Annotated in this window: 109 protein-coding genes and 1 riboswitch (2 of these 110 cut by a window edge); of the genes, 67 read left to right on the forward strand and 42 right to left on the reverse strand. The window is 53.9% G+C overall.

Annotated elements, in window-relative coordinates; translation table 11 throughout:
* The 4 genes from zipA to ACP3PW_RS11265 all read left to right on the forward strand — a co-directional run.
* On the forward strand, window positions 1-621 hold the 3' portion of the coding sequence (gene zipA, locus ACP3PW_RS11250; protein ID WP_426416788.1) for a cell division protein ZipA. 564 nt of this gene lie to the left of the window's left edge; 621 of the gene's 1,185 nt are visible here — the last part of the coding sequence; its start codon lies beyond the left edge, outside the window; the stop codon is at window positions 619-621.
* A 52-nt stretch (window positions 622-673) separates the two neighbouring features.
* Window positions 674-2,704, forward strand: a complete 2,031-nt coding sequence (gene ligA, locus ACP3PW_RS11255) for an NAD-dependent DNA ligase LigA (protein WP_426416789.1) — start codon at window positions 674-676, stop codon at window positions 2,702-2,704.
* 5 nt (window positions 2,705-2,709) lie between these two features.
* Window positions 2,710-3,324, forward strand: coding sequence for a hypothetical protein (locus ACP3PW_RS11260; protein WP_426416790.1), 615 nt, complete (start codon window positions 2,710-2,712; stop codon window positions 3,322-3,324).
* Window positions 3,325-3,478: 154 nt separating this feature from the next.
* Entirely contained in the window at window positions 3,479-3,922 is a 444-nt protein-coding gene (locus tag ACP3PW_RS11265) for a hypothetical protein (protein WP_426416791.1), read from the forward strand.
* Window positions 3,923-3,927: 5 nt separating this feature from the next.
* Here ACP3PW_RS11265 and ACP3PW_RS11270 read toward each other — a convergent pair whose 3' ends face one another.
* Entirely contained in the window at window positions 3,928-4,158 is a 231-nt protein-coding gene (locus ACP3PW_RS11270) for a YheU family protein (RefSeq protein WP_426416792.1), read from the reverse strand.
* Window positions 4,159-4,411: 253 nt separating this feature from the next.
* Between ACP3PW_RS11270 and ACP3PW_RS11275 the strand changes: the two genes are divergently transcribed.
* Complete coding sequence (locus tag ACP3PW_RS11275; protein WP_426416793.1) at window positions 4,412-5,416, forward strand: aminoglycoside phosphotransferase family protein; 1,005 nt, start codon at window positions 4,412-4,414, stop codon at window positions 5,414-5,416.
* Window positions 5,413-6,189, forward strand: a complete 777-nt coding sequence (locus ACP3PW_RS11280; RefSeq protein WP_426416794.1) for a sulfite exporter TauE/SafE family protein — start codon at window positions 5,413-5,415, stop codon at window positions 6,187-6,189. The genes ACP3PW_RS11275 and ACP3PW_RS11280 overlap by 4 nt, the downstream gene beginning before the upstream one ends.
* A gap of 30 nt (window positions 6,190-6,219) precedes the next feature.
* Here the strand turns inward: ACP3PW_RS11280 and ACP3PW_RS11285 are convergent, their stop codons facing one another.
* On the reverse strand, window positions 6,220-7,512 hold the full coding sequence (locus ACP3PW_RS11285) for an NAD(P)/FAD-dependent oxidoreductase (RefSeq protein WP_426416795.1): 1,293 nt from the start codon (window positions 7,510-7,512) through the stop codon (window positions 6,220-6,222).
* 109 nt (window positions 7,513-7,621) lie between these two features.
* On the reverse strand, window positions 7,622-9,643 hold the full coding sequence (mnmC, locus tag ACP3PW_RS11290; protein WP_426416796.1) for a bifunctional tRNA (5-methylaminomethyl-2-thiouridine)(34)-methyltransferase MnmD/FAD-dependent 5-carboxymethylaminomethyl-2-thiouridine(34) oxidoreductase MnmC: 2,022 nt from the start codon (window positions 9,641-9,643) through the stop codon (window positions 7,622-7,624).
* A gap of 132 nt (window positions 9,644-9,775) precedes the next feature.
* Between mnmC and ACP3PW_RS11295 the strand changes: the two genes are divergently transcribed.
* Together ACP3PW_RS11295 and ACP3PW_RS11300 are read left to right on the forward strand one after the other, a co-directional pair.
* A complete protein-coding gene (locus ACP3PW_RS11295) occupies window positions 9,776-12,973 on the forward strand; it encodes a sensor domain-containing protein (RefSeq protein WP_426416797.1) in 3,198 nt (1,065 codons plus the stop codon).
* A gap of 263 nt (window positions 12,974-13,236) precedes the next feature.
* Window positions 13,237-13,911 carry a class I SAM-dependent methyltransferase gene (locus tag ACP3PW_RS11300; protein ID WP_426416798.1) on the forward strand — a complete coding sequence of 225 codons (675 nt, stop codon included), beginning with the start codon at window positions 13,237-13,239 and terminating at the stop codon, window positions 13,909-13,911.
* Between the two features lie 10 nt (window positions 13,912-13,921).
* Here ACP3PW_RS11300 and ACP3PW_RS11305 read toward each other — a convergent pair whose 3' ends face one another.
* Complete coding sequence (locus tag ACP3PW_RS11305; RefSeq protein ID WP_426416799.1) at window positions 13,922-14,698, reverse strand: DUF1223 domain-containing protein; 777 nt, start codon at window positions 14,696-14,698, stop codon at window positions 13,922-13,924.
* A 193-nt stretch (window positions 14,699-14,891) separates the two neighbouring features.
* Between ACP3PW_RS11305 and ACP3PW_RS11310 the strand changes: the two genes are divergently transcribed.
* Both ACP3PW_RS11310 and ACP3PW_RS11315 read left to right on the forward strand, forming a co-directional pair.
* The gene (locus tag ACP3PW_RS11310; protein WP_426416800.1) at window positions 14,892-15,524 is read left to right on the forward strand and encodes a YiiX/YebB-like N1pC/P60 family cysteine hydrolase; all 633 of its coding nucleotides are present in this window, start codon (window positions 14,892-14,894) and stop codon (window positions 15,522-15,524) included.
* Window positions 15,517-16,116: a DUF924 family protein gene (locus ACP3PW_RS11315; RefSeq protein ID WP_426416801.1), complete on the forward strand. Its 600-nt coding sequence runs from the start codon at window positions 15,517-15,519 to the stop codon at window positions 16,114-16,116. The genes ACP3PW_RS11310 and ACP3PW_RS11315 overlap by 8 nt, the downstream gene beginning before the upstream one ends.
* On the opposite strand, the gene ACP3PW_RS11320 is transcribed toward ACP3PW_RS11315, so the two are convergent.
* The 3 genes from ACP3PW_RS11320 to rarD form a co-directional block, all read right to left on the reverse strand.
* A complete protein-coding gene (locus tag ACP3PW_RS11320; protein WP_426416802.1) occupies window positions 16,113-16,430 on the reverse strand; it encodes an AzlD domain-containing protein in 318 nt (105 codons plus the stop codon). The genes ACP3PW_RS11315 and ACP3PW_RS11320 overlap by 4 nt on opposite strands.
* Window positions 16,427-17,170 carry an AzlC family ABC transporter permease gene (locus ACP3PW_RS11325; RefSeq protein WP_426416803.1) on the reverse strand — a complete coding sequence of 248 codons (744 nt, stop codon included), beginning with the start codon at window positions 17,168-17,170 and terminating at the stop codon, window positions 16,427-16,429. Before ACP3PW_RS11325 ends, ACP3PW_RS11320 begins: the two co-directional genes overlap by 4 nt.
* Before the next feature lie 74 nt (window positions 17,171-17,244).
* Complete coding sequence (rarD, locus tag ACP3PW_RS11330; protein WP_426416804.1) at window positions 17,245-18,147, reverse strand: EamA family transporter RarD; 903 nt, start codon at window positions 18,145-18,147, stop codon at window positions 17,245-17,247.
* Between the two features lie 247 nt (window positions 18,148-18,394).
* Between rarD and ACP3PW_RS11335 the strand changes: the two genes are divergently transcribed.
* Entirely contained in the window at window positions 18,395-19,048 is a 654-nt protein-coding gene (locus ACP3PW_RS11335) for a MarC family protein (RefSeq protein ID WP_426416805.1), read from the forward strand.
* Here the strand turns inward: ACP3PW_RS11335 and ACP3PW_RS11340 are convergent.
* Both ACP3PW_RS11340 and ACP3PW_RS11345 read right to left on the reverse strand, forming a co-directional pair.
* A complete protein-coding gene (locus tag ACP3PW_RS11340) occupies window positions 19,045-20,058 on the reverse strand; it encodes a DUF3179 domain-containing protein (RefSeq protein ID WP_426416806.1) in 1,014 nt (337 codons plus the stop codon). The genes ACP3PW_RS11335 and ACP3PW_RS11340 overlap by 4 nt on opposite strands.
* 70 nt (window positions 20,059-20,128) lie before the next feature.
* Window positions 20,129-20,470 (reverse strand): hypothetical protein, encoded by a 342-nt coding sequence (locus ACP3PW_RS11345; RefSeq protein ID WP_426416807.1) that lies wholly within the window; start codon window positions 20,468-20,470, stop codon window positions 20,129-20,131.
* A gap of 36 nt (window positions 20,471-20,506) precedes the next feature.
* A riboswitch (SAM-I-IV-variant riboswitch) is annotated at window positions 20,507-20,609 on the reverse strand.
* A 222-nt stretch (window positions 20,610-20,831) separates the two neighbouring features.
* Between ACP3PW_RS11345 and ACP3PW_RS11350 the strand changes: the two genes are divergently transcribed.
* Together ACP3PW_RS11350 and ACP3PW_RS11355 are read left to right on the forward strand one after the other, a co-directional pair.
* The gene (locus ACP3PW_RS11350; RefSeq protein ID WP_426416808.1) at window positions 20,832-22,040 is read left to right on the forward strand and encodes an acetyl-CoA C-acetyltransferase; all 1,209 of its coding nucleotides are present in this window, start codon (window positions 20,832-20,834) and stop codon (window positions 22,038-22,040) included.
* 11 nt (window positions 22,041-22,051) lie between these two features.
* On the forward strand, window positions 22,052-24,190 hold the full coding sequence (locus ACP3PW_RS11355) for a 3-hydroxyacyl-CoA dehydrogenase NAD-binding domain-containing protein (RefSeq protein WP_426416809.1): 2,139 nt from the start codon (window positions 22,052-22,054) through the stop codon (window positions 24,188-24,190).
* 3 nt (window positions 24,191-24,193) lie between these two features.
* On the opposite strand, the gene ACP3PW_RS11360 is transcribed toward ACP3PW_RS11355, so the two are convergent.
* Entirely contained in the window at window positions 24,194-26,407 is a 2,214-nt protein-coding gene (locus tag ACP3PW_RS11360; protein ID WP_426416810.1) for a cation:dicarboxylate symporter family transporter, read from the reverse strand.
* Between the two features lie 425 nt (window positions 26,408-26,832).
* On the opposite strand from ACP3PW_RS11360, the gene ACP3PW_RS11365 reads away from it, so the two are divergent.
* The 4 genes from ACP3PW_RS11365 to ACP3PW_RS11380 all read left to right on the forward strand — a co-directional run bounded on the left by ACP3PW_RS11365 (window position 26,833) and on the right by ACP3PW_RS11380 (window position 29,580).
* On the forward strand, window positions 26,833-27,510 hold the full coding sequence (locus tag ACP3PW_RS11365) for a transglutaminase-like domain-containing protein (protein WP_426416811.1): 678 nt from the start codon (window positions 26,833-26,835) through the stop codon (window positions 27,508-27,510).
* Window positions 27,511-27,523: 13 nt separating this feature from the next.
* Window positions 27,524-28,726 carry an MFS transporter gene (locus ACP3PW_RS11370; protein ID WP_426416812.1) on the forward strand — a complete coding sequence of 401 codons (1,203 nt, stop codon included), beginning with the start codon at window positions 27,524-27,526 and terminating at the stop codon, window positions 28,724-28,726.
* Between the two features lie 86 nt (window positions 28,727-28,812).
* Complete coding sequence (locus tag ACP3PW_RS11375; protein WP_426416813.1) at window positions 28,813-29,028, forward strand: hypothetical protein; 216 nt, start codon at window positions 28,813-28,815, stop codon at window positions 29,026-29,028.
* Window positions 29,029-29,034: 6 nt separating this feature from the next.
* A complete protein-coding gene (locus ACP3PW_RS11380; protein ID WP_426416814.1) occupies window positions 29,035-29,580 on the forward strand; it encodes a MerR family DNA-binding transcriptional regulator in 546 nt (181 codons plus the stop codon).
* Between the two features lie 6 nt (window positions 29,581-29,586).
* Here the strand turns inward: ACP3PW_RS11380 and ACP3PW_RS11385 are convergent, their stop codons facing one another.
* Entirely contained in the window at window positions 29,587-30,156 is a 570-nt protein-coding gene (locus ACP3PW_RS11385; RefSeq protein WP_426416815.1) for a peptidylprolyl isomerase, read from the reverse strand.
* A 20-nt stretch (window positions 30,157-30,176) separates the two neighbouring features.
* The gene (locus ACP3PW_RS11390; protein ID WP_426416816.1) at window positions 30,177-31,301 is read right to left on the reverse strand and encodes an AraC family transcriptional regulator; all 1,125 of its coding nucleotides are present in this window, start codon (window positions 31,299-31,301) and stop codon (window positions 30,177-30,179) included.
* 364 nt (window positions 31,302-31,665) lie between these two features.
* On the opposite strand from ACP3PW_RS11390, the gene ACP3PW_RS11395 reads away from it, so the two are divergent.
* The 3 genes from ACP3PW_RS11395 to ACP3PW_RS11405 all read left to right on the forward strand — a co-directional run bounded on the left by ACP3PW_RS11395 (window position 31,666) and on the right by ACP3PW_RS11405 (window position 36,523).
* Complete coding sequence (locus ACP3PW_RS11395) at window positions 31,666-33,531, forward strand: asparagine synthase-related protein (RefSeq protein ID WP_426416817.1); 1,866 nt, start codon at window positions 31,666-31,668, stop codon at window positions 33,529-33,531.
* A gap of 106 nt (window positions 33,532-33,637) precedes the next feature.
* Complete coding sequence (locus ACP3PW_RS11400; protein ID WP_426416818.1) at window positions 33,638-35,338, forward strand: AMP-binding protein; 1,701 nt, start codon at window positions 33,638-33,640, stop codon at window positions 35,336-35,338.
* Between the two features lie 3 nt (window positions 35,339-35,341).
* Window positions 35,342-36,523 carry a CaiB/BaiF CoA transferase family protein gene (locus ACP3PW_RS11405; protein WP_426416819.1) on the forward strand — a complete coding sequence of 394 codons (1,182 nt, stop codon included), beginning with the start codon at window positions 35,342-35,344 and terminating at the stop codon, window positions 36,521-36,523.
* Between the two features lie 67 nt (window positions 36,524-36,590).
* On the opposite strand, the gene ACP3PW_RS11410 is transcribed toward ACP3PW_RS11405, so the two are convergent.
* Together ACP3PW_RS11410 and ACP3PW_RS11415 are read right to left on the reverse strand one after the other, a co-directional pair.
* Window positions 36,591-37,220 carry a hypothetical protein gene (locus ACP3PW_RS11410; protein WP_426416820.1) on the reverse strand — a complete coding sequence of 210 codons (630 nt, stop codon included), beginning with the start codon at window positions 37,218-37,220 and terminating at the stop codon, window positions 36,591-36,593.
* Between the two features lie 262 nt (window positions 37,221-37,482).
* Entirely contained in the window at window positions 37,483-38,118 is a 636-nt protein-coding gene (locus ACP3PW_RS11415; RefSeq protein WP_426416821.1) for a YecA family protein, read from the reverse strand.
* Between the two features lie 388 nt (window positions 38,119-38,506).
* On the opposite strand from ACP3PW_RS11415, the gene ACP3PW_RS11420 reads away from it, so the two are divergent.
* Together ACP3PW_RS11420 and ACP3PW_RS11425 are read left to right on the forward strand one after the other, a co-directional pair.
* Window positions 38,507-39,376: a glucosaminidase domain-containing protein gene (locus ACP3PW_RS11420; RefSeq protein ID WP_426416822.1), complete on the forward strand. Its 870-nt coding sequence runs from the start codon at window positions 38,507-38,509 to the stop codon at window positions 39,374-39,376.
* Window positions 39,377-39,511: 135 nt separating this feature from the next.
* On the forward strand, window positions 39,512-40,324 hold the full coding sequence (locus ACP3PW_RS11425) for a DUF547 domain-containing protein (protein ID WP_426416823.1): 813 nt from the start codon (window positions 39,512-39,514) through the stop codon (window positions 40,322-40,324).
* A 27-nt stretch (window positions 40,325-40,351) separates the two neighbouring features.
* Here ACP3PW_RS11425 and ttcA read toward each other — a convergent pair whose 3' ends face one another.
* Window positions 40,352-41,293: a tRNA 2-thiocytidine(32) synthetase TtcA gene (gene ttcA, locus ACP3PW_RS11430; protein WP_426416824.1), complete on the reverse strand. Its 942-nt coding sequence runs from the start codon at window positions 41,291-41,293 to the stop codon at window positions 40,352-40,354.
* 106 nt (window positions 41,294-41,399) lie between these two features.
* Here ttcA and ACP3PW_RS11435 point away from each other — a divergent pair, with 106 nt between their 5' ends.
* From ACP3PW_RS11435 to ACP3PW_RS11445, 3 genes are all read left to right on the forward strand, one after another.
* Window positions 41,400-42,074 carry a DNA-3-methyladenine glycosylase I gene (locus ACP3PW_RS11435; protein WP_426416825.1) on the forward strand — a complete coding sequence of 225 codons (675 nt, stop codon included), beginning with the start codon at window positions 41,400-41,402 and terminating at the stop codon, window positions 42,072-42,074.
* A 122-nt stretch (window positions 42,075-42,196) separates the two neighbouring features.
* A complete protein-coding gene (locus ACP3PW_RS11440) occupies window positions 42,197-42,523 on the forward strand; it encodes a TraR/DksA family transcriptional regulator (protein ID WP_426416826.1) in 327 nt (108 codons plus the stop codon).
* Between the two features lie 32 nt (window positions 42,524-42,555).
* The gene (locus ACP3PW_RS11445; RefSeq protein WP_426416827.1) at window positions 42,556-43,050 is read left to right on the forward strand and encodes a hypothetical protein; all 495 of its coding nucleotides are present in this window, start codon (window positions 42,556-42,558) and stop codon (window positions 43,048-43,050) included.
* On the opposite strand, the gene ACP3PW_RS11450 is transcribed toward ACP3PW_RS11445, so the two are convergent.
* From ACP3PW_RS11450 to ACP3PW_RS11525, 16 genes are all read right to left on the reverse strand, one after another.
* Entirely contained in the window at window positions 43,037-44,206 is a 1,170-nt protein-coding gene (locus ACP3PW_RS11450) for a glycerate kinase (RefSeq protein ID WP_426416828.1), read from the reverse strand. The genes ACP3PW_RS11445 and ACP3PW_RS11450 overlap by 14 nt on opposite strands.
* 69 nt (window positions 44,207-44,275) lie before the next feature.
* The gene (locus tag ACP3PW_RS11455) at window positions 44,276-44,752 is read right to left on the reverse strand and encodes a hypothetical protein (RefSeq protein WP_426416829.1); all 477 of its coding nucleotides are present in this window, start codon (window positions 44,750-44,752) and stop codon (window positions 44,276-44,278) included.
* A 257-nt stretch (window positions 44,753-45,009) separates the two neighbouring features.
* On the reverse strand, window positions 45,010-45,543 hold the full coding sequence (locus tag ACP3PW_RS11460) for an adenine phosphoribosyltransferase (RefSeq protein WP_426416830.1): 534 nt from the start codon (window positions 45,541-45,543) through the stop codon (window positions 45,010-45,012).
* A gap of 17 nt (window positions 45,544-45,560) precedes the next feature.
* Entirely contained in the window at window positions 45,561-46,322 is a 762-nt protein-coding gene (gene fnr / locus ACP3PW_RS11465; protein ID WP_426416831.1) for a fumarate/nitrate reduction transcriptional regulator Fnr, read from the reverse strand.
* 204 nt (window positions 46,323-46,526) lie between these two features.
* A complete protein-coding gene (gene hemN / locus ACP3PW_RS11470; RefSeq protein ID WP_426416832.1) occupies window positions 46,527-47,912 on the reverse strand; it encodes an oxygen-independent coproporphyrinogen III oxidase in 1,386 nt (461 codons plus the stop codon).
* A 110-nt stretch (window positions 47,913-48,022) separates the two neighbouring features.
* Entirely contained in the window at window positions 48,023-48,733 is a 711-nt protein-coding gene (locus ACP3PW_RS11475) for a sulfite exporter TauE/SafE family protein (protein WP_426416833.1), read from the reverse strand.
* A complete protein-coding gene (gene ccoS, locus ACP3PW_RS11480; RefSeq protein ID WP_426416834.1) occupies window positions 48,726-48,959 on the reverse strand; it encodes a cbb3-type cytochrome oxidase assembly protein CcoS in 234 nt (77 codons plus the stop codon). Before ccoS ends, ACP3PW_RS11475 begins: the two co-directional genes overlap by 8 nt.
* Before the next feature lie 15 nt (window positions 48,960-48,974).
* On the reverse strand, window positions 48,975-51,395 hold the full coding sequence (locus tag ACP3PW_RS11485) for a heavy metal translocating P-type ATPase (protein ID WP_426416835.1): 2,421 nt from the start codon (window positions 51,393-51,395) through the stop codon (window positions 48,975-48,977).
* Window positions 51,396-51,417: 22 nt separating this feature from the next.
* Window positions 51,418-51,972 (reverse strand): FixH family protein, encoded by a 555-nt coding sequence (locus ACP3PW_RS11490; protein WP_426416836.1) that lies wholly within the window; start codon window positions 51,970-51,972, stop codon window positions 51,418-51,420.
* Between the two features lie 73 nt (window positions 51,973-52,045).
* Window positions 52,046-53,464 carry a cytochrome c oxidase accessory protein CcoG gene (gene ccoG, locus ACP3PW_RS11495; protein WP_426416837.1) on the reverse strand — a complete coding sequence of 473 codons (1,419 nt, stop codon included), beginning with the start codon at window positions 53,462-53,464 and terminating at the stop codon, window positions 52,046-52,048.
* A gap of 193 nt (window positions 53,465-53,657) precedes the next feature.
* A complete protein-coding gene (ccoP, locus tag ACP3PW_RS11500) occupies window positions 53,658-54,542 on the reverse strand; it encodes a cytochrome-c oxidase, cbb3-type subunit III (RefSeq protein WP_426416838.1) in 885 nt (294 codons plus the stop codon).
* Window positions 54,539-54,715: a cbb3-type cytochrome oxidase subunit 3 gene (locus ACP3PW_RS11505; protein WP_426416839.1), complete on the reverse strand. Its 177-nt coding sequence runs from the start codon at window positions 54,713-54,715 to the stop codon at window positions 54,539-54,541. The genes ccoP and ACP3PW_RS11505 overlap by 4 nt, the downstream gene beginning before the upstream one ends.
* Before the next feature lie 5 nt (window positions 54,716-54,720).
* Window positions 54,721-55,329, reverse strand: coding sequence for a cytochrome-c oxidase, cbb3-type subunit II (gene ccoO / locus ACP3PW_RS11510; RefSeq protein WP_426416840.1), 609 nt, complete (start codon window positions 55,327-55,329; stop codon window positions 54,721-54,723).
* Between the two features lie 13 nt (window positions 55,330-55,342).
* Window positions 55,343-56,767, reverse strand: a complete 1,425-nt coding sequence (gene ccoN, locus ACP3PW_RS11515) for a cytochrome-c oxidase, cbb3-type subunit I (RefSeq protein ID WP_426416841.1) — start codon at window positions 56,765-56,767, stop codon at window positions 55,343-55,345.
* Window positions 56,768-57,116: 349 nt separating this feature from the next.
* The gene (locus tag ACP3PW_RS11520) at window positions 57,117-57,887 is read right to left on the reverse strand and encodes a helix-turn-helix domain-containing protein (protein WP_426416842.1); all 771 of its coding nucleotides are present in this window, start codon (window positions 57,885-57,887) and stop codon (window positions 57,117-57,119) included.
* A gap of 224 nt (window positions 57,888-58,111) precedes the next feature.
* Window positions 58,112-58,393 carry an antibiotic biosynthesis monooxygenase family protein gene (locus tag ACP3PW_RS11525; protein WP_426416843.1) on the reverse strand — a complete coding sequence of 94 codons (282 nt, stop codon included), beginning with the start codon at window positions 58,391-58,393 and terminating at the stop codon, window positions 58,112-58,114.
* A 227-nt stretch (window positions 58,394-58,620) separates the two neighbouring features.
* Between ACP3PW_RS11525 and tusA the strand changes: the two genes are divergently transcribed.
* Window positions 58,621-58,854, forward strand: coding sequence for a sulfurtransferase TusA (gene tusA, locus ACP3PW_RS11530; protein ID WP_426416844.1), 234 nt, complete (start codon window positions 58,621-58,623; stop codon window positions 58,852-58,854).
* Between the two features lie 47 nt (window positions 58,855-58,901).
* Here tusA and ACP3PW_RS11535 read toward each other — a convergent pair whose 3' ends face one another.
* The gene (locus ACP3PW_RS11535) at window positions 58,902-60,269 is read right to left on the reverse strand and encodes an MATE family efflux transporter (RefSeq protein WP_426416845.1); all 1,368 of its coding nucleotides are present in this window, start codon (window positions 60,267-60,269) and stop codon (window positions 58,902-58,904) included.
* Between the two features lie 159 nt (window positions 60,270-60,428).
* On the opposite strand from ACP3PW_RS11535, the gene ACP3PW_RS11540 reads away from it, so the two are divergent.
* A complete protein-coding gene (locus tag ACP3PW_RS11540; RefSeq protein ID WP_426416846.1) occupies window positions 60,429-61,589 on the forward strand; it encodes a 4-phosphoerythronate dehydrogenase in 1,161 nt (386 codons plus the stop codon).
* A 52-nt stretch (window positions 61,590-61,641) separates the two neighbouring features.
* Window positions 61,642-62,784, forward strand: coding sequence for an ATP-NAD kinase family protein (locus ACP3PW_RS11545; protein ID WP_426416847.1), 1,143 nt, complete (start codon window positions 61,642-61,644; stop codon window positions 62,782-62,784).
* A 262-nt stretch (window positions 62,785-63,046) separates the two neighbouring features.
* On the opposite strand, the gene htpX is transcribed toward ACP3PW_RS11545, so the two are convergent.
* The 3 genes from htpX to ACP3PW_RS11560 form a co-directional block, all read right to left on the reverse strand.
* Window positions 63,047-63,910 (reverse strand): protease HtpX, encoded by an 864-nt coding sequence (htpX, locus tag ACP3PW_RS11550; RefSeq protein ID WP_426416848.1) that lies wholly within the window; start codon window positions 63,908-63,910, stop codon window positions 63,047-63,049.
* 207 nt (window positions 63,911-64,117) lie between these two features.
* Window positions 64,118-64,546, reverse strand: a complete 429-nt coding sequence (locus ACP3PW_RS11555) for a hypothetical protein (protein ID WP_426416849.1) — start codon at window positions 64,544-64,546, stop codon at window positions 64,118-64,120.
* A 50-nt stretch (window positions 64,547-64,596) separates the two neighbouring features.
* The gene (locus ACP3PW_RS11560; RefSeq protein WP_426416850.1) at window positions 64,597-65,811 is read right to left on the reverse strand and encodes a pyridoxal phosphate-dependent aminotransferase; all 1,215 of its coding nucleotides are present in this window, start codon (window positions 65,809-65,811) and stop codon (window positions 64,597-64,599) included.
* Between the two features lie 234 nt (window positions 65,812-66,045).
* Here ACP3PW_RS11560 and ACP3PW_RS11565 point away from each other — a divergent pair, with 234 nt between their 5' ends.
* Both ACP3PW_RS11565 and ACP3PW_RS11570 read left to right on the forward strand, forming a co-directional pair.
* Window positions 66,046-66,534 (forward strand): glutathione peroxidase, encoded by a 489-nt coding sequence (locus ACP3PW_RS11565; RefSeq protein WP_426416851.1) that lies wholly within the window; start codon window positions 66,046-66,048, stop codon window positions 66,532-66,534.
* A 33-nt stretch (window positions 66,535-66,567) separates the two neighbouring features.
* Window positions 66,568-67,014 (forward strand): MarR family winged helix-turn-helix transcriptional regulator, encoded by a 447-nt coding sequence (locus ACP3PW_RS11570; protein ID WP_426416852.1) that lies wholly within the window; start codon window positions 66,568-66,570, stop codon window positions 67,012-67,014.
* Window positions 67,015-67,151: 137 nt separating this feature from the next.
* Here ACP3PW_RS11570 and ACP3PW_RS11575 read toward each other — a convergent pair whose 3' ends face one another.
* The 5 genes from ACP3PW_RS11575 to arcA form a co-directional block, all read right to left on the reverse strand.
* The gene (locus tag ACP3PW_RS11575; RefSeq protein WP_426416853.1) at window positions 67,152-69,536 is read right to left on the reverse strand and encodes a response regulator; all 2,385 of its coding nucleotides are present in this window, start codon (window positions 69,534-69,536) and stop codon (window positions 67,152-67,154) included.
* Between the two features lie 21 nt (window positions 69,537-69,557).
* A complete protein-coding gene (locus tag ACP3PW_RS11580; RefSeq protein WP_426416854.1) occupies window positions 69,558-70,346 on the reverse strand; it encodes a hypothetical protein in 789 nt (262 codons plus the stop codon).
* A gap of 429 nt (window positions 70,347-70,775) precedes the next feature.
* A complete protein-coding gene (gene arcC / locus ACP3PW_RS11585) occupies window positions 70,776-71,705 on the reverse strand; it encodes a carbamate kinase (RefSeq protein ID WP_426416855.1) in 930 nt (309 codons plus the stop codon).
* Between the two features lie 90 nt (window positions 71,706-71,795).
* Window positions 71,796-72,797 (reverse strand): ornithine carbamoyltransferase, encoded by a 1,002-nt coding sequence (gene argF / locus ACP3PW_RS11590; protein WP_426416856.1) that lies wholly within the window; start codon window positions 72,795-72,797, stop codon window positions 71,796-71,798.
* Between the two features lie 105 nt (window positions 72,798-72,902).
* Window positions 72,903-74,129 carry an arginine deiminase gene (arcA, locus tag ACP3PW_RS11595; RefSeq protein WP_426416857.1) on the reverse strand — a complete coding sequence of 409 codons (1,227 nt, stop codon included), beginning with the start codon at window positions 74,127-74,129 and terminating at the stop codon, window positions 72,903-72,905.
* Window positions 74,130-75,085: 956 nt separating this feature from the next.
* On the opposite strand from arcA, the gene ACP3PW_RS11600 reads away from it, so the two are divergent.
* The 33 genes from ACP3PW_RS11600 to ACP3PW_RS11760 all read left to right on the forward strand — a co-directional run bounded on the left by ACP3PW_RS11600 (window position 75,086) and on the right by ACP3PW_RS11760 (window position 109,406).
* A complete protein-coding gene (locus tag ACP3PW_RS11600) occupies window positions 75,086-76,489 on the forward strand; it encodes a YfcC family protein (protein WP_426416858.1) in 1,404 nt (467 codons plus the stop codon).
* Between the two features lie 274 nt (window positions 76,490-76,763).
* Window positions 76,764-77,171, forward strand: coding sequence for a TA system antitoxin ParD family protein (locus ACP3PW_RS11605; protein WP_426416859.1), 408 nt, complete (start codon window positions 76,764-76,766; stop codon window positions 77,169-77,171).
* A gap of 123 nt (window positions 77,172-77,294) precedes the next feature.
* Window positions 77,295-77,873, forward strand: coding sequence for an AAA family ATPase (locus ACP3PW_RS11610; protein ID WP_426416860.1), 579 nt, complete (start codon window positions 77,295-77,297; stop codon window positions 77,871-77,873).
* Between the two features lie 100 nt (window positions 77,874-77,973).
* Window positions 77,974-79,401, forward strand: a complete 1,428-nt coding sequence (locus ACP3PW_RS11615) for an MBL fold metallo-hydrolase RNA specificity domain-containing protein (RefSeq protein ID WP_426416861.1) — start codon at window positions 77,974-77,976, stop codon at window positions 79,399-79,401.
* A gap of 134 nt (window positions 79,402-79,535) precedes the next feature.
* Window positions 79,536-79,793 carry a type II toxin-antitoxin system Phd/YefM family antitoxin gene (locus tag ACP3PW_RS11620; protein ID WP_426416862.1) on the forward strand — a complete coding sequence of 86 codons (258 nt, stop codon included), beginning with the start codon at window positions 79,536-79,538 and terminating at the stop codon, window positions 79,791-79,793.
* Entirely contained in the window at window positions 79,781-80,089 is a 309-nt protein-coding gene (locus tag ACP3PW_RS11625) for a type II toxin-antitoxin system RelE/ParE family toxin (protein ID WP_426416863.1), read from the forward strand. The genes ACP3PW_RS11620 and ACP3PW_RS11625 overlap by 13 nt, the downstream gene beginning before the upstream one ends.
* 779 nt (window positions 80,090-80,868) lie before the next feature.
* Entirely contained in the window at window positions 80,869-81,000 is a 132-nt protein-coding gene (locus tag ACP3PW_RS11630; protein WP_426417041.1) for an MBL fold metallo-hydrolase RNA specificity domain-containing protein, read from the forward strand.
* 153 nt (window positions 81,001-81,153) lie between these two features.
* Entirely contained in the window at window positions 81,154-82,488 is a 1,335-nt protein-coding gene (locus ACP3PW_RS11635; protein WP_426416864.1) for a UDP-glucose dehydrogenase family protein, read from the forward strand.
* The gene (locus tag ACP3PW_RS11640) at window positions 82,485-83,486 is read left to right on the forward strand and encodes an NAD-dependent epimerase (protein WP_426416865.1); all 1,002 of its coding nucleotides are present in this window, start codon (window positions 82,485-82,487) and stop codon (window positions 83,484-83,486) included. The genes ACP3PW_RS11635 and ACP3PW_RS11640 overlap by 4 nt, the downstream gene beginning before the upstream one ends.
* Window positions 83,487-83,706: 220 nt before the next feature.
* Window positions 83,707-84,780, forward strand: a complete 1,074-nt coding sequence (locus ACP3PW_RS11645; RefSeq protein WP_426416866.1) for a DegT/DnrJ/EryC1/StrS family aminotransferase — start codon at window positions 83,707-83,709, stop codon at window positions 84,778-84,780.
* A complete protein-coding gene (locus ACP3PW_RS11650; protein ID WP_426416867.1) occupies window positions 84,777-85,466 on the forward strand; it encodes a WbqC family protein in 690 nt (229 codons plus the stop codon). Before ACP3PW_RS11645 ends, ACP3PW_RS11650 begins: the two co-directional genes overlap by 4 nt.
* A 9-nt stretch (window positions 85,467-85,475) precedes the next feature.
* Window positions 85,476-86,135, forward strand: coding sequence for an acetyltransferase (locus tag ACP3PW_RS11655; protein ID WP_426416868.1), 660 nt, complete (start codon window positions 85,476-85,478; stop codon window positions 86,133-86,135).
* Window positions 86,135-87,070: a hypothetical protein gene (locus tag ACP3PW_RS11660; RefSeq protein WP_426416869.1), complete on the forward strand. Its 936-nt coding sequence runs from the start codon at window positions 86,135-86,137 to the stop codon at window positions 87,068-87,070. The genes ACP3PW_RS11655 and ACP3PW_RS11660 overlap by 1 nt, the downstream gene beginning before the upstream one ends.
* On the forward strand, window positions 87,012-88,037 hold the full coding sequence (locus tag ACP3PW_RS11665; protein WP_426416870.1) for a glycosyltransferase: 1,026 nt from the start codon (window positions 87,012-87,014) through the stop codon (window positions 88,035-88,037). The genes ACP3PW_RS11660 and ACP3PW_RS11665 overlap by 59 nt, the downstream gene beginning before the upstream one ends.
* A complete protein-coding gene (locus tag ACP3PW_RS11670) occupies window positions 88,037-89,461 on the forward strand; it encodes a lipopolysaccharide biosynthesis protein (RefSeq protein ID WP_426416871.1) in 1,425 nt (474 codons plus the stop codon). The genes ACP3PW_RS11665 and ACP3PW_RS11670 overlap by 1 nt, the downstream gene beginning before the upstream one ends.
* A 94-nt stretch (window positions 89,462-89,555) precedes the next feature.
* Complete coding sequence (locus tag ACP3PW_RS11675; protein ID WP_426416872.1) at window positions 89,556-90,278, forward strand: sulfotransferase family protein; 723 nt, start codon at window positions 89,556-89,558, stop codon at window positions 90,276-90,278.
* The gene (locus tag ACP3PW_RS11680; protein WP_426416873.1) at window positions 90,275-91,234 is read left to right on the forward strand and encodes a hypothetical protein; all 960 of its coding nucleotides are present in this window, start codon (window positions 90,275-90,277) and stop codon (window positions 91,232-91,234) included. Before ACP3PW_RS11675 ends, ACP3PW_RS11680 begins: the two co-directional genes overlap by 4 nt.
* 48 nt (window positions 91,235-91,282) lie before the next feature.
* Window positions 91,283-92,242, forward strand: coding sequence for a sulfotransferase (locus tag ACP3PW_RS11685; RefSeq protein WP_426416874.1), 960 nt, complete (start codon window positions 91,283-91,285; stop codon window positions 92,240-92,242).
* 51 nt (window positions 92,243-92,293) lie between these two features.
* Window positions 92,294-93,235 carry a hypothetical protein gene (locus ACP3PW_RS11690; RefSeq protein ID WP_426416875.1) on the forward strand — a complete coding sequence of 314 codons (942 nt, stop codon included), beginning with the start codon at window positions 92,294-92,296 and terminating at the stop codon, window positions 93,233-93,235.
* Complete coding sequence (locus ACP3PW_RS11695; protein WP_426416876.1) at window positions 93,232-94,377, forward strand: glycosyltransferase; 1,146 nt, start codon at window positions 93,232-93,234, stop codon at window positions 94,375-94,377. The genes ACP3PW_RS11690 and ACP3PW_RS11695 overlap by 4 nt, the downstream gene beginning before the upstream one ends.
* A gap of 99 nt (window positions 94,378-94,476) precedes the next feature.
* A complete protein-coding gene (locus ACP3PW_RS11700; protein WP_426416877.1) occupies window positions 94,477-95,628 on the forward strand; it encodes a glycosyltransferase in 1,152 nt (383 codons plus the stop codon).
* A gap of 12 nt (window positions 95,629-95,640) precedes the next feature.
* A complete protein-coding gene (gene asnB, locus ACP3PW_RS11705) occupies window positions 95,641-97,569 on the forward strand; it encodes an asparagine synthase (glutamine-hydrolyzing) (RefSeq protein ID WP_426416878.1) in 1,929 nt (642 codons plus the stop codon).
* Between the two features lies 1 nt (window position 97,570).
* Window positions 97,571-98,689, forward strand: a complete 1,119-nt coding sequence (locus ACP3PW_RS11710; protein WP_426416879.1) for a glycosyltransferase family 4 protein — start codon at window positions 97,571-97,573, stop codon at window positions 98,687-98,689.
* Window positions 98,690-98,699: 10 nt separating this feature from the next.
* Window positions 98,700-99,338 (forward strand): acetyltransferase, encoded by a 639-nt coding sequence (locus tag ACP3PW_RS11715; RefSeq protein WP_426416880.1) that lies wholly within the window; start codon window positions 98,700-98,702, stop codon window positions 99,336-99,338.
* A gap of 228 nt (window positions 99,339-99,566) precedes the next feature.
* Entirely contained in the window at window positions 99,567-100,508 is a 942-nt protein-coding gene (locus ACP3PW_RS11720) for a sulfotransferase family protein (RefSeq protein WP_426416881.1), read from the forward strand.
* Window positions 100,509-100,518: 10 nt separating this feature from the next.
* Window positions 100,519-101,769, forward strand: coding sequence for a lipopolysaccharide biosynthesis protein (locus tag ACP3PW_RS11725; RefSeq protein ID WP_426416882.1), 1,251 nt, complete (start codon window positions 100,519-100,521; stop codon window positions 101,767-101,769).
* Window positions 101,770-101,783: 14 nt separating this feature from the next.
* Window positions 101,784-102,398 carry a sugar transferase gene (locus tag ACP3PW_RS11730; protein WP_426416883.1) on the forward strand — a complete coding sequence of 205 codons (615 nt, stop codon included), beginning with the start codon at window positions 101,784-101,786 and terminating at the stop codon, window positions 102,396-102,398.
* A gap of 26 nt (window positions 102,399-102,424) precedes the next feature.
* On the forward strand, window positions 102,425-103,600 hold the full coding sequence (locus ACP3PW_RS11735) for a DegT/DnrJ/EryC1/StrS family aminotransferase (RefSeq protein WP_426416884.1): 1,176 nt from the start codon (window positions 102,425-102,427) through the stop codon (window positions 103,598-103,600).
* A 69-nt stretch (window positions 103,601-103,669) separates the two neighbouring features.
* Window positions 103,670-105,667 (forward strand): polysaccharide biosynthesis protein, encoded by a 1,998-nt coding sequence (locus ACP3PW_RS11740; protein WP_426416885.1) that lies wholly within the window; start codon window positions 103,670-103,672, stop codon window positions 105,665-105,667.
* A 168-nt stretch (window positions 105,668-105,835) separates the two neighbouring features.
* Window positions 105,836-106,252 (forward strand): H-NS family nucleoid-associated regulatory protein, encoded by a 417-nt coding sequence (locus tag ACP3PW_RS11745; RefSeq protein WP_426416886.1) that lies wholly within the window; start codon window positions 105,836-105,838, stop codon window positions 106,250-106,252.
* Window positions 106,253-106,392: 140 nt separating this feature from the next.
* A complete protein-coding gene (gene cysC / locus ACP3PW_RS11750) occupies window positions 106,393-106,983 on the forward strand; it encodes an adenylyl-sulfate kinase (RefSeq protein ID WP_426416887.1) in 591 nt (196 codons plus the stop codon).
* A 191-nt stretch (window positions 106,984-107,174) separates the two neighbouring features.
* Window positions 107,175-107,549 carry a hypothetical protein gene (locus ACP3PW_RS11755; protein ID WP_426416888.1) on the forward strand — a complete coding sequence of 125 codons (375 nt, stop codon included), beginning with the start codon at window positions 107,175-107,177 and terminating at the stop codon, window positions 107,547-107,549.
* A gap of 120 nt (window positions 107,550-107,669) precedes the next feature.
* Entirely contained in the window at window positions 107,670-109,406 is a 1,737-nt protein-coding gene (locus ACP3PW_RS11760) for an SLC13 family permease (protein WP_426416889.1), read from the forward strand.
* Between the two features lie 12 nt (window positions 109,407-109,418).
* On the opposite strand, the gene vapC is transcribed toward ACP3PW_RS11760, so the two are convergent.
* Window positions 109,419-109,817, reverse strand: a complete 399-nt coding sequence (gene vapC / locus ACP3PW_RS11765; RefSeq protein WP_426416890.1) for a type II toxin-antitoxin system tRNA(fMet)-specific endonuclease VapC — start codon at window positions 109,815-109,817, stop codon at window positions 109,419-109,421.
* The gene (gene vapB, locus ACP3PW_RS11770; RefSeq protein WP_426416891.1) at window positions 109,817-110,050 is read right to left on the reverse strand and encodes a type II toxin-antitoxin system VapB family antitoxin; all 234 of its coding nucleotides are present in this window, start codon (window positions 110,048-110,050) and stop codon (window positions 109,817-109,819) included. The genes vapC and vapB overlap by 1 nt, the downstream gene beginning before the upstream one ends.
* Before the next feature lie 250 nt (window positions 110,051-110,300).
* Between vapB and ACP3PW_RS11775 the strand changes: the two genes are divergently transcribed.
* From ACP3PW_RS11775 to ACP3PW_RS11790, 4 genes are all read left to right on the forward strand, one after another.
* Window positions 110,301-112,430 (forward strand): type I secretion system permease/ATPase, encoded by a 2,130-nt coding sequence (locus ACP3PW_RS11775; RefSeq protein ID WP_426416892.1) that lies wholly within the window; start codon window positions 110,301-110,303, stop codon window positions 112,428-112,430.
* Window positions 112,427-113,818 (forward strand): HlyD family type I secretion periplasmic adaptor subunit, encoded by a 1,392-nt coding sequence (locus ACP3PW_RS11780; RefSeq protein ID WP_426416893.1) that lies wholly within the window; start codon window positions 112,427-112,429, stop codon window positions 113,816-113,818. The genes ACP3PW_RS11775 and ACP3PW_RS11780 overlap by 4 nt, the downstream gene beginning before the upstream one ends.
* Before the next feature lie 64 nt (window positions 113,819-113,882).
* On the forward strand, window positions 113,883-114,092 hold the full coding sequence (locus ACP3PW_RS11785; RefSeq protein WP_426416894.1) for a hypothetical protein: 210 nt from the start codon (window positions 113,883-113,885) through the stop codon (window positions 114,090-114,092).
* Between the two features lie 88 nt (window positions 114,093-114,180).
* Window positions 114,181-114,865, forward strand: the beginning of a protein-coding gene (locus ACP3PW_RS11790; RefSeq protein ID WP_426416895.1) for a hypothetical protein. Its footprint extends 728 nt past the window's final position; the window shows 685 of its 1,413 coding nt (coding positions 1-685); it begins with the start codon at window positions 114,181-114,183; its stop codon lies off the right edge, out of view.

The following is a 114,865-nucleotide window of genomic DNA, read 5'->3' on the forward strand; positions in this document are numbered from 1 at the left end:
CCACTAAATCTCGATGAGCCGGTACCGGTATTGATGGAGGTTGATGCCCCATCCCGTGACGCCGCGGCGCCCGCGCCTCGGGCACAGCAATCCAAACCCATAGCTAAACCCAAGCCCAAAGCTAAACCCACCCCTGAGGTGGTTGAACCTGCACCCCATGCAGAAGTTGAGCAGCGCCCCCCCGCAGAGGAGATTGTGGTGATCAATGTGATCGCTCGCAATGGGCAGATGTTCCCCGGTGATTTGCTGCTGCAGCAGTTGCTCGAAAATGGCATGAAGTATGGTGAGATGAGTATTTTTCATCGCCATGAACAGTTTAATGGGGAGGGGGCGGTGCAGTTTAGCCTCGCCAATGGCGTAGAACCGGGTAGCTTTGACCTTGATCATATGGATCAATTGCAGACGCCACTGGTTACCCTGTTTATGGGGTTGCCGGGTCCGAAAGAACCCCTCAAGGCGTTTGAGATGATGGCAACCGCAGCGCAGACCCTGGCGAGGGAGCTGGGTGGAGAGCTTAAGGATGAGAGTCGCAGTGTGATGACCCAGCAAACCCTGGCCCATTGCAAGCAACGCATCACAGAATTTGAGCGCCGTCAGTTGACCCGCGAACGAAATCGCTAACAAAGCGGATTGCTAATTGCGGCGACCACAGGCCACTTCGACGAGATAACCGATGACTCATACCCGTTCGCCAGCGCAGGAGGTTGCGCAGCTGCGTGAGCAGTTAAACGAATACAATTATCGCTACTATGTCCTCGATGACCCCTCGGTGCCCGATGCTGAATATGATCGCCAGATGCGTCGCCTGCAGCAGCTTGAGGTGGATTATCCAGAGCTGCTGAGTGACGACTCCCCAACCCAGCGAGTCGGTGGTCAGGCCTTGGCGGGTTTCTCCCAGGTTAAGCACGAACTCCCCATGCTGTCGCTTGATAACGCCTTTAGTTCAGACGAACTCCAGGCGTTCGAGAAGCGTTTGCAAGACCGCCTTGGGAGCACCAGTCCGATAGAATTTGCCTGTGAGCCCAAGCTGGACGGTATCGCCGTTAGCTTGCTTTACGAGGACGGGGTATTGGTTCAAGGTGCCACCCGGGGCGATGGCAGCACCGGTGAGGATATCACCGCCAATGTTCGCACCATCGCGTCGATTCCGCTGCGCTTACGCGGCGACAGGCTCCCACCGCTGTTAGAGGTTCGAGGGGAGATCTATCTGCCCAAGGCGGGGTTTGAGGCACTCAACGAACGCGCGCGAGCCCAGGGCGATAAGCTCTTTGTAAATCCCCGTAATGCGGCGGCGGGCAGTTTGCGCCAGCTCGACCCCCGTATCACCGCTACCCGCTCCTTGCAGATGTGTTGTTACAGCATCGGCCGGGTCGGTGGCTTTGAACTGCCGTCAAAACACAGTGACGTACTAAAACTACTCAATGGTTGGGGGTTACGGATCAACGCTGAAATGGCGGTCGTCGAGGGCGCCAATGCCTGTCAGTCCTACTACGAGCAGCTGGCCATCAAACGCCCCCGGCTCCCCTATGAGATTGACGGTATCGTGTTCAAGGTGAATGAGCTGGGGTTGCAGCAACGGTTAGGGTTTGTCTCCAAGGCGCCGCGCTGGGCCATCGCCTATAAGTTTCCTGCCCAGGAGGAGATGACACGATTGCTCGATGTCGAATTTCAGGTCGGTCGTACCGGTGCCGTGACTCCGGTCGCGCGCCTCGACCCGGTGTTTGTCGGGGGGGTAACGGTCAGTAACGCGACCTTGCACAACATGGACGAAGTAGCGCGGCTCGATGCCCAGGTAGGTGATACCGTGGTGATCCGTCGTGCAGGGGATGTGATTCCCCAGATCGTCAAGGTGGTCCTTGAGCGTCGCCCACACAATGCCCGCGCTATTGTATTGCCTCGCGCATGCCCGGTCTGTGGTTCCGAGGTGGAGCGCGAGGAGGGCGAAGCCGCTGCACGCTGCAGCGGGGGGCTTTTTTGCGGTGCGCAACGCAAAGAGGCGATTAAGCACTTCTCCTCTCGTAAGGCGCTCGATATAGAGGGCCTCGGTGACAAGCTGGTAGAACAGTTGGTCGATGAGCAGCTGATCCAGACCTCTGCGGATCTTTTCAGCCTCAGTCTGGAGCAACTCTGTGGGCTCGACCGCATGGGTGAGAAATCGGCACAAAACCTTCTCGATGCACTGGATAAAAAACGGATCACTACATTGCCGCGTTTCCTTTATGCCCTGGGTATTCGAGAGGTGGGTGAGGCGACGGCACTGAGCCTGGCGCGCCATTTTCTTACCCTTGAGGCGTTGCAAGAAGCCAGTGAGGAGGCGCTGCTCGAGGTGGACGATGTGGGGCCTATCGTGGCGCATCATATCCAGCGTTTTTTTCGTCAGGCCCATAATGTAGAGGTATTGCAGGCGCTGCAAGCACGTGGGGTGAGCTGGCCTGCTATGGAGGTTAATCCCGATTCAAGGCCGCTGGAGGGTGAAACCTGGGTGCTGACGGGAACTCTCACCAGTATGGGGCGTCCGGAAGGCAAGAGCCGCTTGCAGGCACTCGGTGCCAAGGTAGCGGGCTCCGTGTCGGCCAAAACCACCGTTGTGGTTGCCGGAGAGAAGGCCGGGTCCAAACTGACCAAAGCCGAGCAGTTGCAGATACCGGTACTGGATGAATCCGCTTTTGTCGCTCGCTTGGCGGAACTGGAGGGGCAAGGATGAGGCCTGTGGCTCGTGCCCCCTTGGCGCTTATGGCGTTGCTGTTGATGCTATTGGGGTTGAGTGGTTGCGCCACCTCGCCACCGCGCAATACCGATAATATCTGCGCTATTTTCCGCGAACAGGACGATTGGTACGATGCGGCCCAAGATGCCAATGAGCGTTGGGGAACGCCCATCCAGGTGATGATGGCGATCATGCACCAGGAGTCCCGCTTTGTGCACGATGCGCAACCGCCGCGCACCTGGTATCTGGGCTTTATCCCCGGGCCGCGCCCCTCATCGGCCTATGGTTACGCCCAGGCGCAAACACCGGCCTGGGACGATTACCTGAAAGAGGCGGGTAGCTGGGGAGCGGATCGCGATGAGTTTGCCGATGCGGTGGACTTTATTGGTTGGTACACATGGAAGACGCACCAGGTGAATGGTGTCTCCAAGTGGCACGCCGACCTGCAATACCTGAATTATCACGAAGGCTGGGGCGGTTATCGTCGGGGTACCTATAAAAGCAAACCCTGGTTAATCGGTGTTTCGCGTAAGGTAAAACGCCGGGCAAGCGATTATGGTGCGCAATTACGCGGTTGTCAGGACAGTCTCGAGGGTGGTTTTTTTAACTGGTTCTGACTTTTTATGTTTGCCGCATTCCACTGAGGATGGGTTTTGGGTATCGTTGAGCTAATGTAGAACCCGGTGGGCAGGATGGCCTGGTCTCGGACGTTGCTGTTTAACCCGCTGCCGGGTCAGAGCGCGGAATTTTGGAATACAAGGAGAGGGCTGCGTGGATCACGAGTCGATCGTCTATGGCTGTATCAAGGACTTGCCGTTTGGTAATGACCGGGAGATGTGGCTGCGCCGTAAGCACAACCAGCGCGCCATCAAGTCGCTTCCCGGAATGGATGACTGGCCCTTTTTGTCCCGCGAAATGTTTGCTGCGACCGGCAGCATGCCGACGGAAGCCAGCACCTATCAAACCCAGGTGATCCATTTCGGCGCCTCCTATCGCGCCATCGAGTACGAATGGGAGCAGTGGGTCGCCAAGTTTGAGCAGCTGTTGCAGTCGATGTACTGGGTGTCGGTGGCGGTGCACTTGGAAACCGAGCTATCCGGGACCCATACCTTTACCTGGGACTCGGATACCAGCTATCACCAGCCGGGTTCGGGAGATATTAAAGTCCGCTGCGAGTGGCAGCACGAGGGAAGTCTGGGCGGCGCGCGCTTCTGAGCCAGCTAGTCCTGCCTCAACTCCTGCGGGAGGTCCCGGCGCAGGATGATATTCGCGCTCTCGGTCAGCTGAGTATATAGAATCACCGCCTCCCCCCGTTCGAGCAACCGGTGCACCGCACTGACCCGCTGTTCGAGGCTCTCTTCGAAACCGTTGTCGGTGCCTTCGCGAGAGACAAACTCCTCAATCAGATTGCGAAGCGTTTCTGCTTGAAGGTCGCGGTGTGGAATGATCATTGTTACTACTCGCAGGTTTGGGATGCCGATAACAGGCCCTATGGTAGCCGATAGGGGGCGCAACGGGCAGCCCTGTATGGAATACATTGGGGGAAAACATTGGGATTGGTGGTGAGAGCCGGCGGTGATCAGGCATCGATAGGTCAGCGCCTGAGCTTTCCAACAGGCTCCCGCTATCCCACGGGCCACAACGGCTGGAAATGAGCGGGTAGCGTGGTAGAGTACGCGTCATCTTTGAATACAGGATATGACGATGGAAGTGGAGAGCCGCTCGCTGGCACGAGAACAGTTTATGGCGCGGCAGGGCTGGGGAAAGGCTGAGGTCTATCCGCTTGCAGCCGACGCTTCGTTTCGTCGCTATTTCCGCCTGCAACGAGGCGCTGAACACTGCTTGTTGATGGATGCCCCGCCTCCCCAGGAGCAGATTCTTCCCTTTCTACAGATAGCCCGCCATTTGCAAAGCATCGGCTTGCGGGCCCCCCGAGTGCTATGCAGCGACGAGGGGATGGGGCTGGCGCTGCTGGAAGACTTTGGCGATAGCACCTTTACGCGCATGCTCGCCCAGGGCGAGGCGGAGACCCCTCTCTACCGAATGGCGGTGGAGGTGTTGATTCAATTGCAGCAAGATCCCCGCAGTACCGAGCTGAAGCTGCCAGCTTATGACGAGGCGACACTGTTACGCGAAGCGATGTTATTGGTGCAGTGGTATTATCCCGCTCTGGTTGGCTCCCCCTGTCCCGATGGGGCGGTAGAGGAGTACCGCCGCGCATGGGGCGAATCCATGAAGTCCCTGCAGGAGCAGCCGCCAGCACTTGTATTGAGGGACTTTCATGTTGATAACCTGATGCAAGTGGGTGCTGGCACCTCTGTGGCTAACTGCGGCCTGCTGGATTTTCAGGATGCTTTGATCGGTAGTCCGGCCTATGACCTAATGTCGCTGCTGGAAGATGCCCGGCGGGACGTGTCCCCTGATTTGCAAAAGTCATTAATTCAGCACTATCTGGATGTAAGAGCAGAACTTAATGCTGAAAAATTCATGAGTGCCTATCGTATTCTTGCCGCACAGCGCCACGCCAAGGTGGCCGGTATTTTTGTGCGTTTAATGGTGCGCGATGGCAAGCCGGTGTACCTTCAGCATATTCCCCGGGTGGTGGCACTGCTGCGGCAGAACCTGGAGTCGCAAGAGTTGGCACCGGTGCGCGAATGGGTGGCTCGTTGGCTGCCGTCAATGGGTGAGCCGCTGGAGCTTGGCGAGTGATTACCGATCCATTTTTTTACCTTTGTGCGATCCCTGCCGTACTGCTGTTTGGTGTGGCAAAGGGTGGCTTTGGTGGCACGGTGGCGGTGGTCAGTGTGCCCCTGATGGCTTTGGCCGTTCCACCGCTGCAGGCCGCCGCGATTTTGCTACCGATTCTGGTGGTGATGGACGCGGTGGCGTTGTGGAGTTTTCGCGGCCAGTACGACCGCATTAATTTAAAGATCCTGCTCCCCGCAGCGGTTGCGGGAGTGGTGATTGGAGCGTTCTTTTTTCGCTACCTGCCCGATGATGCCATTCGTGTTTTGATCGGGCTGATCGCCGTCATCTTCTGTTTCAACTATTGGTTCAATCCCGGTTATCACTCCAAAACAGCGCCTAATCGCCTTAGGGGGTCGTTCTGGGGCATGGTGGCAGGGTTTACCAGCTTTGGTATACATGCCGGAGCGCCGCCGGTGAGTGTGTATATGCTGCCGCAGCAGCTGGACAAGAAACTCCTGATGGGCACCTTTGCGGTATTTTTTGCTTCGGTGAACTTCGTAAAGCTATTTCCCTACGCCTGGTTGGGGAGTTTTGAGGCCACTAACCTGCTGACCTCGTTGGTGCTGATTCCCCTGGCTCCGATCGGCGTCCGTCTGGGGTTTTACCTGCTACACCGAGTGGATGAAAAAATAATATACAGGCTCGCGTATTTCTTCCTCTGTGTGATGGGAGTCAAGCTTCTCGACGATGGGTCGCGGGGCCTTATCGCCGCCAGCGAGATGGGGGCCATCTAGCCCCCGCTCGCTACTGGTCACTTGTAAGAATCAGAACAGATCCATAAAACGGTAATACAGCATACCGGCGGCCAGCAGCGGGGCGCGCAGATGCTTGCCACCGGGGAAGGTCATATGCTTGATGCCGGCAAACACGTCGAAGCGCTCGGCCTGTCCGCTGATTGCGTCTGCAGTGAGGCGCCCCATCATGTGGGTCGCGTTAACGCCGTGTCCCGAGTAAGCCTGGGCGAAGAGCACGTTGTCGGAGATGCGTCCCAACTGGGGCATGCGGTTGGCTCCAATGCCGATATTTCCACCCCACTCGTAGTCGATCCTGGCGTTGGCGAGTTCCGGGAACACTTTCAGCATCTTGGGGCGCATGGCGGCTTTAATACTGCTGGGCTCGCGACCCGAGTAGTTGCACATACCGCCGAACAGCAGGCGCTTGTCCGCACTCAGTCGGTAGTAGTCGAGGGCCACGCGCTGATCGCAGATGGCCATGTTTTGTGGAATCAAGCGGCTGTGAACCTCCTCACTAAGGGGCTCTGTGGCGATGACGTAGCTTCCGGCCGGCAGGACTTTACCGGCAATTTTTGGCTCAAGTTCGCCGATGTAAGCGTTACCCCCGAGTACCACAAAATCAGCGCTGACGGTGCCATGCTCGGTGTGCACAACCGGTTTTTTACCGTGCTCGATACGCGTCGCTGCTGAATGCTCAAAGAAACGGGCGCCCAGCGCTTCGGCGGCGGCGGCTTCACCCAGGCACAGATTCAATGGGTGTACATGACCACTACCCATGTCGACCAGTCCACCAATATACATATCCGAGCCCACCACCGATGACACCTCGGCTTTATCAAGCATGCGCATCTCATGGCGGTAGCCGTAGCGGGTATGGATGTCGAACTCCTCCTCCAGCTCATTCATGTGGCGAACACGGGTGGCGGCATCGAAATAGCCCCAGCTTAGATCGCAGTCGATGGTGTATTTTTCGACGGTGTTGCGAACGATCTCCACCGCCTCCAGCCCCATGTTGAAGATCGCATCGACTCCGGCGTCGCCGATCTCGTTGCGAAACTGGTCGGCACCGTGACCGATACCGCGAATGAGTTGCCCGCCATTACGCCCGCTTGCACCCCAGCTGAGCTTATGGGCTTCCAGCACAATGACCTTGTAGCCCCGCTCGGCAAGATTTAGCGCGGTACTAACACCGGTAAAACCGCCGCCGACAATGCAGACATCCGCGCTGTGGCTGCCCTCCAGTCGGGGGTGATCGGTTTGTCGGTTCGCGGTTGCCGCGTAGTAGGAGGGGGCGTGTTCGTTACTGTGCACGGGTGTATTCATGGTGTTTAATATACTGCTTGTGTTGTAAATTAAAATTTACACGAGCATACCTTGGGGCTTTACCGCTTGGCAAGCGGTCTTTGCCGTAAGCGGCGCATCTTTCGCGGTGTTAGATCTGCTTGCGGATCAGCTGGCGGACCAGAAATCGGCTGGGGTTGATGGCATTGCGCAGGCGCCGGGTAATGGGCAGGGGATCGTTACAGATGATACTGGCCAGGATCTCTCCGCCCAGGGGACAGGTGACTAACCCTCGCGATCCGTGGGCGGTATTGATATAGAAACCCGGCAGGTAGGGGCAGGGGTGATCAAAACGGGTGTTGGCGTCCTTGCGCAGGCGAGCGTATCGCTGGACGAACTGAACGGAATCAACCAGCGGACCAATGAGTGGCAGGTAATCCGGGGTGGTAGTGCGAAAATTTGCGCGACCGCCGCTCACCTTTTCCACCGCCGCGTCCAGCCCCCGATAGAGCTGCGGGCTGATTTTCTGCAATAGTTCCAGGTTATACCGGTGATCTTTTTCACGACAGCTTGTGAGGTCGCAATCGAAGTTGAAGGTCGCTCCTATATTCAGCTGACCGTTGCGCGCCGGGGCAATATATCCCTCTGCGCAGATGACACTCTTTAACGCCTCACTTTGTGTGGTCGCGGGCAGATAGCTGATCTGGCCACGAATCGACTTCAGGGGCAGGTACTGGCTCTGGGGCAGGGTGTTGCAGTCTCTACCGGTGGTCAGAACCAGCTGTTCGGTATGTATTGTTTTGCCTTCTTGATTGGTTAGCCGCCATCCACTTGTGGGATCAAGTTGCTGCGCCGTTTGCAGGGTCCAGTTGGTGGTCAGTTCAATCAACGGGTGATCGAGAAGTGCCTTACAGAGGCTGGGAGGGTTAACCCAGCCGGTGGTTGGAAACAGCAGACCTCCACTACCCAGCTCTACGCCGCAGAGCTGGCTGAGGGATTGAGCATCCTTGCCACTAAGGAACTCAGGGTGATAGAGACCGCACTCGAGCAACTGCTGCTGCCGGGTCAACTCTTTCTGGTTGTGTGCCAGCTGGATGACGCCGCAGGGAGACCAGACCGATGGGTTGTGGTGGGGAGGGAGCAGGCTATGGAGCAAGCCAAGACTGAAATGAGCGCCCTGGTGCACCAGTTCCGATAGCTCGGTGCCCTGCGCCGATAGCTTGCTGTAGAGCACACCCTGGGGGTTGCCCGACGCTTCCAGCGCTGGCGCGTCTCGTCGCTCCAGTACGCGCACTTTCCAGCCACGGCGCGCCATCGCCAATGCGCTGCAGCATCCGGCGAGGCCGGCACCGACAATAACTATCTCGCGGCACTTGCCGGTGGCTACCGGGAAACGCTGCCACGGCTGCTCGGTTTGTGTGTGCTTGTGGGGCGTTTTCTGAACACTGGGCTCCTTTAAATACCCCCGTAGCATCTCTCGCTTGATACCAAACCCGGGTATTTTTTCTATATGAAAACCCGCTGCCAGCAAACCCTTTCTAACGCTGCTGGCAGACGTAAAGGTCGCGAACGTAGCTCCGGCGCTACTCATGTCGGCCATTGACTGAAATAACCGTGGTTGCCATATATCGGGGTTTTTAGCGGGCGAGAATCCATCGAGAAACCAGCAATCGATGTGGGCATCGAAACCTTGCAATGAGGTAACTGCATCGCCGATACAGAGTGTGAGGTTGACTCGCCCGTCGTCAAAGATCATGCGATGAGTCCCACTCAGGGCCAGTGGGTAGGCTTGCAATAACGGCTGTGCCATCGATTCCAGTTCAGGCCATAACGCCAATGCTCGGGTCAGGTCCTTGCTGTTGATCGGGTATTTTTCGGTGCTGATGAAATGCAGGCGGGCATCTGGCGCTGCCTGCTGTTTCCATAAGTGCCAGCAGCAAAGAAAGTTAAGCCCGGTGCCGAATCCGGTTTCGGCGATGGTAAAGCGGTCTCCTGTGCCTAGCCGCTTAAAGCGCTTCGCCAGTTGGTTCTGCTGCAGGAATACATAGCGGGATTCGTCGATTCCACTATCGCTGGAGAAAAAGAAATCGTTGAAGCGCGGACAACGCGGTTGGCCCTCATCGTCCCAGGTCAAATTGGCGTGATCGGCATCACTGGAACGGGGAGAGGACAAGAGGCGCACCATAGGGTAGATTGAACAGGGACAGATAAACTATTCTACTAACAACATGACCCGTACCCAAACCAAAGACGTTGAATTAATCACTCAGGGCAGATACTCACATTGCCTGCGGAGGACGTTGTCTTGAGCTTGACCGCTTTGCAGCTTGTTGCGGCCGTAATGCTCGCCAGCATGGTCTGTGTGTTTGTTGGCCTGCGTCGTTACATCGGTCTGGTGCCGAGCTATGTATTTATCGGCGGTATGAACCTGGTTCATTTTTCTCCTGCAGTCTCTATGGAGAGTTTTGGCGGCTGGGAGGCGGTCTCGGCCCCGGTATCGCTCCTGTGCTTGCTGCTGATTGCACTCTATAAGGGAGCCTTTGCCGCTCGAACCGGCGTGGCGATTATCGGCTGTACTGCCATTGGCTTGCCCCTGACCGAAACCATTGCCGGATCCTTGATGGGGGGGTCGTTATTTTATGCGTCGGTTGTTGCTGTTCCCTTCGACCAGCACTTGCTAAAAACCACCTGCCTTGTGGTGCTATTGTCCCTGATGCTTGGGACTTACGAGCAAGCGAGGGTCCGGATTGGTGGTATTCGGTTTTGGGCCTTGTCTGTGGTTTTTCTCGGTGGTGTGTTGGTGGATGGAGTGGTCACAGTAGCGATCATGGGGGGGGCGCATTGGGTCTGGCACAAATTTGCTATTGCTCTTGTGATGCTTTTGCCCGCCGCCGCGTTGTTGCTGTTCGCCTCCAGCTCTCGCCGGGGTGATATTCAGGGGCTTGGGTTTTGGTTCGGGGGGGCGAGCAAACCTCAACAGCAGAGTGAGTTACCGGTAACGGCCATCGAGAGGGTTAAAGCAGGTAGCCAGCAGGCCTATGGCCAGCTCGACACGATCCTCGAAACCCAGTTGATCCATGCTTACAGTGTCGACACAGAATTTCGCTACACCCTGTTCAATAGGGCGCATGCAGATATGGTACGGCGGGTGACCGGCGCCGAGCTGAGGTTGGGCATCGAGCTGCTTCCGCTGTTGTCGGATGTGATGGGAGCTGACGAGATCAGGGTTTCCCTGAATCAAGCGATGCGCGGTGAAACCTGCCGCGCCGAACGCCATCTCAAAACCCTGGATGGAGAAAGTCTGGTATTGGATGTGCGCTATGGCCCGATACTGGACTCAGGCGGCAATATTTCGGGGGTTGGGGTTTGTGCCCTGGACGTTACCGATGCTCGCCTCTCCGATGTTGCGCTGAAATCTTCAGAGCAGCGTTGGCAGCTGGCGATGGAGGGAAGTCAGGATGGGCTGTGGGATTGGGATATAGAGCACGATAGCCTGTTTCTTTCCAGGCGCTGGTACGAGATAACCGGCTACGACATCGACGAGGGTTTTGATGTCAAGCGCTGGCATAGCCTGATACACCCGGAAGACAGTATGCACGTAAAACGTGCCAGTGCCGGACACCTGCGGGGCACAGACGCCTATTACAGCAGTGCGTTTCGTATACGGGTGGCCGGTGGCGATTACCGCTGGGTATCCGAACGCGGCATAGCAACCTTCGATGGGGAAGGGAACCCCCAGCGAATGATCGGCACCATGGCGGATATCGACGATGCCAGACGGGCGGAGGAGCGGATCCGCAGCAGTGAAGAGCTATTGAGCTATGCCTTCGAGGTGGCGGATGAAGGCATCTGGGATGCGCACATTCCTAGTGGAAAGGTGTTCTATAGCCCAAGATTTCTGGATATGTTGGGCTATACCGTCGAGGAGTACGGTGACAACCTGGCCTTCTGGGGACGTTTTGTGCACCCCGATGACCGCGCGCGCGTGTCCACAATGCTGCAGCTCCATGAAAGCGGAGGCGGGCGTTTTGAAGAGCGTTTCCGTATGTACTGCAAGCACGGTGAGGTGATCCATATCCTTTCACGGGGCAGGGTCGTGAGCTGGACGGACGACGGCAAGCCACTTCGAATGGTGGGTATCCATAAGGATATTACCCAGGAAGTTGAGCGCTTGGAGCAGATAGAAAACCTGGCATTTTATGACTCGCTTACCAATCTGCCCAACCGCCGTTTGTTGGCCGAACGTGCCGAGCAGAGCCTGGCGCTTGCGCGGCGCAACAAGGGGTTGTTGGCCGTTTTAGTAATCGACCTAGACAAGTTTAAAGATGTGAATGACACCCTCGGCCATGATGTCGGTGACCTGTTGCTGGTGGCGGTGAGTAAGGCGATCAAATTGTGCCTGCGCGATGTTGACACCCTATGCCGTCAGGGAGGCGACGAGTTCACGATTATTCTGCCCGACTGTTCCGGAATGTCTGCACTGGAGGTTGCCGAACGCGTCGCCGATGCGGTCGAACAACCGGTGCAGATAAAAACCCATCGGGTACAGGTCGAGGCGAGTATTGGTATCGCCTGCTTCCCTACTGATGGTGAGGATCTTAATACGCTACTGAAACACGCCGATATCGCCATGTATCAAGCCAAGCAGCGGGAAGTTGCGGTCTCACTGTTCCAGCTTGAACAGGCCAAAGTACTGGAGCGTAGGGTATTGATTGAGAAAGCCCTGCACGAAGGTATGGAGGGTGAACAGATCTACCTCGAATACCAGCCCAAGATCGATATGCTCAGTGGGCAGATGCTCGGGGTGGAAGCGCTTGCCCGTTGGAAACACCCTGAACTGGGGATCGTATCGCCTGGAGAGTTTGTAATTATTGCCGAGCAATCGGCGCAAATTCATCGCCTTGGGCGGCGGGTGCTGGAGCTGGCTTGTCGGCAGCTCGCTTATTGGCGGGCCGAGGGGGTCAACCTGACGATGGCGGTTAACCTGTCGGCGCAGGAGTTGGCCAATGAGCAGTTACCGGATTATATTTTATCGCTCTTGCAGCAGTATGAGATTGACCCCCGCCTACTTGAGATCGAACTGACCGAAACTGCGATTATGGCCAATGTGGATCGCTCGATTGAGCTACTGGCCCGCATTCAGGAGCAGGGCGTTATGGTGGCGATCGATGACTTCGGCACCGGTTACTCCTCATTCAGTTACTTGAACCGTTTGCCCATCGCCTGCATCAAGATCGACCGCTCCTTTGTGGAGCAGTTGGGGCGAAAGTCATCAACCAAGGGGGATTCAGAAACCATTATTCGCGCGATCGTCGCGCTGGCTCACAACCTCGACCTGCGGGTCGTGGCCGAAGGGGTGGAGACGCACTTGCAGCAGTCCTACCTTCAGCGCCTGCGCTGTGATGAAGGCCAGGGGTTCCTTTTTTGCCGCCCGACTTCGGCGGCGGGTATCTCCCATATTGCCCACGAACAGCGTAGTTTGCTGGTCTCCGATGGTGAATAGTGCCAAAGAGGCGGGTTAACAAGCCCACGGGGAACTCCGGTAGCTGCATGGGGAAGAAGAGGAGGTTTTATTAGTGCAAACTGTTCTCAGGGCACTATGGACTTGCACAAACACGAGCGCTATAACTATAGCTGCTCACCAAGAGTGTCCAGGGGGGTATAACCACCTCCCACCGCGTGACTATTGGGGCCGGCCAATCCTTAGAGAGTGGCCGGCCCCGTCCGTTTTAGCCTTCCTGTGCCCTCTCCTCCGGTGACCCCAACGTGAACTCCAGGTTAAATGCGATGCTGCAGCAGCGGGTTCCGGGTGCCCGGCTGCGCCAGCAGGCCCTGCCCCGTTGCGGAGGGCTTAACCTGTTGTTGATCGACCCTGCCAGTGTCCAGCCTGAATACAGTGCGGAGGCGATACAGACGATAATGCGACAGCCTGCCTACTGGGGCCTCTGTTGGGGGAGTGGATTGGCACTGGCGCGCTATCTATTGGCGAATCCCCAGCGAGTGGCGGGTAAGCGGGTGCTGGATTTTGGCGCCGGGTCTGGTGTGGTGGCCATTGCAGCGGCATTGGCGGGAGCTCGACGGGTGATCGCCTGCGATATAGACCCGCAGGCCCTCTGTGCGGTTGAGGCCAACGCAAAGCTGAACGGTGTCGAGGTGGAGCTGCTCGATGATCTCTCTCGTCTGCCTTGTCCACAGGACCTGTTGATCGCCGCGGATGTGCTGTACGACCATGAAAACCTGGGGTTACTCGACTCTTTTCTCTCCCTCGCGGGCGAGGTGTTGGTTGGGGATTCCCGAATTCGTGATTTCAACGTGCCACCCTATCAACGGATTGGGCAGATCGACTGTGCAACGGTGCCTGACCTCGATGAGTTTCAGCAGTTTGGGCGCGTTAGCCTTTATCAGGCCCATGGACTGCGCCACCGCGATGCAGGGGGCTAGGGAACCCTGATCACCTCTGCGGTGACCACCAGCCACCGGCTGCTTGTAAGGGTTGCAGTCGTTCTCCGGCGCTGACCCAGGCCGAGATAGCGGTCTGGGGCGCTGCTGCGGTAGTCGTGGCGATGGTGGCCGGGGCGGGTAACTCAATACGCCACCGAATTTCTCCCGGGTGCTGTGCCTGGGGATAACTCATTTGACGGATGTGATGCAGCACCACGAAATCGTGCTGCAACACTTTGCCTTGATTCTCTCCCGCGTCGATACGATTGCTCAGTCCAAACCCGGTAATGACCAGATCCAGCGTGTAATGCTGCGACGCTGAGGGTGTTGTGGCTGGTTGAAAAAGAGCGATCAGCTCGTTGCCCTGCTGGGTCAGATTGAGCAGGCCCGCCGCTCCACCCGGTTGGGGAGGCTCCGTGTTGGATGAGTGGCGAAACCAGTTGCGCCACTCATCACCGTTGACGACGAAACCGGGCGTATAAACCGCTTTGAGACCACCCTGTTGCTGATAAGTGCGCTGGCGGTTGCTATGGCTGGGGCTGGCGAAGCGGTCTTTCCAGCCCATCCAGTCCCAATAGTCGACATGAAAGGCCACGGGAACGAATCCCTGCCAGAGGTCAGGGTGCCGGGTGAGACGGTGGAACCACAGGTCCGCGGTGGGGCAGCTGCTACAGCCTTCGGAGGTGTAGAGTTCCAGTAAAGGGGTTTGGGTTGGACCGCTACTGACCTGCCAGCCCCAGCTTAGGGGTGACAGCGCCAGTAACCATAACGTCAGGAGTCGAATCATAGCTTTTTCCCGTCAAGGGCTTACAAGGGCACTGAGCAGGGGCGCTGGGTATGTGGTATTCGCTGTGACTGCGCCCTCTGGTAACAGACCCTGTTGATGGCAAATTGATTTCAGCGCCGCTGTGGCTTTGTTACAGTGGGGTTCCTGCTTGGATCTTTGATTCGCTGGCTTTTTGGCTACAGGGGCTCTCCCTATGGACAATAATAGAACTCGCACCCCATCGTGGGCATACCGTGTTAAATCCGCTGCGCTGACATTCCTGGGACACGTGCGCTTCTACCGCTACCCGTTCTTTCTGGTGTTTCGTATTCCCGGTTACAAGTTTCGGGATCTCTACCAGCTACTCGACAGGGTCCAGCCCGGAGACCTGTTGTTACGCAAATACGACTCCTATCTCAATACCTTTTTTATCCCCGGTTACTATACTCACGCCGGTATCTGTTTCGACCAACGTTCTATTGTTCATGCCATTGCAGGAGGCGTTGAGAAGATCGATACGCCCTATTTTTGCCGTTGCGACCACTTGATTCTATTGCGGCACAAGGGGATCTCTGCGATGACGCAAGCGGCCAGAGAGAAGGCGGTAGCGGATCTGCAGGAGCGGCTGTTGGGAGCCCTTGGGGCACCGTTTGATTTTGATGTGGCCTCTGGTGACGATCGTTTTTACTGTTCGGAATTGGCGGCTTACGCTTATCGTGGGCTGAGTGAGTTTAGCCCCCGGGTGCATAAACTCTGGGGGTGGATGCCAACTCCCAGGGGCATCGCACCGCAGGATTTTATCGACCATCCCGACTTTGAAATTATCTACCGGAGTTCACATGACTGATCACCCGGACGTTCACTCGGTACTTCAATTCTGGTTCGCTGAGCTGGAGGGTCAGCCTGCATCGGGGCAGGCGCTGTGGTGGGGGAAAAGTGATGCGGTGGATCGCTTTGTAAGCGAACGCTTTGGAGGGCTGTTAACAAACTTATCCGCCAAAAGCCCGGCGTTACTTGAGAATAGCCCGCAAGGCAGGCTGGCAACAATACTCTGCTTCGATCAGTTTCCGCGCCATATCTATCGCGGCCGGGAGAGGTCATTTGCCTGGGATCGACGCGCCCGTGCCCTGGTCAGGCAGGGGCTGGACGCGGGTGATGACCGAAAGCTTGGCGCGATGCAAAGCGTCTTTTTTTACATGCCGCTGATGCACAGCGAGGATTTACCGCATCAGGAGCAGGGGGTTGCCCTGTTCGAGGCGTTGGCGCTGCGGACGAGAGGCGAGGAGCGTAAACAGGTAGAGGCAAGTGTGCGCTCTGCCCATCAGCACCGGGAGATCATTATTCGCTTCGGCCGCTTTCCTCACCGAAACCGGGCACTGGGGCGACAGTCGAGCGATGAGGAGTTGGAGTTTCTGACCCAGCCGGGCTCCTCTTTTTAGAGAATCAGGTGCTTCAACAGAAGAAAGCAGCTCATGCCGATCACAATGGTGAACAGCAGGTGGCGGCTAAACCATGCAACAACGACCGATATCATTGCGCCCAGCAAATAGGGGTTGTGCAGAGAAAAGTCACTCTCACCGACGGGCATAACGACGGCCGGAACGATAATCGCGGTCAGCACCGCCGGCGGCACATAGCGAAGGGCATCGGACACTGCCGCCGGGAACTGGAAGCGCCCGGCAAGGGCGAACAGGGTATAACGAACCGGGTAGGTCGCCGCCACCATGCCGATAATCAGCAACAGATCGCTCATTGTGTTACCTCCGGCTGTTTGTTGAGGCGTTCGCACAGCACACCCGCCGTTACACCGCAGATCGCTGCGAGGATTAACCCGAGGTTATGGGGCAGGGGCTGGGCTCCCCAGGCGATAGTGCCTGCGGTGATGACGGCCGCCAGCATTGGCCAGTTGCGAACGTAAGGTACGACCAGTCCGATAAAGGTTACCGACATCGCAAAGTCCAACCCCCAGCTGCTCATATCGGGGATTAATGTCCCCAGCGTAATACCGATCAGGGTGCAGAGCTGCCAGTTACCCCACATGGCAAGGGTTGATCCGAGGAAAAACCAGTGATTATTGCCGCGGGGGGGCTCGTTCAGGTAACGGGAAGCAACCACTGCATAGCTCTCGTCGGTGAGTCCAAATGAGAGCAGTGCGCGCCAACGCTGGGGCAGGTGGCTGACGTAGGGGACGAGTGATGCCGCGTAGAGAAGGTGACGAAGGTTCACTACAAAAGTGGTGAGCACGATGATAGCTGGACTCGAACCCATTGCTACCAAGCCGACAGCGATAAACTGCGAGGAGCCGGCAAATACAAACACAGACATGGCCATGGCGGTCCATGGCGAAAGACCATTGGTAACGGCCAGGGTGCCAAAAATAATGCCGAAGGGTATGGCACCAACAATAAGGGGTATGGTATCCCGTGCGCCCGTTAGCAGCTCTTGACGGTTAGAGCGGGGTACGTGCTCTGAGGGGTTTACGGTTGAGGTCACGCTCTTTCCCTGTGCTAGTACGGAACAATTCCATGGCGCAAAAACGGTGGACTAACACTCCAATATGAGGCCTTTTACAGGGTTTGCAAGTTGCGCTTTCGTTGTTGGTGCCAGGCATCGAGGCTGAATACGACCAGGGCAGACCAGATCAGCGCGAATACGACCAGTTTGTCGCTCCCGAAAGGTTCGTCATACACAAGGATGGCCAGGGTAAAGGCGATCGAAGGCCCCAGGTATTGGATAAACCCTATGGTTGTGAGAGATAGTCGGGTGGCCGCCGCATTGAACCACACCAAGGGCACCGTGGTAATTACCCCGGCAAGCAGCAGTAGCATGGCGGTATCGGGGGACTCCAGATTAAAATTTGAACTCTGTTCTATCGTCAGGTACCCAAGGTATCCGAGACACAGGGGCAACAGCAACAGTGTTTCTATGGCGAGCCCGGGTACCGCCGCCACCGCTACTTTTTTGCGTACCAGGCCGTAGAATCCGAAGCTGAGCGCTAGAACGAGGGCGACCGCCGGAATGCTGCCCAGTACGATCACCTGGTAGCCCACCGCGGCAACGGCTAGCAGTACGGCGATGGTCTGACCCCGGTTGAGGCGTTCACTAAAAAACACCATGCTCAGCACTACGTTTACCAGTGGGTTGATGAAATAGCCGAGGCTGGCTTCGAGGATGCGCTCGTTGCTGACAGCCCAGATAAAGGTCAGCCAGTTGGCCCCCACCAGAAGTGCCGATAGCAGCAGCAGCTTGAGTTTTCGTCGGTCGGCAAGGATCTGCCGGGTGAGGGACCATTGGCTGGAGATACTGAGCAATGCCAGCAGTAAAACTACGGACCAGAGAATGCGATGAGCCAGCACCTCCAGCGGAGGAACATGGGCCACCGCCTTGAAATAGATCGGTGCTATGCCCCAAAAGGTAAAGGCCGCGATTGCGTAAAAGATACCCGTTGTGGATTCAGAGCGTTGTTGCAAGATCTATTTTCCAGAGGTAATGGGGCGCCAGCGAGACGGCCTGCTGTTGTGCAGCAAAACCGCCGACGCTGACAGGAGTGTGGCTATTATGGCGCGATTTTGCTGAGTTACCACTGTTGTCTGTTGTCTGTTGTCTGTTGTCGAATGAATCAGCGCAGTGGGTGCATCAGAGTCTATAGTGAACCAAGCGATGCGGATACCCGTAGCCCGCGCATTTTCACTGTTTTAGTTACTGGAGTCTATTTCGATGCTGCATGAGATGGTCGAGTTCTTTTTGCTCTGTGTGACGTCGCTCTTTATGGTGATCAACCCCCTGAGCGTAACCCCCATATTCACCTCGATGACCTCCCAGTTTGACCGGACGACATCGCGGCGAGTGGCCCGTAAAGCAACCGTAACGGCGGCTATTATCCTCGTTCTTTTTGCCGTTACCGGCCAGTTTGTGTTCAAGGTTTTTTCTATCAGCGTCGACAGTTTACGTATTGTCGGAGGCGTGATCTTTTTTATTATGGGGTATGAGATGGTGCAGGCAAGGCTGAGTAAAATTCGCTTTGATAAGGATAACCTCCACGAAATGGAATCCTATACCCAGGATATCTCCATCACCCCGATTGCCATCCCGCTGATTGCCGGTCCTGGAGCCATTGCCTCGGTGATTATCCTGATGAGTAGCAACAGCAGTATTGAGTACCAGTTGGTACTGTTTTTATCCGTGGCGCTCGTGTCTCTGGTAACCTATATCTGTTTGGTGTTCGCGACACCGATCATGGACCGCCTCGGAGAGAGTGGTAATAAGGTGTTGCTGCGCATCATGGGGCTTATTGTGATGGTGATTGGGGTTGAGTTTTTCGTCGGCGGCCTGACTCCCATAGTGCGACGGATTCTAGTGATTGAGGGTTAGTCCGTTCCCGTAGGGGCCTGATAGACCTCGGTGTTGGGGTGAAATGCGATCCAGGCGAACCAAAACGCCTGCACGCTGGGGATCTCCCGGTTATTAACATCGAGTATACGAGCGCTGCGTGCATCCAGATTGAACTCAATGGTTAGCGGAGTTGCCCCGAACGTATCCTGCAGCAAACTATTGCCACTGAGTTGTTGATAACGGGCGAGCTCCGAAAAAGGCCAGGCCCGTGTCATTCCGTTATGGTCCAGGGTAAGTACTATCTCCTTGGTGTGATATCGAGGGTCGCTATTGGCGACCGGGAAGTAGACCCCGGGTGAGCGGTCGTAGTCACCGTAGGGAGAGCGTTTGTAGTCCCGGCGATGGCCGGTATCCTGTGACAGCACCCGGGTGTTCGGGTGCTGTTCACGCCATGCCTTCCAGCTGGTATGGCGCGCAGGGATCAGGGTTAGACGCTGATTGGTCATTGGGCCGCTGATGGCTCGAGATAGCACCTGTGACCAGAGGGATTCGGTTTGCCTGTCATACAGCAGCACGTCGCTGTTGTAGAGCAGCCCTGAAACACCAAACTCCAGTTGTTGACCCGTAACAAGGGCTTCGTAGACGATGCCCGTACCGCACAGGGGACAGTAGGTGACGGCGATGCGCTCACCGCCGATGGCATCGTTAACGATCTCGTGATAGTTGAGGATTGCGATGGGGTAGGCTTTCTGCTCCCCGTTTCGGTCGACCCCTATGACGCGGTCATCGTCGTTCAGGTAAACGGCATCCTTTACCGGGGTAAAAGCAGGGTCGGTAAGAGCGGGGATGCCATCGCGGGGAGGTCCCCCATACATGATTTCATTGACCGGGATGGTGCTTGCGCTGAGATCAAAGCCATTGTTCTGGTTAGGCAACCCCGCTGCCATAAGTGGCTGTAAGGGCAGTAGTGGGCAAAGTATCAGGGCCCAAAGGAGTGTGCCGGAGCGGCTGTGAGTGCGGCGAGACGGCCAGTTTTTGATCAATCGCATAAGAGCCTCCTTTGGTTAGGAGACCCCTGTATCCGATTCAATGTTTCAGGCCGATGCGTTAAACGGGGGGTTAATCGGCACCGGGCCCGGTAATGGGCTGCTGGCGGGTACGCAAACCGCTAATGTGGGGCAGTGATACGGTGCTGGCATGCTGGTTGGCAAATGTCAGCGCCTGGCCGTGGGTTGCGAACTGCCACTGGCGGTAGCGGCTGGCGCGGTTGGCATCCCGGTACTCAATATAAAGGAAAACCACCGGTCCCCTGTCGCGGTACTGGCCCTTGGACAGCCAAAGGTAGATCGGACAGTGGTAATGTTGGTGTTCGATGATTTGGCCGGGTTCGAACAGGGATCGCCTTTTAGCCGGTGCTGGCGGTAGGGGGGGCAGGTCTGCGCTGATCGGTGTTACTTGCACGGGGTTCTCCAATAAATAGAGAACTGACGTTTGAGGGTATACCTAGATGGTTGCCGCGAGGGCCACATCTCCGTTACCGGAATCCACCTTGCCTAGGGGCAGGTTGGAGAGGACGTCAGCCCTTCTCTTGATGTTTCAATTGCACGGCATTGTACGGCGCAACCCTGTCTCCGACAAGTACCGGGTTCACAACGTTGACCGATTCGGTCACTGGCTTTGAGCATTGTGGCCATAGGCAACGCTCAACCCGATCCAATAAGGTGTTGCATATAACGAATAGCTGTCCGGGTCCGTTTTAAAATTACTCACTATTAACACAATGCGTAGCGCCATCAGGCCCTATACGCAGATGAGGATAAGTATGAGCACCGAAGCCTATATCTTTGACGCCATCCGTACCCCACGGGGTAAGGGAAAGAGAGATGGATCACTGCACACCGTCAAGCCGGTTGATCTGGTAGCGGGTCTGTTACGCGAGCTGCAACAACGCCATGACCTGGACACAACCCAGATTGACGACATTGTTTTGGGATGCGTGACGCCGGTGGGGGATCAGGGTGCAGATATCGCCAAGACGGCTGCCAGCGTTGCTGACTGGGACGTCTCCGTTGCGGGGGTCCAGCTCAATCGTTTCTGCGCCTCCGGGCTCGAAGCGGTAAACATGGCGGCAATGAAAGTGGCCTCCGGCTGGGAGGATCTGGTGGTGTGCGGGGGCGTCGAGTCGATGTCGAGGGTGCCTATGGGCTCCGATGGTGGTGCCTGGGTCGCTGACCCTGCTACCAACCTGCACACAAATTTTATTCCCCAGGGGATTGGGGCCGACCTGATCGCGACCATCGAGGGGTTTAGTCGAGAGGATGTTGACCACTTTGCACTGGACTCCCAGCGCAAGGCCGCCGCCGCTCGTGATGGTGGACGTTTTGAGCGATCGCTGGTACCGGTGCGCGACCAAAACGGCATTGTGCTGCTTGCCCAGGATGAATTTATTAAACCCCAGAGCACGATGGAGGGGCTGGGCAAGCTCAAGGCCTCTTTTGAGATGATGGGCGCTATGGGTTTTGACGATACGGCGCTGCGTGTCTACTCCCACATTGAACGCATTAACCACGTTCATACCCCCGGCAACTCGTCGGGCATTGTCGATGGCGCGACGACCCTTCTTATTGGTAGCGGCCGCAAGGGTAAAGAGCTGGGCTTGACCCCCCGGGCGCGTATCGTCGCTACCGCAGTGACCAGCACCGACCCTACGATTATGTTGACCGGCCCCGGCCCTGCCGCCCGCAAGGCGCTCGCAAAAGCGGGCATGAGCGTAGAGGAGATCGACCTGTTTGAAGTCAACGAGGCGTTTGCGTCGGTGGTGCTCAAATTTATTAAGGATATGGGGGTGGATCCGGCCAAGGTTAATGTTAATGGCGGTTCTATCGCCATGGGTCACCCCCTGGGCGCCACGGGAGCCATGATCATGGGCACCGTAGTGGACGAACTTGAAGCCCGAGGCCTGCGTTATGGCCTCTGTACCCTCTGTGTGGGTGGTGGTATGGGTATCGCGACAATCGTGGAACGGGTATAGGGGACAGAGTCATGAGTGCAATTCGATTTGAAAAAGACGCCGATAACATCGTAACCCTGATTCTCGATAATCCAGGGCAGTCGGCCAACACGATGAATGCTGATTTTCGCGAAGCGCTGACCGAGGTGGTTGCCCGCATCGAGCAGGAGCAGGAGAGCATCAGTGGGATACTGCTGACATCAGCCAAGAGTACCTTCTTTGCCGGTGGTGACCTTAAGGAGTTGATCGCAGTGCAGGACGCGCAGGCGTTCTACGACATGGTTAATCGCCTCAAGGAGGGTATGCGCCGTATTGAAACTCTGGGTAAACCCGTCGTTGCCGCCATTAATGGTGCGGCGCTGGGGGGGGGCTGGGAGTTGGCCCTGGCTTGTCATTACCGTATCTGCCTGGATAGCCCCAACGTTAAGCTGGGGCTGCCCGAGGTGACCCTGGGGTTGTTGCCCGGGGGCGGCGGTGTCGTACGCATGGTTCGCCTGTTGGGGCTGGAAAAAGCCTTGCCCTATCTGCTTGAGGGCAAGCAGGTAAGACCCGAAGCGGCCCTCAAAGCCGGCCTGCTGCATGAGCTGGTAACGACACCGGAGGAGCTGGTAACGAGGGGTAAAGCCTGGATTAAGGCTCACCCCCAGTCGAGCCAGCCATGGGATGAGAAGAGCTATCGTCTACCGGGCGGGACCCCGTCCAGCCCTAAGGTTTTCCAGATGCTGTCCATTGCACCGGCGATGTTACGGCAGAAGAGCAAGGGGTGTTTCCCGGCACCGGAAAAGATTCTCGCCGCTGCCGTCGAGGGGGCTCAGGTGGACTTTGATAATGCGTGCCTGATTGAGAGTCGCTACTTCACCGAACTGGTCACCTCTCCGGTGGCCAAGAATATGATCAATACCTTTTGGTTCCAGCTTAATCACATTAAGGCAGGAGGGTCTCGGCCCGAGGGTTTTGAGCCTGTCCAAACCCGTAAGGTCGGGGTAATCGGTGCCGGTATGATGGGAGCAGGGATCGCCTATCAGGCAGCCATTAGCGGTATTGATGTGGTGCTCAAGGACCTCTCCCTGGAGAGCGCCGCCAAGGGTAAGGCATACAGTGAAACTCTATTGGCGAAACGGGTATCTCGTGGAACCATGACGGAGGAAAAAATGCAGGCGGTGCTGGCGCGCATTCAGGCGACGGATACCAGTGCCGATTTCGCCGCCTGTGACCTGATTATCGAGGCGGTGTTTGAGGATCGGGGCTTGAAGGCGGAGGTCACAGCCGAAGCCGAGTCCATTTGTGGTGCTGATACCCTGATCGCTTCCAACACGTCGACATTGCCCATCACCGGTTTGGCCGAAGCGGTTAGCGATCCATCCCGTTTTATCGGTCTGCACTTTTTTTCTCCGGTGGATAAAATGCCGTTGGTGGAGATTATCTGTGGCGAGCAGACATCTGATACGGCCCTGGCCCGGGCTTTCGATTTCGTTATGCAGATCCGCAAGACGCCTATTGTTGTAAGCGATAGTCGAGGGTTTTTCACGTCACGCGTATTTGGCACCTTCACCAACGAAGGTATCGCCATGCTCGGTGAAGGCGTGGAGCCGGTTTTGATCGAAAAGGAAGCGGTAAAAGCCGGTATGCCGGTGGGCCCGTTGGCGATATCGGATGAGGTCAGCATGAGCCTGATGAAACATATCCGCAACCAAACCGAAGCGGACCTAAGCGCCGAGGGTAAGGCGATTCCAGAGCATCCTGCCTATGGGGTGATTAACACCATGGTCGATACCCTGAAGCGCTCCGGGCGTGCCGCTGGCGGTGGTTTTTATGAGTATCCGGCGCAGGGTAAGAAGCAGCTGTGGAGCGGGTTGCGTGAACAGTTCGTACGTACAGAACTGCAGATATCGAAAGAGGATGTACGGGATCGTCTGCTGTTTATTCAGGCGATCGAAACCGTCCGCTGTCTGCAGGAGAAAGTATTGCGATCTGTCGCTGATGCCAATATCGGTAGTATCTTCGGTATCGGCTTTGCCGCCTGGAGCGGCGGAGCCCTGCAGTTTATCAATCAGTATGGATTGGAATCCTTTATTGACCGTGCCCACTATCTGGCAGAGCAGTATGGTGATCGTTTTGATCCTCCGGCACTGTTATTGGAGATGGCCGCTAGCGGACAGCGCTTCGAGTAGTGTTCACTCCTCCGGGGGCTTCGCCCCCGGAGGATAATCCGTATCGCCATCTAGCTGTTCTGCGCTGGAATCAGCAAACATCGACTGCCAGAGCGACCAGCGGGGCGGGCTGGGCCCCACGGACGCTCCGGTGATCCAGTAGTTAAAGAATCTATCGAGGGTTCCGTCAACCGTTCTTAGCTCCAGCCAGTTACGGACATAAAGCTCAAATTCCATATCTCCCCGTGCGAGGGGAAAAACCAGCGGGACAAAGAGCTTTTCAGGTTGGGGTAGGGTAATACTGTAATGAGGATTGATCATTCCCCAGCCTGAGGCGGCGGTTACGCCGAAAAGCAGGGCGTCATATTTCGCCATCTCCTCGGTATTGCGGAAAAACATTCGTGGCGTTGCAATCTCCCACAGGGTCGCCCGAGGCAGCAGGGTCGAAAGGTCAACGGCATCGGCAAAGCCATCGGGTACCCCTATCACCAGGTCGTCCATCTGACGAATATCCTCCCAGTTACGGAACTCCCGGCGCCGATCGTGGGGCACCATTAACGACATAAACTCGAGTGTGTAGGAGGGGGACAGGGTGAATTTCTGCAGGTGACTGGGGCTGGAGGCTATGCCCGACGCTATGTCCAGATAGCCATTGTTGAGCAGGGGCTCTACCTCGTTGCGATAGATGTTCACAAATTCGATCTTTACTCCAAGATCTCGCGCCAGCTGGTTGAAGATCTCTATATCGTACCCAACCAATTCCCCCGCGGCATTGTGGAAGGCGTAGGGTAACCAGTCACGGTAATAACCCACCCTTAGAAACCCCTGCTCGTGTATTCGCTGCAGTACGGGTTGGGCTGACACTCGGGGGGCGTTAACCACACTGGCGGGCACCTCGCGTGTGACCTGGTGCTCGACAGGAGGGATCAGGGCTTTGCGTTTGATAAAGAGCTGATAGCCGTCGTAGTGGTAGTCGATCGCGGAAAAAACTGCATGCAAGGAGGCGATGATGACGCCCATAAAGGCCGCAGTAAAGGCAAAGGCATAGGCGACGCGGCGCCAGTTAACCCTCAGCATCCGGGTAACTCCGGCGCCAACAATGAGAGCGATACCGACGATGAACATGACCCCGACCAGGGCTGCAAAGCGATTGAACAGAATTTGATCGGTCAGCAGGTACAGATTGAAGGTGTCCGGGTTGATGTGAAACTGCTGCAACATCTCGGGCAGGGAGACGATCATTGGGCCAAAGAAGGAGGTCACCCCCATAAGGACAAGGGTAGGGTAATCGGCAAGCGAAAGGTCCTTGCCACTGAACCAGCCGGCGAAAACCACAAAGATGTACCCCAGCATCTTACCGGCGGTAGGGAGGCTATAACTGATCGGGACGGCCACATCGATGATCGACAGGGTGCTTCTTTTGGCTCTCGAGTGCCGCTTTGTTAGTCGCTGGGTGCGTACACTGATCATCGGCAGTACCACAAACAGGTTACCGGTTGCGAAGGCGGTAACCAGCGCGTCCCGGCTGGTGGTCATGATCTCGCTGTAGCGGAAGGGGGTAACGTTCTTGATCAGGTGGGGAAATGCCCAGAACACCAAAAATAGCGCTAGAACGGTCAGCAAGGTGACGAAGATATAGATCCCTTTGAGTTCCTCCAAGTTCATGGTGCCGGCGGCAGCCGCCGAAATTGCAAAGACGCCATAGGGGGTAAATCGGATCACCAGCATCGACAAATTGCTAATCAACTCCTTGGCCAATTGAATATTGTCGAGAATTCGAGCCTTGCTCTTCATGCCAATAATAGCGATGCCCATCGCCACGCTAAACAGGACAATTGCTGGAACCGACTGTTCGGACAGCGCAAGGAACGGGTTGGCCGGAATAAAACTGCTCAGGGACAGCGACGATGAGTCGGGTTGCAGCCAGGAGAAGCTGAAAAAACTGGCGCTGATGCGGTCGGGGAGTGAAAAGCCGGTTTGAAGGATTATCGAAATCGCTGTTGCCCACATCAACAGCAGCGCCAAGCCGCCATATTTTGCGATGGGGATGATTTCGTGGCGCTTAAGGGACCCCACACCAAACATTACCGAGGTGAGGATGTAGGGGAGGACGGTCATCTGCAACAGCATGAGGAAAATCTTTCCGATGACCTCCAGCGGAGCCATCAATTCACCCCAAATCAGGCCGCAGGCAATTCCGCTCAGGAGCCCTAGAAATACCTTTGTCGCAAGATTCATGGTTTTGCCGCCTCTTACTTTGGAGCCTCCTGAGCGATCGGAGGAGTGATGACTTGGGTGAGGATGAGTATAGATGAGCGCGAATGCCCCACCATTATGGTGTCAACGGGTTTGACAATGGGGCCGGTCAAGCTGAGCGTTGAGATTCTAATTAACTGATCAGGAACGAATAATTATAAACGGCACTGGCTTTGCACTGATGTAATGCAAGTCGCAATTTGTACCTTTTTCCATAGGGGTGGCCCGGTTTTATGGCCTATCAGTGAAAGGATTCACTATTGGCCACCCCTTTTTTTTGTCCCCTCCTGAATACTCTGGCCAATCCCCGTGTTTTTCTTTGCCATTGCATCGGCGCAGACCCTGACGGACACTCAATGCTCAAGCGGGACGATTTTCCCGCGGGATCGATTAGCAGTGAGAGTTCTATGGAACAGGATATTTATTTGCAACCAACCCCGGCCATTGATAGCGACCACCCGGCTATTGTGCAGTTCACTCTAGCCTCTATTGAGGGGGTTAGTGATCCCCGTGAGCAGGCGGTTGCGCTCTATTACGCGGTCCGTGATGGTGTTCGTTATGACCCGTATCGCATCGGCACTACACTGGCCAGTGCCTGTGCCAGCGCAACCTTGGCTAACGGCCATGGGTACTGCGTCACCAAGGCCGTGTTGCTGGCCGCGGTGGCCCGGGCGGCGGGTATCCCCGCTCGACTGGGATTTGCGGATGTACGCAATCACCTGACTTCCGACAAGCTCCGGGCGATCATGGGAACGGATCTATTTGCCTGGCATGGGTATGTTGAAATGATGGTTGAGGGAAGCTGGGTAAAGGCCACACCCGCTTTTAACCGCTCCCTGTGTGAAAAGACCGGTGTTAACCCCCTGGAGTTTGATGGCCGGCATGACTCGGTCTTCCACGAATTCGATCGGCGTGGTCATCGTCATATGGAGTATGTGACGGAGCATGGGCACTACCCCGATCTTCCCCTGCAACTGATGTTGGAGCAGTATCAGCGTCACTACCCGGGTATGATTCAAGCGATGGAATCAGCAGGGGGGGTGATGGGTGACTTTGAAGCAGAAGCCCGCGCCGATGGTAACTAACGGGGGAGAGCAGGTGCCGACCCGATCGGATCAGAATCAGCGGGCCTTGGTCTTGGCCGTGATCGCAGGTTTTTCGATCCTCGCGATCAATATGGGTGTACGTCAGTCGATGGGGTTGCTGCTGCCTGACATGGCGCTGCAGCTGCATTGGTCGCTGAGCGATTTGTCGCTGGCTTTTGCGGTACAAAACCTCATGTGGGGGGCTGTAGCGCCCTTTGCGGGACTGGCGGCGGAACGCTACGGCACCGTACGGGTGCTGTTGGCCGGGGGCGTGGTTTATATCATCGGCCTGGTACTGTTAGCGGTCAGCGAAAGCTATTGGTTGTATCAGTTTAGTAACGGTTTTCTTATTGGCGTCGGGGTGGGAGCGACCACCTTCCCGGTGGTCCTGGCGGCGGTTGGGCGTCTGGTGAGCGAACAAAAACGCTCGTTTGCGCTGGGGATTGTCAGTGCAGGTGGATCCAGTGGACAGTTTTTATTTGCACTACTGACCCAGTGGGCCACCGAGCACTATGGCTGGTCGATTGCGGTGTTGCTATTGGGCTTGTGTGTGTTGCTTATTCTTCTGTGTGCACCGATGCTGAAGGAGCAGGTTGCCCATCGCGAGGTTGCATTAACCCAGCTACAGATGCCCTCCAACTATCGCGACCTGCGCCTATGGCTGTTGGCAACGGGCTTCTTCGTGTGTGGATTTCATGTGGCTTTTATATCGGTTCACCTGCCGAATTTAGTCGCGATCTGCGGTTTGCAGGCGGACGTGGCGGGCAACTCCCTTGCGTTGATCGGATTGGTTAATGTGGTTGGAGTGGTCCTGGCCGGGTGGCTGGGAGGGCGTCACCATAAACCCTACCTGTTGTCGATAATCTATCTGCTGCGTGCATTGCTGGTGGTCGCGTTTATGATGGCGCCGAAAACTGCGCTGAGCTTTTATCTCTTCTCGGCGGTGATGGGGATGCTGTGGCTCTCGACGGTGCCTTTGACCAGTGGCAGCCTGGCGCAGTATTTTGGCACCCAAAAGCTGGCGAGTCTGTTTGGTTGGGTGATGTTTAGTCATCAGGTCGGTGCCTTTTTTGGCGCCTGGCTCGCGGGGCGAGTGTTCGACGCGACCGGAAGCTACGATCTCGTCTGGGGGCTCAGTGCCGTGCTGGGGGTCGTAGCTGCGATGGTGCACCTACCTATCCGTCCGCCCCTGAAAATCAGTTCTGTGTCTGCATAGAGGTTTTCGGCAGTGATGGTGGCTTGACCCGACTATAGCTTCATAGTGCAGACTCAACATCCTATTCCATTGAAAAGGTAATCACTATGAACCAACCAGTAACCGGCATTAGCAAACAGCAGTGGGTGGATCTTTTCGTAGCCATCGGTCTTGATGAGGCCAGCATGCAGCGCTGGCACCAGCTATTTGAGGCGCGACACCCCCAGAGCCATGAATGCTTTTTGCGCTGGCTTGGTGAAAACGATGTCGAAGTGGCGCGTATCCGCCAGTGGTCGCGAGACTCGGCATCTTCGGCGGGGTAGGGCGCGATGACGGATCCCTCCTTGACCATCGGTGAGATGGCTCGCCGTTACGGTCTTTCACGCAGCACCTTGCTGTACTACGACCGTATCGGCCTGCTGTCCCCCTCGCTGCGCTCTGAGGCGAACTATCGCCTTTACTCAGCCCGGGAGCAGCAGCGTATGGCCTCGATTCAGCGCTACCGGAGCGCTGGTATTGAGCTGAATAGTATCGCTGCCTTGCTCGATGGGGATTCCAGCGTTATGGAGGGCTTGCTGAATCAGCGCTTGCAGGTCATCAATCGGGAGATGCACGCGCTACGGCAACAGCAACGGCTGCTTGTTAGCCTGTTGCAGGACCGCAGTCGTTTGAAGGCGTGTCGCACCCTGGATAAGGAGGGTTGGGTGGCGCTGCTGACGGCATCGGGAATGAGTGAAGCGGATATGCACCGCTGGCATGTTGAGTTCGAGCAGCAGGCGCCCGAGGCGCACGAAGATTTTCTGCAAGGTTTGGGGATCGATCCCGAAGAGGTCACTCAGATTCGCCGGTGGTCGAGACAGAACACCGGCGAATAATTGAGGTTACTGAACGCGGCTGGCACGGGTGATGATAATGTCCTCTCGCGGCACATTCTGGAAGGGGCCCCTGTTTCCGCTCGGGCTCATTACGATGCGATCCACGACGTCCATGCCTTCGACGACGCGGCCAAACACGGCATATCCCCATCCGCTGCGGCTTTCGCTGGAGAAGTCGAGGTTGCGGTTATCGGTCACGTTGATAAAAAACTGAGAAGTGGCGGAGTGGGGGTCTCCGGTGCGGGCCATCGCCAGGGTTCCACGTCGATTTTTCAAACCGTTGTTGGCCTCATTTTGAATCGCTCCCCGGGTTTGTTTGCGCAACATGCCGGGCTCGAATCCGCCGCCTTGGGCCATAAAATTGGGAATCACACGGTGAAAAATAAGCCCGTTATAGTAGCCGTCATCGACATACTGCAAAAAATTATCGCTGCTCTTGGGGGCTTTGTCCGCGAACAGTTCGATGGTGAAACTGCCCTTACTGGTTTCCAGTTTTACCTTGGGGTTTTCCGCCATGACGAGTGAAGAAAATCCCATCAGCAAGGTAAGAAATACTGCGTTAACGCATCGCGTCATGTTGAAGCTCCTGATAGTGGTTAATACGAATTATGGTCACTGTTTCGGTATGCGCCGGGGGTAACCCCGGTCCATTTTTTAAAGGCTCGGTGGAAGGTGCTGGGTTCGGAAAAACCAACCTCCTGGGCAATGTCGTTGATCGATAGCTGATTCCGCTCCAGATGATAGATTGCCGCATCGCGCCTGATGTTGTCCTTTATTTCCTGGTAGGAGGTGCCCTCATCGCGCAGGCGGCGCCTGAGTGTTTGCGGTGTCAGGTGCAGGCTGTCGGCAATCTGCTCGAAGTCCGGGAAGGGACGGCTGAAATCCTTGCCAAGACGGCTGCGAATGACGCCGGTGATGCTGTTGCCATAATCAGGCTTTGCCAGCAGCATCGCGGGCGAGGTTTGCAGAAACTGTTTGAGTGTGCGTTCGTCCTGTAATATGGGCAACTTGAGGAAGTGGGCAGGGAAGCGCAGGCGAGTCGCCTTGCTATTGAAATGGTGCGGACACGAAAAGAGCCGCTTGTACTCCTGGCTATGGGCCGGGACGGGGTAGTTAAGCTCCACCGCGTCGAGTGGAATGCGTCGACCGATCAGCCAGCTGCCGAAGCGTGACCATATGACCAGCAGGGATTCGGCCAGGTAATGCAATGGGTCGGTTGCCCCCTCTATCTCGAACTGCAAGATCGCCTGATCATCTTCCAGTATCAGTTCGAAGCGCGGTGCCGCAGGGAATAGACCGTAAAACCGACTGGCGCGCCGCAGGGCTTGACCCAGGGTCGTGCAGTGAATAATCGAAAGGCTCATCATAGCAAAGGTGCCAGGGCGGCTGGGGGCAGTGCCAAAGCCTCCAAACTCATCATCAAGCTCCTGCCAGATGGTCCTGATCAGGCGTGCATACTGAGTTGCGGTAACCCGTACCCCCGTTTCTTCCAACAGCTCGGCCGGCAGCAGCGCCTGTTGCAAAATACGCTGCGCTGGCTGTTGCTGCCTTTCAGCGCCGGCCAGTGCAGCCATAACAAAATGATGGGGGATGGTGTGGTTCAGCATTGCCTTGTCGGGTCCCAGGAATCTGATGCCGAGTGTGTACGCTTTGCCGGGGCTTGGCAACCCGACCTCGGCGTCGTGGCATAGCACGACTTCAAAAAGTCGTAGAGATGTCACCTTTTCGCCACTTGATCGGTCAAGGATCGCGCTAGGAAACAGGTATCGGTCCCTCCATTTTCCGTTCCCGGTGGCTCTTTTCTATTTCATTGAGGCGCCGGGGAGGGGCAATCATCGGACTACCTCTTCGTCGCGGGGAGAGAGGGCGCCTATGCAGCGTAGGGGGCGTTCGTGACTCGCGTGGCGCACTCAATTTTGGCGCGGGCGGAGTGCCCTCGTCTGCGGCGGAAAACAGCAGCCTTACATTCGGCATCAGCTTGCTATACTGACCCCTGAAGCGACGGTCAGGGAGACGGCTATTGGGCAAGGCAGGGAAGGGGTCAGCCGCGGGTAGCGCTATCACGGCGATCTATGGAACACCGTCATGAGCTGGAGCGTTGTTGCCGGTATTGCCCAGGGAGCTGATCTGGCCCCTGGCCTGCGTCATGAATTGGCCCAGGCGGTGGAGCAGGAGGTACTGCATTCCACGTCGTTACAACAGGTGAGCCTGGATACCGCCTTTTGCCACATCAGCCTCGCCTGGAGCGAATGGTTGCCCGACCCCGTTGCCCGTTCGGTTGACGGAAACCTGAGCCTGATACTGCTCGGGGATTGCTATGAAACAGAGAGCTTGACCCCCGGCGAGTTGTTGCAGCGATATCTTGACCACGGCGGGCGGGCACTTGAAGGACTCAATGGCCGTTATGCTGTGTTGTTGCTGGACGAGCGGGAGCGTTCGCTGCAGCTGGTCAGTGACCCACTGGGATTGCGCAAGCTGTTCCGGTGTGAGCTTGATGGCCAGCTATTGTTGTGCAGCCGGCTTGAGGCATTTCGCCATCTCAGTGGGTTTCGCCCCCGGCTTGATCCCTATGGTGCGGCACAGCTTTTAATTAGCAGCCACCTATGCGATGACCATACGTTGCTAAAAGGGGTTCGGCTGGTTTCTCCGGCGACCCGATTGGTTTGCGATAGCAGGGGCATTCGGCACACCCAATACTGGGTTCCCACCATAGAGCCGAGCGATGATTCTGCCGTTGACGTACTTGACGCTATGCAGGCAGAGCTGGAGCGAGCCCAGCACTGTCGCCTGAAAGATTGTGAACGACTGGTGCTACCGCTGTCCGGGGGGCTGGATTCAAGGCTGCTCGCAGGGCTACTACCGCAAACCCTGCTTGGGCAGACGGAGGGGTTTAGTTACGGCCACGGTCACAGTTACGATCGGCGCATTGGCCGCAAGGTGGCGGTGGAGCTGGGTATTCCCCACCACTCCCTTTCCCTTCCCCCGGCGATCTATCAAAGCTACCAGTGCGCAGCGCTGATGCTGGCCGATGGTGAGGTCTCCATCGAGGCGTTTCCACTGTTCCGTTTGCTGGATGTAGGCAGTGCAGGAAGCACGCTTCTCAGTGGCTTCGCGGGGGACTGGATCTCCTCAAAAAAACGGCTCCAAGTGCAGGCGACGCCCCAGCAGTCGATGGAGCACCTGTGGCAAAAAATCTACGTCAGGAAGGGGTTCAGCCCGGGTCGGTTTACTCAGGTGATCAGTGATCCCGGGATTCGCGAGGGTTACGAGCGCTTGCAGCAGACGATGAATCAAAGTTTTCATGGGGCCCAGGCGGATAGTTTTGCCGACAAGGCGCAGCTGCTCGAATTTTGGCACCGCCAGCGACGTTACGTCACCTATCAGCTCAACGTACTGGAAGCGAGGTTTCGCGTGGTGGCGCCCCTGAGCGACCTGTCACTGGTTAAGTGTTGGCTTAATATGCCGTCGAGCCTGAAGGAGGAGCAATCAGGGTATCGGCAGTTGATTCATCGGGTATCTCCACCGCTCGCGGCGCTGCCCGTAGCCGGGAGCCGCAGTTACCAAAAATTGAGCGCCGGAATTGCGTTACAGGCACGTACTGACCTGATCAGTGGGCTGCAACAGCGGCTGGCACAGAGCAGGGTTAACGAAGGGCTGCGTTGGCGCCTGAATCTGGGACTGAAAGGGGTTGGCCGCTTGTTGGTCGGTGTCAGTGGAGGCTGGCTGGGACCCCATGATAGAGGACTGCTGGTCCATCACGACCAGGATATCCGCCACCACAAAGCGTGGTTTCAACAACGCTTGCTGGACCCGGTGATGGCAGAGGGAATCTATGACCCTGAGGGGGTGAAACAACTATGGGATGAACACCAGCGGGGCCAGCAGGATCACTCCATTCGTATCAATAACCTGATCGTGTTGTCTGCGTTTCGGCGCTACTGGTCTATCTGAAGTGCCTATGTGCTGACTGGCTTCTTGCCAACCAAGCGCTCGCTTGGTAGTTTGTTTGGTGAATGACGATAAACCCATAAACACAATAACAAAAAGAGGAAACACCATGAGCCAGGCGGGTACGGAGGCTGCAGTGGGGGAGGGATCTGCGATGCTTGGGGGGGGCTACAAGACACCACTGGAGATGTTTTACCAGTGGGAGCGCAGTCGGCCCGATCGGGTTTACCTTCGTCAATCGACGGGCTCCGGCTTCCGTGAGTTTACTTGGGGGGAGGTGGGTGATCAGGCCCGAAGGCTTGCCAGTGCCCTTAAGGACAAAGGCTATGAGCCTGGAACTCGAATTGCTTTGCTGTCGAAGAACTGCGCGGAGTGGTTTATTGCGGATCTGGCGATCATGTTGGCCGGATATGTGAGTGTCCCGCTTTACCCCTCGCAACACGCCGATACGATCGCCTATACCCTTCGTCATTGCGATGCTCGCGCGATATTTGTGGGTCGCCTCGACGACTGGGCAGCGATGGAATCGGGCATCCCCGGCACGGCCATTCGTATCGCCTTACCCTATGAAACCATGCCAGCAGACCATCACTGGACTGACCTTCTGCGGCTTTATGAGCCTCTGCAAGAGTCGCCGTTGCCACAGGGGGATGAGCTAATGACGATCGTCTACACCTCGGGTACCACCGGAAACCCCAAGGGGGTAATGCACAGCTTTGGCAACTTTGGTTTTTCCTGTACCCATGCGATGGGGCTTCTGCCGCTCAAGGATAGCGATCACTTCTTTTCGTTCTTGCCGCTTTCCCATATCGCAGAGCGATTTTTTGTCGAGGGCAACAGCCTCTATTGCGGTGCGCAGGTCTCCTTCCCCGCGTCACTGGAAAGTTTTGCCGGGGATCTGGTCGCAGTGCAACCGACGATTTTTTTCGCGGTTCCCAGGTTATGGACCAAGTTTCAGCTCGGCGTGCTGCAGAAACTACCGCAAAAAAAATTGGACTGGTTGCTTCGCATCCCGATACTGGGCTCGGTGGTGGCCCGTAAAATTCGCACCCAGTTAGGCTTGTCGCGAGCGAGGGTGGTGGTTTCCGGTGCAGCCCCCATCGCCCTGGCTTTACTGGATTGGTATCAGCGCATCGGCATCCCTATTAGCGAAGGCTACGGCATGACTGAAAACCTCGCTTACGGGGTGATCAACCTTCCAGCACGTTACCGCCGCGGGACGCTGGGGCATATCAACGTAATGCCCCATAACGAGGTAAAAATTTCCCCCGAGGGCGAGATCTTGTTTCGCAGCGAGGCGTTGATGCAAGGCTATTATCGAGACACGCAAAAGACCGCGGAGGTGTTGCAGGAGGGTTATTATCATACGGGGGATCAGGGTGAGATCGATGTCGACGGGTTCTTGCGCATCACCGGTCGTATCAAGGACAGCTTTAAAACCTCGAAAGGAAAGTTTGTCTCGCCGGCACCGATCGAGGGTTTGATCAGTGAAAATGAGCTGGTTGAACAGGTGTGCCTGGTTGGGCGTAGTCTGGCTCAACCGTTGGCGCTTGTTGAGCTCTCGGAGACAGGGCGCCAGCAGCCGCGGGAATCGGTCAAGAGGAGCCTTGAGCAGACGCGAGAGGCGGTTAACCGGCGCGTAGAGCACCATGAGCATATCGATGCTTTTTTGATCGTGAGTGAACCCTGGACGATCGAAAATGCCATGATGACCCCGACCCTGAAAATCAAACGTAATCGAGTGGAGGAGGTTTACCAGCGCTGGATAGAGTCTGGTCGTACCGACACTATTGAATGGGAGTCACAGTAGAGCATGAGCGGAGCACTTGCGGGCCTTAAGGTCCTGGATTTTTCAACCCTGTTGCCCGGGCCTTATGCCACCATGATGCTGGCGGATATGGGAGCTGAGGTCCTGCGCATAGAATCTCCTACCCGGCCAGACCTGGTAAAGATGCTACCCCCGATGGATGCTGGCACCTCTACATCCCACGCCTACTTGAATCGGGGTAAGGCGTCACTAGCGCTGGATCTAAAACAGGCGCAGGCGGTTGAAATCATCAAGCGCCTGGTGCTTGAGTACGATATCCTGGTGGAGCAGTTTCGTCCCGGGGTGATGGCTCGATTAGGGCTCGATTACGACAGTTTGCGGGCGATCAACCCCCGCTTGATCTACTGCTCTATTACCGGCTACGGGCAGACGGGCCCCTACAAGCATCGTGCAGGTCACGATATCAACTATCTGGCAACGGCGGGTATCAGCAGTTACACCGGACGGCGGGATAGCGGTCCCTGCCCTGTAGGGGTGCAGGTGGCGGATGTGGCGGGGGGAAGCTTCCACGGCACGATGGGAATATTAGCAGCGGTGATCGAGCGGCATAGCAGCGGTGAGGGGCAGGCGATCGACATCAGCATGACCGACGCGAGTTTTGCGATGAACGCGATGGCCGGTGCCGCCCTGCTGGGTGCAGGGGTAGAGGCCGGGTTGGAGGGCACAGTGCTTAATGGGGGGAGTTTCTACGATTACTACCGCACCCGCGATGGGCGTTTTTTCTCGGTGGGTAGCCTCGAACCCCAGTTTATGGCCCAGCTTTGCCACGCCCTGGGTTGCGAGGACTTGGCCGGTCTTGGGCTTTCCCCGGACCCCGGAGTGCAGGCAACCATCAAGCAACGCCTGGTTGAAACGTTTGCTGAGCAGGACTTTTCCTATTGGTGCGAGCGGTTTGCAACACTCGATGCCTGTGTAGAACCTGTGTTGTCTATCGAAGAGGCTAGCGAGCACCCACAGTTAGTGGCCCGGGAAATGGTGATTGAGGTGCCTCGTGAGGACGGTTCGGTGCAGCGTCAGGCTGCCAGTCCGTTGCATTTTTCCCGCAGTGAGTCCAAACCTGATCATGTAGGGGGCGCGCTTGGCCGCGATGGCGAGTCGGTTCTGGCGTCTGTAGGCTACAGCGAAGAGGATATCGCAGCACTGAGGGCAGCCAAGGTGACCCTGTGAAGCGGCATGAGATGTAAAAAACGGCGCATTGCGCCGTTTTTTACATTGTCGAAAGATAGGCCTGATACTACTCCTCCAGTTTGAGGTGGCTGGTGTCGGGCGGTGGTGGGTCATTTTTTGGGGTGGGGTCGACCAGATTTCCCTTCATGGGGCGCAATGACAGGTGACTGGTGTCTGGAGCATCGGGGTCATTGTGATCGTAACTATCTTGCATGTCGGTACCCGCCGCCGCGATATCCCAATCGGGGGTTGCTACTTCAACCTGGGCGCTAGCCGTTCCGACCAGAGCCTGGGCCGGGCGTGCAGTGGAACCTGTTGGGGAGGGCGCAGCATCAAAGGAAGCTTTGCTGGGCGGGGGCGTTGGCGCGGGTTGTTGGGGGGCGTCGAAGTTTGCCTTAACAGGGGTTGGACGGGGTTCGGCTGCTGGGGCTTGTGCAAGGGGGTCAATCCACTCACGTCCGGTCGCCATGTCGAATAGGTGGCCTTGAACACCCGCCTTGTTGAGTGCTTGCAGGTACTTGCGGCCTGCAGTCAGCTCCAGGTTGTTCTTGATAATAACTCGCTGCCCGGAAAACAGCCGATCCAGCTGGCTCTCGTTGGCTTTAAATAAACTGCCAAGGCTCTTTCGCGCCTGAACCGGGTCCGCACCGGCGATTAGCTCGCCGCTAAAGGAAAGTTCGTAGAGCATTGTAGACATGGTGGTGAAGAATCCTTGATTACCTGATGCCTGTTAAATTTACCCTATGTGATAGACCCTTTCCATGTAATGTTTCTCAGGACGTTACCCTGTCCCTGTACTTTTCAGCCTTTATTAAGCGGTAACACCCTGGCATTGCTCTCATTTTTTCGAAGAGCCAATAGTGGGTCTCAGCGACCCGCAGGATCGGGTATCGAAGGTGCGTAATCGCCGTGTCGAGGAATGGTTGCCGGTCTGTGCAGGGAGCCTGTTCGCGGGCTCCTTAACGTTTTCCTGAGCCCTTTTTTCCTTTGCGCGCTCCGGCGCCGCCGTTAGCGGCTGCGGACTTTGCAAACGCAGGTTTCTCCTCAGGGGCCTGATAGAGCAAGTAGAGTTCGGTCAAAACCTGGGGGAGTTGTTGCGCCATATCGGTGACCAGGGATTGGTCAGCAGCCATCGCCGCGAACTCCTCACTCTCATCTTCAAGGAGTCCTGACAACACCAGAAAAGGCAATAACAGCTCACTTGCCAACTCTTCATCACGTTCGTACCAGCTCTCCTCATCGAGAAAATGCGCGGCAATGAAGCCGATACACCAGGCGCGTAGATCCGATTCATCCAGCTCCTCCCCTGCATCGAGTTCACAGGGAAATAGCAGGTCTGTGTCGGAGTAGAGAGTTCGATGAATGCTATCTTTTAACGCAATCAGTTCGTCACAAATAGCAGTGGCGGGGCCGGAATCGGGAATCTCGCCACCGAACAATTCGGTGAGCCACTGGGTATTTTTCAGCGCGTTAGGTGCGATATTTAGGGCCGTGAGGAATCCATGGCTTTCCATCAGATCCAGCGCATCTTCGGGGAGTTGGTCGGAGCCGAAATAGTTTTCCAGTGAAGCGCTGAACGGGCTGTCCTGATTCATGGTAGGTTCCATAGCAGAAAAGCTGCATTGTAGTCTTTGGGGGCTCAATGGGAAAGCGCAAGCCGGTATGCTGATGGAGCCTGCGAACAGCTCCCTGGCAATTCCAGTTGGCGGACCGAAGGGGGCATCAAGGCATCGGGTGGGGGGAACGAATGGGGGTAACGAGGGAGGTTGCGAAAACCTGCTAACACTGGGGCTCGACCGCTTTGATAGCCCTCAGGGTGGGTCCTGAGAGACACATCTGTGTTGTCTGGCCATTGGGCCGTTGGCGGTTCCAGCGTTATAGGGAACACAAGGGAGTGATTCGCAGAGTTTGGGAGTACTTGATAAAGCCCTCGTTGAGCACCATATTATCGAGGGAACCTAACGGATTTTTGGTGGAGTATTGATGAATCAACATCTACTGGTTTTTACCGTAGCGATCACCTGCTGGTATGGCGCTGCGCTCTACTATTCTGCCCCCGATGGGCCGGTTACCGGTGTCGGTGATGAGGGGGCGGGGCAAAGCGCGCCTTATCAAGGGAAGAAACTGCCGGATTTTGCGCAGATTGTCGATGTTGCTGAGAAGAAACGGCGTTTCTTTGATTTTCTTTATCCTTTTATCGTCGATCAAAACCGGTTGCTAACGCAAAAGCGAAGCCGTTTGCTCGCCCTGCGTGGTAAGCCCCTGGACGATAGTGAACTGCGTTGGGTCAGCGACCTTGCCCAGAAGTATCGCCTCTCCTGGCAAGTGGACCAGACGGAGGCAGCCGATGGGGTCGAGGTCCCCCGCGAGGTTCTGGATGAGTTGCTGGTGCGTGTGGATCAAATTCCACCCTCTCTGGTGATGGCCCAGGCGGCCAATGAGTCGGCTTGGGGAACCTCCCGTTTTGCACGCCAAGGTAATAACCTGTTTGGGCAGTGGTGTTTCAGTAAAGGGTGCGGAATCGTGCCAGCGTCCCGCCCGCAGGGCAAGTCCCATGAAGTCCGACGCTTCAAGACAGTGGCCGGGTCGGTGGCGGGCTATTTTCACAACATCAATAGCCAGCCCAGTTACCATGAACTTCGTGAATTACGCAGTAGCTTCCGCCGCGTAGGCAGGGGGCACGAGGCCGGGGAGTGGTTGGCCGAAGGGTTGTTATCCTATTCATCCCGGCGTGAAGAGTACGTGCGTGAAATTCAGGCAATGATTCGCAGCAACCGTTTGGCTGAGTATGATCGTGGCGTATTGGGTAGCTCCCAGTTGGCTCGGGGTGCTGGTGCGGACGGGGCAGGATAGGACGCCAGCGAGGAATCCTCGGGATTGTTGGCAGGCTCCCGAACCTCCTCCTAATGTTGATCGCGGTGGGGTTGTAGTGAAAGAGGGGCTTCAATAGCAGGGTCTCAAGTATATGGATCTGGCGAGAGTCACCTAATGTTGTTTGTTTTACGATCTGTAGTGCTCTGTGCGCTTCTTTCAGGGGGGCTGCCCGCGTTCGCAGCACCTTCGGCAGAGCCATGGCCCCTGTGGGAGGTCTACGATGGCGCCAGTACAGAAACGCTGGACCACCGGCCCTGGCAAGCGTTGCTGGACCACTACCTGTCTGAAGCGTCAACGGGCGAGCGCTTGTTTGCCTACTCCAGGGTGTCTGTATCCGATCGAGAGTTACTGAGTCGTTATCTCGCCTCGATGGCGCAGGTAGACCCCGGGCAGCTGAACAGGGCGCAGCAGTTTGCCTATTGGGTCAATCTCTATAATGCGCTGACGGTGGATCTGATCCTCAAAAATTACCCCCTCGATTCCATTCGTTCGTTGGGAGAGGGCTGGTTCAGTTTTGGTCCCTGGGATGATGAGGTCGTTACTGTTAGGGGGCAGGCGCTGACGCTCAATGACATAGAACACCGTATTTTGCGCCCCGGCTGGGGTGACCCCCGCATTCACTACCTCGTAAACTGTGCCAGCCGTGGCTGCCCGGACTTGCCGGCACAGGCGCTGGACGGTTCCGATAACGAGGCGCAACTCGAAAGCGCAGCGCGTCGTTTTATCAATCAGGATAAGGGGCTGCAGCGGGAGGGCCGCGGAATCAGGGTCTCCAGCATCTATGATTGGTACGCCGTCGATTTTGGTGATCGAGGCGGCCTGATCCAGCACCTTAAACGTTACGCCGGCCCACACCGGCAGCAATGGCTCGTTGCCGGTGTGGAGGTCTCATTTGATTACGACTGGCGTCTCAATGAGTCTCCCTAGAGTGCCACCATAACCCGGTGTGGAGGGTTAGAGATTGACGATATTGACCCGCATTGCATCGGTGACGGCTGCAGTTTCTGTGCCCCCCGTAAACTGGCTCGGCAGCTCGGGCGCGTCAAATGCGGTATCGCCGTCGGTGTAGGGACTTTCCTGGGTCTGCAAGGTTTTAAAGTCAAATAGCTCGGTGTCAGCCATATGGGAGGGGACAATGTTTTGCATCGCCGTGAACATACTTTCGATCCGCCCCGGGAAACGATTATCCCAATCGTTAAGCATCTGCTTTATCGCCTGCCGTTGCAGGTTTTCCTGAGAGCCGCAAAGATTACAGGGAATAATTGGGAACTCTTTGAGCTGAGCGTAGCGAATAAGGTCTTTTTCATGGCAATAAGCCAGCGGGCGAATAACCATCTGCTGACCATCGTCGCTCACCAGCTTGGGGGGCATCGCCTTCATTTTTCCGCCGTAAAACATATTCAGCAGCAGGGTTTCGAGGATATCATCGCGGTGATGGCCGAGGGCGATTTTGGTGGCGCCAAGCTCGGTTGCGGTGCGATAGAGGATACCCCGGCGCAGTCGGGAGCAGAGCGCGCAGGTGGTTTTTCCCTCCGGTACCTTCTCTTTGACGATACTGTAGGTGTCCTCTTCGACGATGCGGTACTCCACACCCAATGACTCCAGGTAATTGGGCAGCACCTCGGCTGGAAACCCGGGTTGCTTCTGGTCCAGGTTGACGGCGACAATGTCGAAGTGAACCGGGGCATATTGTTGCAGGTTGCGCAGGATATCGAGCATGACAAAACTGTCTTTGCCTCCGGATAAGCAGCACATTACCCGGTCGCCATCGGCAATCATGTTGAAGTCGGCAATGGCGCGCCCTACATGGCGTCGCAGGCGCTTGTGCAGTTTGTTCTGATTGACGCTTTTTGCGCTTTCAACGGTAGCAGAGGGCGTTATGGGAGAGGTTGGCATGGTGGCGGAGGGCCTGAAGGTTGGTCTGTTCAAAAGGGCGGCTATTATAGCGGATGCCTCTTGATCAGGTAAGGGCAGGGCAGTGAAGCGGCAAAGGATGATCAATATGGAACACTTTGACAGAATCAGGGAGCGCGCCATCGGGCTCTGGGGCGAACCGGCGCTAGAGGCGCGACTACCGGTCGTGCTACCAACGCAGGCGCTGTTGGCTCTCGATGACAACGATTACCTGTCTGCGATCACGCGCCGGGTTTTTCGCGCGGGGCTAAAGCACTCGATGGTTGACAGTAAATGGCCTGCTTTTGAAGAGGCTTTGTGGGGCTTCAAGGCTCCTGCGCTGGCTTTGCTCAGTGAAGAACAGATTGACCAGCTGATGCAAAATCGTGCCCTGATTCGACATCGGGGCAAGTTGAAAACTATTCCGGTTAATGCCCAGATGGTACTCGATATCGCCCGGGAACACGGCTCTGTGGGGCGTTTTTTGGCGTCCTGGCCGGGAGAGGATGTGGTTGGTTTGTGGCGTTATCTGGCAAAGCGTGGATCTCACCTGGGGGGTGGCTCTGGCGCCGCCTTCCTGCGCATGGTGGGCAAAGATACCTTTATGTTATCCAACGACGTGGTAGCGGCTCTGAAAGTGCAGGCAGTGGTTGATAGAGTGCCTACAGCCCAACGGGATTTAAAACAGGTACAGGAAGCCTTTAACCAATGGCAGGCGCAATCCGGGCGTCCACTGAGTGAAATCAGCATGACGTTGGCGTGCAGTATATCTTCACCCCATTAGTCCAGAGATCCCTGCGTTGATCTGTATCAAGCGGCTTTTCTCCCAGGGAAACTACACTGGGGTCCGGTGGTCTATAGTTTTAGCTTCTTAATTTTCACTACTCACCCTAATCAGGAGTTTTCATGAAGTACGCACAGGTGCGCGAAAGTTTGCTCAAAAAACAGGATGAGCTGGAAGATCGCCTCGGGCGAATCGGGCAGCATCTTACCAAACCTGGAAATCAGGACTGGTCCGAGCAGGCGCAGGAGCGGGAGAATGATGAGGTCCTTGAAGCGATTGGACAGGAGTCCGAGCACGAACTGCATAACATCAAGCTGGCGCTGCGAAGGCTGGATGAAGATGAGTATGAGATTTGCGATAGCTGTGGTGAGACGATCCCCGAGGCACGGCTGATGGCGATGCCCTATACTCGTCACTGTATCGGCTGTGCGGAGCGATTGCAGGGTTAATCGCCCACAGCCCGGCTTTTTGGAGGTACTCCATGCGCACAGGTTTTTGGTTCCTCGTGATGACGCTCTGCTGGAGCGGGTGGGCCAACGCGGCAGACAGTTACGCCATGGAGTTCGTGCTCTATTACGAGGGTAAGCAGGAGGATTACCAGTATCGGAACCGTTTCGATAAACCCTACAGTGCCTTTTCCGGACGGGAAGTCAGCTATGTGAAACACGTCGAAACCAGTATTGCCTCCGATACCGTAGTGACAAACCTGACCTCGGGTAAGGTAGATGACGGGTTCAGGGTTAGTTTTACCCTTAAAAATCCTGCCTTTAATATTCGCCAGTTGGCGACGCTGGAATACACCTTTTCCCGTACGCTGCTGCTGTCCCTGAACGAGCAAGCCAGCGGGGTGCAGGTGCCTGAAACCCGGGTTATGCAGGGTCAGGGCGTCATCGATATTAAACCGGGCGAATCAACCCTGATCCACGAAGATGCCAGCGCCGGCTTTCGGATAGAGGCTCGCTTTACTCCTCATTAGTTTTTGCACGGCGGGCAGAGGCGTTCCACAGCCGCATTAACTGTCCGATACAGCGCTCCAGCAGCTCCGGTGCTTGCTCCATGGCCTGCTCAAGCGAGCAAACGCCATCAACAATACTGTGGATACTGGTAATCCCCTCGGCATGGGTTTGTTCGGCCCCTTCACCTATTTTTCCGACGATCGCAATCACCGGTATCTTGCGTGGGGATGCCATACGGGCCACGCCTACAGGAAGCTTTCCCTCCAGGGTTTGGTAGTTGATCTCACCCTCACCGGTAATGATTAAGTCGTAGTGTTCACGGTCGAGGCGTGCTTCGAATTTGAGGGTGTCGGCGATAATCTTGAACCCTGGTTTCAGGGTGGCGCCCAAGGCAACGGCCAGCCCCGCACCGAGTCCACCGGCGGCACCACTGCCGGGCAGCGAAAAAAACTCGGGAGCGCATTTACAGTGCTGACAAGCAACGCTAGCAAATCGAGCGAGCGCGCTCTCCAGCACCTCCATCTGCTCGCTGCGAGCTCCTTTTTGGGAGGCATAGATGGCGGTAGCGCCGTTTTCACCGAGCAACGGGTTGGCAACGTCACACGCAATGTCGATACGGGCGTCGGCGAGTCGCGGATCCAGCTCGCCTAGATCGATACGGTTCAATAGCAGCAGCCCTTCGGCCCCGGCCGGGATTGGGTCGCCGTTGTGGTCGAGGAGTGTCGCACCCAGCGCGCAGAGCGCACCGGCGCCCGCGTCGTGGGTAGCGCTGCCGCCGATCCCCAGAATGATCTGCTTGCAGCCACGGGAGAGAGCGTCACGGATTAGCTCGCCGGTGCCAAAACTCGTAGTGTGCATGGGGTTGCGTTGGGGCGGAGGCACCAGAGGTAACCCGGAGGCGCTCGCCATTTCGATAATGGCCGTGGCGCCATCGCCGAGAATGCCATAACTGGCTTCAACAGGATCACCCAGTGGCCCCGTTACCGACAGGCTGACCCTGGTGCCTCCGGTATTGGCGATAAGGGCATCAACGGTGCCCTCGCCACCGTCGGCTAAGGGACACCGATGGACGATGGCGTCGGGCAGTTGGGTAAGAATAGCCTCTTGTGCAATGTCGCAAAACAGGGCCGCGCTGAGCGAGCCTTTAAAGGAATCCGGTGCAAGCAGTATCTTCATAAATCAGGGCCTTGAGAATCAGTCCCCTTTTTATCAGTATCCCGCCTGCAAGGCTATGTCAGGAACGCATTAGGCTGCTCGTGTGCGCGGGTGGCAATTCATGAAGCGCGTGCCATCCGGGTCGGTTGGGTGGTAATAATGCCACCAGATGGCAGCCAGGGCTTCGGTATCTGTGGTCTCGATTCCAGCCAGATTTGCTCCGCAGCGTAGGTAATTAAACCACGCGATTGCGGTAGCGTAGGCCAGGTTATAAACCAGTTCCTGATGGGGTTGGCTGAAAAAAAGGCGCTGGCTGGCGAAGCCCCGGACCCGGCTTGCCAACTCGGGAAAATCGACCAGGTAATCGTCCCATACTCTTTGGTGAACTTCCGCTGAGATGCGATAAAGCCCTAACCCACCCTGTTTACCATAAAGCTGTTCCCCCAGGTTGCTCTCGGCTGCAGCCGTGCCAACCAACAGCTGCTGGGCGGCGGCGCTATAGTGGCCGCACAGCTCCAGTGTGGGTTGAATAATATGTTGTCCTAACTGCTCTGCATCAATTCCCATCGGTTCACCCCCCAGTGTCCCTATGAAGCCTGCCGTCGATGATTAAAAGACAATTAAGTTAGCAGGTGAATTTGATTCTAGACTTAAAATGCGCCTCTAACATCCTGTTTTTAAATGTTTTTATTGTTTTTTGGAATGTTTAGTTATGTGCAGAGCGAGTGGTTAGGCGATTTGCCTCTTTAGGGGGAGATGAGTGAACAGGAAGCGGGTGCCAGGGCCGGCATTCAGGTGGCCCCGTTCGAGATTTCTGGCGGGCCTCAGAATGCACAGAGCGTGTAGGTGGGGATGCCCAGGTCTTGTAAGCGCTGGCTGCCGCCGAGGTCCGGCAGATCGATAATTGCAGCGGCTTCGTAGATGTTGGCGTGAAGTGATTTTACCAGTGATGCGGCGGCACAGAGGGTACCTCCGGTGGCAATCAGATCATCCAGCAGCAGTACGTTGGCACCTGCTGGAATGGCATCTTTGTGCACCTCCAGTATCGCTTGGCCATACTCAATGTCGTAAGCCTCCTGCAGGGTCTGGGCGGGTAACTTTCCCTGTTTTCGAAACAGCACCAGCGGTTTGTTCAGCTCGTAGGCCAGTACCGAACCCAACAGAAAACCACGGGCATCTAGGGCACCGATGTGGGTGATCTCGGACTCAACATAGCGCTGAATCAGGCTGTCGGCCACCATCCGCTGAGCCTTGGGAGAAAGGTAGAGCGGGGTGATGTCGCGGAACGTGACGCCGGGCTTTGGCCAGTCCGGTATCGGGCGTACAAGAGACTTTATAAAAAACTCATCAAAGATCATTCAGTGTTTCCCGGCGGTTAGCCGTTTTGCGCCGCATCTTTGGCTGGATCAAGTAAACGACCGCCCGCGAGGGCACAAAGGCGCTCCGCATCGGTAATATTGATATCCTTTCCATTCGCTTCGATCAGGCCGCTGCGTTGAAAGCGGGTGAATACCCGGCTGACGGTTTCCACCGCGAGACCCAGATAGTTACCCATTTCGTTGCGCGACATCGATAGGCGAAACGCGTGTGAGGAGTACCCTCGACGCCTGAAACGGGCGGAAAGATTGACCAGGAACGTGGCGATGCGCTCATCGGCGTTTTTCTTGCTGAGCAGCAACATCATCTGCTGGTCATCGCGGATACGTCGGCTCATTAGTAGCATCAGCTGTTTTTGCAGCTTGGGCAGTTTGTCCGATAGCTCGTCGAGTTTTTCAAAGGGGATCTCACAGATCATGGTGGTTTCCATCGCTTGTGAGGAGACCGGATAGGTATCTCCATCCATGCCACTGAGTCCCAGTATTTCGCTGGGCAGCTGGAATCCGGTGATCTGCTCTTCACCCTCGTTGGTTGAGGTGTAGGTTTTTAGCGCTCCCGACCGAACGGCGTAGATTGAGGTGAAGGGGTCCCCCTCCAGGAACAGGTGTTCGCCTTTTTTCAGTGGGCGACCGCGCTTGATGATGTCATCGAGCTGGTCGATTTCGTCAATTGCGAGGGCGATAGGCAGGCAGAGAGAACTCAGGCTGCATTCCTTGCAAGCGACGCTATTTACAGTTTTAACGTTGAGTTTAGAGCTCATAAACGGCAGCAGCCCCTTCGAGTGTCAGGTTGTTATCGCAAACATTGTAGGGGAATTCGGTCACAAAACAAAACCAAAGTGCAGCTTCTTTGGTAGCGTCTGTGTAGAGCACCCACTGCGACGGGCTCGGAATGAGAGCATGAGTGGGGAAATAGGGGGGGGTGGCTGTGCCCCAATCGGGGCACAGCTCATTTGAGGTGGCGGCTAGATGACCTTGGAAAAACGTCCCTTATTACTATCATGTCCCAGATAATGATCAAACTGCATGCAGATGTTGCGGATCAGCAGTCGACCACGACCGGTCACCTCGATACCGTTGCTGTCGATGGTGATCAGGTCATCATCGACCATAGGCTGCAACTGCTCGAGTTCTTTTGCGAAATAGTCGCCAAACTGAATCCCCCAGCGCGCTTCAATGGGGGCAAATTCGAGCTGAAAGTGGCAGATTAGCTGCGAGATTACCGCCTGGCGGATAAAGTCGTCTTCGTTCATTACCAGCCCACGCTTGATCGCAAACTCACCGCTTTCGATGCGATTCATATACATCTTGATATCGGCGTGGTTTTGGCTGTAGGAGCCATTCACCTGGCTGATGGAGGAGACGCCCATGCCGACAAGATCGCAGTGGGCATGGGTGGTGTAGCCCTGGAAGTTACGGTGCAGGGTGCCGGACTCCTGGGCGATGGCCAGCTCGTCATCGGGGCGCGCGAAGTGATCCATACCGATATAGGAATAGCCCGCTTGCAGCAGCCTTTCGGTAGTGTTTTGCATGATCGCCAGCTTCTCGGTTGAGGAGGGCAGGTCTTCAGCGTTGATGCGGCGCTGGGGCATAAAACGCTCGGGCAGGTGGGCGTAATTGAATACCGACAGGCGATCAGGCGAGATCTCGATCACCCGCTCAAGGGTTTTCATAAAGCTGGCTTCGGTCTGGAACGGCAGGCCGTAGATCAGATCGATGTTGATAGACTGGAACTGCAGGGCGCGGGAAGCATCGATGATAGCGATGGTATCGGCTTCGGATTGCTCGCGGTTCACCGCCTTTTGTACTTTGGGGTCGAGATCCTGCACGCCGAGGCTGCAGCGGTTAAAGCCCATTTCTCGTAGGGCATTCATGGTGGCCCAGTCGGCTTCGCGCGGATCAATCTCGATGGAGAAATCGCCCTTGCTTTCATCCACAAGATTGAAATGCTGGCGGGTTTTGGCCATCAACGCTTGCATCTGCTCGATACTGAGGAACGTTGGGGTACCGCCGCCCCAGTGCAACTGTTCAACGGTCTGCTTGGTACTGAAAAGCTCTGCTTGCATCTCAATTTCACGGTGCAGGAGCTCCAGATAGGGGATCGCCTTGGTGCGATCCTTGGTAATCACCTTGTTGCAGCCGCAGTAGTAGCAGACATGAGTACAAAACGGGAGGTGGAAGTAGAGCGACAGGGGCGTATTCTTTTCTACGCTCTGCGCAGCGGCATCGCGGTACTCTTTGATGCTGAACAGTTCATGGAACTGGACGGCAGTAGGGTAGGAGGTGTAACGAGGACCGGCGCCTTCGTAGCGCTTTATCAGGTCGAGATCCCAAACCAGCTTGTTGCTCATTGAATGTCCACTTTCAGTCGTTAGTGTCATGGGGTGTACGACGACTTGAGTCATCGCTGTGATTAGACGCAAAGTCTAGCCACTGGTTCCGCTAATTGTGTTGATACTCATCAACTGCCAGCGGGCATCTGCTGAAACAGTTGTGTTAACCATTGTTGGTGAGGACCCGGCAGGGTCCAGAGGCCAAATACGATGACCAGCATACCAGCAAGACCCCGAGTTGTCTGGTTCCGCATCACATGAGTGATGCGGGATGAGACCAGTCCCGCAGTCAGCAGTAAGGGTAACGTACCGGCACCAAAAGCAAGCATCAGTAACGCAGAGTTGAGTGCGCTGCCCTGGGTTGCGGTCCAGATCAGGGTGCTATAGACCAGCCCGCAGGGTAACCAGCCCCAGAGGGCTCCGAGCAACAGCGCCGAACCCGGTGTACGCACGGGGAGCAGGCGGCTGGCATAGGGCGCCAGCGGTTTCCACAGTAGGCCGCCGAGCCGCTCTATCGCAACCAGTCCACGCCACCAGTTGGCGAGGTAGAGTCCCATGGCAATCAGCAGGAGCCCCGCCACTGTGCGCATGCCGATAATGACTGTGCTGCCCTGTTGCTGTAACGCCCATCCGAGGCTGCCCATTAACGCGCCGGCGATGGTGTAACTGGTGATGCGGCCGATATTATAACCCAGCACGATCGGCAGCAGGCGCTGTGGGGTGGCGTTGGGAACTCCCGAACCGAGCGCTGCCATGATTCCCCCGCACATGCCGATGCAGTGGGCGCCTCCGAAGATGCCCAGGGTGAATGCGGTGATTAGCAGGGGTATCTCAATCATCGCGGGTGTCGTCTACTGACGGTGCCCCGGGTGCAGTATCTGCCGGTGGTTTCTCTCCAGTGGCCGATTCGGCAGGGTGGGAGGGCAGTTCATCATCAAACAGGATGCTGTGGGCGGGGCCTTCGAGGTCGTCGAACTGACCGTTGTCTACCGCCCAGAAAAAGATCCACACGCCCAGTCCTACGAATAGCAGTGCAATGGGTATCAGCAGGTAAATCGATTCCACAGCGGGCTCCGTGAGTTATTGAGGGGGCGTGCCGGGGGATCCCCGGCCGAGGCGCAAAGCATTACCAACCACCACCAGTGAACTGGTCGCCATACCAATAGCCGCCATCCAGGGGGCGAGCACTCCGCTGGCAGCGAGGGGCAACGCCAACAGATTATAACCCAGCGCCCAGGCGATGTTTTCGCGGATGATTGTTCGAGTTTTTCTGGCGCTGCTGAGGGCGTCGATGATCTGCTCCAGGTTTGCGGACATGAGCACCATATCTGCGTTGGTTTTGGCCAGGTCAGAGGCGCTGCCCATGGCGATGGAGATGTCGGCGGCGGCCAGTACCGGCACATCGTTGATACCATCCCCGACCATCAGTATGCGGGCGCCGCTGCGCTGTAGCTGCTGCAGATGCGCCAGTTTGATGTCGGGGGTTGCGGAATCCAGCGCGAAAGGGATATCCAGTTGCTCGGCCATGGATTGAACAACCTGTGTAGAATCACCGCTCAGTAGCTCGACGTGATAGCCGCTGCGCCGAAGGGCGGAGAGTGTCGGGGCCGCTTCCGGGCGCAGTTGGTCATTAAGCCGAAACCAGCACAGAGGTGTCCCATCGCACGCGAGCAGAAGCCATTGACCCTCCTCTCTCGGGGGAGTAGGTGCCGTACCGTCGTTACCCGCAAACGATGGCGTTCCCAGTCTGTAGCGTGCGCCGTTGATCTCCCCCTCTACCCCGCAACCGGTAACGTGCTGTAGTTGCCCCGCGGCGGCGATGCCAGAACGTTGAAATACCCGTGCGATGGGGTGCTCCGATTCAGCTTCCAGTTGCGCCGCAAGCATCAGACAGTGCTCCTGATTGTGGTGCGTCAGCGGCACAGTCTCCTCAAGGCTGAGTTTTCCCCGGGTCAGCGTGCCGGTTTTATCGAACAGAATATGGGTGACACCGTTCAACCCCTCCAAAACGTGTCCCCGGGTTACTAGCAGACCTCGGCTATGGAGGTAGCCCGTTGCGGCGGTAAGGGCGGTCGGGGTTGCAAGGGAGAGGGCGCAGGGGCAGGTAACTACCAGCACCGATAAAGTGATCCAGAAAGCGTCGCCGGGGGCACGCAGGTACCAGAATAGGAACACCCCGAGTGCGGTCATGAGGACGGCGGCCACAAACCAGCTGGCCACGGTGTCCGCAATTCGCGCGGCCTTGGGTTTCTCCTGTTGGGCTCTGTCCAGCAGGCGCACGATGGCCGACAGGCGGGTGTCGGTGCCAATATGGGTAATTTCGACCAGTAAGCTATTTTCGGCGTTAGCGCTGCCTGCAATCACGGAATCACCAGGCTCCTTGCGAACTGGCAGGTACTCACCGGTCAGGGCTGACTCATCGACGCTGCTGCAACCTTGCAATACGACGCCGTCGGCAGGAATATTCTGCCCGGGGCCGACACGGATTTGATCACCCTCGGCCAGTTCTCCGATGGCGATGCGCTCCTCCCCCTGTGCACAAACCCTGATGGTGCTGGCAGGTAGCAGGCTCAGGAGTGCGTTACCACTGAGGTTGGTGCGGTGACGGGCCCGCATCTCCAGAAAGCGCCCGAGCAGTAGCAAAAAGGTGAACATGCAGACCGAGTCAAAGTAGACTTCGCCGCCGCCGAACAGCATCGCCCAGCTGCTGGCCAGGTAGGCCCCCCCGATGGCGATCGAGACCGGCACGTCCATGCTCAGGTGGCGGGTCTTTATATCTCGCCAGGTGGCTTCGAAAAACGGTCGCGCAGCGTAAAACACCACGGGCGTTGCGACAATGAAGCTGACCCAGCGCAGGAAGTCCCGATGAACCGCTTCCATCCCCTGCATGGCGCCGGCGTAGAGCGCTATGGCGTACATCATCACCTGCATCATCCCGATGCCGCTGACGGCAAGGCGCCGGATAGCGAGCCGGTTTTCGCGCCGGACGATAGCGTCTTGCTGGCTCGGCAGGTAGGGGTGGGGTCGATACCCTATGGCGGCGATACGTTCGAGCAGATGACTCAATTTAAGATCGGCGGGGTGCCAGCGGATGTTGGCCTGATGGGTGCTGAGGTTGACGGTCGCGGACTCTACCGCGTCAAACTGGTTTAACTGCTGCTCCAGCAGCCAGATGCACGCCGCACAGGTAATTCCCTCGATAATCAGGGTGGCCTGCAGGGAGCCATCTTCGTGGGCGTGAACAAAGCCTTTTTGCAATGAGGGGTGGTCGTAGAGCCTCAGCTCCTCGCGATAGTCATCGGCAACGGGCTCCGGCGTTATGGCCAGACTCGAACGGTAGCGATAGTAGTTTCCCAGTCCGCCCTGATCGATCGCTTCGGCCACCACCTTGCACCCCATGCAGCACATGGGTTGAAGCTGACCCGATATGCTGGCCTCAAGGCGGGGGCCGCCGCGGGTGGATTCGCCGCAGTGGTAGCAACAGGCTGAGTGCTCAGCCATTGTTAGCAGGTAATCATCACAATCAGGAGCCGAAATAACCGATCTGGAAGCGGTTTCCCGCCTCGATATGCTGCTGGGACTCGATTAACCAGCCCTTTTCGGAGGGCTTGTAGGAGTCTTGTGTCTCGATGGTCTCCAGATGAACGTAGCGCCGACCCTTTATCTGCTGCGTTAACTGGCCAATGTAGCGGCCGGGTGCAATCTGTCGAATGTCGATAACCTGATCCTGACTGGCCAGAGTGGGGGAGAGGAAGCTCAGGCGTAACACCGAAGGTAACAGGTCATCCTTGCCGCCGACCTGAAGCGCTACCTCGCCGGTAAGCTCGTCGATCGTAACGGTGGCCCCGATCTCCAGTGCTTCAGCGCGCTGATTGCGGGCGATAACTTGGTTGATCGCCTTGCCGTCCCGGTAATACTCATCTTTGACCAGGCTGTCCTGGTGCGTGAAGGCGACGATGAGCATCGTCGTACCCAGGCAGACCGATGCCATGGGAATACCGACGATAAACCAGAACCAGCCTTGGCGATACCAGGGGGCTACCGCTTCGTGGGTCTCTTGCAACGGGGTGTGATTCATAAGGTATTGCTCATAGTACGGCACATAATGGAGTGGCTGGCCGGTTCGCTCTCGGCTCGATAGGGTGCAGTCATCATAGATTGGTAGGGCCGATAAACCGACTCTCCTGTTTGCCCGCAACACGGTTGTCGTCGACAGAGATCACCTCAAACTGGATATCGGCGGTGCGAGTGGTGATCTGCTGTGGGTCGACCTGCAAGCGCACAGGCACCGAAGCGACATCACCGGAGCGCACCAGTACGGTCTCCTCACCCTCATAACCCAGCCCCTTAAGACCACTTGCGGTGATCTGGAAGTGGTGGTCGCGCCCATCCATATTGGCGATTTTGAGGGTGTAGACGTTTTCAATCATGCCCTGGCTGGTTTCGCTGAAGAGACTGTTGCGATCGCGCAATACCTCCATCGACAGCGGTATACGGGTATTGAGGGTATAGGTCACCATCCCGATCATAACCAGCAGCACGGCCAGGTATCCGATCAGGCGTGGACGCATGATGTTGGTTTTACCCCCGTCAAGGTTGTGTTCGGTGGTGTAGCTGACCAGTCCCCGGGGGTACTCCATTTTGTCCATGATCTCATCACAGGCATCGATGCAGGCGGCGCAGCCGATGCATTCGTACTGTAGGCCATCGCGGATATCGATACCTACCGGGCAGACATGGACGCATACCTTGCAGTCGATACAGTCGCCGAGACCCTGCTCCTTGTAGTCGGCTTCCTTGCGCCTGGGGCCACGGGCCTCTCCTCGCGAGGGGTCGTAGGAGACAATAAGGGTATCCTGGTCAAACATGACCGACTGGAAACGCGCATAGGGGCACATATAGATACATACCTGTTCACGCAGGAAGCCGGCGTTGACGTAGGTACAAACGGTGAAAAACAAAATCCAGAATACTGCCCAGGAGTTTATGTCCAGCATCAACAGGCCGGGGACCAGGTCTCTGATAGGGGTGAAGTAACCGACGAAAGTGACTCCGGTGGCGAAAGCAACCACGAACCAGATGGCGTGCTTGGCACCTTTACGCAGAAACTTGTTGGCGCTCATCGGCTCCTGGTCGAGCTTGATGCGGCGGTTTCGCTCACCTTCGGTGACCTTTTCGGCCCACATGTAGATCCAGGTATAGACGCTTTGGGGGCAGGTATAGCCGCACCAGATTCGACCGGCCAGTACCGTAATAAAAAACAGGCCAAAGGCGCAGATGATCAGCAGCCAGGAGAGGAGCATAAAGTCCTGGGGCCAGAAAGTGGTGCCGAACAGGTGAAATTTTCGCGCAGGAAGATCCCACAGTATGATCTGCTCACCGTTCCAGTTGACCCAGGCCAGGCCAAAATAGAGCAGAAACAGAAACCAGCCACCGACCAGTCGAAGGTTGCGGAAGATTCCCTTAAACGAGCGGGTGTAGATCTGCTCCCTTTTTTGATAAAGATCCACAACCTCAATGGTCTCGACAGGATCTTTACCAGTTTCCTTAGGGTCTACAGGTGTATTCATTGGGCATCCAGACTAAAGCGATCAAAGGCCCTGATGGGCAAAATCGAGTGAGGAGAGTGTACCGGTTTTCCATAACGCTGTGCATTCACGCTGCGCAATAATTCTCGCATTGCGTATTGAAGCCGTGTGTCGGGCGTGTTTTTGCCACAGCGTTATGAAAAACCGGCTGCCCATGAAGGGCAGCCGGAAAACTTTACTTATTCGACAGGCTATAGATGTAAGCAGAGACGAGGTGAACCTTGTCTTCCCCTAGAATATCGTTCCAGGGAGGCATTACACCGTTACGACCGTTACGGATGGTATACGCCACACGGGCGGGTGATGAGCCGTAGAGCCACACGTTATCCGCGAGGTTCGGTGCACCCAGCGCCTGGTTGCCTTCGCCGGCAGCGCCGTGACAGGCCGCGCACGTCGCGTCAAAGACCTTCTTGCCTGCGGCCATTTGGGCTGCATCGGCGTTTACCTCAAGACCACTGAGCGAGCGCACGTAAGCCGTTACATTGGTAACGCCCTGATCGCCAATCACTGCACCCCAAGCCGGCATTTGACCTTTGCGGCCGTCGCTCACAGACGCCTTGATTGCGGTAGCGGAGCCACCGTAAAGCCATGCGCCGTCGGTCAGGTTGGGGAAGCCGAACGCGCCGCGGGCGTCAGAACCGTGGCACAGTGCGCAGTTGTTGGCAAAGATGCGCTGTCCCATCTGCACCGCTTGTTCGTTTTTGGCCGCATCCTCGACGGACATAACCCGGAACTTCGCGTAGATCGGGCCATACAGCTCCTCGGCCTCCTGCATCTCCTCCTCGTACTGGCCTATCTGTGTCCAGCCGCCAATACCGGGAAAACTTCCCATGCCGGGGTAGTAGATAAGGTAGCCGACGGCGAAAACGATGGTGGCCACAAACATCTGGAACCACCAGCCGGGCAGGGGATTGTCATACTCTTCAATGCCATCGTAGCTGTGACCGGTAGTTTTTCCGCTACCGAGGGTCGAAGTACGGTTGGCAAATAGAATCCAGGTGACCAGCGCGACACACGCGGTGGTCAGCAGAATGATCCACCAACTCCAGAAACTAGTCATGATTTCTTCTCCTGATCAGAGTTATTCAGTGCGTCTGGATCGTCTGCAAAGGGCAAGTTGGCCGCTTCGTCAAAGTCCTTTTTCTTGCCGGAGCTATAGGCCCAAAGAACGAGTCCAATGAACGCAAGCAGTGCAAAAACAGTAGCCAGACCACGTAATGTATTGATGTCCAATGTCGTTACCGCTTCTGAGTGATGACGGTGCCAAGGTTCTGCAGGTAGGCGACCATCGCATCGAGCTCGGTCTTGCCACGTACAGCATCGGCGGCGCCAGCGATGTCTTCATCGGTATAGGGAACACCGACAGCGCGCAACGCTTCCATCTTGGCGGCGGTGTACTTACCGGTGAGTTTATTCTCAGCCAGGAAGGGGTACGCCGGCATGATAGAGGCCGGAACCACATCACGGGGGTTGATCAGGTGAGCTCTTTGCCAGTCATCGGAGTAACGCTGACCAACGCGGGCAAGGTCCGGTCCGGTGCGCTTTGAGCCCCACAGGAAGGGGTGCTCGTAGACGCTTTCACCGGCCACGGAGTAATGACCGTAGCGCTCGGTTTCAGCTCGGAAGGGGCGAATCATCTGCGAGTGGCAGCCAACGCAGCCTTCCCTGATGTAGATATCGCGACCTTCGAGTTGCAGTGCATTGTGAGGCTTGAGGCCGTCAACCGGCTGGGTGGTCTCATCCTGGAAAAACAGGGGGACGATCTCAACCAGAGCGCCAAAGCTGATGGCGACGATCATGCCTACGATCATCAAGCCAATATTTTTTTCGACGATTTCGTGATTCATTGTTCTGTTCCCCTTACGCCATCTGCGCTGCAGCGTTCGCTTTGACCGGATCGGCATTGCGGACGGTAAGCCAGGTGTTGTAAGCCATCAAAAACATGCCTAGCAGGAAGAAGGCACCACCGATAGCACGCACGATATATCCAAATTCACTGGCCTGGACCGACTCGATGAAACTGTAGGTCAGGGTGCCGTCGTTGTTGACTGCGCGCCACATCAGGCCTTGAGTGATACCGTTGACCCACATGGAGGCGATATAGAGTACGGTGCCGATTGTGGCTAGCCAGAAGTGAGTGTTGATCAATGACATGCTAGCCATTTGATCCTTACCCCAGAGGCGTGGAATCAAGTGGTAGAGACAGCCAATGGATACCATCGCAACCCATCCCAGCGCACCGGCGTGTACATGACCAATGGTCCAGTCTGTGTAGTGAGAGAGCGCGTTGACGGTCTTGATTGCCATCATCGGGCCTTCAAAGGTGGACATTCCATAGAAGGAGAGTGATACCACCAGGAAGCGCAGCACCGGATCGGTACGCAGCTTATGCCAGGCTCCGCTCAGGGTCATCATGCCGTTGATCATGCCGCCCCAGGAGGGTGCCAGCAGAATCAGGGACATCACCATGCCCAGACTTTGTGCCCAGTCGGGAAGGGCGGTGTAGTGCAAATGGTGTGGACCGGCCCAGATGTAGATGGCAACCAGCGCCCAGAAGTGAACTATGGACAGGCGGTAGGAGTAAACAGGACGGCCTGCTTGCTTGGGCACGAAGTAGTACATCATGCCCAGGAAACCGGCGGTGAGGAAGAAGCCTACTGCGTTGTGGCCATACCACCACTGGATCATGGCATCCTGTGCTCCGGCGTAGATCGAATAGGATTTCCACAAGTTAACCGGGATAGCCATATTGTTAACGATGTGCAGCACGGCAACGGTAAGGATAAACCCACCGAAGAACCAGTTGGCAACGTAGATATGCTTGCTCTTGCGCTTCATAATGGTGCCGAAGAACACAATGGCATAGGAGACCCAGACCAGCGCGATAGCGATGGCAATCGGCCACTCAAGCTCTGCATACTCCTTGGCCTGGGTGATACCCAGGGGCAGGGTAATAGCTGCCGCTACGATGATCGCTTGCCAGCCCCAGAAGGTGAATGCGGCCAGGCCATCGAATACCAGGCGAGCCTGGCAGGTACGCTGCACCACGTAGTAGGAGGTGGCGAACAGGGCGCTACCACCGAAGGCAAAAATAACTGCGTTGGTGTGAAGCGGACGCAAGCGGCCAAAGGTTAGGTAGGGTTCAAAGTTTAACTCGGGGAAAACCAGCTGGGTTGCGATTAACACTCCCACTGCCATTCCAACGATCCCCCAAACGACCGTCATAATGGCAAACTGGCGTACGACCTTATAATTGTAGGACGAAGTATTGGTTACCGTACTCATCTTTCAGGTTCCATCAGTTGCACGTGCTGTTTTGTCATAGCGCCAGCCTGAACGCAGTCCGAGCGTTAGTGCATGCTCATTGTGATTTTATTATGCGGGTGTCGTCCGCAGAGGCTATGACTGTTTGGTAAGCAGACGAAGATTGAAAAGCATCCCGGCTACTTGGCTCCCTTAAAAGTGACCTTGATTACTATAGGTGATCAGGGTCGGCTGCGGAGGATAAATGTTGAGCGTGATATATGTCAACCAGCCTCCGCAGAGCCTTTGTATCAAACCGCTCTATTAGGCTGTTTGATCTGGGTCAATGTTTGTTGGTCTGTGCCTGGGGGGGCGGCAAAAGGGTTGACGCTTACTCAGTTTTAGCGGCGGGCAGTCCCGCTGTGTTGAGAAGTTGCTGGTAATCGGCTAGCACCAGTCTGCGACCGTCGATATTGATCAGACCCTGCTGCTGGAATTTGCTGAGTGCGCGGCTGAGGGTCTCTTTTGGTAACCCCAGAAAGTTGGCGATATCATCGCGGCGCATGCTCAGGGTCAGGGTAGGGTGGTCGAAACCTCGACGACGAGTACGCTGCTCCAGGTTGATCAGGAAGGACGATACTCGCTGGTCAACATTCTTGCGCCCCATCAGGGTGGTGAAACTAAGGTGGCTGTGGAAGGTTTCCATACTTAACATCGTAAACAGATTGTTGCGTAGCTCCGGTACCTTCTCGGCATAGTCCATAAGCCGCTGGTAGGGGATTTCGCACACATAGCTCTGTTCGAGTGCGATGGCTCGATAGGGGTAATGCCCGACTGCCATGCCGCTGTAGCCAACCAGCTCGCCACTGAAACTGAAACCACAGACCTTCTCGTTGCTCCGCTCGTCAGGGAGCGTGAGTTTGAAGGCGCCAGCGCTGATGGCATAGATGGCTCGAAACTCCTCCTCCTCTGCAAACAGGGGAGCCCCTGCGGCAACCGGCACGCGACGTTCCAGTAAGCCTTCGATCAGGTTGAATTGTCCCCCGGAAACCTCTACCGGATCGCACAGGGGGAATAGCGCGCAGCGCTCACACTGAACGAATTTTTCTTCGCCGGTGTGGCAGGGTTTTTTAATGCACGGCGATGCAGGGGGTTGGCTCATGAGGCGATCGATTCTTCAGCTGAAAGCGACAATGGTATGACACTCAGTATGCCGAGGTTTTGATAAATATCAAAGTCTGGTGTGCCCGCGACCTGCATCAGGTCACGGGGGAGAGATTGTTGGTGAAAGCTATCGGAGTGCGCCCCACCCGGGTTTCGTGTTCAGGATCAGGGTTGGAGGGCGCTCATGGAGAGGTATTCAGCGGGGATCTCTAGTGGGAATCTCTAGTGGGAGAGTACGGTGCATTTCTCATGGCCTTCCAGCATCGGCTGGATCGCTTCCAGTAGCAGTTTACGCTGTGGAGAGCTTTCCCACATGTGCCAGGACTGAACGTTTGCCCAGTTGATAATTACGAGCCGGTGGTTGGGGTTAGCAACATCTTTAAGGGATTCGCTGGATATAAACCCCGGTGCCTGTACCACACCCGAAATGGTTTTTTTGATTGCCTCCTCATAATGGGGGCCTAATCCTTCTGCAATGTTACGCTCGATTACCACTTTGATCATTGAACTATCCTTACCCATTTAACCGATTGATGTATCGTTTCAGATACTGCTCTTTATAACTGAACTGCTGGTCAACGCAAGTCTTTACCCGCTGGGGTTGCACAAAAAGCAAGCGAATTGCGGCGAAGGTCGTATAGTTTCAGGCGTGCCCGTGTGGGGTTGCTATTTTTGGCTCGGAACCCTTGCTCTGTTAAAATAGTGCCAACTATCCCTGACGGACAATACTGATGTCACACAACCCGACCCACACACTAGATGCCTGCGGATTGCATTGCCCCGAACCGGTTATGCTGTTGCACAATAAGGTTAGGGAGATGGTCGCCGGGGAGGTGTTGGAGGTGATCGCTACCGATCCTTCAACGACTCGGGATATTCCCAAATTCTGCGCCTTTCTTGAGCATGAGTTACTGGGCCAGGAAGAGCGGGAGCAGAAGTACTTTTATTATATTCGTAAGGGTTGATTCTTCGCACCCTCCATCCGGCGCAGGCGGGGTCCCCAGTGAATTTGTCAGACTCGCGAGGGGTAGCGGCGAAAGACCCGCTGCAGGCGCCAGCCCAGCAATAGCGCGGCGATACTCAGTCCCGTCAACAGGCCGATCCAGAAACCGGCGGGCCCCATGGCGTCCGTCATGTGGTTGGTAAGACCCAGGGTGTACCCCAGCGGTAGAGCGATAACCCAGTAGGCGATCAGTACGATCAGCATCGGCATACGGGTATCCTTGTATCCCCGCAAGCTGCTGGCGGCTGCCACCTGAACGGCATCGGGTAGTTGGTAGAGCGCCGCAAACAGCAGTAGGTAGGCGGCAACCTCCAGTACGGCATTGTTATCGCTGTAGAGGGAGACAATTTGCAGGGGAAACAGGATCAATATCGTCGCACTGGTGGCCGACAAAGCCGTGTTAAACCCCAGGCCTGTGAGGGACGCCAGCTTAGCCTGGCGGTAATCGCCGCCACCCACCGCCTGACCGACCCGTATGGTCATCGCCAGACCGACGCTGAGGGGAATCATATAAGTGATGGAGGAGACGTTCAGCGCGATCTGGTGCCCCGCAATCAGCTCCGTGGGCAGGCGCCCGATCAGGAGTGCGATCACGGAAAAAATACTAGCCTCAACAAAAATAGTAATGCCAATGGGGACCCCCAATCGCACCAGCGGCACAATGTTTTGAAATCGGGGCCAGCTTAAGCTGTTGAGGATGGCTGCTGAGCGATGGCGGCTATCGAATAGCAGATAGACGCCCATACAAACCAGCATCAGGCTCGCTGAAAGCGCGGTTGCGTAACCACAGCCAGCGGCCCCCAGCTCGGGAAATCCCCAGGCACCGTAGATAAAGGCATAGTTGGCGGGAATATTGAGCGCAAACCCTGCAAACGCAAACACCATACCCGGTTTGGTCAGGGCACGGCCTTCGCAGTAACAGCTCAGTGCCACGTAAAGTGCCATAAGCGGAAAACCCCAGCTAAAGGCATCCAGGTAGAGGGTGGCTTGCAGCGCTACCGGTTGGGTAACGTCCAGCCATTGAAAGGCGATGTCGGCGCTGCGAACCATCAGCAAGGCCCCGACACCAGCGACGAATGCGATCCACAGGGATTGGTGCACAGTTGTCGCCAGTTGTTGTTGCTTGCCGGCACCGATAAGGTGGGCGACCGTAGGCACCACCGCCATCAATAATCCCCTCATAAACAGGAAGATGGGCAACCAGATGCTGTTGCCCACGGCCACTGCTGCCAGCGTGGTCGCGCTGTAGTTGCCCGCCATCAGGGTGTCGACCAGCCCCATTCCACTGGTTGCAATCTGGGCGGCGATGATGGGGGTGGCAAGGCCGACGAGCTGTTTGAGCTCGGTAGAGACGGCGTTGCTCCGGGAAGCTTCCATGGTGGAATCCGAAAGAGGTCAGGGGGCGCTATCTTAGCGCGACTGTGGCTGTGGTGATATGGTTGCTGGTGTGGAGATTGTCGCCGGTTGCGACAGGGGTCACTCTGGCATAAGCTGCAGCGCTTTAGGGTGTCTGCCCGGATTCAGGATCATCGATTAATGAAAATTATTGCCGACGAGAACATGCCTCTTGTGGAGGATTTTTTCTCCGGGTGGGGTAGCATTGTTCGTGTGCCCGGGCGGGAGATTAACGCCGCACATCTGCACGGGGCCGACCTGCTGTTGGTGCGATCGATAACCCAGGTCGGGCAAACGCTTTTGCAAGATAGTTCGGTGCGGTTCGTGGGGTCGGCAACCATCGGCACCGACCATATTGATCGCGAATGGTTGTCGCAACGTGGGATCGGCTTTAGCGCCGCGCCGGGTTGCAACGCCTTGGCGGTTGTACAGTATGTGCTCTCGGTGCTCGCAACCCTATGCGACTGGCGTCAGTGCACGCTGCCTGAGCTCAGGGTTGGAATTGTCGGTGCCGGAAACGTCGGCGGGCGGCTCTACCGGCAGCTCTCGGCGCTGGGTGTTCGCTGCCGTATTAGCGATCCGTTTCTGGATGACCCTGACCTCCCGCTTTGCCAGCTTGATGAGTTAATGCAGTCATCGGATGTGGTGAGTTTACACACCCCCTTAACCTGCGATGGTCCCCACCCGACCCGGTATTTGCTGGGCAGGGAGCAGTTGGAGCTGCTGCCTGAGGGGGCCTTGTTAATCAATAGCGGTCGTGGCCCGGTGGTGGATCAGGAGGCGCTACTGGCGACTATGAACAGCCGTACTGACTTGAGAGTGGCGCTGGATGTGTGGGAAACCGAGCCGGCAGTCTACATGCCGCTGCTTGAGCGCGTGGATCTGGCAACGCCCCATATTGCCGGTTATAGCCTCGAAGGACGGCTGCGGGGGACAGAGATGGTTTATCACGGGGCCTGTGACCTCTTTAACAAACCGCGCCAGCGGTCACTGCAGCAGTTGATGCCTTCACCGCAACTGGAGCGCCTCGTGTTGCACGGGGGCGAATTGCAAGCCGCTGACGCCGATGCATTGGCGCGCCGCTTGTGCCGTCTACTTTACGACGTGCGCGATGACGATCAGAGGATGCGTAACCACCTTCGCCGTTGCGGAAACGTAGCCGAGGAGTTTGACCGTCTGCGCAAACAGTATCCCGAGCGGCGAGAAAACAGCAGTTTGACCCTCGAACTATCGAACCCCATGGCGGGTTGCGGCGAGGGGCTTTCGAGTTTGGGGTTCAGAGTATTGGCTGGACAGAATTAAAACCGCCACAACGCAAATGGCAACAGAAATGGAGGCTGTAACAGGAGGTGTTATGAAGGGATCGGCAAGAGCATTTCGTTTGGGACTCATTATTAACCCTCTGGCGGGCATCGGTGGTGCTGTGGGGTTAAAGGGGAGCGATGGGCAGGCCATTGTGGAACAGGCATTTGCACTGGGGGCGGTACCCCATGCAGCCGATCGCACTCGTCATGCGCTGGAGGCGGTTGCTCCCTTGCAGGGGCAGCTGACGATTCTGACCTACCCGTTGGAGATGGGTGAGACCCTTGCCCGGGCCATGGGGTTTTCTGTAGAGGTGCTCGGTGAGATCGACAGTGGCCACACTGCGGCCGCCGATACCGAACGCGCCGCGCGGGATCTTCAGGCGGCGGGAGTGGATCTCATTCTTTTTGCCGGCGGGGATGGTACGGCCCGCAATATATGCCACTCGGTGGGGGAAGGGCAGCCGGTATTGGGGGTTCCCGCCGGGGTTAAAATTCACTCCGGTGTTTACGCTGTAACGCCGCAGGCCGCAGGAGAGGTGGTTCGCCAGTTGGTGACCGGTGAGCTGGTAACGATTGCCGAAGCTGAGGTGCGGGATATCGATGAAGATGCCTTTCGCGAGGGCCGCGTTAAGGCCCGCTACTACGGCGACCTTCTAGTGCCCCGGGCACATCAATATCTGCAGCGGGTTAAGCAGGGAGGTCGTGAAGTGGAGGAGTTGGTACTGCAGGATATAGCCGCAGGGTTGATCGAGGAGATGGACCCCGACGCGTTCTATGTGATCGGCCCGGGTACCACTACCCGCGGGTTGATGGAGGAGTTGGGGCTCGACAATACCCTGTTGGGGGTTGATCTGGTCAGGGATCAGCAACTGGTGGCAGTCGATGCCAGTGCCGAACAGTTGCTGGAGCTAACCCGGGGCGCGGAGGTTTATATTGTGGTCACTGCAATTGGCGGTCAGGGGCATATTCTGGGGCGGGGAAATCATCAGATCTCGCCACCGCTGATCCGCCGTGCCGGGCTCGACCATCTCCAGGTGATTGCGACCAAGTCCAAACTCTCCGAACTCGATGGCGCGCCGTTGCAGGTCGATACCGGCGAGCCGGAACTGGATCGGGCGCTGTCGGGCCATATGCGGGTGATAACCGGCTACAAGGACGCCGTGCTCTACCCCGTTGGGCTAAACGTCGAGTAGCAGTCCGCCTGGAATCCGGCTTAATGGATTCCCTGTATTCACGGGAATGAAGGGCAGAGCACCTTTTCTAGCGTTGTACCCTCAACTTCCTCCCCTTAAACCTTCCTTTTTCCTCGTCGTACCCGCGAAGGCGGGTATCCATAGCCACAGGCAGAGCTTTATCAGCGTTAAGCTAACTTTAAGGTAAGGCGAAGAGGTAGGATAAACCCGGGGAGGGTTGCCGGTACGGCCTCCGAAGGAGCGCACCGGCACGGTCGGTTGGTTAGCCCGCAGCTTGTAGCGCAGCGATGCGTTTTTCCAGTGGCGGATGGCTCATAAATAGCTCCGCCATGCTCTTTTTGCCATTGATGCCAAAGGCAACCAGTGAGCCCTCCAGCTGAGGCTCCGCATTGTTACGCAGGCGCTCAAGAGCCGCGATCATCTTGTGACGGCCTGCAAGCTGGGCGCCGCCGATGTCAGCCTTGAATTCACGCTGGCGAGAGAAGTAGGCCACCACCACGCTGGCGAGGATACCAAACAGCATCTCCAGCACGAACACCACGCCCATATAGGCAAACATGCCCAGTCCCTGGCCGTCCTCATCGTTCTGGCTGAGGAAACCGCTGATGATATTGGCGACGATTCGGGCGATAAAGATAACGAAGGTGTTTACAACACCCTGAATCAGCGCCAGCGTGACCATGTCACCGTTGGCAATATGGCTGACTTCGTGGCCCAGCACCGCCTCCGCTTCGTCCTGGTTCATCTTGTTGAGGAGACCGCTACTGACGGCAACCAGGGCATCATCACGCTTCATACCCGTGGCGAAGGCGTTAATGTCGTCAGCCGCATAAATGGCAACTTGGGGCATGCCGATACCGGCTTGTTGCGCCTGTCTGCCAACGGTTTCCAGTAGCCAGCGTTCGGTGGCGTTTTGGGGGGTGGTGATAACCTGAGCGCCGGTCGAGCGCAGCGCCATGGTTTTTGAGAGGGCCAGCGAGATCAGTGAGCCGCCAAAGCCGAATACCGCAGCGATCATCAGCAGGCCACTGGTACTGCGACCATCGATACCCAGTAGGCTCATCACAATGCTCAATACAAGCAGCACGGCCAGGTTGGTGATCAGAAAGAGTCCAATACGCTTCATAGGGTCAACTATCCTTTTTAAAATGTTAGTCAGGTTTTTAAAATATGCGGGTTAACCGTCGCTTTTCAATCCCTGCACTGTAAAGGGTATGCAAAGCCGGAGGTGCATAGGTGCCAGTGTGGCAGGCCTCTCAGGGTGGCAATATTCGTATTTAACGCAATCCTTGGGTGGATTGCGCAATGGAGTTGCTCGGCGGGGTGCCAGGAGCTAGCGGCTAAACAGCTCTAGCAGCAGGCGCCTCAGCGCCAATCCATCTTGTTGGTCCAGGGCGGTACGCAGTTGGTGAGCGAGGGTTCCCTGCTGGATGGCGACGGTTGCTGGCAGCCCTTCAAGGGGGACTAGCGGGGGGGTGACGGGTGCAGCCAGGGCCAGAAAGGCCCGTTCGGCCAATACCGCCTGGCCCAGCCCATCCTGGCGGGACTGGTCCAGGTAGCGCAGGTAGTGTTCGTCGGCTAACCACAGCATGCTACTAAAACACGCGAGGTGGCGGGCGCTGGGTATGCCAAACTCATCGAGCTCGAAGTCACCTATGATCTCATCGACGTAGATATCGCCCTTGCGAGGGAAATACCCGTAGAGTTTAAGTAGAATTCGCGCGCAATCCTGGTAAAAATCCTCGATATGGATGTCTGCCATGGCGTGGTCCTGTGCGGTTGAAAAGCGCTTAAAAGCCAGTAGCCCGAGGGCTATTGGCGGTATGTTTTGAGGAAGTGTCCCAGTCGTTCGATAGCCTGCTCCAAAATATCGACCCGAGGCAGGGTGACGATGCGGAAGTGGTCGGTCGCAGGCCAATTGAAGGCACTACCCTGTACTAGCAGGATCTTCTCCTGGCGTAGCAGGTCGAGCACCATGCGTTGATCGTCGATGATGGGGTATCGCTTGGGGTCGAGCCGAGGGAACAGGTAGAGGGCTCCCTTGGGTTTTACGCAGCTCACTCCCGGAATGTCGTTCAGCATCTCCCAGGCAAGATTGCGCTGTTCCAGCAAGCGGCCGCCGGGTAGCACCAGGTCATTAATGCTCTGGTAACCTCCAAGAGCGGTCTGGATTGCAAACTGGGTAGGAACGTTCGAACACAGGCGCATGGAGGCAAGGATGTCGAGACCTTCGATATAGCTGCTGGCGGGCAATCGGTGTCCGCTTATAGCCATCCAGCCAGAGCGGAAGCCAGCAGCCCGGTAAGACTTCGAAAGGCCGTTGAAGGTGATGATCAACAGGTCGTCGGCCAGCGATGCGAGCGAGGTATGCTCGGTGTCGTCGTATAAAATCCGGTCGTAGATCTCATCGGCGTAAACAATTAATGAATGTTCCCGCGCGATCTGTAGTAGCTCTCGTAACAGTTCAGGTGGATAAACCGCACCCGTTGGGTTATTGGGGTTGATGATGACGATGCCACGGGTTTTGTCGGTGATCTTGCTGCGGATATCGTCAGGGTCCGGATACCAGTCCGATTTTTCGTCGCATAGATAATGAATGGGTTTGCCGCCTGAGAGGCTAACCGAAGCGGTCCATAACGGGTAGTCCGGTGCGGGGATCAGCATCTCGTCCCCGTTGTTGAGCAGGGCTTGCATCGCCATCACGATCAGCTCGCTGACGCCGTTGCCGATATAGATATCCTCGATACCAACGTCCATCACGCCCTTTTTCTGGAAATCCTGCATAACCGCCTTGCGGGCGCTAAACAGTCCTTTGGAGTCGCAGTAGCCTTGCGCCTGGGGAAGGTTATGAATGACGTCCTGGATGATCTCTTCGGGCGCTTCAAAACCGAACGGAGCGGGGTTGCCGATATTGAGTTTGAGGACGCGGTGGCCCTCCTCCTCCAGGCGCTTGGCTTCTTGCAGTACCGGGCCACGAATGTCGTAGCAAACGTTGGCTAACTTCCCAGACTTTCTAATCTCCTTCATACCCCTTTCCGTTTGGCTCCCGTATCAGTGCAGCATGGATATTCGGCCACCGGGTTCGGTGGCGATATTGGAATCTGTTGGTACGTATCATACGGTTTGATCAGGGCAGTTGCATCATTAGTAAGCTGTTAGACCTTGCTGGACTCGACATTAGCGATGGGTTCAGGGCTGTGTTGGGGTTGCATAAATAAATTGTAGGCAATATAGTTGTACGAAATCATAAAGGAAGGCCCTATGAGTAATGATCTTTACGCGGTCACGTGCCGGACAATATCAGGAGAGGAGGTTACGCTGGACTCCTATCGAGACAATGTAATATTGGTCGTAAATACTGCCAGCAAGTGCGGTTTCACCCCCCAGTACAAAGGGTTGGAGGCGTTGCACCAGAAGTATGGTGGTCAAGGGCTGGTCGTGCTGGGCTTTCCCTGCAATCAGTTTCGTGAGCAGGAGCCGGAAGCAGAAGGGGAGATCGCGAGTTTTTGTGAAATGAATTTCGGGGTGAGCTTTCCTCTATTTGCCAAAGTCGATGTCAATGGCGACAATGCGCACCCGCTTTTCGAAATACTGAAACGATCGGCTCCGGGCGTGTTGGGTTCGAAAGGGGTGAAGTGGAATTTCACCAAATTCCTGGTCGCCCCGGGTGGAAAGCAAATTGTACGCTTTGCTCCCATGACCAAGCCGGCTGCGCTGGAATCGGAAGTGGTAGCGATGTTAAACGGGTAAAAGTAAAAGCACAGAGGCGCGCAGGCATAAACTATGAGTACAACCGAACAACTGAAACTCGAAAATCAGCTTTGCTTCGCACTCTATGCCGGTTCAAGGGCGATCACCCGCCTCTACCGTCCATTACTCGAACCTCTGGGGCTCACCTACCCACAGTATCTGGTGTTGTTGGTGCTGTGGGAGCGCCGCCCTCAGGCGATCAATGTTAAAGAGATTGGTGAAAAGCTGTGTCTGGATAGCGGTACGCTGACGCCCCTGCTGAAGCGTCTCGAGCAGTCGGCGCTGATCAAACGCCAGCGTTGTGAGCACGATGAGCGTGCACGGATGATCTCGTTAACTGCCAAGGGAACCTCACTGCGTGTGCAGGCCAGCTGTGTTCCAGGGAAATTGATGGAGGCAGCTCAAATGTCGACCGCTCAGGTTGTGGAGCTCAGGAACCAACTTAAAAGCCTGCTGGAGGCTGTGGAGTCGGCAGGGTAGGGCATCACTACAGGGGATTTCCTCCTGTCATGCCCGCGCCGGTTCTACACCTTGTCATGCCGCGAAGGCGGGCATCCAACCGAGAGTGCATTATGCTGGCAATGGATCTCCGCCTGCGCGGAGATGACGAAAGAGGACTATGTTGCGCTGTTAGCCGCTTCGTGAGCCTTGCTCCATTTATCGATTATCGCCGCCAGGTCCTGCTTTCTAAAGGGCTTGGATATATAGTCGCTCATTCCGGCATCCAGGCACTTTTGCCGATCTTCGCTGAGGGCGTTGGCGGTAAGGGCTATGATGGGGACGTTTTGAACTCCGTTAATTTGGCGCATGCGTCGGGTGGTTTGGTAGCCGTCCATAATCGGCATGTTGCAATCCATAAATATCAGGTCGAACGCTCGCACTCGGCATAGTTCGAGTGCGCGTTTGCCATTGCTGCAGAGAATAACCCTGTGCCCAAGGTGTTCCAGCATGGCTTCGGCGACTTTTTGATTGGTTTCATTGTCCTCCACGAGTAGCATCAGAAGTGAGCTGCTTTCGGGTTCGCTTTCAGTTTCGATATTGTCCGCTTTGTCGCTGAGGCGATAGTCCATAAGCCCTGCCAGCAGTTGAAACAGTTCGTTTCTCTGTAATGGCAGAGTTAATTGGGCTTCGTAGCCACGGGACTTGAGCTCGGGCCCGGCAATCTGGTCTCGCTGCGGAGCCGCGAGAATGATCCTCGCTTCGGGATCCTGTTGGCGGATCAATAGGGCGCTTTCGTCCGATTCAACGATTGCCAGAGTATGGTTCCGCTCAAACTGTGCCTGTTTTACTTTCCCACCAGAGTTATCACCCAGTGAGGTGTGTGGGACCTTCCAATGACTGAGGTGTTTGCCGAGAGAGTCCAGTAAACCGTGTTGGCATAGGCACAACACCGGCTCGATGCACAAGTTTTCAGGGAGTGTGGGCGCTGCAACAAGTTGCTTTCCCTGTGTCAGGGGTAAGGAGGCGCGGAAGGTGCTGCCCTGTCCGGGGCTCGACTCAATCTCCAGCTTGCCGTTCATCGCGTCGGTTAATTTCTGGCACAGGGCAAGCCCCAGTCCAGTGCCGCCGTATTTACGTGTGGTTGCTGTATCGGCCTGGGTAAAAGGTTTAAGAACCTCGTCCAATACGCTGGCATCGATACCGATACCGGTATCATGCACCTCGATAATAACCCGGATGACGTCGTTAGCTTCCGTGGCGAAACCAACACAAAGCTGTACCTCGCCCTGTTCTGTAAATTTGATCGCGTTCGAAAGGAGATTGGTGGCCAGTTGGTGGACGCGCACAGGGTCGCCGGTCACTCGCTCGGGTAGAAGTGGGTCGATATCTACGGAGAGATAGAGAGATTTTTGGGCCGCGTTTTCACTGAGTAGCCTTGCTGCTTGCTCAATGCAGCCGCGCAGATCAAAGTCGATCTGCTCTAACACCATTTTTCCTGAATCAAACTTTGACAGGTCAAGAATGTCATTTAGCAGTTGGGTCAGGATGGTGGCTGAGCTATAGGCAGTTTCCAGCTGCTGTCGTTGCTGGGAGGGAATGTCGCCCTCCAGTGCGAGGCTGACCATACCCAGCACGCCGTTGATGGGGGTGCGTATCTCATGGCTCATGTTAGCAAGAAATATCGAACGTGCATTTGCCATTGACTCGGCATCGCTACGGGCTTTGTCGAGCTGGGCGTTGCTGGAAACCAGCTGACGGTTAGCGCGACTGAGGTCTGCGGTACGCTGTTCAACCACCGACTCCAGCTCACTAAGGTGCTTTTGCAGCCGGTCTTCAGCGGCAAGTCGCCGTTTCAGGTTGGCACGTATGCTACTGACGTGTTCATTGGTAGCCGCCACCAGCACCCCAATCTCATCAGCTTCATGGCCGACAGGGCACGGGATCGGGCTGGCACCGTCTCGCTCCGGATTGCGACGACTGATGGAGTCGATCAGTTTAACCAGCGGCTTGGTTAGCATGGCGTAGAACAGGACCAGCAAGATGATGGAGAGCACAAGGCTGCGAATAAACCCACTGAGCAGGGTGAATCCAGCCCGTTTCAGAAACGCGGAACCAATGGCAAAGGTGTCTACTTCAAGGTGGAGGTAACCCAGTTCTTCGTCGGGGTCGTGGAGCACTTGCAGTTGCTCACGGTACTCCCGGCTGCGGCCGAACAGCAGGTCACTGATCTCACGGTAGCGTGAGTCGGTTTGTTCGCGCTTGGAAAAGGCGAGGGTTGTTCGGGTATTGTCAACGATCTCTGCACTGATAATGATCGGCGATTCCAGCAATCCGGACACCAGCTCCTGGGCCAGCTCGGAATCTATGTTGTACGCAATGCGCGATGCCGGGTTATGGGTGATATCGATGATCGCTTTAACCTGGCTATCGATGGACTGCTTCTCGTTCAGGTAATCGATCGAAATCTGGGCAACGCTCAGCGCCGTCCCGAGCAAAAAAGCTAGAATAACGGTGTTTCTGGCCTGTTTATAGGAGAGGCGATCGCTTAAACGGATATTCATGGGAGCAACGACAGATCAAAGCTAGTCATAGACGTTCTTTTTCTTCCACTCATCCTCCGGTGATGACGCCTCGTCCAGCTTTTGACTCAGTTCATTGTCCTGATCGGCTTGTGCGCGCTGCTCATCCGTCATGCGTGAGCGCTCCTCCTCCTCTTGCAGGTGCTTGATTAGGGCGCGGAGTTTCTGAATCTGCTCGGTATACTGGTTGCTATCGTTATTTTTGGTCAGGTCGGCAGAGGCGCGCATGTAGTGGTGCAACGCCAGCTTGATTTTGCCGTCGCGGCGGGCCTGGGCAGCCATATTTCGCAGGGCATCGTATCCGGTCACTACCAGCAGGTGTTTCAATAACGCGTTGTGTTTTTTTGCATCATTTTTGCTGATTCTTCCTGCCTTAGCGCCCGTTACCAAAACCCGGTGAGCATCCTGTAGCAGGTTTTTGATTTCACTCGCCTGAGCTTCGTTAGTGATCGGGACGGGTTGTGTTGGTGGAGGGGAGGGCGCGGCCATCTCCTCACGGGTTAGCTCTATGCGTTTTTGAACATTAGGCTGCTGCTCTTTGGGTACGAAGGGAAGCATCTGGTTCAATGTGAACAGTTTTTCAGGCAGCAGAAAGGTTAGCAGACCTTTTTGGAGGTAACTGTGGGGAAGGTCGGCCTGAATATAATCGATGCGCCGGATCCGGTCGTTGCCTTCGGCTACTTTGCGCGCACGTTCGAGCTTGGCATTCTCCAGAGCGTGATTGATATAAGCTACGCCGATCAAGCCCAGCACCGCAAATACAATAATGCCACTGATAGCTAAGGGGTCCACTCCGCTGCTCCACTTACGAGTTATGTCTATTTGGAATAATTATTATCGTTAAATTTAACTATAACCGATGGAATTCCACAATTATAGCTGCCCGGGGGTAGGATGACAGTGAGCGTCGGCGCGTCGCGCCTATGCAGGCAATGGATCTCTGCCTGTGCGGAGGTGACTCTTCCTCCTGTCATGCCCGCGAAGGCGGGCATCCATTTGGGTAAGCACGATGCCGGTAGTGGATCTCCGCCTGCGCGGAGATGACACTTTTGAAGTACGGAGATGACCCTTGGTATGCTCGGAGAGGATTCTTCCTTCCTTGTCGTGCCCGCGAAGGCGGGCATCCAGGATAAGGAGAGCAGGGGGGCGATGGGTTGTCTTGCAATCGGGCCCGACAACAGGCGCTGCTGTTGGGCCCGAACGGGTGTTACAGGGAGAAGGCTAGTGGTATTTAACCTCATCCTTGTGGTCCGCACGAATCACGGTACCGGCAGTGCCCTTAATGATATCGAGGGCCTGTTCCAGTGATCCGATTCCACCAATTTTTCCGCCGGAGCGCACAAACGCATTGGCGGCTTCAACTTTGGGCCCCATGGAACCCGCAGCAAACCCGTGCTCTTCCATCTGTTCAGGGGTCGCAGTTTTGATGGTTTTCTGGTCGGGCTTGCCCCAGTTGACCGCTACACCCTCGACATCGGTCAGCACCAGCAGGGCATCCGCTTTGAGGTCGATGGCCAGTACGGTGGAGGCGCGGTCTTTATCGACGACGGCTTCAACGCCTTGCCACTTACCGTTGTCATCCCGGGCGACCGGTACGCCGCCACCACCGGTGCAGATCACCATGGTGCCCGTATCGACCAGCTGCTTGATGGAATTGAGCTCCACGATGGACTTGGGCATCGGGGAGGGGACGACGCGACGGAAAAACTCACCATCGGCTTTCATGAAGTAACCCTTGGTACGGGCCAGCTCCGTAGCCTGCTCCTGGCTATAGATGGGTCCCACAAACTTGTCGGGACTGCTGAACGCGGGGTCCTTGGTGTCGACGACGGTCTGGGTAAAGAGGCCCGCGATATGGGCATCGGGTAATTCGTTGCGAAGCGCCTTCTCGAACTCGTATCCGATCATGCCCTGGGTTTCAGCACCCAGCACATCGAGAGGGTAGTTGCTGACATCTGCGTAGGCTTCGTTCTGCAAAGCCAGGAGTCCCACCTGGGGTCCGTTACCATGGGTCAGGACAACGGTGTGCTCCTTGGCCACCTTGGCAATGGCTTTGGCGGCAATTTCGATGTTGCGCTTTTGGTTTTCAGCTTCCAGAGGCTCGCCCCGCTGCAGGATAGCGTTGCCTCCAAGTGCAATGACGACTAACATTTTGAACTCCTCTCATGAGGGGCGCTGGCTGTCCGTGACCCTTTCAACTTTCGCGGGTAGCCAGCGGTTATCTGCCGTAGATCAGGGATCTTACTGTCCGAGGGTTGCCACCATCACAGCCTTAATGGTGTGCATACGGTTCTCGGCCTGGTCGAACACGATGGACGCAGCAGACTCGAACACCTCGTCGGTGACCTCGAGGCCATCCAGCCCATACTTCTGGAAGATCTCCTCGCCAATGGTGGTTTCACGGTTGTGGAACGCTGGCAGGCAGTGCATGAACTTTACGTTGGGGTTGCCGGTCGCTTCCATGGTTTCCTTATTTACCTGATAGGGAACCAGCTCCTTGATGCGCTCTTCCCAAACAGAGTCAGGCTCACCCATGGATACCCATACGTCGGTATAGAGGAAGTCGGCACCCTTAACGGCCTCTTTCACGTCGGTAGTCAGAGTGATCTTGGCACCGGTGGTTTTGGCGATCTCCTTGGCAACCTGAACCAGCTCAGGAATGGGGCGGCAGTGCTCAGGGGCGGCCATGCGGAAATCCATGCCCATCTTGGCGGCGCCGATCATCAGCGAGTCACCCATATTGTTGCCGCCGTCACCCAGGTAGGTGAAGGTGATGTCGTTGAGCTCCTTGCCGCTGTGCTCCTTCATGGTGAGGAAGTCGGCCAGGATCTGGGTGGGGTGGAACTCGTCGGTCAGGCCGTTCCAGACGGGAACACCGGCGTGCTTGGCCAGGTCTTCAACCACGGTCTGGCCAAAGCCACGATACTCAATACCATCGTACATGCGGCCCAGAACCCGAGCGGTATCCTTCATCGACTCTTTCTTGCCGATCTGGGATCCGGTGGGGCCGAGATAGGTAACATGAGCGCCCTGGTCGTAAGCGGCGACTTCAAACGCGCAGCGGGTACGGGTTGAGGTTTTCTCAAAAATCAAAGCGATGTTCTTGCCGGTAAGGCGCTGAATCTCGTTACCAGAGTATTTGGCAACCTTAAGGTCATCGGAAAGACGAATCAAAAACTGGATCTCACGAGGAGTCAGGTCTTCGAGTTTCAGAAAGTGGCGGTTGCGAAGATTGAAAGCCATGATCAAATTCCTTCTTTAATAGGTAGTGTTATTTCATGCCCCGGTTCAGGTGAACAAGGACAGCGTGATAAAGGGTGGCCGCCTGAGCGGCCACCGGGTTATGGGTTAAATACCGTCTCGCTCGATCGGGCAGCTCATGCAGCGAGCGCCGCCTCGGCCGCGACCCAGGTCTTCACCAGGGATCGGCAAGACAGTAATGCCAGCCGCTTCCATCTTTTCGATGGTGTACACGTTACGCTCATAGCCGATCACCACACCAGGGCGCACGGTCAGTACGTTGTTGGCATCGTTCCACTGTTCGCGTTCTGCTTCAAATACGTCACCGCCGGTGGTGACCAAACGCAGCTCCGGTACACCCAGCGCACGGGCAATGGCGTCGGTGAAGCGATCCTTGACACGGTTGAAGACGATCTCGCCGGGCTGGTTACCCGGGGTAAGTTCCCACGCGGCGATGTCGTCACTCATGATATCCGGGTACACGGTAAAGCAGTCAAGGTCCATGTGGGTCATGACGGTGTCGAGGTGCATGCAGCTGCGGGCCTGGGGTAGTTGCAGCGCGATCACCTTGTTGGCCTGGCCGGTACGGAACAGGTTTTGCGCAAGCAGTTCGACGCCCTGGGGAGTCGTACGCTCGGACATCCCAATCAGTACTGCGCCCTTACCGATAACTAATACGTCACCACCCTCAATAGTGGATAGCTCGAAGTTACGGTCCTCATCGCCGAAGTAGATCTCGAAATCGGCGTCTTTGAACATGGGGTGGAATTTGTAAATGGCGCGCAGGTGCACAGTTTCGCGCTTACGAGCGGGTTTCATCATGGGGTTAACCGATACGCCACCATACACCCAGCAAGAGGTGTCACGGGTAAACAGGTGGTTAGGAATCGGGTCCATAATAAAGTCGGTTTGTTTCATTACCTGCAGGGTAGGGCTGCCGATCTCGGAGTTGAGCTCCGCTACGGTCAGGCCGCCCATGAGGTGAGAGGCCAGTGTGTTGTTGTCTAGCTGCTCGTAATAGGCCCTGACTTCCCTGGCTAGAGCCGGGCCGTAACGAAACTGGGAGATCTGGCGATCCAGTACCCAGGTCTTAGCCTCTGGAATGGCCAGAGTTTCAGCCAGAACTTCCCTTAGCAGGAAAACCTCCACCCCTTCGTTGCGCAGGGTTTGTGCAAACACATCGTGCTCTTTGCCTGCTTGCTCGACCCTGAGCACGTCATCAAACAATAGGTCTTCACAATTGGTTGGCGTCAAACGGCGCAGGGAAAGCTCCGGCCGGTGCAGCATTACTTTGTGCAGTTGACCAATTTCAGATCCTACATAAAAGCGAGACATTGTGTTTCTCCTTGCTATCTAGAAATTAACGGCGTGGCAATCGGCCCCGGCGGTGTTCCTTTAGGGCTGTTGGGTGTTGCTGGCCGCCTCGAAAAGTTATGTGTTCAGACTAGACCTGTGATCGGCCTTTGGCATTACGTAAAAATACTGAATCTGATGTGTAGCGATACACTCCTTGTACGTACAGTTGGCAATATTGGATCACGGGGATAGAGAGTTGGAGAGGCAGGGATCGAATAATCCGAGCGTGGTCCATCACTGGTCGATAAGTATGTACAAACTAGCGTCCCTGTCCAGAATGATTTCTACCATAAGTATAGTCAGTTGAGCACCCAGTCGCCTTGGGGTTGGCGATGGGAAGAAAAAAATGTCCCCAACGCGCGATTCGGAATCTTGCCGCTCCCTCGTAGTCTATTATAGATAAAGAGGAGCTAATTCATTGGGCCGGCGGGTGGAAAAGCGGTAGGTAGCCAACTACCCTGAATCCGATTGAGTTGGGTGAGGCGATGTCATTGTGCGCAGGCAGTGACATTTGGCAGTGGACACCAGAGGCGTTCGGTCAAATTGCGAAAACCGGTCATATATTGAAAGTTATTATCAAGTATTGAAATATCGAAAATCAGTTTTTATGACTACGGGTTGAAATCGGTGGTGATAGTTCTCACCTTTGAGTGCTGAAGGAACAGCAAGATGCCAAAACGGAAAGTTGACCTGTATCACACAAGCGTCCGGTTGTTGTCGCGCCACCCCCAAAAAAGCGTCATTTCTTCGGTAAACCCCTATCGACTTTCCTCAAGTACGGATGGTCTCATCGATCCCCGAGGACAATACTCGACGAGTAAATTTTTTATTGGTCATGTCTGTCCACTGTCTCTTTCCGGAAATAACTCCCGGGTGCGCAGGAAGCAGCATGAGTACTAAGCAACACACCTGACGTGGGTGTAAGGATGCAAACCATGAGTAAGTTCAAGTTCCCCACCGCCTATACGGTGCTCTTTGTGTTGATCGCAGCGGTTGCTGCATTGACCTGGGTCGTGCCAGCAGGCCAATACGATCGTGTAATGAACGAAGACCTCGGTAAAGAGGTGCCGGTATCGGGCACCTATAAAGAGGTCGAGGCTAATCCCCAGGGCCCGGTAGATATGATCCTGGCGCCCATCGACGGCCTTTACGATCACAATAGCTACGAAGCCAACGCCATCGATGTTGCCCTGTTTGTGCTGATCATTGGTGGATTTTTGGGCGTGGTCACCAAGACGGGGGCTATCGACGCGGGCATCGAGCGGGTAACCCATAAGCTCGAGGGTCGTGAAACCCTGATGATTCCGATCTTGATGGCACTCTTTGCCGCAGGGGGGACGGTATACGGCATGGCGGAGGAGACGATTCCCTTCTATGCCCTGTTAATACCGGTCATGATCGCAGCTCGTTTCGACGCAGTCACCGCGGTAGCAACCATCCTCTTGGGTGCCGGTATTGGAACCCTGGGTTCTACCATTAACCCGTTCGCTACGGTCATCGCGGCTAATGCCGCAGGCATTCCCTTTACCGACGGTATGATCCTGCGTCTGGCGCTGCTGATTATCGGTTGGGCAATCTGTGTAGCCTTCGTGATGCGCTATGCCAAGCGGGTACAGGCTGATCCTTCTCTCTCTATCGTTGCTGACATGAAAGAGTCTAACGAGGAGCACTTCCTGGGCAGCAAAAGCACCGAGGCGACCGAGCTGACCGGGGTGCGTTCATTCATCCTGTTGCTCTTTGCCGCTACCTTCGGTGTCATGATCTACGGCGTAGCCGTGGCGGGTTGGTGGATGGCCGAGATCTCCGGCTTGTTCCTGGCCTCTGCGATCATCATCGGCCTGATCTATCGGCTCAGTGAGGAGGATCTCACATCAAGCTTTGTCGATGGTGCTCGTGACCTGTTGGGTGTTGCACTGATCATCGGTATTGCCCGCGGTATCGTGGTGGTAATGGATGCCGGAAACATGACCGACACCGTGCTGTTTCACGCCGAGCAAGCCGTCAGTGGGCTCTCCTCTGTGGCCTTTATCAACGTGATGTACTGGTTGGAAGTGGTGTTGAGCTTCCTGGTGCCCTCATCTTCTGGTTTGGCGGTGCTGACCATGCCGATAATGGCGCCTTTGGCCGATTTCTCCGGTGTGGGCCGTGACCTTGTGGTGACCGCGTACCAGAGTGCCAGCGGTATCGTGAACCTCATCACCCCAACCTCTGCTGTTGTCATGGGTGGTTTGGCGATTGGCCGCGTACCCTACGATCGCTGGTTGAAGTTCGTAGCGCCTTTGCTGCTGATCCTCACCGTACTGATCACCGTGGTATTGAGTGTGGGTGCGATGATCTAGACGATCATCCCGATGTGAACCAAGCCCGGCCTAGCGCCGGGCTTTTTAGTGGGCAGGGTTTAATCCTTCACCCCGTCATCCTCGCGAATGCGGGGATCCACCGTTGGTTATAGCAGAGCTACTTATGCCACCACTGTCCTTACGGGCTCTTGCCATTTTCTTTGGTTGATCTCGTTGGCTTTGACTGTCCGGGAGCACCGACAACAGCGTTGCTGAAATGCTTGTAGCATTCTGCTACAATGCTGTGTGTTTGAGTTGAAGTGAGGAGATCATCATGGCAAAAGCGTCATCCCCTGTAAGATTGCAGCAAGATCTGATGGAATCTGCGAAGTTGGCGGGTGAACGCCTGCATCGCAGTGCCGCAGAGCAGATTGAGTATTGGGCCAGTATCGGCCGCAGTGTCGCCAATGTCGTGGACCCCGATAGCCTGCTGGATGTCTCTACGGGGCTTGCACGCTTGAAAATCGAGCCTGTGGCATCGCCTGCTATCAACCCCGAGGATGTTTTTGCTGGCCTTGAGCGAGATCGGCAGAATGGCCTTTTAGCCTCTTCGATTACCAGCAGCCCCCTGCGTTATCAGGCGTCCTCCACCCACCCCGGTTTGCTGGAGCAGATTGATGCCCAGGGCAGGGTGACGTTAGGGCAGTTCAAGTCAGGAGTGTTTGCGGTCTATGCAGGCTGATGGATGCAGGGTCATTGTCCATCGTCCTGGCGATAGTCGGGTGACGGCGCCGCACACCAAGGGCCTGACCGGTACCCGTATAGGTGGCCACCCTGGGCGACCCGATATGAAGGGGGGGAACTCTTGAACCCACCCAAACAGCTGTGGTTGCTCGCTGGCGGTAATGGCGCGGGTAAAAGTACCTTTTACCGAACTCGTCTGGAGCCCCTTGGCGTTCCCTTCGTTAATGCCGATATCATCGCCCGGGAGCTCTACCCCGACGCGCCGGAAGCCCATAGCTATTTTGCCGCCAAAATAGCCGAGCAAAGGCGCTTCGCCCTGCTGCAGGAGGGCCGTAGTTTTTGCTTTGAAACCGTTTTTTCCCATCCCTCGAAGATCGATTTTGTAGGTCACGCCAAGGCCCTGGGGTATGAGGTGGTGCTGGTGTTTATTCATCTGGAGTTATCGGCCCTCAACAACGCCCGGGTATCGCAGCGGGTCGAGGAGGGTGGGCATCATGTTCCCCCTGAAAAAGTCGAAACTCGAATCCCTCGGGTGCTAGCAAACATCAAGGTCGCGATCCCCCTCTGTGATCAGGTCTATTTGCTGGATAACTCCCGCGCAGACAACCCCTTTATGGTCGTCGCCAAACTGCACCAGGGTGATATCGAAAGCGGGGACGTGGCGCTGCCCGATTGGGCGCATAGCCTTTTGCAACCCTGATCGCCTGGTGTGGACTATAGTGAATTTCTTAAAGGCGAAGGAACGCCCTCTTTAGCGGTAAATATCATTTTTTTAGGAAAAGCAGATAACAGGGATCGTTATGCAGATACTCCACCACGGCGCTTTGGATGGCGTCACCGGCTCCTGCCACCAACTGCGGCTCGACAGTGGCCACTCCATTCTGGTCGATTGCGGCCTCTTTCAGGGCGATGAGGCTCGGGGCAGGGCGGGTGCCGGCTCCCTGGCGATCGAATTCCCCCTCGATGGCGTCGCTGCACTGGTCGTCACCCACGTGCATATCGATCACGTAGGCCGAATTCCCTGGCTGATTGCGGCCGGTTTTCGCGGCCCCATTCTCTGCTCCGAACCCTCTGCGCTGTTGCTGCCGTTAGTCCTGGAAGACGCGTTTCGTCTGGGTGTGAGTCGAGATGAGGGGCTGCTGAACAACTATATGGCAGTGATCAAACAGCGCATCGTGCCGCTTGCCTATGGGCACTGGCGCAATGTCGATCCGCTCTCCACGAGCCTTGCACCCCCAAATGATGAACTGCGCATTCGCCTTAAACCGGCGGGTCATATCCTTGGCTCCGCGTACGTTGAATGTGATCTCAAAGAGCGAAATGGCAATACCCGGGTGGTTTTTTCCGGCGATCTCGGTGCGCCCCATGCGCCGCTACTTCCGGCACCCAAGTCGCCCTATGGAGCGGATGTTGTGGTGTTGGAGAGTACCTACGGTGATCGCCTGCACGAAGGTCGCCGCACCCGGAGCCAGCGTTTGAAATCCGCGCTGGAGCGCGCGTTAAGCGACAAGGGCGTGGTGCTGATACCGGCGTTCAGCATCGGCCGCACCCAGGAGGTGCTCTACGAGATTGAGGGCATTATTCATAGCGCTATAAGAAAGGGTGGGTCCCGAAAGCAAGGCTCAAACTCAGGGCTTGGACTCGATTGGCAGCGCCTTAATATCGTCGTCGACTCGCCCCTGGCAGCGCGTTTTACCGAGGCCTACCGACAACTGAAACCCTTCTGGGATAAAGAGGCTCACCAGCGCCTGCGCCAGGGACGCCATCCGCTAGCGTTCGAGCAGCTCACGACTATCGATAGCCACCGTTCGCACCAGCGGCTGGTCAGTGGTCTTGCGCAGAACCCTCAGCCATTAGTGATCATCGCCGCCAGCGGCATGTGCGCCGGGGGTCGTATCGTCAATTACCTCAAGGCACTGTTGGGTAACCCTACCACCGACCTGCTCCTGATCGGCTATCAGGCCCGGGGGACGCCCGGTGCGGATATTCAACGCTATGGCCCCAAAGGGGGCTATGTAATGCTCGATGGTGAGCGTGTCACTATCAAGGCCGAGGTCACCACCCTCAGCGGCTATTCCGCCCATGCCGACCAGGCCAACCTGGTAAATTTCATCCAACGTATGCGCAAACGCCCCCGCGAGGTGCGGTTGGTGCATGGGGATGCGGGGGCGAAGGCTGGGTTAAAAATCGGGTTACAAGAGATAGTAAATGAGGTTGTCATCCCGTAGGGGCCCATAGGCTAAGCGTAGGGCGCCGAATGGCAGGCTTGTAGGTTGGCGAGCCCGTCGGTTAGTTGTATTAGTGCTAAGTGATAGTATAGTGATACTTTGTTTTCTATCTGAAGTGTCTTGGGGTGTTATTTATGAAAGTTGAACTTGTCACAACGCTCAAGAGGCAGGCGACCAAAATCCTGGCGGATCTTCGTTCCACCAAGGAGCCGGTTATGATCACGGAGCACGGTAAACCATCGGCTTACCTGGTTGACGTAGCAGACTATGAATTTATGCAGCGCCGGCTCGCTATTCTTGAAGGTATCGCTCGGGGTGAACGTGCAGCCGCAGATGGGAAAGTATTTAGCCACAGTGAGGCACGAGAAAAACTGGCGAAATGGCTGAGTTGATCTGGACCGAGCCGGCGCTGGCTGATCTGGGTGAGCTTGCGGAGTACATTGCGCTGGATAACGCTTCTGCAGCAAAGGCATTCGTTCAAGCGGTATTGAGTGCCGTCGAGCGTCTCGCACAGTTCCCCGAATCCGAGCGTACGCCTCCTGAGTTGCCCCAGTTGGGTTATCGAGAGGTTATAGTGCCTCCGTGCCGTGTCTTCTATAAAGTTGCTGGTGATTCAGTTCTGCTGCTTTTTGTGCTTCGAGAGGAGCGCGATCTAAGGAACTTTATGTTGAGCCTGGGTGACAACTGAGCACTAACCAAGTGATTACACGCAGGCTTACAATGCCATACCCGCCCACAACCTATAACGCGCACCCCAGGGCGCCATAAGCACAGCGCATCAGCCCGAATTGTACCTTTCGCAGTACTATCCCTGCACCTCCCTCTGCCACACTCGAACCTCCCCCTGTTATCCTCGCCCCCCCCCCGTCATCCTCGCGAATGCGGGGATCCACCGTTGGTTAAATGGATGCCCGCCTGCGCGGGCATGACAGTAGGTAAGCAGGCATGACGATAGGTAAGAGGGCATAAGAGCAGACTCGTACCTCTCCCTGTCATCCTCGCACCCCCTTTGTCATCCTCGCGAATGCGGGGATCCACCGTTGGTTAAATGGATGCCCGCCTACGCGGGCATGACAGTAGGTAATCAGGCATAAGAGCAGACTCGCACCTCTCCCTTCATCCTCGCACCCCCTTTGTCATCCTCGCGAATGCGGGGATCCACCGTTGGTTAAATGGATGCCCGCCTACGCGGGCATGACAGTAGGTAATCAGGCATAAGAGCAGACTCGCACCTCTCCCTTCATCCTCGCACCCCCCTTGTCATCCTCGCCCCCCCCCCCCCGTCATCCTCGCGAATGCGGGGATCCACAGCTGCTTCTGATCGGCTATCAGGCCCGGGCATGCCCGGTGCGGATATTCAACGCTACGGCCCCAAAGGCGCTATGCAGTGCTCGATGGTGAGCGTGTCACTATCAAGGCCGAGGTCACCACCCTCAGCGGCTATTCCGCCCATGCGACCAGGCCAATCTGGTAAATTTCATCCAACGTATGCGCAAACGCCCCCGCGAGGTGCGGTTGGTGCATGGGGATGCGGGGGCGAAGACTGGGTTGCGTAACCATCTAGAGAGGTGTGTACGGAAGGGGGGCGCTATTGAATAAGTGGGATGTTTGATAGCTTGTGGGCGGGTGATTACCAGAGGTCATGGTCAGGGAGGCTCGTTGGTTCACAAATTAGTGCTATCGCTTCAGGGACATTGTCCTATGGCAGGATAACTAATGTATATTGGGCCCTGTTTGCAAGGATTCGGCGCTATGAAGGTTACGGTATTTGGGACAGGTTATGTTGGGTTGGTAACCGGGACCTGTTTGGCTGACGCTGGCCACGATGTTGTCTGCGTGGATATAGATAAGAAAAAAATAGAGATGCTTAATAAGGGGGAAGTTCCAATTTATGAGCCTGGATTAGAGGCGGTGATCAAAAAAGGTACAAATAGTGCCCGCTTAAGTTTTACGACTAATGCAGAATATGCGGTTCAGCATGGATTGTTCCAGTTTATAGCTGTCGGTACCCCACCAGATGAGGATGGATCTGCGGATCTAAAGTATGTATTTGCTGTTGCAGATACAATTGCAAAATTCATGGATAGTTATAAGGTCATAGTTAATAAGTCGACAGTCCCTGTAGGGACAAGAGATGAGGTCCGCAGGCGAGTATGTAGTCATTTAGATTCGAATCGGAAAAAACTAGATTTCGATGTGGTATCAAATCCCGAATTTCTCAAGGAAGGCGCTGCGCTTCACGACTTTATGAAGCCCGACCGGATCATTGTAGGAAGTCAATCATTCCGTGCGATCGAGCTACTCAAAGAACTCTATTTGCCATTTAATCGTAACCATGACCGTTTGATAGTAATGGATCCTCGGTCGGCAGAGCTGACTAAGTATGCGGCCAATGCGATGTTGGCGACGAAAATTAGCTTTATGAATGAGTTAGCCAATCTAGCGGAACACGTAGGCGCAGACATTGAAAACGTTCGTAATGGAATAGGCTCAGATAATAGAATTGGATACTCATTTATCTATCCTGGCTGCGGGTATGGAGGTTCTTGTTTTCCTAAAGACGTGGCTGCTCTAGGAGAAACAGCTCGAGATGTCGGTTTTACCGCTGATTTACTGAAAAGTGTTGAGAAAGTTAACGATAAGCAGAAAAAGGTACTCTTCGAAAAAATCAGCAAACACTATCGAGGAGAGTTGTCTGGGAAAGTTTTCGCACTTTGGGGGCTTTCCTTTAAGCCTAATACTGACGATATGAGAGCCGCTCCAAGCCGAGTTGTTATGGAAGCGTTGTGGGAGGCCGGTGCGAGCGTAAGAGTGTTTGATCCTGAAGCCATGAATGAGTGCCGAAGAATTTATGGTGACCGTGAGGGGCTACTGTACTGTAAAAATCCAGATGAAGCTCTGGAATGCGCAAACGCGCTAGTTATAGTGACCGAGTGGCAAATATTTCGCAGTCCTGATTTTAATATAGTTAAAGCTGCCCTTAGGGAGCCTGTCATATTTGATGGCCGCAACATATATAATCCCGGGCATTTGAAGAAAAGTGGTTTTACTTATTACGCCATAGGGCGAGGAGACTCTGTTAAGTGAAAATTCTAGTTACGGGGTCTGCTGGATTTATCGGTTCAGCTCTTGTTTTACGCCTACTGGAGAGAGGCGATCATGTAGTTGGTATCGATAACCACAACGATTATTACGACCCAAAATTAAAAGAGGCTAGGTTACTTCGTCACGCCGATCACAGAAATTATACTCACTTTAGAATGGATTTGGTGGATCGAGAAGCGGTTAAGGATATTTTTGCACAAGAAAAACCTCAAAAAGTAGTCAATCTAGCGGCCCAGGCTGGCGTGCGCTACTCAATAGATAACCCTTTGGCGTATATCGATTCAAACCTGGTGGGGTTTGGGCACATCTTGGAAGGGTGCCGTCACAATGATGTAAAACATCTTGTATACGCATCTTCGAGCTCCGTTTATGGTAGCAACTGTAAGATGCCATTTTCGGTGCATGATAACGTGAATCATCCCCTAAGCCTCTACGCAGCCACAAAGAAAGCGAACGAACTGATGGCCCATACCTATAGCCATCTATATCAGATTCCAACCACAGGGTTACGTTTTTTCACAGTATACGGGCCTTGGGGAAGACCGGATATGGCGCTGCAAAAGTTTGCCCACGCAATTACAAATGGCGAACCTATTCAATTGTACAATTATGGTAATCATCGGCGTGACTTTACCTATATTGATGACATTGTGGAGGGAGTGATTCGAGTTTTGGATCAGCCCGCGGAGCCTGATTTTAGTTGGTCTGGTGATCTCCCGGACTCTGGCTCCAGTCATGCGCCATGGCGTCTATATAATATAGGAAGTAATAACCCAGTCGAGCTCAATGATTATATATCTACATTAGAAAAGGCCTTGGGAAAAAACGCTATTAAGGAGTTTTTACCCATGCAGCTTGGCGATGTGCCGGATACTTTCGCGGACGTGGATGACCTCGTGACCACTTTTGGGTATAAGCCATCTACTTCTTTAGATGAGGGTGTAGAGAAATTTGTTGATTGGTTTAAAGAGTTTTATTAATACTCATGTGTTTTTTAAAAAATAAAAAGCACTAAGCATGTTGGCGTCGCACGGTAAGAAGTTTTTTCGGTAAACATTCCACGAAATTTAGTAATGATGGTGTGGGGTTCATGAGTGATATCGGATTAAGTTATGAGGATGCTAGTTGTTGCCCTGTTATAGTTTTTTGTGATTAGTCTATTGAATAACCAGTGGAAATAATGTTGGAGCATAGCCAGAAATGATACCGGTCACTAAGCCTTTTTTACCTAACAAGGAAAAGCTAAAAAGCTACATAGATGGTATCTATGATAGAGGTATTCTGACGAACTATGGACCACTGGTGCAGGAGCTAGAGCGACGCTTGCAAGATAGATTTGATGTTGATCATGTAATTTTGGTGGCAAATGGGTCTATGGCGTTACAGGTAGTGTATAAAGTTCTGGAGCTGGAAGGGGAGGTGGTGACCACACCTTTTAGTTTTGTAGCTACAACCAGTACGATGGTTTGGGGAGGGCTGAAGCCAGTATTTGCAGATATAGATCCCGCTACTTTTAATATCGACCCTGATAATATTGATTCGATTATTAGTAATCGAACCTCTGCTATTGTTCCCGTCCATGTCTTTGGTAACCCCTGCAATGTAGAGGCGATAGAGTCGATTGCAAAAAAATATCAGCTTAAAACTATCTATGATGCTTCACATGCGTTCGATGTGGTTTATAAAGGGAAAAGTATTTTTGGTTGCGGTGATGTCAGCACGATCAGTTTTCATGCGACAAAACTATTCCATACTATAGAGGGTGGGGCAATAGTTACTCGTGATGCTGCGTTAGCGAAAAAAATTAGGCTTGCTACTAATTTTGGCTTTACCGGGCCGGGAAAGATTGATGCTTTAGGAATTAATGCGAAGATGAACGAATTTGAAGCAGCAATGGGGCTGTGTGTATTAGATGAAGTGGATCATATAGCAAACGCAAGGAAGTGTATAGTAGAGACATATGAGTTAGCGTTAGAAGGGAAAGTTGGATTTCAGCGATTTCAGGCTGAAACTAAAAAGAATTTCTCTTACGCTCCTGTTCTTTTTAGTAATTCTGATCGGGTTTTTGAGGTTGAGCAACGCCTTAATGAATCGGGTATTTATCCAAGAAGGTATTTTTACCCGTCGTTAGACTGTTTGTCTTATTTGCCTGGTAGCCCCTCGTGTACGGTATCAAGGGAGCTATCAGAGAAGATATTATGTCTTCCAGTGTATGTGGGACTTACTGACGGCGAGCAGGCGAAAATTATTAAGATTATTGAGGATGCATTATGAGAGTTTCAGTAATGCAACCATATTTTATCCCGTACCTGGGATACTGGCAGATGATGTCGGCGGCTGACGTCTTTGTTGTATTTGATGATGTTAATTATATTAAGCGAGGCTATGTCAATAGAAATTCTATTTTACTTCATGGTCTGCCGCACTTGGTTACTCTTCAGGTTAATCAAGCTAGCCAGAATAGAAAAATTTGTGAACTATCGGTAGGTGATAACTCCAACAAAATTTTGGAAACCATGCGTCATGCTTACAGTAAAGCCCCTTATTACAAAGGTGTAATGCAAATGATGCATGAGTCTCTTCAAGGTGATCGGTCAAGTTTGTCGAATTTTTTGGAGAACTCCATTAAGGTAATAGCACTTTATATGGGGATAGAAACTCGTTTTTTATTCTCTTCAAGTTTTAGTCACGATTCTTCCATGAAAGGATCGGAACGAATAATTGATATTGCTGGGCGATTAGGAGCTAACACCTATCTAAATCCTATTGGAGGGGTTGGATTGTACTCAAAGGAAGAATTTTCACAAAATGGCATCGAGTTGAGCTTTCTAAAGATGGAAGAGGTTCGCTACCCTCAGTTGGGAGATAGGTTCGTACCAAATCTTTCGATTATTGATGTCCTCATGTTTAATGACGTTTCAACCGTCAAAGAATTGTTAGGGCGCTATACGCTTGTTTGAGGTTCTATAATGGCTAAGGTAATTGTCTTTGGGGTTGGTGAAATTGCTGAAATTGCTTATTTTTATCTATCAAATGATAGTGAACATGAGGTGGTTGCGTTTACTGTGGATTCAGCATTCTCTGATAAAGATAGTTTTCACGGTCTTCCGGTCGTGCCCTATGAAGAGCTTGTCACATCGCACCCTCCCGATCAGTTCAAATTGTTCATTCCCATCAGTTACAAAGGCCTTAATACGCTCAGAGCTAACAAATACCTTGATGCAAAAAGCAAAGGGTACGGATTTATTTCCTATATTAGCTCTAAGGCTAGGTATTATGGTACTCCGGTAGGGGAGAACTGCTTTATATTCGAAGATAATGTAATCCAGCCGTTTACCAAGATTGGTGATAATTGCATTATATGGAGTGGGAATCATATTGGTCACCATACGGTGATTGATGATCACTGTTTTATCGCCTCTCATGCAGTTATTTCTGGTGCTGTTCGGATTGGTGAGTACAGTTTTGTGGGAGTGAATGCAACCATAAGGGATAATATTGAAATTGGTAAACGCAATGTGATCGGCGCGGCGGCTGTAATTCTCAAATCCACAAAAGATGGTGAGGTCTACTCTCCTGGCGGGACCAAACTGTTCCCGCGCTCAAGTGATAAGTTGAGGGGTATCTAATGGCATGGAAAAAAAAGGGACTTATTTATTGTCCGGACGGAAAGTTATGCTGGTCTACAACGCATGCTCAAATACCGACTCCAATAAAGCTTAGTGAGCAAGTTTTGAGGGTCTATTTTTCTACCCGAGACTCTAAGGGAGTTAGTCGTACATCTTACGTGGATGTGGATATTGACAATCCATCTCGTGTTATTAGCGTTTGTGATGACCCAGTGTTAGATGTAGGGCGCCCTGGTTTGCATGACGATTGTGGGGCTATGCCGTTTTGTGTGATAAAAGATCGAGAGGGGTTCAAATTTTATTATACGGGTTGGCATATACCAAAAACTGTATCTTATGATTTGTCCATTGCTTTGGCGGTTTCAGATAATTTGGATGAGTTTATAAAAATATCGGAAGGTCCAATTGCAGCAAAAAGCTTTGTTGATCCATATTGGGTGGCAGCCCCTTGCGTGTTGCTTGAGAATGGGCGCTATAGGATGTGGTATATATCTGCTTATGGTTGGGTAGAGATCGCTAGTAAATTGGAGCCTGTATACAATATCAAGTACGCGGAGTCGAACGACGGTATTAGGTGGGATTTTACTGGAGATGTTTGTGTTGATGCTGTATTTGAATATGAAGCATTAGGTCGTCCCTGGGTTATTAGGGAGGGAGAGATATATAAGATGTGGTACTCGTCTCGAGGTAGTAAGGGATACCGCGAAGCTGGCGGTGAACACTACACTATTGGGTACGCAGAGTCTTTTGATGGTATAAATTGGACCAGAATGGATGAACGCTCTTCTTTGACCACTAGTCAGTCTGGGTGGGATAGTGAGATGGTTGAATATGCAAGTGTGTATATAGATAACGAAAGAAAGTATATGTTTTACAATGGCAATGGCTTTGGAAAATCAGGCTTTGGTTATGCTGAGTACTTTAATGACCGATGAGTCACCGATTCTTAGTGTTTGTATTTTGTCGTTCAATCAAAGAGATTTTATTTCAGTATGTTTGGACTCCATACTTAATCAACAAACTGATTTTCCATTTGAAGTTATCGTGAGTGATGATGCTTCTACTGATGGAACCCAAGATGTAATACGTGATTACAAGGTGCGTTATCCGCATCTTAAGATAATGCTTCATCAAAAGAATATGGGAAGGGCTGGTTTGTTTAATGCTTTAGAGTGTTATGCAAGCGCGAAAGGTGTCTTTTTGGCTACATTTGATGGAGATGATTATATGCTTCCTGGAAAGCTTCAGAAGCAGGTTGATTTTATGAGATCACGTCTAGATTACGCTATTTGCGGGCATAATGTTCGAGTTGTGAACTCGAGTGATGACGAAGTTCTTGGTTATATGGATGAAGGAAAAAGAATTGGCTGCGGCGATATCAATGCAATAGCGAAATATGGGACATATTTGGGAGCAGCTTCAATTGTTTATAGGCGAGAGTGGCTTGATCTTGATCTTTTTTTACAGCTACATTCGTATCGGCTGCAGGGCGATTGGTTATTGCATCTAATAGTCGCTCGGCATGGGAAGGTAGGATATATCGACGACGTTTTAAGTGTCTACAGGAAGCACGATGCTGGTGTAACACATGCGGATGATAACGATTTCGACAAGATGAAAGCGATTCTCGCGGAGAGGTTGGATATCCTGGAGAAAGCAAAAATGCTGGGGGCAACTGATCTTGCGGTAGATCAACGGGCAAGTGAACTTCATTTTTTAATGGCTGGAAAGTATCTGGCAGCGGGTCTCTACAGTGCCTTTCAGCATCATTTGAAGGCTGCGGATAAGATGTATCCCCCCCAAAATATTCGGAATAGAGTATTTATCTTGCTGCGTTATGCGCCGCAGCTTTTAAGGCGCGTTGATATACTGATTAAATTTGCTAAACGAAATTCATTTTGATGGGGCTTGCGCGACAGTTTGGTTACAGCTCTCTGGGTTCCGTTGGATCAAAGGCTATTAATTTTGTCGTTTTTATTCTGCTGGCAAGAATGCTGGCGCCAGAAAACTTTGGTTTAATGGCGATTTTGACCCTGGTAGGTGGGGCATTGAGAATTTTTGTCCAGCTGGGTATAGGAGCGGCCCTGGTTCATGCCCGGGAGATGTCACCCAGACTGGTTGGTTCTGGGTTCGCCACTAATATTATTGTCGGCCTGCTGATGGCCCTTCTGTTTTTTTGTCTATCATCGATCATTTCTGATTTTTACTCTAACCCTGAAATAGCGCGCTTTGTCGTCCTGTACGCGCCTATCCTCGTTTTGTTTTCGCTCTCGGTGGTGCCCATGGCGCTTCTGCAGAAAGCGGGGCGTTTCAAAGCGATCTCATCGGTTGAACTGTCTGCTCAGCTGTCGGCTGGGGTGGTGGGAGTGCTGATGGCATTGTCTCATCCCTTGCAGGGTACCTATGCCCTAATCGGCATGGCTTATTGCTACACAGGGCTCGTATCCCTCATGTCGCTCTTTCTCACCAGAAAAGAGATGGCGATTGCTTTTGATAGGGAGTCCTTTAGCTACCTGGTGGGTTACGTGCGTTATCTCATAGGATCTCGGTTTTTAAACTATGGGGTTGCCAATGTTGATAAGTTGGTGGTTAGTAAGCTGGTCGATAGTGCCACCTTCGGTCTCTATTCTATGGCCTATAGGATCGTTTCGCTGCTGCCAGAGATCGTTAGCCTGGCGGTCAATCGGGTGCTTTTTAGTCGTTACTCACAGCTTCAGGATGACCATGCAGCGGTTCGCAAACTGCATATAGCTGCCGTCAAATGCGTGGCTTTGATCTGTTTTCCCTTTAGTTTTGCGCTTATCACTCTGGCAGATCCCATTGTTAGAGTGCTTCTGGGTGATGCCTGGTCGGGAATGGTGTATATGTTGCAGTTGTTGGCAATCATTACCCTGCTACAGCCGATTACAATCTTAAACGGGGCTATCTACCTGTCGCAAGGGCGCACACGCCTGCAGTTCTTTGTGGGCCTGTTCATAAAGTCGGCTAATATTCTTGGTATACTCATCGGATCCCTGTGGGGTATTGAGGGAGTTTTTGCTGGTATGGTCGCCACAATGCTCATGAGTCTGGTCCCCTCGCTTCACTTTTCCGGGAAATCTATTGGGCTTAGGTTCTATGTTCCCCTGTTAAGCTTGGTTAGCATTATAGTGCCATCTTTTTTGGCTGCTGTGACCGCTTGGTGGGTTTCTGCTTATCTGTTGCAGGCTGGGGGTGTGTTACATCTTGCGGTGCTTTTATTGGTTGGTGCCGTGGTTTATTTTTTCGGAGCAATTGCTATGAATAGGAAGCTATTGTTGGGTTTGGTTGGGCGGTCTGTTGGATAGCATATTTCTTAGTCGAGCGAGCCGAGCGCTCCGGATGCTCCTGGTTGGGGTTGAATTCAAGCTCTATAAGAGCGGGCTTCTCCGTTTCTCAGATATGACCTTTCCTGATTTTTTGTGTGTCGGTGCACAAAAGGCGGGCACGACCTGGCTGCATAAAATTCTTTCGCAGCACCCGGGTGTTTATGTGCCGGAGCGCAAGGAAATGCACTTCTTTAACTATGAATACAAGTTTAAAAGCCTTAGATGGTATTCCAACGAGTTCTCCGGAAATGAGGGGCGGCTGGCGGGTGATGTAACGCCCGCATATAGCGTGCTAGGCCTTGATGATGTCCAGTTTATGCGCCGCCTTATGCCGGGTGCCAAAGTGATTCTTCTCTTGAGAAACCCCGTAGATCGAGCCTATAGCGCAGCGAAAATGCACCTTTCACTGCTGGCCGGTCGTGACTTTAATGAGATTTCAGAAGATCAGTATATTGAGCACTTTAAGTCAGTCCACTCCCTGGGGCGTAGTGATTATATTGAAATTCATAAAAAGTACTCCGGTTGCTTTGGTCCAGAGAATGTCTTTGTTGGTTTTCAGGAACAGATCGAAAATGATCCTAAACAGTTAATGGTAGATATTTTCAGGTTTCTCGGGGTAGATGATCAGCCCGATTGGAGTCTTTTCCCCTTGCGTGAACGGATAGGGGGTTCCGTTAATAGTGAAACGATCCCCGATAAGTATCGGCTTTTTCTGGAAAGACTCTATAAAGAAAAAATTACTGAAATGGCCAGCTATTTCGGCTCTTACGCTACGCAGTGGGTTGTTGATAAGTGAAAGTTAATCTTGATAATCAATCGGTAAGTCTTCCGGACTTTATCATCCTTGGCGCCGCTAAGTCCGGCACATCTTCGCTCAATTATTGGCTTGATGATTATGAGGGCATCCATATGCCTGAACCGAAAGAGCCGAATTTTTTTGCTTTTGATGGTTTTCAGGATGACTATCAGAAGAAGGATGATCTCAACCGCGCTGTTGATTTAAGGAATTACTCCTTTAGCGAGTATCAAGCCCTCTATACCGGTCGCGATGATACCCTCAATGGAGATGCATCAACCGCCTATTTTATATACCCGGATAATACGATCGGAAATATTATGAAGTATTACGGTGATTATGCAGCTTCTCTTAAGCTGGTTTTGGCACTTCGCAATCCTGTCGATAAGATCTACTCCCATTACCTTATGTTTGTAAAGTGGGGGGTGGAGACACGTTCTTTTCGTCAGGCGCTGGGTTTGGATAAAGGAAAGGTTGCTTCCAAAGTCGAGCGGCAGATCAATTACGTGGAAATGGGCTATCTTGCCGATTCGCTTGAAAAGTTTCAGCGTGCTTTTTCCGGTAATCTTAAGGTTGTTCTTTTTGATGATCTGGTTGTAGACAAGTTATCAGTCTTTATGTCTGTTGTTGACCATATTGGATTTAAAGCATCTGAACTCCCCAGAAATATCGATAATGTGTTCAATGAAGGTGGAATACCTATTCGTTCGACCTCTAAGGCAGTTATGAATTATCGTCAGCAGGATAATGTTTTTAGGTCGCTAATTAGGAGGTTTATCCCGTTGTCAGTTAAAAAGAAGTTGGCTTTCCATCTTGATAACTTCCTACAACGAAATTTCACTTCAAAACCGAAACTGGATAGTGAAACTCGAAAGTATCTTGAAACCTTATATCGAGAAGACGTTAGAAAAACAGAGGCGCTTTTGGGACGAGATCTTTCTGCATGGATTTCATGATTAGTGATCGGTATATGTTGCTATTTTTAATTTATTCTGGGGTAAGCGGTGAATACTAATAGTCCTAAAGAGTTGACAAGCCTTCGTGGATTATTTCAAGAAGTTGTCTCTCATGACGATTTTATTTGTATCGGTCCATCAAAAACAGGTACAACCTGGCTCAATAATGTGTTGAGAGTTTGTGGTGTCTCGATGCCCCCGGCCAAGGAGATTAAGTATTTTACAGAGGAGATGCTTGGGATTGAAAGAGGAGGTTTGTTACGTCGCCTGTTTTCACGCCATTGGCTGTATCGTGCAAATAGAGATTGGCTCTGGAGTTCATCAAAACAATTTGTAAAATCTCTAGTTGGTTTAAATAGGCCGGACTTGGTAGGTATCAAATGGTGCCTTCGCTTTGTTCTCGGTAGGCGCAGTGATAGTTGGTATCGTGGGCTTTTTTCTGAATATGGTGGTATTGCCGATATTTCACCCAAGTATGTTGAGTTGGATGAGAGTGCGGTTTTAAGTTTGGACCAACGTTTTCCTGGCTTGAAAGTGGTTATGTTTGTACGCAACCCTATTGAGCGGGATTGGTCGTCAGCACGAATGATCTTATGCAAACATAAGGGACGTTTGCCAGACTCGGTGTCTGAAATGGAATTCAAGCAATTTTTTGATCGTAAACCTGTTATTGATCAATCCAATTATCCGGAGTATTTACCGCTCTGGCGAAAGGTATTTGGTGATAGGCTACTTGTTTTGTTTTACGATGCTATAGCTGAAAAACCAGAAACTTTGGTTAACAGGGTGCTGGGACATATCAGAATGCCAGTAGTTGATTTTAATCGATTAGGCGAACAGCAGCACAGTCTACTTAAATCTCGTGTGGGCCAAGGAGTACAAGGCGCCATGCCCGAAGGAGTTAGAAAACATCTACAGTCGAAACATAAGGCTACTATAGTTGAATTGCAGCGGATGTTTCCTGATGAGCCCTGGCCAAAAATGTGGTTGGATCAGTTTATCTTTTAGCAAATGAAGAAGCGTTGATTCCACTGGATAGGATAGGATAGGGGGGAGTATTTGGCCAGTTCTTTGAAAGTAATACATATCGTAGGGGCAGGAAGAAGTGGGTCAACCGTATTCGATACGGTGCTTGGGAATGCTGACGATATAGAAAGTGTTGGTGAACTCTGTAATGCGCCCCAAGCGTTACTCAGTACCCAGGAATACTGTGCCTGTGGCTCTCTTGCTCACTGCTGTGAGTTTTGGTGTGAAGTAATGGCTGTTTGGAAAGAGCTTACGGAAGGCGCCGACCTGGGTGATCTAATAAAATTACAACGGTCCTTCATTGGTAAGTGGCAGATACCCAGACTGATATTTTCTAGACTATTTAAAACCAATAGCTTTATCCGATATCAAGCTATGGAAAGCGCTCTGTATAATGCCATTGCTCGTGTAAGTGGTCATTCGGTAATTGTCGACTCTTCAAAAAATCCGATGAGGGCTTATGCACTATCGAATGTGCAGGGGATTGATACACTATTTATTCATCTAGTTCGTGATGGAAGGGGCATCGCCTGGTCATTAAAGAAAGCGTTTGAGAAAAAACCTGAGGACGGTGTTCAATCCTATATAGCCAGCAAGCCTATATGGAGAACTTCGTTATTTTGGGTAGCAATGAATCTACTCACTGAGTTGTTATTGAGCGGAGCTAAAAGAGCCGGAAAGCTAATAAGAGTTCGTTATGAAGACTTTACGGCGCAGCCATCCCACTCACTGAGCTGTATTCAGGAGTTTGCTGCTATTCGGCTTGACGCCGTTATATCGATTCTGGAACAAGGTGAAGAGATGGCGGTAGGGCATACCGTAGCGGGTAACAGAGCCCGAATGGCAGGAGCATTGAAACTCCGCCCGGATCATGGCTGGAAGCAAGCTCTCTGCGCCAAGGATCTTCGCGTGTTCTGGTGGATTGCTGGGCCGATGGCGAAACGCTATGGCTACCAGCGACGTGTTGATCTGTGAAAATTCTACTATTTATTGGCCGGCTGTCATTAGGCGGAGCGGAAAGGCAGTTGATCAATGTTGCTAACGGGTTATCCACTAAAGGTCATGAGGTAACGGTATGCACTTTATTTCCACATACTGGTTTGCCTTTAAACTTGCTGGATGATGTAAAAGTAAAGGTCGTTCCGTTGTGCACATCGATATCGTCCAATCCTTTTAGTACTCTGCTTAAAATGGCGTTTGCGCCTATTCGGTTGCGCCGTCTGATTGGTAGCGTCGGCTCTGATGTTATCTATAGTATGTTGTACCTACCCAACTTCATAGCGTGGCTCGCAACTCGAGGTGCTCTTTCCGGGCGACTTGTGTGGGGGATTCGATCCTCAAATATGACGCTCAACTGGAAAAGAGCAATACCACAGTGGCTATGCGCCAGAGTCTCTGCCAGTGTTCCACTGCTTATCGTTAATTCTCATAGTGGTAATGCATACCACCGAAAATTGGGTTACAGAGCGATTGTGTCCCAGGTAATCGTCAATGGGATCGACACGGAGAAATTTGTCTATTCCGCTGACAAGAAACATCTATTAAGGGAAGAGTTGAGTATCCCTGATGGTGTTACCACGATTGGTATCGTTGGTCGGCTTGACCCAATGAAGGATTACCAGACTTTTTTGGATTCTGCCGCTTTAGTGAAAAAGAGTGTATCCGAGGTGATCTTCGTCTGTGTTGGCTCCGGAAGCCCGATTTACACTGACTACCTCAAGTCATATGCTAAGAATCTGGGGGTAGATGATGGGGTTGTTTGGTTAGGTTCACGGGATAATATGCAGGACGTTTATCCTTTGTTCGACCTGTTGGTATCATCTTCAGCGTATGGTGAAGGTTTTTCTAATTCCATCGGTGAAGCTATGGCATGTGGGATTCCCTGTGTGGTCACTGATGTGGGTGATTCCGTAAAAATAGTTTCCGATCTTGGCCTGTCGGTTCCTCATTCTGATAGTAATGCGCTTGCTAATGCCATTATTCGTCAAATAGATAATATCCAATCAGGGCGCTGTGATCATGTGCTCATCAGAGAACAGATTGCTAATAATTTTTCTATTGCGAAATTGGTGGATGAGACAGAACTATCCATAAAAAAGTTAGTGGAAAATAAATAAGGCTCGTTGTTGGGTTAAGGCCTTGTGGCGATGACATGATAAGTAGTGAATGTAATCAAAAGAGATAAAACGTTTATGTCACTTGGGGTTTGCATATAGATGAGTAGTGATCGCCAGCGGTCAACCGTTTTGCATGTGATTACCGGCCTATCTATAGGCGGTGCCGAGCAAGCGTTGTTTAATCTTCTTTCCGGTAGCTCGAAGGATGCTTGCGAGAGTTACGTCGTTTCTCTGATCGATGTAGGAGATATAGGTCCCAGAATTGAAGCCCTTGGCATAAAGGTTTTTACTCTCGATATGCCCCGTGGCCGCCCTACATTTGGAAGTATTTTGAAGCTTAGAAGGATTGTTAAGGTAGTTAAACCCACTATTATTCAAGGCTGGATGTATCATGGAAATATAGCAGCTGTTGTAGCTAAAATATTTTCGTCGGATAAATGCAAGTTGGTTTGGGGGGTTCGGCAAACTCTTTATGATTTAGCGAATGAGAAAAAGCTTACACGCTGGGTTATTAAGGCGAATGCTATGCTGTCTTTTTTGCCGGACGCGTTGCTTTACAATAGTCATTTATCCAAAGAACAACATCAAAAAGTTGGTTTTTCGTCTCGGTTTTCGCAAGTAATTCCGAACGGTATCGATATTAATCGATTTTGTCATAATTCATTAGATAGAAGATCGGTCAGAGAAAAGTTGTCCATTTCTGATGAGGCTGTAGTGGTTGGGCATGTGGGTCGATTTCATCCAATGAAAGGTCACGCCAGTTTTCTGAAATCGATTGTTGATGTGATGGATATACGGAAGAATTTACAGGTAGTGATGATCGGTAGAGATATAGTTCCCGCCAATTTGGAGTTGTCCGTTCTTATACCTACGGCACTAGCGGACCGTATTCATCTACTGGGAGAGCAGCAAGATACCTCGAGCTGGTATTCAGGTTTTGATATTTTCTGCCTGAGTAGCCAGTGGGGTGAAGGTTTTCCTAATGTGGTGGGAGAGGCGATGGCCTGCAAGGTTCCAGCAGTTGTTACTGATGTTGGTGATAGTTCAAGGATTGTCGCCGATTGTGGGATGTCTGTACCGATAGGAGAAAGAAAATCACTTTGTGACGCTGTGCTGTCGATGGTCGATTTGTCTGTTGATGAGCGTGTACAAATGGGGCGTCGTGCCAGGGCCAGAATTGTAGGGAACTACGCTCTGCCATCGATTGTGAGTTGCTATATGAATTTGTATCAACAGCTTGATAAAAAATAGGAGTTCAGTCGTTTGTGCGGAATAACCGGCTATTGGGATAAGCAAGGGGTTAATGTAGCTGTCATAGAAGCTATGGCGACACAAATTGAGCATCGCGGACCAGATGATTCCGGTATTTGGCTGGACGATAGCCATACCTTGGCGCTTGCACATCGGCGTCTCTCGATTATTGACCTCTCGCCTGCGGGTCATCAGCCGATGCAGTCCCCTTGTGGTCGCTATGTTTTGGTTTTTAACGGTGAAATTTATAATCACCTTGAATTACGCTCTGATCTGGAATCTGAGGGCGGGCAGTATACATGGAAAGGGCATTCTGATACTGAAACGCTTCTTGCGTCGCTCAGGCATTGGGGTGTTAAAGCTGCGCTCCAGAGGCTGAATGGAATGTTTGCTTTTGCTCTGTGGGATAATGTTGAGCAGGCCCTGATTTTGGCACGCGATCGGATGGGGGAAAAACCCCTTTACTACGGTAATTCATCGGGCGTTTTTCTATTTGGTTCTGAGCTCAAGGCGCTATCTGCTCACCCTAAGTGGAGAGGGGAGATTGACCGCGAAGCGCTAACCCTCTATATGCGCCACAATTACGTTCCGACGCCTTGGAGTATCTATAAGGATATTCGGAAGCTACCTGCAGCAAATTATCTGGTTATAAAGGACGGCGGTCGGGTTATAGCTGACCCCGAGTGCTATTGGAGTTTACATTCGGTAGCTGAATCAGGTAATCAGCGGCTGTCTTATAGCGTGGAGGAGCAAACAGACCAGCTCGATAGAATACTAAGAGAGGCTGTTCGTAGCCGAATGGCATCAGATGTGCCTCTTGGAGCATTTCTCTCAGGGGGCTTCGACTCAACAACGGTTGCCGCTTTAATGCAGGCCCAATCAACGAAAGCAGTACAAACATTCACTATAGGGTTTCATGAGAAAGGTTATAATGAAGCCGTTCATGCTAAGGCCGTAGCAAAGCATCTAGGTACTGATCATACAGAGTTGTACGTAACGCCTAGTGACGCAATGGCGGTAATACCACGACTGCCTGAAATATGGGATGAGCCATTTTCTGATGCTTCTCAGATCCCTACCCTTTTGCTGAGCGAGCTAACCAGGAAATACGTCACCGTAAGCCTATCCGGTGATGGTGGTGACGAACTGTTTTGTGGTTACGATCGTTATACTAAAGGTTATCAAATCTGGCGTCTTATGGGGTGGTTGCCTATTGCGGCTAGAAGGCCAATGGCGGCCCTGATTGAAGCTCTACCAGGTGCATCGATCGAAACACTAATGAGCTTCCTTCCCAAGCGCTTCAGAATTCCTCATTTTGCAGACCGATTACCAAAGCTCGCCGATGTTGTAAAACAAACGACAGGGGAGTCCTATTATCATAGGCTTGTATCTCACTGGAAAGACCCCGCGTCCGTTGTCATTGGTGGGCATGAGCCCGTCACCTTGTTTGATACTCCTGATCGAATGCCCAATCTTTCTGGATTGCGCGAGCGAATGATGTATCTTGATAGTCTCACGTACCTGCCCGATGATATTCTTACGAAAGTTGATCGAGCAAGTATGGCGGTTAGTTTGGAGGCGCGTGTTCCGTTGTTGGACCATCGGGTTGTTGAATTTGCTTGGCAGGTCCCTATGTCGATGAAGTACCGAGACGGAAAGGGGAAGTGGCTACTGCGCGAGGTCTTGAATCGTTATGTGCCTAATGAATTAATGAATCGTCCCAAGATGGGGTTTGGAATACCTATTGAACAGTGGTTATGTGGTCCTCTTCGTGACTGGGCTGAAGATCTTTTGTCTGAGAGAAGGTTAGAGCAAGAGGGGTTTTTTGATCCCAAACCGATAAGAAAAATGTGGTTAGAACATACGAGTGGTAGTCGCCGTTGGCATTATTATTTGTGGGATGTTTTGATGTTTCAAGCGTGGCTGGAAACAAGGAAGTAGCATGGCGAAAGTATTAGTTATGGGAGGCTTTGCAGAGTCCCTCTTGAATTTTCGGGGAGCGCTGCTTCAGGATATGGTGCGTTGTGGCCACGAAGTTTTTGCCTGTGCGCCAGACGAAGCGGTAGGCGTTGAAGAAAAGCTTTGCGAGTTAGGAGTGACATACATCCCGATAAAGCTCAACCGAACAGGCATCAATCCACTAGGTGATTTGCGGTTCTTAATTGCGCTAGTGTTGCTGTTTCGCTCGATTAAACCAGATCTTTTTTTTGGTTATACAATAAAACCGGTAATATATGGCTCTATTGCTGCGAAGATAAGTGGCGTGCCACGTATATATTCTATGATTACTGGCCTAGGATATTCTTTTTCAAAAGAAACTTGGAAAAGCCGATTTGTCGGCCTCATTTCCGGTCAGCTATATCGTATTGCCGCTCGATTTAATAACCATATATTTTTTCAGAACCCGGACGATCTGTCTGTTTTTGTGAATAGGCGCATTATAGCAGGAGAGAATAAAGCTGTTTTAGTGAATGGGTCTGGCGTCGATACAAAAGTGTTTAATTCGACACCCTTTCCAAAAAAACTTTCATTTCTTTTGATTGCTCGGCTCATACGTGACAAGGGGATCTACGAGTATGCCGGTGCGGCTCGAGCATTAAAGAAAGATTATCCGTGGATTAATTTTCGCCTTGCCGGCTGGATTGACGACAACCCTCACTCAATTTCTAAGTCTGATTTGGATGTTTGGCATGAGAGTGGCGATATAGAGTTTTTAGGGCGCTTGTCTGATGTACGCCCTGCACTAGCTGATTCCTCTGTCTATGTATTGCCCTCTTTTTACGGCGAGGGTACGCCTCGTACTGTGCTTGAGGCGATGGCCTCGGGTCGTGCAGTGATTACTACAGACTCACCAGGCTGCAGGGAGACGGTAGAATCTGGTGTTAATGGTTATCTGATACCAACACGTAGTGTTGATAGCCTGGTAGCGTCTATGAAGTTGTTTATTGATAGGCCGGATCTCGTTGCTTCTATGGGCGAAGCAAGTAGAGTTATAGCAGAAGAAAAATACGATGTGCGGAAGGTTAATGCCGCGATGCTCGCTTCTATGGGGTTGAGCTAGGGGAAGTTGAATGAAAGATAATCTCTTGATTTTGGGGTGTGGCGGCCATGGTCGAGTGGTTGCGGATGCAGCATCGCTCTCAGGTTTATGGGGCAAAATTGCATTTGTGGATGATATCTATCCTGAGGTTCGAGTATCCGGGGGGTATCCATTAATTGGCGATTCAAACACCCTTTCAGGCTTGAAGGAGCGGTGGCCTAATGTGGTCGTCGCTTTCGGGAAAAATAAGCTGCGGCTGCATTTTCTCGATAAATTGGGTGCCGATGGTTTTAAAATAGTATCCATTATTCATCCATCGGCTCAGATCGCACAGGATGTCGTGGTCGGTGCAGGGACCGTGTGTTTCGCTAATTGTGTGGTAAATTCTGGCTCTTCACTTGGCCGTGGAGTTATAGTCAATACTGCTGCAACCATTGATCACGATGGAAAAATTGCAGATGGGGTGCACCTTTCTCCTGGGGTGCATTTAGCTGGTGCTGTTGAGATAGGGCGCCGTTCCTGGGTAGGGATAGGCGCAAGTGTGACAAATAATGTCTTTATCGGCGCCGATGTTATAATTGGTGCCGGTGGTGTCGTTATAAATGATATACCCGATTCAGTTACTGCGGTCGGCCTCCCAGCTAAGCCTGTGGTTAACTCGGTAACTTGAGCCCCAGCTAGCCTTCAGATTTATTAACAGAGAGCGCTATCTTTGATGCTGCAAAGTAGATTGGTGTGATTCTGATGAGATTTGACACTCGGTTTTTGGATATCAGTACTCAGCAAGGTTTTTTATAATCGTCTGTTATCAGATGATTCGTGGTTCTTTCCGCTGCGCACTGAAGTATAAACGCGGGCTGCAGCTCTTCGCCTAAGCAGTCAGATTTAAGGTAAGCGTATGAGTTTTTCAACCCCCCCAAAATGCGTGGATTTCTTCATCGTAGGTGCTCCAAAGGCAGGTACGACGGCGTTGTTTGAGTATTTAAAGAGACATCCGTCGGTGTTTCTTCCCACCCATAAAGAGCCTCACTATTTCTCCCAAGACTATCCCAATATAGGTGGTAGGATAAGGGAGTTAAAGGACTACGAGGCCCTTTTCGATGGTAAATCCCTAGGGCAAAAGGCGGGTGACGCCTCCGTATGCTATTTCGGGTCACAAAGTGCTGCAAATGAAATACATGACTACAACCCTGAAGCAAAGGTTATAGTTATGCTTCGAAACCCGGTTGACCTGTTTCTGTCCGAGCACTCGCAGCTACTTTACTCTTTCTATGAATCAGAGAAAGATCCCGCCAGGGCTTGGGATCTGCAAGAGGAACGGGAGCAGGGCAGGAGTCTACCTGGCGGTTGCCGAGAGCCTATGGTGTTGCGCTACCGACAAACATGCGCGTTAGGGTCCAATCTTGCGCGTATCTACTCTGTGTTTCCTAAGGACCAGGTGTTACCCGTCCTATTCGATGATTTCGTTAGGAACACTGGGGGCGTCTACCGTGATGTGCTCCAGTTTATTGGGGTAGACGATGACGGTCGAACTGACTTTCCGAAAGTTAATGAAAGGAAGGCTCATCGTTCAGGGCTGATAGCGCGTTTTTTGATTGCGCCCCCAGGCTTTTTGGCAAATTGGCATGCGGCGTTGAGACGGCGAGTGGCTGTATCGGGAAGCCCCGTACTACAACGGGTAGAAGACATGGCACGGAAGTTTCTTGTTTTAATAAGCCGAGAGGGTGATAAGCCGAAAATTACAGAGGCAGATTACAAGCGAATCCAAGGCGATCTGGCACCAGAAGTGGAAAAACTGTCTGAACTGATGGGGCGCGACCTTTCCTCATGGAATCGCTAGCCGTTTACTAATGAAACTTATTCTTATCCATTTTTTAGGATATTTTGTCAGTGCTCTTGGCGCGGTTGTGGGCGTTAGCCTGCTGACTCGCTATGTATCTCCGGAGCAGTACGGCCAGGTTGCTCTCTATGTTGCGTTTGCAACCCTGTTTCAGTATTTGGTGAGAGAGTCGTGGGGCAATAATATTCTCCGCAATTCGTTTTATCTTAAAGCCGGTGGTGCGTACGGAGTTGTCCTTGATAAAAAGGCCTTCAAACTACTATTTGCCAGCTTTTTGGTACTAGCTCTGGGTGCATGGTTTTGGGTTTCAGCAAGAGATGGGCTTGGGGAGTTTATCAGTGGTATGGCATTTGTATCCCTTCTCGGTGCAGCGGTCATCGGGGAGTCCGCCCTCTCTGCAACGTCACAGCGCACAGGGTTTGCATTGCACTGCAACTTCTTGCAGTGGCTGCGTTTTGGGTTTGCACTACTGTTTTTTGTTTTTATAGATCAGTCGGTCACCGCCATAATGGCGGGCTTTGCTATAGGCGTTGCGTGCACGGTAATATTCGACGTTTTATTCCTTTCTTCAATCTCCTCGAAGACAGAAAAGGTGACGAACTTGGGTGGGAACGAAGGGGCAGAGCTCGAAGCTGTTAAGCCCTTGCCTATTGGGAAGTGCCTGCTTATAGGGTTTCTTCTATGGGTTATTTCCTTCTATGACCGATTGGCACTAGAGTGGTTTGTGGGGCTGGAGGTACTGGGGGCCTATTTTGTACTCTATCAACTTGGTTTTATGCCTGTAGTGTTAGTGATGAGGGCGCTATTTCAGTACATTATGCCGGTCCTATTCAAATCGAATGATTCAGCCGGAATTGTGCAGCGTAATGGTCGTGTGGTACTGGCTTTTTTGGCTCCGGGCCTATGTGGAGTGGGTGCTGTCTGGATTTTGCACGAATGGATTTTTTCATGGATGGTGGGTGATGCATACCGCCAGTATTCTTGGTTATTACCCTGGGTCGTGCTGGGCGCGGTCGGTTATTCAGTATCGTACCTACTCCAAGCCGGGTTTTATGCCAATGCTAAAATGGAGAAATTGGTATGGATTAAACTTGCCAGTGCCTCTTTATGCATAGGTTTGGTAACCATTGGAGCGGTTTACGGTGAAATTATGGGTGTTGTAGGGGCTAACGTCGTAGTGTCATTGGTTGGCGCTGGAGTAGCTTCCTTCGCTTTAAGTGCAGGGGAGTCCCACACCAAGGCGCCTAATGAACCAAATTAAAGGGTTGATGGGTCATGTCTGCTAAACGAGTTTTCGACGTTACGATTTCTCTTGTCACGTTGGTGCTGCTTGCACCCGTCGTCGTAGTTGTTTATATCAGCGTTTTACGTTTTTTGGGCAGCCCGGCCCTATTCAAACAGGTGCGACCGGGGCAGGGCGACAAGCTATTTTCGATGGTTAAATTTCGCACCATGCGCGATGCGGTGGACCCCGACGGTAACCCGCTGCCCGATAGTGAACGTCTGACCCCCTTCGGCGCGTTTTTGCGTTCTACCAGTCTTGATGAGCTGCCTGAATTATGGAATGTGCTCAAAGGTGAGATGAGCCTGGTCGGCCCGCGGCCTTTGTTGGTTGAATACCTGCCTCTCTACAGTCCTGAACAGGCGCGTCGCCATGAAGTTAAACCCGGTGTCACGGGCTGGGCGCAGGTGAATGGGCGTAATGCTATCAGTTGGGAGCAAAAGTTTGAGTACGATATCTGGTATGTAGAAAATCAGTCGTTGATGCTCGATATTAAAATTCTATGGATGACCGTGGCTAAGGTTCTTAACCGGGACGGCATCTCCTCCGAACAGAGCGTTACCGCCGAGAAGTTTAGCGGATCTTCCGTAAAACCCGATAATCTATAGCCTTCGTGGCTAGCAGGAATTTTGACATGTTAAATACCCCTTTTTCTCCCTGGCCATCATTTACGGAAGAGGAGATTTCAGCGGTTTCTCGGGTGATGGAGTCCGGCCGAGTCAATTATTGGACCGGCACGGAAGGGCGTGAGTTCGAAAAGGAGTTTGCCCGCTTCACCGATTGCAACTATGCGGTAGCAGTCTCCAACGGAACGGTCGCGCTCGATCTGGCGCTGCATGCGCTAGGTATCGGTAAAGGGGATGAGGTGATTGTCACTTCGCGCACCTTTTTGGCTAGTGTGTCATCGATCGTGCTTAGCGGCGCCAAGCCTGTTTTTGCCGATGTCGATCGGGACAGCCAGAACATTACGGCCGCATCCATCCTGCCACTGGTTTCGAGTCGTACCAAAGCTATTGTGTGCGTGCACTTGGCAGGCTGGCCCTGCGATATGGATCCTATTATGGAGCTTGCGGGAGAGTGCGATATTGCCGTTGTCGAGGACTGCGCTCAGGCCCACGGTGCTCGCTATAAGGGGCGTTCCGTCGGCTCCTTTGGGGATGTTGCGGCCTGGTCATTTTGTCAGGACAAAATCATGACCACCGGAGGCGAAGGCGGTATGGTGACGACCAACCGCAAGGATTTGTGGAAAAAGATATGGTCTTACAAAGATCATGGAAAATCCTGGGAGGCTGTCTACGAGCGCGAACACCCGCCGGGTTTTCGCTGGGTGCATGATGCTTTCGGCACTAACATGCGCATGACCGAGATGCAGGCGGCCATCGGGCGTATTCAGTTGCATAGAATGCCCGAATGGACCCTGCGCCGTCAGCGCGCTGCAAGTGCCATCGATGCAGCGGTAGCCCCCTATTCATCTATAAGGTCACCCAAACCCGGTGATAACATTGAGCATGCCCGGTACAAACATTATCTGTTCGTGGACCCTGCGCATTTGGCGGTCGGCTGGGACCGGGATAGAATCGTTGCCGAACTCGGAAAGCTCGGTGTTCCCTGTTATCAAGGTTCCTGTTCAGAAGTATATCTGGAAGCCTGTTTTGAGGGGACAGGTTTTAGACCGGCCGAAAGGCTGCCAGCTGCGCAGGAGCTGGGAGAAACCAGTTTGATGTTTCTGGTTCATCCGACACTGAGCGATGTCGAAATCGATAAAACCTGTGAGGCGCTGGTATCTGTGCTGGGCACTGCGTCCGTTTAATCGTGCGGCCACAGAAGATAAAATTGTGGCGATAGCGGATCCTAACCTGTTTAAAGGTACCCTATAGCAATGAACTTGAAACACTTTCTTCTTGCTCTTCCCCGCAAGCAAAAGCGCTTGTTGCAGCTTGCTGTGGATACGGTGCTGATCTGGATAGCGCTGTGGCTGGCTTTTTTTATCCGCTTGGGCACAGATCAACTGATTAACCCATTTGGGGATCATTTTTGGCTGTTTATCGCAGCACCCCTTACGGCATTACCCTTTTTTATCACCATGGGGCTATACCGTGCCGTTATGCGTTATATAGGGCGCGATGCGTTGATTACCCTGGTACAGGCGACCGCGCTTTCGGCGCTGGTACTGACGCTATTGATCTATTGGTATAAAGGTAATGAGCTGGTGCCTCGTTCGGTGGTGTTTAACTATTGGCTGTTATCTACAGGTTTAATCGGCTGCCTGCGACTGTTTATGCGCCGATACTTTGTGACCAATACTCCATTGTTTTATCCCTTTACTCGTTTAAGCAAGAAGCATTTTCTTGATGATAAGCGCATCCCCGTTGCTATTTATGGGGCAGGAGATGCGGGTTTCCAACTGCTGTCCGCCCTTGAACACAGCGGCGATCTGTTACCGCTGGCATTTATTGACGATGATCGTTCCCTGGCCGGAAGGGTCATTGCCGGGCTGCGAGTCTATACCCCCAAGCATATCGATCAGATGATTGAAGAAACCGGATGCAAGGAGGTGTTGCTGGCGCTGCCCAGTGCCTCGCGCAAGCGCCGCCGGGAGATCATCGACCAGCTCGAGCCCTACCCGGTTCATGTGCGGACATTACCTGGCATTAGCGAGATCGCAACGGGCAAGGTGAAGGTCGAGGATATTCGCGAAGTCGGTATCGAGGATGTCCTTGGCCGCGATGAGGTGGCACCCGATGTTTCTCTGCTAGAGCGCTGTATAACGGAAAAGACCGTCATGGTCACCGGGGCAGGGGGCTCTATCGGTTCAGAACTGTGCCGGAAAATTCTCGATAACCAGCCCTCTGCGCTGATTCTTTACGAACATTCTGAATATAACCTGTATGCGATTCAGGCCGATCTGGAAAAAATGATCGGGCGTTTAGGGCTGTCGGTACGGCTTATTCCCATACTGGGGTCGGTCCGTAATGGGAAACGTCTGCTGGCGGTCTTAAGGCGCTATTCTGTGGCGACGGTTTATCACGCAGCTGCGTATAAACATGTGCCGATCGTCGAGCACAACGTGGCGGAGGGCATAGAGAATAATGTGTTGGGTACGCTGCAAACCGCGCAGGCAGCGGTGGCTGCAGGTGTCGAGAACTTTGTTCTCATTTCTACCGACAAGGCAGTGCGTCCAACCAATGTTATGGGGGGTTCTAAACGCCTGGCCGAGATGGTTTTACAAGCGTTGGCGGTAACCCGTGAAGTGACGCTGTACCAAGCCGATAAGTGTGAGATCGACACGCCGGTGTTGGCCAATAACACCCGTTTTACCATGGTGCGGTTCGGAAATGTGCTGGGCTCATCGGGTTCCGTGATCCCCCTGTTTCGCGAACAGATCGCCAATGGAGGCCCTGTAACGGTCACCCACCCCAGTATCACACGCTATTTCATGACCATCCCCGAAGCTGCCCAGCTCGTGATTCAGGCGGGCTCTCTGGGAAGTGGCGGTGATGTCTTTGTACTGGATATGGGCGAGCCGATAAAAATCGTCGATCTGGCAGAGAAAATGGTCCATCTCGCGGGGCTGAGTGTTCGTGATGAGAAAGATCCTGATGGAGATATAGCAATCGAGTTCACCGGTTTGCGCCCCGGGGAAAAACTATACGAGGAGCTACTTATTGGCGACGCCGTGGGTTCCACCACCCATCCAATGATTATGCGGGCCGAGGAGGAGTTTATGCCTTGGCCAGAGTTGTGCCAGCTATTGGATGAGTTGAGTTTGGCGTTGCAGGGCGATGATTTTTTGACAGTGCGAAAACTGATGGTTAAGCATGTGTCCGGGTTTAATCCAGATTCCGGTATTGTTGATTGGATGCAGTCCGATTCCTGAAATTTTGTAGCCATTTCATGCCGGCTTAAGGCTCTTGTTTTAAGGAGGACTTTAATTTGTGCTGGTAGCTAGTAAACTAAAATTTTTATCGGTTGCTAATCTTTTAAACAGTGCTAATAATGCGCGTCGCCAAAATGTTTCAAAATAATGTTATTTTAGGAATGTAAAATGTCTGATATTGGTAAATCCCTATTAAAAAAAACCACTCTGAATAAAACCCTTAAGCCACTCACTCTGCAGGAGTTGGAAAAGCTGGCTTTGAACCTGGCTGATGTCATTAAAAAGCGTAAAGCCGACGAGAAACAGCAGCGGGAATCTAGAAAGCTGAAAAAACTCGCCGAGATTAAAAAGCTGATGGTCGAAGCCGGTTTGAGTGCCAGTGACCTGGGTGCCGAAAAGTCTACGCGCGCGCGCAAGGCCAAATCAGCGAAAAAGGCCTCCAGCAAAGTTAAGGTAGCCGCCAAATTTCAGATAACCGACGATCAAGGAAAAGTACACCAGTGGACCGGACGCGGGCGCACCCCTAAGGTGTTCCAGGCGTTTTTTGATCAGGGTAATAGCAAGGAAGACTGCTTGATCAAGTGATTTTTCTGATGTGCTATGAAAGATCCCATTAGTCGGAACCTATTTTATTTAGGGCGCCCACTTATGCAGATCTTTATTGGCAGCATTGAAGACGAGCGTATAAAATAGGGTACTTCGTACTCCACTTTTTAGGGCAAACCATGAGCAATATTGTATGGCATGATCAAGCCATTACCAAGGTAGAAAGAGCCACTCTAAAAAAGCAGAAACCTTGTCTGGTATGGTTTACCGGCCTTAGCGGTTCGGGCAAATCCACCATTGCGAACGCCCTGGAGCAGGAGCTGCACCGGCGGGGGTTTCATACCTATCTACTCGACGGTGATAACGTTCGTCATGGCCTCAATAAAGACCTTGGTTTTACCGATGAGGACCGTGTAGAGAACATCCGCCGTATTGGTGAGATGGCTCATCTGTTTGTGGATGCCGGTGTGATCGTAATGAGTGCCTTTATCTCTCCCTTCGCCGCGGAACGGGATATGGTTCGTGGTTTGCTGGAGACCGAGGAGTTCATCGAAGTTTACATGAATGCTCCGCTCGATGTTTGTGAGGATCGGGACCCCAAAGGTCTGTACCAAAAAGCCCGTAAGGGAGAAATTTTAAACTTCACGGGCATTGATTCCGCTTATGAAATCCCCCGCCGGCCAGATGTTACCATCGACACCGGCACCTTGCCGATCGAGGCCTGCGTGGGCGAACTGATCAGTTACATGGAAGCTAACGGGTATATCTAGCGCCCGATTGTTCAATACCGACGCTGTCATTCCCGCGAAAGCTGAGGGCCCAGGCGTAAGGGCTGCCGATTGCATTTGAGGGAGTTGTCATCTCCGCGAAGGCGGGGATCCATGCAGAGTTGTTAGATGCCCGCCTACGCGGGCATGACGGTGGTGGGGTCAGCGGTGTTTTATTCCATCCGTGGCGTTTTATGTCGTTGATGATGTTCTATGTCATCCCCGCGAAGGCGGGGATCCATGCAGAGTTGTTAGATGCCCGCCTACGCGAGCATGACGGTGGTGGGGTCAGCGGTGTTTTATTCCATCCGTGGCGTTTTATGTCGTTGATGATGTTCTATGTCATCCCCGCGAAGGCGGGGATCCATGCAGAGTTGTTGGATGCCCGCCTACGCGAGCATGGCGGTGGTGGGGTCAGCGGTGTTTTATGCCATCCGTGGCGTTTTATGTCGTTGATGATGTTCTATGTCATCCCCGCGAAGGCGGGGATCCATGCAGAGTTGTTAGATGCCCGCCTACGCGGGCATGACGAAGTTGGGGTCGTTAGATGCCCGCCTGCTCGGGCATGACGGAGTTGGGATAGTTAGATGCCCGCCTGCGCGTGGATGACGGAAATGGGGTAGTTGGATGCCCGCCTGCTCGGGCATGACAACAGTGGAGCTGCAACCTTTAGGGGATAAGGATATTCAATGTCGGCGTCTGCACTGATCGTATTGATGGCACTGGTTGGGTTGCTTGCTGCGCTGATTGCTACCCGTGTTCGTCCGGCATTTCTCTTCGGCGGCTGTTTGCTGGGTTTCTACCTTTTCGGTTTGATCGACCGGCAGCTGATGTTATCCAACTTTATCAATGGCTCACTGCTTACCCTGCTGTTATTACTGCTGGTGTCCGTTGGACTGGAAAAGAGTCGCTTGCTCGATTGGGCCACCCGGGTCTTGCTTAATACCAGCGAAAGGGCTTCATTGTTGCGTCTGGGGGGACTCACCGCGGTTCTCTCCGCCTTTTTGAATAATACCGCGGTGGTTGCCTCTCTGATGGGGCGCATCGCCTCACAGGACCGTATTGCCCCTTCGCGCCTGCTGATCCCGCTCTCCTACGCCGCGGTTTTGGGGGGCACTACTACCCTGATCGGCACCTCCACTAATTTGATTGTTAACAGTTTTGTGGAGGCGGCCGGTGGCTCGCCATTGGCTTTGACCGATTTTATGTGGGTGGGTGTGCCACTCGCTATCGTTGGGGTGCTGGCCTCGGTTGTCCTTGGCCCCAAATTGTTGCCCAGCTACCCCTCGGTGCAAAAACAACAACGCCGCTACTTTGCTGAAGCCCGGGTAGAGGAGGCAGCGCCTTTGGTCGGTCGTACGGTGCGGGAAAATCGGCTGCGCCAACTCGACAAGCTGTTTCTGGTGGAACTGGTACGTGGCGAGCGGGTGATCGCCCCGGTCAGCCCTGACCTGCTGCTGGAAGCTGGCGATCGGCTGCTGTTCAACGGAGAGACCGATAACGTGCAACAGTTAGCGGCGATCGATGGCTTGCAGCTCGCCCACGAGGCTCAGGGGGTGGGTGAGATTCAGGGAGGCATGGCCGAAGCGGTGGTTTCCAACACCTCAAAATTGGTTGGCAAGTCCCTAAAGGATAGCGGCTTTCGTAGCCGTTACGACGCGGCGGTGGTTGCCGTCAATCGTGGCCATGAACAGTTGTCGGGCAAACTGGGCAGCATCGAGCTACAGGTGGGCGACTGCTTGCTGTTGTCGGCCGGTGGAGATTTTGAACAACGAGCACGAGATAGTGGCGATCTTCACCCCATTAGCAGTGGCAGCGTTGGTGGACGACTAAGCCAGCGGGGAAGTCTGGGTTCACTGTTCTCCTTTGTCGGCGCGATTGTGTTGGCAGCGAGCGGTGTTTTGCCCCTGTTTGATGGCTTGCTGCTGGTGTTATCACTCTACCTCCTGGCTGGCTGGGTCAGCGTAGCAGAGTTGGTGCAACGTTTTCCCTACCAACTGTTTTTGGTGATCGGCAGCGCGCTGGGAATCGCACAGGTGGTTCAAGACGTTGGGCTGGTCGATCGGGCGGTGGAGTTAATACTCCCCGGCGGTGGGGCGATATCCCCCTGGGTGGCGCTACTGAGTATCTATCTGTTGACGATGGCACTGACGGAACTGGTCACCAACAATGTTGCTGCCGCATTGGCCTTCCCGGTGGCCTGGGGGCTTGCAGAGAGCCTCGGTGTCTCCTCCATGCCCTTCGTGATGGTGGTCGCGTATGGAGCCAGTGCCAGCTTTCTTACCCCCTACGGCTACCAGACCAACCTGATGGTCTATGGTGCAGGTAACTATCGTTTTGTGGATTACCTGCGCATGGGGCTCCCCATCAGCCTCATCTACGGCGTGATGGTTATGTTGCTGGTACCGTTATTTTTTCCTTTCTGATCGATCGGGCCATCAAACCCAATTTTCCAGCCTCAGCGCATCCACCCGCTTAAACTCTTTCATATTGTTCGTTACCAGTATCAACCCCTCACTGCGGGCATGTGCCGCAATATGAAGGTCATTTACGCCGGTTACCCTGCCTTGACGCTCCAGTTCTGCACGTATATCGCCATAGTGTGCCGCTGCTTTAGGGGAGTAATCCAACACATCAAGGCGAGAGCTGAAGTCTTCAACCACGCGTAGATTGTGCTCCTTGCGCTCGCTCTTTTCTGCACCGTGCAGCAGTTCGGCAAGGGTAATTGAGCTGATCGAGATTTGGCCCGCGTGACGGTTGAATGTTTCCAGTGCTTCTAACGGGCGACGTTTGATTACGTAAATAACGATATTGGTGTCGAGCATATATTTAAGCATTAGAACGCTTCCCGCTCTTGCTGCTCCTGTGAGGGACGGGTCTCCATAAAGTCTTCGCTAGCAGGCGTGGCGTCCAGAAAGAAACTGTCCCAGCTGTGGTCTATGGGGGAAAGAATGCGGTCGTTTCCCACTACCCGAACCTGTACCTTTTTGACGCCTTCGGGGAATCGACTATCGGCGGGTAAGCGAACCGACTGTGTACGATTATTGATGAATACGGATCCAGTGGACATGGCATATTCCTGGGTTGTTACTAATGGAGAGTGCCTGTATATCATGGCACCAGCATAGGTATATGGCAATGCTATATAGCAGGGAGGGGTGGGAGTTTGAAGTTTTTCATCGACCCTACGGAAAAAATATGTGATCTCCTACACAGCGTGTGGAAAAACCCTGTTCACTGTAGGGTTTAAGTGCCCTAGTATCGATCGTTCATTATTTGCACAGAATTATCATCCACACCAACAAGGGACTGTTTGGTCGATGGACAGGGATACCTACATTCAATCAGGACTGCCTGCGCTGGTAATAGTGGCTCGCTTGCAGGGCATTTCGGCCTCATTGGCGCAACTGGCGCACCGGTTTCCTCCAGCGGATGAGGATTCCGGCAAACTCCTTTTGCGAGCAGCAAAGTCAGTCGGGCTCCGTGGGCGCTTGTCGAAAGTATCGACCGAGGAGCTGCTGAAGCTGCCGATGCCGTTGGTGGCACTGCGCAAGGATGGAAGCGCCATCGTAGTGGTACGCTGCGAACAGGGCGAGGTGTTGATCCAGGACCCCCGCCAGGCATCAGCGGAGCGCATTTCGGTGGATGTGCTGGATAATCTCTACGGTGGTGAGCTGTTCCTTTTTCGCCGAGCGGATGCCGGGTCTGTTGTTGGTGGGCGTTTTGATATTCGTTGGTTTATCCCTGCGTTAAAAAAGCATCGTAAACTGCTGGGGGAAGTGCTGCTGGCGTCGGTGTTTATCCAACTGTTTGCGCTGGTGACGCCGCTGTTCTTTCAGGTGATCATCGATAAAGTGCTGGCCCACAAGGGGCTCACTACCCTGGATGTACTCGCCTTCGGCTTGTTGGTGATCTCGCTGTTTGATGTGGTGCTGGGAGCGCTCAGAACCTACCTTTTTTCCCATACCAGCAATCGCATCGACCTGATGCTCGGTGCCCGGCTTTTCGATCATCTTTTGCACCTGCCTATCGCCTACTACAACAAGCGTCGAACTGGTGAAACGGTAGCCCGGGTTCGGGAGTTGGATAGTCTCCGGGAGTTTCTTACCGGTTCAGCGCTGACACTCTGCATCGACCTGATGTTCAGCCTGCTGTTCCTGCTGGTGCTCTATCTCTATAGCCCGCTCCTCACCGGGATCGTGGTCGCTTCTATCCCGCTGTATATTTTGCTCTCCGTTGTGATTACACCGCTACTGCGAGCTCGCCTTGAGGAAAAGTTTCAGCGCGGTGCTGCCAATCAGTCGTTTTTGGTGGAATCGGTGAGCGGTATCGAAACGTTGAAATCGATGGCGGTGGAGCCGCGGATGCAGCGCCAGTGGGAGGACCAGCTGGCGGGTTATGTCCGCGCCGATTTTCGCGCGGCGCAGCTGGGCAATATCGCCAGTCAGAGTGCCTCCGGAATCAGTAAGGTCGTGACCGTTGCGATTTTATGGGTGGGTGCCCAGCAGGTTATTGCCGGGGCGATGAGCGTGGGGATGCTGGTCGCGTTCAATATGATTGCCGGGCGAATTAATGCACCCATACTGCGTTTGGTGCAGTTGTGGCAGGACTTTCAGCAAGCGGAAATCTCCATCGACCGATTGGGAGATATCCTCAATACCCCCGGCGAAAACAGCAGCGCCACTCCTCGCAGTCAGGCAGGAGCTATTAAGGGGCATATCCAATTCGAGCGGGTGGGGTTTCGCTACGACCCGCAACGGCCGGCGGCCCTGCGGCAGGTTTCGTTTGAGGCACGTCCCGGTGAAATCGTCGGCGTAATCGGGCGCTCCGGGTCGGGAAAGAGCACCCTGGCGCGCCTGCTGCAACGTTTTTATCTGCCTGAGAGCGGCCGGGTTCTGGTTGATGGTATGGACCTTGCGATTGCCGACACCGCCTGGCTGCGTCAGCAGATCGGCGTGGTACTGCAGGACAACTTTCTCTTCAATCGCTCCATTCGTGACAACATAGCGCTGGCCGACCCGGGATCATCGCTGGAGCGAGTGATGCAGGCGGCCCAGCTTGCGGGCGCCCACGACTTTATTCTGCAACTCCCCGAAGGTTATGACACCGAAGTCGGAGAGCAGGGCAATAGTCTGTCAGGTGGGCAGAAACAGAGAATCGCTATCGCTCGTGCGCTGCTCAATGATCCGCGCATCCTTATTTTCGATGAAGCGACAAGCGCGCTGGATTACGAGTCTGAACGGGTGATTCAGCAGCAGTTGCGCAAAATAGCCCACAACCGAACCCTGATTATTATCGCTCACCGCCTGTCAACGGTCGCAGAATCGGACCAGATACTGGTGATGGACAATGGACACCTGATCGAACAGGGCGAACCCAAAGAGTTGCTAAGGAACAAGGGCCACTACGCACGGATGTTAGCGATGCAAAACGGTGGCATGAGCGCATGAGGTGGTGGCGTTGGATGGGTGGGCGAATCTCTCGCTGGAAAGAGCATCGTATAGAGCGATTGCGGTGTGAGTTTCTTCCTGCCGCGCTGGCGGTAGAACAGACACCTCCCAACCCTTTGGGGCGTCTTTTTAGCCTGTTAATCATCAGTCTGTTTGTTATTGCGCTACTCTGGGGTTGGTTTGGTCGCATCGATATTGTAGCGGTCGCTCAGGGTAAGCTCGTGCCAGCCGAAGGGGTGGCGTCGATACAGAGTGAACTGTCCGGCAGAGTCGCACAGGTTGCAGTTAACGATGGCGATCGAGTAAAAGCGGGTGATCTGTTGTTGACCCTGGATGACACGTTAAACGGCGCCGACATTGATAGTTTACGCGAGCAGGTTGAGGTGATCGCCGAGCGTTTGGTGCGCCAGCAGTATCGTCGGAGTTTGTTGGAACTGATGCGTTCCATCCCGCTATTGGCATTGTTAGAGGATCAGCAGCCTCCCGGGGAGTTACTGCCTGATGCTCAATCAATGCTTTTGTTGCAGCGCCAGTGGGAGCTACTACGGTCTACTCGTCTCGCCAGCAAAGCACATGTCGCGGGGCTTAATGCACAGTTAAGGGCGTTGCATTCTGAGCAGCAAAAAATAAAGCGCACGCTGCCTATGATGGAAGAGCGGCGCAACGCGTTGAAGTCTCTCTATGATCGCCAGATGGCCCCCCGGCTACAATACCTTGACGCCGAGCAGGTGCGAATTGAGGCAGAGCAATCGTTGAAGGCCTTGTTTGCAAGGGAGGCACAGCTGTTGGCTGAAATTGATCGCGTAAGAGCAGAAGATCAACTGCTGCTGGCCAACCACGCCCGGGAGGCCCTAACCCTCGAAGAGTCACTGGCATTGGAGCTTCAGCAGCTTAAACAGCAGGTGATAAAGGCTCAACGGGGCTTTTCCAATACCCGTATTACATCCCCGACAGAGGGCATTGTGCGCTCCGTTATTCCGATAAAACCGGGAAGCGTTGTGCAAGCCGCACAGGTATTGATGGAGATCGTACCCACCGCGAGCGAGCTGCGCGCCGAGGCCTGGATCAAGAATCGGGATATTGGCTTTGTCGCTCAAGGGCAGGCGGTAGAAGTCAAAGTCGACACCTTTAACTACACCCGCTACGGCGGGATCAACGGTGAGGTCGCTTTGGTGTCAGCGGATTCTGTAAACGATTCAAACCAGGGGTTGCTGTACAAGGCGATCGTGACGCTTGCCAGCAACAGGATCGAAGTAGATGGACAGGACCAACCGCTGGCGTCGGGAATGAACGTTGCGGTCGAAATCAAAACCGGTACGCGCCGCCTGCTGGATTTTTTTCTGTCCCCATTGCTGCGCTACAGCCATGAAAGTATCAGGGAGCGCTAGCACAGCGCCGTGGCGTTAATGGTTTTAAAACAGCGAGTCAATAGAACGCATCAGGGAGGATGTTATGTTGCTGGATTATCTAGACACCGAGTATGTGTTTATGTCACTCAGTTTGGTTGCTGCCACCTGTTTGCTGGCGATGTGCTGCCATGAGTATCAAATCATGAGGCAGTCCGAGCGGGAGCTGGAAGAGGATCTTAAGAATCCGCCGAAGCCGATCTATCAGCATGACTTGAAGGCGTTTAAGCAAAAAAGGGAAGGTACCAAGAAGTAGCGTCAATGTATGGACCTAAGCAGGATTGATAATTTCTGATGACGATAGAGACGACCAAACGTATTACCGGCATAGGTAGGGGAGTGTCATGATAAAGGCTGTTTCGATAACCAAATTTAGCGTCCCGGTTCTGGCTGTGCTGATGCTGGGCCTTGTGAGTGCGTCTGTTATGGCAGGCTACCTGGTGCAGGGCAATAACTACACCGAGCGCTTTGGAGGCACGGTTATCGAAGGCAAGGGTAAATTCGATATCAATGCCTGGGGTTATACCTCCGCCTTTGCTAAACGCTTTGCGATGCCGGATCGCTGGCTGGAGCCGGAGCTATCGGGGGTGGAGGGGATCGCCTTTCGTACCGAGGTTTACGCTTATGAACCCTGGCGCCCCGCCGAGTGTCTGTTTGAACTCTACCTCAAGCAGGAGGCGGAGATTCCCTGGGTGGTGGGCGCTAACGAGTCCGGTCGACGCTATATCTACCCCCATTCACCTGAGCCCATTGCACAGCTGAATCTGCTTCGCGAGGACGATAGGCAATGGGCTAAGCGCGAGCTGGGTATCGCTGAAACCGACACCGCCGGTCGCCACCAGCTGAATTGGGTGGCGGGCGATCGTGCGGTCCCGTTGCGGGTGCGCAACTACCAGCGATCCATCGGCAAGGGGCTGGATCGCCTGCAGCTGATGTTCGACTGCCAACAGATGCCGGACAGCGCTGGCGCGCTGGTGTTGGGGAGCTACCGTATCGCTCTTACCGAAAGCTACCTCGAGAGAGTGCGCT

The organism is Aestuariirhabdus sp. LZHN29, assembly GCF_049985285.1.
Lineage (GTDB): Bacteria > Pseudomonadota > Gammaproteobacteria > Pseudomonadales > Aestuariirhabdaceae > Aestuariirhabdus.

Coding starts and splice junctions, on each gene's coding strand:
- ACP3PW_RS11395 (WP_426416817.1), top strand. CDS start 31,666: ATGAGCTGGAGCGTTGTTGCCGGTATTGCCCAGGGAGCTGATCTGGCC.
- ACP3PW_RS11305 (WP_426416799.1), bottom strand. CDS start 14,698: ATGATTCGACTCCTGACGTTATGGTTACTGGCGCTGTCACCCCTAAGC.
- ACP3PW_RS11700 (WP_426416877.1), top strand. CDS start 94,477: ATGAGTAGTGATCGCCAGCGGTCAACCGTTTTGCATGTGATTACCGGC.
- ACP3PW_RS11355 (WP_426416809.1), top strand. CDS start 22,052: ATGAGTGCAATTCGATTTGAAAAAGACGCCGATAACATCGTAACCCTG.
- ACP3PW_RS11725 (WP_426416882.1), top strand. CDS start 100,519: ATGAAACTTATTCTTATCCATTTTTTAGGATATTTTGTCAGTGCTCTT.
- ACP3PW_RS11400 (WP_426416818.1), top strand. CDS start 33,638: ATGAGCCAGGCGGGTACGGAGGCTGCAGTGGGGGAGGGATCTGCGATG.
- ACP3PW_RS11780 (WP_426416893.1), top strand. CDS start 112,427: ATGAGGTGGTGGCGTTGGATGGGTGGGCGAATCTCTCGCTGGAAAGAG.
- ttcA (WP_426416824.1), bottom strand. CDS start 41,293: ATGCCAACCTCTCCCATAACGCCCTCTGCTACCGTTGAAAGCGCAAAA.
- ACP3PW_RS11520 (WP_426416842.1), bottom strand. CDS start 57,887: ATGAGCCAACCCCCTGCATCGCCGTGCATTAAAAAACCCTGCCACACC.
- ACP3PW_RS11350 (WP_426416808.1), top strand. CDS start 20,832: ATGAGCACCGAAGCCTATATCTTTGACGCCATCCGTACCCCACGGGGT.
- ACP3PW_RS11755 (WP_426416888.1), top strand. CDS start 107,175: ATGTCGTTGATGATGTTCTATGTCATCCCCGCGAAGGCGGGGATCCAT.
- ACP3PW_RS11440 (WP_426416826.1), top strand. CDS start 42,197: ATGAAGTACGCACAGGTGCGCGAAAGTTTGCTCAAAAAACAGGATGAG.
- ACP3PW_RS11565 (WP_426416851.1), top strand. CDS start 66,046: ATGAGTAATGATCTTTACGCGGTCACGTGCCGGACAATATCAGGAGAG.
- ACP3PW_RS11315 (WP_426416801.1), top strand. CDS start 15,517: ATGACTGATCACCCGGACGTTCACTCGGTACTTCAATTCTGGTTCGCT.
- ACP3PW_RS11540 (WP_426416846.1), top strand. CDS start 60,429: ATGAAAATTATTGCCGACGAGAACATGCCTCTTGTGGAGGATTTTTTC.
- ACP3PW_RS11415 (WP_426416821.1), bottom strand. CDS start 38,118: ATGAATCAGGACAGCCCGTTCAGCGCTTCACTGGAAAACTATTTCGGC.
- ACP3PW_RS11375 (WP_426416813.1), top strand. CDS start 28,813: ATGAACCAACCAGTAACCGGCATTAGCAAACAGCAGTGGGTGGATCTT.
- vapB (WP_426416891.1), bottom strand. CDS start 110,050: ATGTCCACTGGATCCGTATTCATCAATAATCGTACACAGTCGGTTCGC.
- ccoG (WP_426416837.1), bottom strand. CDS start 53,464: ATGAATACACCTGTAGACCCTAAGGAAACTGGTAAAGATCCTGTCGAG.
- ACP3PW_RS11555 (WP_426416849.1), bottom strand. CDS start 64,546: ATGGCAGACATCCATATCGAGGATTTTTACCAGGATTGCGCGCGAATT.
- ACP3PW_RS11745 (WP_426416886.1), top strand. CDS start 105,836: ATGTCTGATATTGGTAAATCCCTATTAAAAAAAACCACTCTGAATAAA.
- ACP3PW_RS11380 (WP_426416814.1), top strand. CDS start 29,035: ATGACGGATCCCTCCTTGACCATCGGTGAGATGGCTCGCCGTTACGGT.
- ACP3PW_RS11605 (WP_426416859.1), top strand. CDS start 76,764: ATGGCAAAAGCGTCATCCCCTGTAAGATTGCAGCAAGATCTGATGGAA.
- ACP3PW_RS11535 (WP_426416845.1), bottom strand. CDS start 60,269: ATGGAAGCTTCCCGGAGCAACGCCGTCTCTACCGAGCTCAAACAGCTC.
- ACP3PW_RS11570 (WP_426416852.1), top strand. CDS start 66,568: ATGAGTACAACCGAACAACTGAAACTCGAAAATCAGCTTTGCTTCGCA.
- ccoP (WP_426416838.1), bottom strand. CDS start 54,542: ATGACTAGTTTCTGGAGTTGGTGGATCATTCTGCTGACCACCGCGTGT.
- ligA (WP_426416789.1), top strand. CDS start 674: ATGACTCATACCCGTTCGCCAGCGCAGGAGGTTGCGCAGCTGCGTGAG.
- ACP3PW_RS11525 (WP_426416843.1), bottom strand. CDS start 58,393: ATGATCAAAGTGGTAATCGAGCGTAACATTGCAGAAGGATTAGGCCCC.
- ACP3PW_RS11735 (WP_426416884.1), top strand. CDS start 102,425: ATGTTAAATACCCCTTTTTCTCCCTGGCCATCATTTACGGAAGAGGAG.
- ACP3PW_RS11650 (WP_426416867.1), top strand. CDS start 84,777: ATGAGAGTTTCAGTAATGCAACCATATTTTATCCCGTACCTGGGATAC.
- ACP3PW_RS11615 (WP_426416861.1), top strand. CDS start 77,974: ATGCAGATACTCCACCACGGCGCTTTGGATGGCGTCACCGGCTCCTGC.
- ACP3PW_RS11675 (WP_426416872.1), top strand. CDS start 89,556: ATGACCTTTCCTGATTTTTTGTGTGTCGGTGCACAAAAGGCGGGCACG.
- ACP3PW_RS11275 (WP_426416793.1), top strand. CDS start 4,412: ATGGAAGTGGAGAGCCGCTCGCTGGCACGAGAACAGTTTATGGCGCGG.
- fnr (WP_426416831.1), bottom strand. CDS start 46,322: ATGAGCTCTAAACTCAACGTTAAAACTGTAAATAGCGTCGCTTGCAAG.
- ACP3PW_RS11660 (WP_426416869.1), top strand. CDS start 86,135: ATGGCATGGAAAAAAAAGGGACTTATTTATTGTCCGGACGGAAAGTTA.
- ACP3PW_RS11410 (WP_426416820.1), bottom strand. CDS start 37,220: ATGTCTACAATGCTCTACGAACTTTCCTTTAGCGGCGAGCTAATCGCC.
- ACP3PW_RS11785 (WP_426416894.1), top strand. CDS start 113,883: ATGTTGCTGGATTATCTAGACACCGAGTATGTGTTTATGTCACTCAGT.
- ACP3PW_RS11560 (WP_426416850.1), bottom strand. CDS start 65,811: ATGAAGGAGATTAGAAAGTCTGGGAAGTTAGCCAACGTTTGCTACGAC.
- ACP3PW_RS11405 (WP_426416819.1), top strand. CDS start 35,342: ATGAGCGGAGCACTTGCGGGCCTTAAGGTCCTGGATTTTTCAACCCTG.
- ACP3PW_RS11715 (WP_426416880.1), top strand. CDS start 98,700: ATGAAAGATAATCTCTTGATTTTGGGGTGTGGCGGCCATGGTCGAGTG.
- ACP3PW_RS11655 (WP_426416868.1), top strand. CDS start 85,476: ATGGCTAAGGTAATTGTCTTTGGGGTTGGTGAAATTGCTGAAATTGCT.
- ACP3PW_RS11710 (WP_426416879.1), top strand. CDS start 97,571: ATGGCGAAAGTATTAGTTATGGGAGGCTTTGCAGAGTCCCTCTTGAAT.
- ACP3PW_RS11645 (WP_426416866.1), top strand. CDS start 83,707: ATGATACCGGTCACTAAGCCTTTTTTACCTAACAAGGAAAAGCTAAAA.
- ACP3PW_RS11335 (WP_426416805.1), top strand. CDS start 18,395: ATGCTGCATGAGATGGTCGAGTTCTTTTTGCTCTGTGTGACGTCGCTC.
- ACP3PW_RS11475 (WP_426416833.1), bottom strand. CDS start 48,733: ATGATTGAGATACCCCTGCTAATCACCGCATTCACCCTGGGCATCTTC.
- ACP3PW_RS11720 (WP_426416881.1), top strand. CDS start 99,567: ATGAGTTTTTCAACCCCCCCAAAATGCGTGGATTTCTTCATCGTAGGT.
- ccoO (WP_426416840.1), bottom strand. CDS start 55,329: ATGAATCACGAAATCGTCGAAAAAAATATTGGCTTGATGATCGTAGGC.
- ACP3PW_RS11760 (WP_426416889.1), top strand. CDS start 107,670: ATGTCGGCGTCTGCACTGATCGTATTGATGGCACTGGTTGGGTTGCTT.
- ACP3PW_RS11600 (WP_426416858.1), top strand. CDS start 75,086: ATGAGTAAGTTCAAGTTCCCCACCGCCTATACGGTGCTCTTTGTGTTG.
- ACP3PW_RS11435 (WP_426416825.1), top strand. CDS start 41,400: ATGGAACACTTTGACAGAATCAGGGAGCGCGCCATCGGGCTCTGGGGC.
- ACP3PW_RS11425 (WP_426416823.1), top strand. CDS start 39,512: ATGTTGTTTGTTTTACGATCTGTAGTGCTCTGTGCGCTTCTTTCAGGG.
- ACP3PW_RS11635 (WP_426416864.1), top strand. CDS start 81,154: ATGAAGGTTACGGTATTTGGGACAGGTTATGTTGGGTTGGTAACCGGG.
- ACP3PW_RS11775 (WP_426416892.1), top strand. CDS start 110,301: ATGGACAGGGATACCTACATTCAATCAGGACTGCCTGCGCTGGTAATA.
- ACP3PW_RS11340 (WP_426416806.1), bottom strand. CDS start 20,058: ATGCGATTGATCAAAAACTGGCCGTCTCGCCGCACTCACAGCCGCTCC.
- ACP3PW_RS11445 (WP_426416827.1), top strand. CDS start 42,556: ATGCGCACAGGTTTTTGGTTCCTCGTGATGACGCTCTGCTGGAGCGGG.
- hemN (WP_426416832.1), bottom strand. CDS start 47,912: ATGAGCAACAAGCTGGTTTGGGATCTCGACCTGATAAAGCGCTACGAA.
- ACP3PW_RS11575 (WP_426416853.1), bottom strand. CDS start 69,536: ATGAATATCCGTTTAAGCGATCGCCTCTCCTATAAACAGGCCAGAAAC.
- ACP3PW_RS11450 (WP_426416828.1), bottom strand. CDS start 44,206: ATGAAGATACTGCTTGCACCGGATTCCTTTAAAGGCTCGCTCAGCGCG.
- ACP3PW_RS11665 (WP_426416870.1), top strand. CDS start 87,012: ATGGCAATGGCTTTGGAAAATCAGGCTTTGGTTATGCTGAGTACTTTA.
- ACP3PW_RS11365 (WP_426416811.1), top strand. CDS start 26,833: ATGGAACAGGATATTTATTTGCAACCAACCCCGGCCATTGATAGCGAC.
- argF (WP_426416856.1), bottom strand. CDS start 72,797: ATGGCTTTCAATCTTCGCAACCGCCACTTTCTGAAACTCGAAGACCTG.
- ACP3PW_RS11385 (WP_426416815.1), bottom strand. CDS start 30,156: ATGACGCGATGCGTTAACGCAGTATTTCTTACCTTGCTGATGGGATTT.
- ACP3PW_RS11670 (WP_426416871.1), top strand. CDS start 88,037: ATGGGGCTTGCGCGACAGTTTGGTTACAGCTCTCTGGGTTCCGTTGGA.
- ccoN (WP_426416841.1), bottom strand. CDS start 56,767: ATGAGTACGGTAACCAATACTTCGTCCTACAATTATAAGGTCGTACGC.
- tusA (WP_426416844.1), top strand. CDS start 58,621: ATGTCACACAACCCGACCCACACACTAGATGCCTGCGGATTGCATTGC.
- ACP3PW_RS11740 (WP_426416885.1), top strand. CDS start 103,670: ATGAACTTGAAACACTTTCTTCTTGCTCTTCCCCGCAAGCAAAAGCGC.
- ACP3PW_RS11730 (WP_426416883.1), top strand. CDS start 101,784: ATGTCTGCTAAACGAGTTTTCGACGTTACGATTTCTCTTGTCACGTTG.
- vapC (WP_426416890.1), bottom strand. CDS start 109,817: ATGCTTAAATATATGCTCGACACCAATATCGTTATTTACGTAATCAAA.
- ACP3PW_RS11360 (WP_426416810.1), bottom strand. CDS start 26,407: ATGAATCTTGCGACAAAGGTATTTCTAGGGCTCCTGAGCGGAATTGCC.
- ACP3PW_RS11310 (WP_426416800.1), top strand. CDS start 14,892: ATGGACAATAATAGAACTCGCACCCCATCGTGGGCATACCGTGTTAAA.
- ACP3PW_RS11545 (WP_426416847.1), top strand. CDS start 61,642: ATGAAGGGATCGGCAAGAGCATTTCGTTTGGGACTCATTATTAACCCT.
- cysC (WP_426416887.1), top strand. CDS start 106,393: ATGAGCAATATTGTATGGCATGATCAAGCCATTACCAAGGTAGAAAGA.
- arcA (WP_426416857.1), bottom strand. CDS start 74,129: ATGTCTCGCTTTTATGTAGGATCTGAAATTGGTCAACTGCACAAAGTA.
- ACP3PW_RS11270 (WP_426416792.1), bottom strand. CDS start 4,158: ATGATCATTCCACACCGCGACCTTCAAGCAGAAACGCTTCGCAATCTG.
- ACP3PW_RS11620 (WP_426416862.1), top strand. CDS start 79,536: ATGAAAGTTGAACTTGTCACAACGCTCAAGAGGCAGGCGACCAAAATC.
- ACP3PW_RS11485 (WP_426416835.1), bottom strand. CDS start 51,395: ATGGCTGAGCACTCAGCCTGTTGCTACCACTGCGGCGAATCCACCCGC.
- ACP3PW_RS11460 (WP_426416830.1), bottom strand. CDS start 45,543: ATGATCTTTGATGAGTTTTTTATAAAGTCTCTTGTACGCCCGATACCG.
- arcC (WP_426416855.1), bottom strand. CDS start 71,705: ATGTTAGTCGTCATTGCACTTGGAGGCAACGCTATCCTGCAGCGGGGC.
- ACP3PW_RS11285 (WP_426416795.1), bottom strand. CDS start 7,512: ATGAATACACCCGTGCACAGTAACGAACACGCCCCCTCCTACTACGCG.
- htpX (WP_426416848.1), bottom strand. CDS start 63,910: ATGAAGCGTATTGGACTCTTTCTGATCACCAACCTGGCCGTGCTGCTT.
- ACP3PW_RS11320 (WP_426416802.1), bottom strand. CDS start 16,430: ATGAGCGATCTGTTGCTGATTATCGGCATGGTGGCGGCGACCTACCCG.
- ACP3PW_RS11490 (WP_426416836.1), bottom strand. CDS start 51,972: ATGAATCACACCCCGTTGCAAGAGACCCACGAAGCGGTAGCCCCCTGG.
- ACP3PW_RS11455 (WP_426416829.1), bottom strand. CDS start 44,752: ATGGGAATTGATGCAGAGCAGTTAGGACAACATATTATTCAACCCACA.
- ACP3PW_RS11625 (WP_426416863.1), top strand. CDS start 79,781: ATGGCTGAGTTGATCTGGACCGAGCCGGCGCTGGCTGATCTGGGTGAG.
- ACP3PW_RS11420 (WP_426416822.1), top strand. CDS start 38,507: ATGAATCAACATCTACTGGTTTTTACCGTAGCGATCACCTGCTGGTAT.